Origin of the sequence: Massilia luteola (genome assembly GCF_034420155.1) — a bacterium.
Classification (GTDB): domain Bacteria; phylum Pseudomonadota; class Gammaproteobacteria; order Burkholderiales; family Burkholderiaceae_D; genus Telluria; species Telluria luteola.
Genome location: NZ_JAXOFN010000001.1, coordinates 110,278 through 225,620 on the forward strand (window position 1 = coordinate 110,278; position 115,343 = coordinate 225,620).

97 protein-coding genes, 1 tRNA gene and 1 riboswitch (2 of these 99 only partly in view) are annotated in these 115,343 nt (G+C 67.3%); of the genes, 69 read left to right on the forward strand and 29 right to left on the reverse strand.

From position 1 onward, the window contains the following. The 3 genes from U9J41_RS00570 to U9J41_RS00580 form a co-directional block, all read left to right on the forward strand. Positions 1–3,256, forward strand: the 3' portion of a protein-coding gene (locus U9J41_RS00570; protein ID WP_322399662.1) for a hypothetical protein. 899 nt of this gene lie to the left of the window's left edge; 3,256 of the gene's 4,155 nt are visible here — the last part of the coding sequence; the start codon falls outside the window, past its left edge; its stop codon occupies positions 3,254–3,256. Between the two features lie 80 nt (positions 3,257–3,336). Then, entirely contained in the window at positions 3,337–3,798 is a 462-nt protein-coding gene (locus U9J41_RS00575; RefSeq protein WP_322399663.1) for a toxin co-regulated pilus biosynthesis Q family protein, read from the forward strand. A 107-nt stretch (positions 3,799–3,905) separates the two neighbouring features. Next, positions 3,906–4,439 carry an RNA polymerase sigma factor gene (locus U9J41_RS00580; RefSeq protein ID WP_322399664.1) on the forward strand — a complete coding sequence of 178 codons (534 nt, stop codon included), beginning with the start codon at positions 3,906–3,908 and terminating at the stop codon, positions 4,437–4,439. A 15-nt stretch (positions 4,440–4,454) separates the two neighbouring features. Here U9J41_RS00580 and U9J41_RS00585 read toward each other — a convergent pair whose 3' ends face one another. After that, positions 4,455–5,198, reverse strand: a complete 744-nt coding sequence (locus U9J41_RS00585) for a response regulator transcription factor (RefSeq protein WP_341850614.1) — start codon at positions 5,196–5,198, stop codon at positions 4,455–4,457. Between the two features lie 250 nt (positions 5,199–5,448). Here U9J41_RS00585 and U9J41_RS00590 point away from each other — a divergent pair, with 250 nt between their 5' ends. The 7 genes from U9J41_RS00590 (at position 5,449) to U9J41_RS00620 (ending at position 11,783) form a co-directional block, all read left to right on the forward strand. After that, positions 5,449–6,318 carry an STAS domain-containing protein gene (locus U9J41_RS00590; protein ID WP_322399666.1) on the forward strand — a complete coding sequence of 290 codons (870 nt, stop codon included), beginning with the start codon at positions 5,449–5,451 and terminating at the stop codon, positions 6,316–6,318. 9 nt (positions 6,319–6,327) lie between these two features. After that, a complete protein-coding gene (locus U9J41_RS00595) occupies positions 6,328–6,684 on the forward strand; it encodes an STAS domain-containing protein (protein WP_036230674.1) in 357 nt (118 codons plus the stop codon). Then, positions 6,684–7,151 carry an anti-sigma regulatory factor gene (locus tag U9J41_RS00600; protein WP_322399667.1) on the forward strand — a complete coding sequence of 156 codons (468 nt, stop codon included), beginning with the start codon at positions 6,684–6,686 and terminating at the stop codon, positions 7,149–7,151. The genes U9J41_RS00595 and U9J41_RS00600 overlap by 1 nt, the downstream gene beginning before the upstream one ends. After that, positions 7,139–8,167 carry an ATP-binding SpoIIE family protein phosphatase gene (locus U9J41_RS00605; RefSeq protein ID WP_322399668.1) on the forward strand — a complete coding sequence of 343 codons (1,029 nt, stop codon included), beginning with the start codon at positions 7,139–7,141 and terminating at the stop codon, positions 8,165–8,167. Before U9J41_RS00600 ends, U9J41_RS00605 begins: the two co-directional genes overlap by 13 nt. Continuing rightward, positions 8,164–9,489 (forward strand): ATP-binding protein, encoded by a 1,326-nt coding sequence (locus U9J41_RS00610; RefSeq protein WP_322399669.1) that lies wholly within the window; start codon positions 8,164–8,166, stop codon positions 9,487–9,489. Before U9J41_RS00605 ends, U9J41_RS00610 begins: the two co-directional genes overlap by 4 nt. Before the next feature lie 10 nt (positions 9,490–9,499). Continuing rightward, positions 9,500–11,401 (forward strand): hybrid sensor histidine kinase/response regulator, encoded by a 1,902-nt coding sequence (locus U9J41_RS00615; protein WP_322399670.1) that lies wholly within the window; start codon positions 9,500–9,502, stop codon positions 11,399–11,401. Positions 11,402–11,594: 193 nt separating this feature from the next. Next, positions 11,595–11,783, forward strand: coding sequence for a hypothetical protein (locus tag U9J41_RS00620; protein ID WP_075796307.1), 189 nt, complete (start codon positions 11,595–11,597; stop codon positions 11,781–11,783). 86 nt (positions 11,784–11,869) lie between these two features. On the opposite strand, the gene U9J41_RS00625 is transcribed toward U9J41_RS00620, so the two are convergent. Together U9J41_RS00625 and U9J41_RS00630 are read right to left on the reverse strand one after the other, a co-directional pair. Continuing rightward, complete coding sequence (locus U9J41_RS00625) at positions 11,870–12,025, reverse strand: hypothetical protein (RefSeq protein ID WP_322399671.1); 156 nt, start codon at positions 12,023–12,025, stop codon at positions 11,870–11,872. Next, positions 12,016–12,216, reverse strand: coding sequence for a hypothetical protein (locus U9J41_RS00630; protein WP_322399672.1), 201 nt, complete (start codon positions 12,214–12,216; stop codon positions 12,016–12,018). Before U9J41_RS00630 ends, U9J41_RS00625 begins: the two co-directional genes overlap by 10 nt. A gap of 442 nt (positions 12,217–12,658) precedes the next feature. Here U9J41_RS00630 and U9J41_RS00635 point away from each other — a divergent pair, with 442 nt between their 5' ends. The 3 genes from U9J41_RS00635 (at position 12,659) to U9J41_RS00645 (ending at position 14,576) form a co-directional block, all read left to right on the forward strand. Then, on the forward strand, positions 12,659–13,420 hold the full coding sequence (locus U9J41_RS00635) for a GIN domain-containing protein (RefSeq protein WP_322399673.1): 762 nt from the start codon (positions 12,659–12,661) through the stop codon (positions 13,418–13,420). A 44-nt stretch (positions 13,421–13,464) separates the two neighbouring features. Further along, a complete protein-coding gene (locus U9J41_RS00640; protein ID WP_322399674.1) occupies positions 13,465–14,079 on the forward strand; it encodes a tetratricopeptide repeat protein in 615 nt (204 codons plus the stop codon). Between the two features lie 170 nt (positions 14,080–14,249). Then, positions 14,250–14,576 carry a KGG domain-containing protein gene (locus U9J41_RS00645; RefSeq protein WP_056436657.1) on the forward strand — a complete coding sequence of 109 codons (327 nt, stop codon included), beginning with the start codon at positions 14,250–14,252 and terminating at the stop codon, positions 14,574–14,576. 149 nt (positions 14,577–14,725) lie between these two features. Here the strand turns inward: U9J41_RS00645 and U9J41_RS00650 are convergent, their stop codons facing one another. Beyond that, positions 14,726–15,256, reverse strand: coding sequence for a hypothetical protein (locus U9J41_RS00650; RefSeq protein WP_322399675.1), 531 nt, complete (start codon positions 15,254–15,256; stop codon positions 14,726–14,728). A gap of 292 nt (positions 15,257–15,548) precedes the next feature. On the opposite strand from U9J41_RS00650, the gene U9J41_RS00655 reads away from it, so the two are divergent. The 28 genes from U9J41_RS00655 to U9J41_RS00790 all read left to right on the forward strand — a co-directional run bounded on the left by U9J41_RS00655 (position 15,549) and on the right by U9J41_RS00790 (position 40,770). Beyond that, a complete protein-coding gene (locus U9J41_RS00655; protein WP_322399676.1) occupies positions 15,549–16,535 on the forward strand; it encodes an NAD(P)H-quinone oxidoreductase in 987 nt (328 codons plus the stop codon). A gap of 102 nt (positions 16,536–16,637) precedes the next feature. Then, positions 16,638–17,384, forward strand: a complete 747-nt coding sequence (gene tpiA, locus U9J41_RS00660) for a triose-phosphate isomerase (RefSeq protein WP_322399677.1) — start codon at positions 16,638–16,640, stop codon at positions 17,382–17,384. A gap of 177 nt (positions 17,385–17,561) precedes the next feature. Next, positions 17,562–18,008: a preprotein translocase subunit SecG gene (secG, locus tag U9J41_RS00665; protein WP_322399678.1), complete on the forward strand. Its 447-nt coding sequence runs from the start codon at positions 17,562–17,564 to the stop codon at positions 18,006–18,008. 210 nt (positions 18,009–18,218) lie between these two features. Continuing rightward, positions 18,219–18,303 (forward strand) — tRNA-Leu (locus U9J41_RS00670). Positions 18,304–18,599: 296 nt separating this feature from the next. Continuing rightward, on the forward strand, positions 18,600–18,959 hold the full coding sequence (locus U9J41_RS00675) for an NADH-quinone oxidoreductase subunit A (RefSeq protein ID WP_258816243.1): 360 nt from the start codon (positions 18,600–18,602) through the stop codon (positions 18,957–18,959). A gap of 3 nt (positions 18,960–18,962) precedes the next feature. Further along, positions 18,963–19,439, forward strand: a complete 477-nt coding sequence (locus tag U9J41_RS00680) for a NuoB/complex I 20 kDa subunit family protein (RefSeq protein WP_036230641.1) — start codon at positions 18,963–18,965, stop codon at positions 19,437–19,439. Between the two features lie 18 nt (positions 19,440–19,457). Then, entirely contained in the window at positions 19,458–20,051 is a 594-nt protein-coding gene (locus U9J41_RS00685) for an NADH-quinone oxidoreductase subunit C (protein WP_056436644.1), read from the forward strand. Further along, positions 20,051–21,304 carry an NADH-quinone oxidoreductase subunit D gene (locus tag U9J41_RS00690; RefSeq protein WP_322399679.1) on the forward strand — a complete coding sequence of 418 codons (1,254 nt, stop codon included), beginning with the start codon at positions 20,051–20,053 and terminating at the stop codon, positions 21,302–21,304. The genes U9J41_RS00685 and U9J41_RS00690 overlap by 1 nt, the downstream gene beginning before the upstream one ends. A gap of 18 nt (positions 21,305–21,322) precedes the next feature. Beyond that, positions 21,323–21,799 carry an NADH-quinone oxidoreductase subunit NuoE gene (gene nuoE, locus U9J41_RS00695; protein WP_322399680.1) on the forward strand — a complete coding sequence of 159 codons (477 nt, stop codon included), beginning with the start codon at positions 21,323–21,325 and terminating at the stop codon, positions 21,797–21,799. Continuing rightward, positions 21,796–23,091: an NADH-quinone oxidoreductase subunit NuoF gene (nuoF, locus tag U9J41_RS00700; protein ID WP_322399681.1), complete on the forward strand. Its 1,296-nt coding sequence runs from the start codon at positions 21,796–21,798 to the stop codon at positions 23,089–23,091. Before nuoE ends, nuoF begins: the two co-directional genes overlap by 4 nt. A gap of 21 nt (positions 23,092–23,112) precedes the next feature. Next, the gene (nuoG, locus tag U9J41_RS00705; RefSeq protein ID WP_322399682.1) at positions 23,113–25,443 is read left to right on the forward strand and encodes an NADH-quinone oxidoreductase subunit NuoG; all 2,331 of its coding nucleotides are present in this window, start codon (positions 23,113–23,115) and stop codon (positions 25,441–25,443) included. A gap of 35 nt (positions 25,444–25,478) precedes the next feature. Continuing rightward, complete coding sequence (gene nuoH / locus U9J41_RS00710; RefSeq protein ID WP_425259807.1) at positions 25,479–26,549, forward strand: NADH-quinone oxidoreductase subunit NuoH; 1,071 nt, start codon at positions 25,479–25,481, stop codon at positions 26,547–26,549. Between the two features lie 13 nt (positions 26,550–26,562). Further along, a complete protein-coding gene (nuoI, locus tag U9J41_RS00715; protein ID WP_322399683.1) occupies positions 26,563–27,051 on the forward strand; it encodes an NADH-quinone oxidoreductase subunit NuoI in 489 nt (162 codons plus the stop codon). Between the two features lie 25 nt (positions 27,052–27,076). Then, positions 27,077–27,748, forward strand: coding sequence for an NADH-quinone oxidoreductase subunit J (locus U9J41_RS00720; protein WP_322399684.1), 672 nt, complete (start codon positions 27,077–27,079; stop codon positions 27,746–27,748). Then, positions 27,745–28,053: an NADH-quinone oxidoreductase subunit NuoK gene (nuoK, locus tag U9J41_RS00725; RefSeq protein ID WP_029757428.1), complete on the forward strand. Its 309-nt coding sequence runs from the start codon at positions 27,745–27,747 to the stop codon at positions 28,051–28,053. The genes U9J41_RS00720 and nuoK overlap by 4 nt, the downstream gene beginning before the upstream one ends. Positions 28,054–28,098: 45 nt before the next feature. Then, positions 28,099–30,234, forward strand: coding sequence for an NADH-quinone oxidoreductase subunit L (gene nuoL / locus U9J41_RS00730; RefSeq protein WP_322399685.1), 2,136 nt, complete (start codon positions 28,099–28,101; stop codon positions 30,232–30,234). Positions 30,235–30,250: 16 nt separating this feature from the next. Further along, positions 30,251–31,777 (forward strand): NADH-quinone oxidoreductase subunit M, encoded by a 1,527-nt coding sequence (locus U9J41_RS00735; protein ID WP_322399686.1) that lies wholly within the window; start codon positions 30,251–30,253, stop codon positions 31,775–31,777. Between the two features lie 23 nt (positions 31,778–31,800). Next, positions 31,801–33,327 carry an NADH-quinone oxidoreductase subunit NuoN gene (nuoN, locus tag U9J41_RS00740; RefSeq protein ID WP_322399687.1) on the forward strand — a complete coding sequence of 509 codons (1,527 nt, stop codon included), beginning with the start codon at positions 31,801–31,803 and terminating at the stop codon, positions 33,325–33,327. 7 nt (positions 33,328–33,334) lie between these two features. Further along, positions 33,335–33,655: a DUF2818 family protein gene (locus U9J41_RS00745; RefSeq protein ID WP_322399688.1), complete on the forward strand. Its 321-nt coding sequence runs from the start codon at positions 33,335–33,337 to the stop codon at positions 33,653–33,655. A gap of 48 nt (positions 33,656–33,703) precedes the next feature. After that, complete coding sequence (locus tag U9J41_RS00750; protein ID WP_322399689.1) at positions 33,704–34,261, forward strand: NUDIX hydrolase; 558 nt, start codon at positions 33,704–33,706, stop codon at positions 34,259–34,261. Between the two features lie 345 nt (positions 34,262–34,606). Next, positions 34,607–35,311 (forward strand): 2-C-methyl-D-erythritol 4-phosphate cytidylyltransferase, encoded by a 705-nt coding sequence (gene ispD, locus U9J41_RS00755; RefSeq protein ID WP_322399690.1) that lies wholly within the window; start codon positions 34,607–34,609, stop codon positions 35,309–35,311. A 31-nt stretch (positions 35,312–35,342) separates the two neighbouring features. After that, a complete protein-coding gene (gene ispF, locus U9J41_RS00760; RefSeq protein WP_322399691.1) occupies positions 35,343–35,855 on the forward strand; it encodes a 2-C-methyl-D-erythritol 2,4-cyclodiphosphate synthase in 513 nt (170 codons plus the stop codon). A 158-nt stretch (positions 35,856–36,013) separates the two neighbouring features. After that, the gene (locus U9J41_RS00765; RefSeq protein WP_322399692.1) at positions 36,014–36,451 is read left to right on the forward strand and encodes a hypothetical protein; all 438 of its coding nucleotides are present in this window, start codon (positions 36,014–36,016) and stop codon (positions 36,449–36,451) included. A 4-nt stretch (positions 36,452–36,455) separates the two neighbouring features. Further along, positions 36,456–36,764 (forward strand): hypothetical protein, encoded by a 309-nt coding sequence (locus tag U9J41_RS00770; RefSeq protein ID WP_322399693.1) that lies wholly within the window; start codon positions 36,456–36,458, stop codon positions 36,762–36,764. Between the two features lie 79 nt (positions 36,765–36,843). Beyond that, entirely contained in the window at positions 36,844–37,398 is a 555-nt protein-coding gene (locus U9J41_RS00775; protein ID WP_322399694.1) for an NADPH-dependent FMN reductase, read from the forward strand. After that, positions 37,388–37,831 carry a VOC family protein gene (locus U9J41_RS00780; protein ID WP_322399695.1) on the forward strand — a complete coding sequence of 148 codons (444 nt, stop codon included), beginning with the start codon at positions 37,388–37,390 and terminating at the stop codon, positions 37,829–37,831. The genes U9J41_RS00775 and U9J41_RS00780 overlap by 11 nt, the downstream gene beginning before the upstream one ends. Next, entirely contained in the window at positions 37,828–38,730 is a 903-nt protein-coding gene (locus U9J41_RS00785; protein ID WP_322399696.1) for an ion transporter, read from the forward strand. The genes U9J41_RS00780 and U9J41_RS00785 overlap by 4 nt, the downstream gene beginning before the upstream one ends. Positions 38,731–38,820: 90 nt before the next feature. Continuing rightward, positions 38,821–40,770, forward strand: coding sequence for a putative bifunctional diguanylate cyclase/phosphodiesterase (locus U9J41_RS00790; RefSeq protein WP_322399697.1), 1,950 nt, complete (start codon positions 38,821–38,823; stop codon positions 40,768–40,770). 8 nt (positions 40,771–40,778) lie between these two features. Here the strand turns inward: U9J41_RS00790 and U9J41_RS00795 are convergent, their stop codons facing one another. Further along, entirely contained in the window at positions 40,779–44,783 is a 4,005-nt protein-coding gene (locus U9J41_RS00795) for a ligand-binding sensor domain-containing protein (RefSeq protein WP_322399698.1), read from the reverse strand. A 14-nt stretch (positions 44,784–44,797) separates the two neighbouring features. Then, entirely contained in the window at positions 44,798–47,536 is a 2,739-nt protein-coding gene (locus U9J41_RS00800) for a TonB-dependent receptor (RefSeq protein WP_322399699.1), read from the reverse strand. Between the two features lie 227 nt (positions 47,537–47,763). On the opposite strand from U9J41_RS00800, the gene U9J41_RS00805 reads away from it, so the two are divergent. After that, positions 47,764–48,333, forward strand: coding sequence for a phasin family protein (locus U9J41_RS00805; RefSeq protein WP_322399700.1), 570 nt, complete (start codon positions 47,764–47,766; stop codon positions 48,331–48,333). Positions 48,334–48,356: 23 nt separating this feature from the next. On the opposite strand, the gene U9J41_RS00810 is transcribed toward U9J41_RS00805, so the two are convergent. Continuing rightward, positions 48,357–49,592: an acyltransferase family protein gene (locus U9J41_RS00810; protein ID WP_322399701.1), complete on the reverse strand. Its 1,236-nt coding sequence runs from the start codon at positions 49,590–49,592 to the stop codon at positions 48,357–48,359. Between the two features lie 395 nt (positions 49,593–49,987). Here U9J41_RS00810 and U9J41_RS00815 point away from each other — a divergent pair, with 395 nt between their 5' ends. Together U9J41_RS00815 and U9J41_RS00820 are read left to right on the forward strand one after the other, a co-directional pair. Beyond that, positions 49,988–52,138, forward strand: a complete 2,151-nt coding sequence (locus tag U9J41_RS00815; protein ID WP_322399702.1) for a hypothetical protein — start codon at positions 49,988–49,990, stop codon at positions 52,136–52,138. Between the two features lie 65 nt (positions 52,139–52,203). After that, positions 52,204–53,139, forward strand: coding sequence for an SMP-30/gluconolactonase/LRE family protein (locus tag U9J41_RS00820; protein ID WP_322399703.1), 936 nt, complete (start codon positions 52,204–52,206; stop codon positions 53,137–53,139). Positions 53,140–53,145: 6 nt separating this feature from the next. Here U9J41_RS00820 and U9J41_RS00825 read toward each other — a convergent pair whose 3' ends face one another. Next, positions 53,146–54,255 carry a Gfo/Idh/MocA family protein gene (locus U9J41_RS00825; protein ID WP_322399704.1) on the reverse strand — a complete coding sequence of 370 codons (1,110 nt, stop codon included), beginning with the start codon at positions 54,253–54,255 and terminating at the stop codon, positions 53,146–53,148. Between the two features lie 188 nt (positions 54,256–54,443). Between U9J41_RS00825 and U9J41_RS00830 the strand changes: the two genes are divergently transcribed. Beyond that, positions 54,444–56,051 carry a S53 family peptidase gene (locus tag U9J41_RS00830; protein WP_322399705.1) on the forward strand — a complete coding sequence of 536 codons (1,608 nt, stop codon included), beginning with the start codon at positions 54,444–54,446 and terminating at the stop codon, positions 56,049–56,051. 11 nt (positions 56,052–56,062) lie between these two features. Here U9J41_RS00830 and U9J41_RS00835 read toward each other — a convergent pair whose 3' ends face one another. Together U9J41_RS00835 and U9J41_RS00840 are read right to left on the reverse strand one after the other, a co-directional pair. Next, on the reverse strand, positions 56,063–56,776 hold the full coding sequence (locus tag U9J41_RS00835) for a LytR/AlgR family response regulator transcription factor (protein WP_322399706.1): 714 nt from the start codon (positions 56,774–56,776) through the stop codon (positions 56,063–56,065). Continuing rightward, positions 56,764–57,843, reverse strand: a complete 1,080-nt coding sequence (locus tag U9J41_RS00840; RefSeq protein WP_322399707.1) for a sensor histidine kinase — start codon at positions 57,841–57,843, stop codon at positions 56,764–56,766. The genes U9J41_RS00835 and U9J41_RS00840 overlap by 13 nt, the downstream gene beginning before the upstream one ends. 90 nt (positions 57,844–57,933) lie before the next feature. Between U9J41_RS00840 and U9J41_RS00845 the strand changes: the two genes are divergently transcribed. Then, complete coding sequence (locus U9J41_RS00845; RefSeq protein ID WP_322399708.1) at positions 57,934–58,245, forward strand: YciI family protein; 312 nt, start codon at positions 57,934–57,936, stop codon at positions 58,243–58,245. A 3-nt stretch (positions 58,246–58,248) separates the two neighbouring features. On the opposite strand, the gene U9J41_RS00850 is transcribed toward U9J41_RS00845, so the two are convergent. Continuing rightward, the gene (locus U9J41_RS00850; RefSeq protein ID WP_322399709.1) at positions 58,249–58,896 is read right to left on the reverse strand and encodes a dihydrofolate reductase family protein; all 648 of its coding nucleotides are present in this window, start codon (positions 58,894–58,896) and stop codon (positions 58,249–58,251) included. Between the two features lie 158 nt (positions 58,897–59,054). Here U9J41_RS00850 and U9J41_RS00855 point away from each other — a divergent pair, with 158 nt between their 5' ends. Further along, entirely contained in the window at positions 59,055–60,008 is a 954-nt protein-coding gene (locus tag U9J41_RS00855; RefSeq protein WP_322399710.1) for an IS1595 family transposase, read from the forward strand. A gap of 40 nt (positions 60,009–60,048) precedes the next feature. Here the strand turns inward: U9J41_RS00855 and U9J41_RS00860 are convergent, their stop codons facing one another. From U9J41_RS00860 to ribA, 3 genes are read right to left on the reverse strand one after another with little or no spacing between them, the layout of a single operon-like run. Beyond that, positions 60,049–61,017 carry an FHA domain-containing protein gene (locus U9J41_RS00860; protein WP_322399711.1) on the reverse strand — a complete coding sequence of 323 codons (969 nt, stop codon included), beginning with the start codon at positions 61,015–61,017 and terminating at the stop codon, positions 60,049–60,051. Continuing rightward, positions 61,014–62,444, reverse strand: a complete 1,431-nt coding sequence (locus U9J41_RS00865) for a S1 family peptidase (RefSeq protein ID WP_322399712.1) — start codon at positions 62,442–62,444, stop codon at positions 61,014–61,016. The genes U9J41_RS00860 and U9J41_RS00865 overlap by 4 nt, the downstream gene beginning before the upstream one ends. Positions 62,445–62,504: 60 nt before the next feature. Beyond that, positions 62,505–63,152 (reverse strand): GTP cyclohydrolase II, encoded by a 648-nt coding sequence (gene ribA / locus U9J41_RS00870; RefSeq protein WP_322399713.1) that lies wholly within the window; start codon positions 63,150–63,152, stop codon positions 62,505–62,507. Between the two features lie 246 nt (positions 63,153–63,398). On the opposite strand from ribA, the gene U9J41_RS00875 reads away from it, so the two are divergent. Continuing rightward, entirely contained in the window at positions 63,399–65,684 is a 2,286-nt protein-coding gene (locus U9J41_RS00875) for an ATP-binding protein (RefSeq protein ID WP_322399714.1), read from the forward strand. Here the strand turns inward: U9J41_RS00875 and U9J41_RS00880 are convergent. Beyond that, positions 65,657–67,831 (reverse strand): EAL domain-containing protein, encoded by a 2,175-nt coding sequence (locus U9J41_RS00880; RefSeq protein WP_322399715.1) that lies wholly within the window; start codon positions 67,829–67,831, stop codon positions 65,657–65,659. The two genes, U9J41_RS00875 and U9J41_RS00880, sit on opposite strands and share 28 nt — an antisense overlap. A gap of 69 nt (positions 67,832–67,900) precedes the next feature. Further along, positions 67,901–69,529, reverse strand: coding sequence for a family 43 glycosylhydrolase (locus U9J41_RS00885; protein ID WP_322399716.1), 1,629 nt, complete (start codon positions 69,527–69,529; stop codon positions 67,901–67,903). Between the two features lie 198 nt (positions 69,530–69,727). Between U9J41_RS00885 and U9J41_RS00890 the strand changes: the two genes are divergently transcribed. Beyond that, positions 69,728–71,788 carry a beta-galactosidase gene (locus tag U9J41_RS00890; RefSeq protein WP_322399717.1) on the forward strand — a complete coding sequence of 687 codons (2,061 nt, stop codon included), beginning with the start codon at positions 69,728–69,730 and terminating at the stop codon, positions 71,786–71,788. Positions 71,789–71,795: 7 nt separating this feature from the next. Here the strand turns inward: U9J41_RS00890 and U9J41_RS00895 are convergent, their stop codons facing one another. The 3 genes from U9J41_RS00895 to U9J41_RS00905 all read right to left on the reverse strand — a co-directional run bounded on the left by U9J41_RS00895 (position 71,796) and on the right by U9J41_RS00905 (position 73,276). Further along, the gene (locus U9J41_RS00895) at positions 71,796–72,176 is read right to left on the reverse strand and encodes a response regulator transcription factor (RefSeq protein ID WP_322399718.1); all 381 of its coding nucleotides are present in this window, start codon (positions 72,174–72,176) and stop codon (positions 71,796–71,798) included. A 75-nt stretch (positions 72,177–72,251) separates the two neighbouring features. Further along, on the reverse strand, positions 72,252–72,953 hold the full coding sequence (locus tag U9J41_RS00900) for a pirin family protein (RefSeq protein ID WP_322399719.1): 702 nt from the start codon (positions 72,951–72,953) through the stop codon (positions 72,252–72,254). 101 nt (positions 72,954–73,054) lie between these two features. Continuing rightward, on the reverse strand, positions 73,055–73,276 hold the full coding sequence (locus U9J41_RS00905; RefSeq protein ID WP_322399720.1) for a DUF3820 family protein: 222 nt from the start codon (positions 73,274–73,276) through the stop codon (positions 73,055–73,057). A gap of 61 nt (positions 73,277–73,337) precedes the next feature. Here U9J41_RS00905 and U9J41_RS00910 point away from each other — a divergent pair, with 61 nt between their 5' ends. The 10 genes from U9J41_RS00910 (at position 73,338) to U9J41_RS00955 (ending at position 89,624) form a co-directional block, all read left to right on the forward strand. Continuing rightward, positions 73,338–73,760: a DUF1810 domain-containing protein gene (locus U9J41_RS00910; protein ID WP_322399721.1), complete on the forward strand. Its 423-nt coding sequence runs from the start codon at positions 73,338–73,340 to the stop codon at positions 73,758–73,760. A 92-nt stretch (positions 73,761–73,852) separates the two neighbouring features. After that, entirely contained in the window at positions 73,853–75,379 is a 1,527-nt protein-coding gene (locus U9J41_RS00915) for an NYN domain-containing protein (protein WP_322399722.1), read from the forward strand. A gap of 230 nt (positions 75,380–75,609) precedes the next feature. After that, positions 75,610–76,038, forward strand: a complete 429-nt coding sequence (locus U9J41_RS00920; protein ID WP_322399723.1) for a hypothetical protein — start codon at positions 75,610–75,612, stop codon at positions 76,036–76,038. A gap of 58 nt (positions 76,039–76,096) precedes the next feature. Then, positions 76,097–77,572 carry a sodium:solute symporter gene (locus U9J41_RS00925; protein WP_322399724.1) on the forward strand — a complete coding sequence of 492 codons (1,476 nt, stop codon included), beginning with the start codon at positions 76,097–76,099 and terminating at the stop codon, positions 77,570–77,572. Between the two features lie 11 nt (positions 77,573–77,583). Beyond that, positions 77,584–79,455: a signal peptide peptidase SppA gene (gene sppA, locus U9J41_RS00930; protein WP_322399725.1), complete on the forward strand. Its 1,872-nt coding sequence runs from the start codon at positions 77,584–77,586 to the stop codon at positions 79,453–79,455. Between the two features lie 310 nt (positions 79,456–79,765). Then, positions 79,766–81,205: an efflux RND transporter periplasmic adaptor subunit gene (locus tag U9J41_RS00935; protein ID WP_322399726.1), complete on the forward strand. Its 1,440-nt coding sequence runs from the start codon at positions 79,766–79,768 to the stop codon at positions 81,203–81,205. Between the two features lie 166 nt (positions 81,206–81,371). Beyond that, positions 81,372–84,488 carry an efflux RND transporter permease subunit gene (locus U9J41_RS00940; RefSeq protein WP_322399727.1) on the forward strand — a complete coding sequence of 1,039 codons (3,117 nt, stop codon included), beginning with the start codon at positions 81,372–81,374 and terminating at the stop codon, positions 84,486–84,488. Next, a complete protein-coding gene (locus U9J41_RS00945; RefSeq protein WP_322399728.1) occupies positions 84,485–87,760 on the forward strand; it encodes an efflux RND transporter permease subunit in 3,276 nt (1,091 codons plus the stop codon). Before U9J41_RS00940 ends, U9J41_RS00945 begins: the two co-directional genes overlap by 4 nt. A gap of 8 nt (positions 87,761–87,768) precedes the next feature. Continuing rightward, a complete protein-coding gene (locus U9J41_RS00950; protein ID WP_322399729.1) occupies positions 87,769–89,229 on the forward strand; it encodes an efflux transporter outer membrane subunit in 1,461 nt (486 codons plus the stop codon). Between the two features lie 5 nt (positions 89,230–89,234). Next, a complete protein-coding gene (locus U9J41_RS00955; RefSeq protein ID WP_322399730.1) occupies positions 89,235–89,624 on the forward strand; it encodes a hypothetical protein in 390 nt (129 codons plus the stop codon). Positions 89,625–89,695: 71 nt separating this feature from the next. Here the strand turns inward: U9J41_RS00955 and U9J41_RS00960 are convergent, their stop codons facing one another. Then, complete coding sequence (locus tag U9J41_RS00960; RefSeq protein WP_322399731.1) at positions 89,696–90,682, reverse strand: bile acid:sodium symporter family protein; 987 nt, start codon at positions 90,680–90,682, stop codon at positions 89,696–89,698. 214 nt (positions 90,683–90,896) lie between these two features. Between U9J41_RS00960 and U9J41_RS00965 the strand changes: the two genes are divergently transcribed. The 3 genes from U9J41_RS00965 to U9J41_RS00975 all read left to right on the forward strand — a co-directional run bounded on the left by U9J41_RS00965 (position 90,897) and on the right by U9J41_RS00975 (position 95,600). Then, a complete protein-coding gene (locus tag U9J41_RS00965) occupies positions 90,897–92,636 on the forward strand; it encodes a rhamnogalacturonan lyase B N-terminal domain-containing protein (RefSeq protein ID WP_322399732.1) in 1,740 nt (579 codons plus the stop codon). A gap of 11 nt (positions 92,637–92,647) precedes the next feature. After that, the gene (locus U9J41_RS00970) at positions 92,648–93,313 is read left to right on the forward strand and encodes a hypothetical protein (protein ID WP_322399733.1); all 666 of its coding nucleotides are present in this window, start codon (positions 92,648–92,650) and stop codon (positions 93,311–93,313) included. A gap of 148 nt (positions 93,314–93,461) precedes the next feature. Further along, on the forward strand, positions 93,462–95,600 hold the full coding sequence (locus U9J41_RS00975; RefSeq protein ID WP_322399734.1) for a S46 family peptidase: 2,139 nt from the start codon (positions 93,462–93,464) through the stop codon (positions 95,598–95,600). A 163-nt stretch (positions 95,601–95,763) separates the two neighbouring features. Here U9J41_RS00975 and U9J41_RS00980 read toward each other — a convergent pair whose 3' ends face one another. The 6 genes from U9J41_RS00980 to U9J41_RS01005 are packed head-to-tail and all read right to left on the reverse strand — an operon-like array spanning position 95,764 to position 102,920. After that, on the reverse strand, positions 95,764–97,134 hold the full coding sequence (locus U9J41_RS00980) for a sensor histidine kinase (protein WP_322399735.1): 1,371 nt from the start codon (positions 97,132–97,134) through the stop codon (positions 95,764–95,766). Further along, on the reverse strand, positions 97,131–98,525 hold the full coding sequence (locus U9J41_RS00985; protein ID WP_322399736.1) for a sigma-54-dependent transcriptional regulator: 1,395 nt from the start codon (positions 98,523–98,525) through the stop codon (positions 97,131–97,133). The genes U9J41_RS00980 and U9J41_RS00985 overlap by 4 nt, the downstream gene beginning before the upstream one ends. A gap of 9 nt (positions 98,526–98,534) precedes the next feature. Then, positions 98,535–99,731, reverse strand: coding sequence for an ABC transporter permease (locus U9J41_RS00990; RefSeq protein ID WP_322399737.1), 1,197 nt, complete (start codon positions 99,729–99,731; stop codon positions 98,535–98,537). Next, the gene (locus U9J41_RS00995) at positions 99,731–100,972 is read right to left on the reverse strand and encodes an ABC transporter permease (protein WP_322399738.1); all 1,242 of its coding nucleotides are present in this window, start codon (positions 100,970–100,972) and stop codon (positions 99,731–99,733) included. The genes U9J41_RS00990 and U9J41_RS00995 overlap by 1 nt, the downstream gene beginning before the upstream one ends. Further along, on the reverse strand, positions 100,962–101,645 hold the full coding sequence (locus U9J41_RS01000; RefSeq protein WP_322399739.1) for an ABC transporter ATP-binding protein: 684 nt from the start codon (positions 101,643–101,645) through the stop codon (positions 100,962–100,964). The genes U9J41_RS00995 and U9J41_RS01000 overlap by 11 nt, the downstream gene beginning before the upstream one ends. A 27-nt stretch (positions 101,646–101,672) precedes the next feature. Further along, entirely contained in the window at positions 101,673–102,920 is a 1,248-nt protein-coding gene (locus U9J41_RS01005) for an efflux RND transporter periplasmic adaptor subunit (protein ID WP_322399740.1), read from the reverse strand. A 196-nt stretch (positions 102,921–103,116) separates the two neighbouring features. Here U9J41_RS01005 and pnuC point away from each other — a divergent pair, with 196 nt between their 5' ends. Both pnuC and U9J41_RS01015 read left to right on the forward strand, forming a co-directional pair. Further along, positions 103,117–103,746 (forward strand): nicotinamide riboside transporter PnuC, encoded by a 630-nt coding sequence (pnuC, locus tag U9J41_RS01010; protein ID WP_322399741.1) that lies wholly within the window; start codon positions 103,117–103,119, stop codon positions 103,744–103,746. Further along, a complete protein-coding gene (locus U9J41_RS01015) occupies positions 103,746–104,294 on the forward strand; it encodes an ATP-binding protein (RefSeq protein ID WP_322400129.1) in 549 nt (182 codons plus the stop codon). Before pnuC ends, U9J41_RS01015 begins: the two co-directional genes overlap by 1 nt. A gap of 141 nt (positions 104,295–104,435) precedes the next feature. On the opposite strand, the gene U9J41_RS01020 is transcribed toward U9J41_RS01015, so the two are convergent. After that, positions 104,436–106,544, reverse strand: a complete 2,109-nt coding sequence (locus tag U9J41_RS01020) for a TonB-dependent siderophore receptor (protein ID WP_322399742.1) — start codon at positions 106,542–106,544, stop codon at positions 104,436–104,438. Positions 106,545–106,629: 85 nt separating this feature from the next. After that, positions 106,630–106,729, reverse strand: a riboswitch (TPP riboswitch). 50 nt (positions 106,730–106,779) lie between these two features. Continuing rightward, positions 106,780–107,736, reverse strand: coding sequence for a DUF535 family protein (locus U9J41_RS01025; RefSeq protein ID WP_322399743.1), 957 nt, complete (start codon positions 107,734–107,736; stop codon positions 106,780–106,782). Positions 107,737–107,986: 250 nt separating this feature from the next. Here U9J41_RS01025 and U9J41_RS01030 point away from each other — a divergent pair, with 250 nt between their 5' ends. After that, positions 107,987–108,694: a glutathione S-transferase gene (locus U9J41_RS01030; protein WP_322399744.1), complete on the forward strand. Its 708-nt coding sequence runs from the start codon at positions 107,987–107,989 to the stop codon at positions 108,692–108,694. Here U9J41_RS01030 and U9J41_RS01035 read toward each other — a convergent pair. After that, positions 108,673–109,896, reverse strand: coding sequence for an MFS transporter (locus U9J41_RS01035; protein WP_322399745.1), 1,224 nt, complete (start codon positions 109,894–109,896; stop codon positions 108,673–108,675). The two genes, U9J41_RS01030 and U9J41_RS01035, sit on opposite strands and share 22 nt — an antisense overlap. 190 nt (positions 109,897–110,086) lie before the next feature. On the opposite strand from U9J41_RS01035, the gene U9J41_RS01040 reads away from it, so the two are divergent. The 4 genes from U9J41_RS01040 to U9J41_RS01055 all read left to right on the forward strand — a co-directional run. Next, a complete protein-coding gene (locus U9J41_RS01040) occupies positions 110,087–110,983 on the forward strand; it encodes a LysR family transcriptional regulator (protein ID WP_322399746.1) in 897 nt (298 codons plus the stop codon). Positions 110,984–111,014: 31 nt separating this feature from the next. Further along, entirely contained in the window at positions 111,015–111,878 is an 864-nt protein-coding gene (locus U9J41_RS01045; RefSeq protein WP_322399747.1) for a PhzF family phenazine biosynthesis protein, read from the forward strand. Between the two features lie 125 nt (positions 111,879–112,003). Further along, positions 112,004–112,774 carry a hypothetical protein gene (locus U9J41_RS01050; RefSeq protein ID WP_322399748.1) on the forward strand — a complete coding sequence of 257 codons (771 nt, stop codon included), beginning with the start codon at positions 112,004–112,006 and terminating at the stop codon, positions 112,772–112,774. 100 nt (positions 112,775–112,874) lie between these two features. After that, positions 112,875–115,343 carry the 5' portion of a putative bifunctional diguanylate cyclase/phosphodiesterase gene (locus tag U9J41_RS01055; protein WP_322399749.1) on the forward strand. The gene runs 492 nt beyond the window's last position, so only the first 2,469 of its 2,961 coding nucleotides appear in the window; it begins with the start codon at positions 112,875–112,877; the stop codon falls past the right edge of the window.

Below are 115,343 nucleotides of genomic sequence, written 5' to 3' on the forward strand. Positions count from 1 at the left end.
CGGGCGCGCGTACGAGCTTCCCGGCACGGCGCCGCTGCCGTCCGAAGCGCAGCACTGGCAGGGCGAAGCGGCCAAGCTGCGCGACCTCGGCGCCAAGTTCTCGGTTGCCGACCAGCTGCTGGGCGACACGGTGGCCCCCCTGAAGGCGCGCGTCGTGACCATGCAGCAGACCTGCATGGACGACCTGGTCGCGCACCTGCCCGCGCTGACGGCAATGAATCCGGCGCAGCGCACGGAAACCCGCCAGGTGCTCGCCGCGCTCGCCGGGAAGCTGCGCCAGTCCGCGGGCGATACGCTGCACAAGGATGCGGAACTGGCGCCGGCGCAGCTGATGCACATCGTCGACATGGCGGAGAAAGTGACCGGCGGGGATCCGGACCGCTGCATCGACGTCTACAAGTCGCTGGCCAACGACAGCGTGCACCAGATCATCGGCGCCACCGTCGCGAGCCGGACCGCCGGCACGCCGCCCACGCAGGGCGAGCAGGATCTCGTGGCGATCTGGCAGATGGGCGCGCACCAGCTGCCCGATGCCGTCAACTCGCTGCTGGCGGCCAACCCGGCGCACCGCGCCGCCAAGGTCGACTGGCGCGACGTGCAGACGTTCTTCCGCTGCACCCAGGAGCACCAGCGCCTCGCGGCCGAGCCCAACGGCGACGCGGCGCACAAGGCGCGCATGCTGTCGGCGATGACGTCCATGCGCACCGAACTGGCGACCGGCGAGAAACCGGCCGTCGGCACGCCCGCGCGGCGCGACTGGGCCATGGTCAAGAGCGCAGTGTGGCACCACGACAACCTGCAGAACGTGGTGCAGGCGTTCGAAGGTTTCAAGACGACGATGGCGTTGCCGAGCACCATGGTCAACCAGGTCCACCAGCATTTCGACGCCAAGGGGCGCGGCGTGGTGGCGGACGAGGCCAGGGCGCAGTTCACCCAGGTGCTGGCCGATTTCAAGGGGCTCGCCCACGCCACGCTGGCCCGGCCCGGCGCGACCCTCGCCCAGCAGGGCAATGCCAGGCTGCTGGCGGCGCTGTGCGACTACATGAGCAAGCACCGCGGGTCGGAGAAACTCCTGACCACCGCCAAGCGCGCATTCACGCGCAAGGAAGGCACGTTCAATTCGGGCAGCGAAATCTGGTCCAATCCGCTGAAGGCCAAGGAAAAGCAAGCCATCCTCGACGCGGCCGGAACGGATGTCTCGGTGGCGCGCGCCCCCGCGCCGCTGCTGCGCGACCTGGAGGCGGGACATGGCGCGCTGGCGCTGTTGCAGGATGCGGTGAAGGGCGTCCTGCCCGAAGCGGAACGGGGCGACACCATGCAACGGCTGGCGTCGCTGGGCAACCTGGTGCGGCTGGCCGAGGGCGGCGCGCTGGAGGGACCGGAGCAGATCCGCACGTTCCTGCACGATGCCATCGACCGCACCGCGCTGGGCGACCGCACCGATACCATCAACGCCAGGCAATTCAAGATGGCCATTCCGCTGGTCCTGCCGATCCCGTTCGCCAGCCTGAGCGCCACCTTCGGAAGCTCGAAGAGCGCCGGCACCATCGTCAACGTGCAGGCGAATAACGACTGCGTGCAGCTGACCCTGGGGCGCATGTCGGAAAAGGCGGCCAGCACCAGCCTGGGCGCATCGATGGCGCCGGAGATCCTGAGTGCGCACGCGGAAAAGGCGCTCAAGAAGACCTGCCTCGACGTACGCTTCCCCGGCATCAGCTGGAAGAAGGAGGAGAAGCAGCGCACCGATCCGGCGGTCGTGCTGAAGTTCTCGATCGAGCCGGTCAAGGGTTTGCGCGACCTCGACGAAGCGCGCACGCAGCTCAAGAAGGCCGTCGACATCCTCGTCGACTGGGACCCGCAAAAGCCGGCATACCAGCACTACGGCTCGGCCTATGAAGCCTTGTGCGACAAGCTCGATTCGCCCTTCACGATCGACGACGAGGTGCGCGAGTATTCGACCGTCAGCAACGAGAACGCGTTCACGCCCGGCCGCGTGGCGCTCAAGTACAACAAGGAGAAATTCGGCGCCTCGCCCAAGGGGAAGAACGACCCGGTGCGCACGGGCGTCGGTGCGACCATGAAGTTCACCGTGAACGAAGACAAGATGGCGTCCAGCAACCAGCAAGAGGCGCGCGAATTCTACGACACCGTCAAGAAGACCTTGATCACGGACGCCTTCTTCGGCATCAATACCCGCCATACCACCGCCGAGGCGAAGAAGAAGACCGGCATCACGGACGGCAAGAAGCTGCTCGGCGTTCCGGTGCAGGCCGGGGCGACGGGCTCGCTCACGGCGAACGTCGGCGGCCGCGAATACAAGGACAAGAAGCCGGTCGGCACCGACAAGCTGAAGGCCTACAAGTCGGAATACGGCGATTACAGCCGCGACATGAACAAGGCGATGGACGTGCTGCTCGAGGCGATGCCGTCGGTCAGCAACCGCGTCCAGGAAGTCGTCGACAAGGGATTCCGCGACCAGCTCATGGCCCGGCTGGCCGAGCCGGCGCAGGCGAAGTTCGCGGAACGCCAGCAGGACATCGCCCGGTTGCAGGGCGAGATCGCGGTGCTGCAACGCCGGCTCGCCGGCAGCGATCCGCATGACGACATCCAGGAAGAGCCGTTGCCGGCGTCCGCGGCGGCGGCCCTGGCCACCGAGCTGTCGCTCAAGCAGGACCTGCACGCGGCCCTCGTGGAACAGCGCGCCGGCACGACGGTCGACCAGGTACAGAAACAGATGGTCGACAAGGAAATCGGCAAGATGTGCGGCGAAGTGCTGATGAACTTCGTCCGCGCCCTCATGGAAAACAAGACCGACCGCTTCTCGGTGAAGCTGGAATCGAAGCAGCAGTGGGCCCACCGCGGCATCGACGCGGCCATCGCCAATGCCGAGGCGGCGGGACACCATGGGATGGCGGTCGTGATGCGCGCGGTCAATGCGGACATGTTCGAAGGGGAGCGCGACCAGGCGGTCAAGTACCTGGTCGCGGCCGGGGACATGAACAACAAGGCCACCCAGTTCAACTGGAAGACGCCGCTCGTCTTCAAGCGCCGGGAAACCAAGGGCATGACCGAGGATCCGATTCCCGATACCCGCACCGCGACGCTGCAGCCCACCGCCGACCGCCTGGTCGACGTGCGCCACGTCGGCACCCCGCTGACGGATCTCCAGGCCGCGATCGTCAAGGAAAGCCTGGCGGACGTGCGTGCGCAGGCGCGCGAGCGCGAGCAGGCCGCGCGGGCCGGCGGCGCCGCGTGAAATAGCCGGCGCACGGGCGAACCGGATGCGGCGTGGCGCGACTCATCGTGAGTCCGCCACCACTGAACGAGGAGTCCATCATGCATCCGTTGACCCAACCATCGCACGCCCGCGGCACGCTGTCCGCTTTCGTACTGGGCGCCGCGCTGTGCCTGGCCGGCGCCGGGGCCCGCGCCGCCGATCCCGCGCCGGCCGCCGGCGCGTTCTTTTCGACCACTCCCGTCAGGCCGCAGGCGCTGGACGACGACGATTGCGACGACGCCGCCGCCGCGCCGCCGCCGGCAGCGGCGGCGGTGCCGTCCTGGGACGTCACGCCGGCCGACGGGACGCTGAAGGCCGCGCTGACGCGCTGGGCCGAGGCGGCGGGCTGGCAGCTGGTGTGGGAGCTGCCCATCGACTACGCGGTGTCGGCGCGCACCGAGATCAAGGGCAGCTTCACCGCGGCGGTGGAGGCGGTCGCCGGCAGCATGTCGACGGCCGACACGCCCATGAAGGCGATTTTCTACGACGGCAACCGCGTCCTGCGCATCGTCGCCCGGTAAGGCGAAAGCTCAACAATTCTCAATGTCTCAGCAATCCTCACGGATCGGCTTTTTGCGCGAAATCGACAGGTATCTTTGATCCATCGCAACGTTACTGGAGATCGAACATGACGATGGATCCGAATGGCGCCGCCGGCGCACCGCCCGCCCTGGACATGAACCAGCTGTTCCGCACGCATCACCGCCATCTGCTGCGGTTCGTGCAGCGCTACACGCGCAATGCCGAGGACGCGGAAGACGTCGTCCAGCAGACCTTCATCGAAGCGCTGCGCTGCGCCGACCGTTTTGCCGGGCTCTCCAAGCCGTCGACCTGGTTGTTCGGCATCGCGCTGAACCTTGCGCGGAACCAGGTGCGTCGCACGTGCGCCCAGGCCCACGACGCGCTCGACGAGGCGGCGCTGGCGCAGGTGGCCGACGTCCACGGCGATCCGGCGCTGGCGCTGGAGTGGCGCCAGACGGCCGCGATGGTGGACGGGATGCTCGCCGCGCTGCCCGCCGGGATCCGCGCGACGTTCGAAGCGGTGCTCGACGGCGGCTCGACCTATGAAGCGGCGGCCTGCGAATTGCAGATTCCCGTGGGCACCGTCCGTTCGCGCGTGTCGCGCGTCCGCGCCGCCGTGCGCGCGGGATGTGGCCGCTAACCGGGCATTGTCATGCTATGCCGGCACGTCCGGTCCGGGTTCGGCGCCGGCGGGGAGGGTGCCGGCCTGCTGCCCCGACAGTTCCAGTCGATACCCCTGGCCGTACGCGGTGCGGATGCTGACGCCGCGTTCGGCGCCCAGCTGCAGCTTCTTGCGCAATTTGTAGACGTGCTGCTCGATCGTGCGGCCGGCCACCTCGCTGTCCGAACTCCAGATCGAGGTGCCGATCGTCTCGCGCGAGATATACACGCCGGGCGAAGAAAAAAACATCCACGCGAGACCGAACTCGCGCGACGTCAGCATGATCGGCGTGCCGAGGTAGGCAAACTTGCTGCTTTCGCGGTCGAGCGAAAAACCCGCCAGCTCGATGCGGCGGCGCGCGCCGCGCGGATTGCTGCGGCGGACCAGCGCATGCGCACGGGCCAGCAATTCGACCGCGTCGAACGGCCGGACCAGCAGGTCGTCGGCCCCGGCGTTGAGCACCAGTGCGGTCATGTGGGCATCGCGCACGGGCGACATCGCGAGCACCGGCGTATCGTTGCCGGCGCGGCAGTTAAGCCAGGAAACGATGGCGTCGTCGGGCGTCGGCGCGACGTCCAGGTCGATGAAGATGAGGTCGAATTTTTGCCGCAGCAAGGCCCGGAACAGGACGACCTCGGACGTAAAATGCACGCATTCGGCACCGGCTTGCATGAACGCGGTACTGACCACTTTCAGAACGGCTGTGTTGGTTATCAGACATGCAATATTCATTCGCATCTTAAACTGAGCCCGATTGTTCGGTAGGGGCGACGCCGCTTGATGCGTGCCGGATGGCGAGGTCGACGTGAATGATGACTATCATAATTGCAAACGGTTATTTTGTCCCGTTGAATGCGTCGCCGCACCCGGTCCAATCGTGCCTTGTCGTCCAGGAAATGAATGGTATAGTCGGTCATTTGACAGAATTGCTCGGAGGGTAGATACCTTCCAAAGGGCGCAACCCTTCACGACCAAAAAAGGACGAAAGATGACGACTCAGGACTACGCCAACCGCATCAGCCAGCTCATCCAGGATCACGAGGCCGACATCGGCGCGGAGTGGAGCGAGCAGCTGGAGGCGCTGACCGTGCGGTCGAACGTCGTCTCGAAAGACCAGCTGCGCAAGCATTGCCAGCAGTTTCTCGCCGCGTTTGCCCATGCCACGCGCGGCGGCGAGCTGCAGAACATGGAACATCGTTCGTGGGACGAAGTGCGCGACATCCTGAGCGAGATCTCGTCGAGCCGCGCCAGGAACGGCTCCACGCCGAGCGAGACCGCGACCTTCGTGTTCTCGCTGAAGCAGCCGCTGTTCGTGCGCCTGAACGAGGAATTCGCCGGCGATCCGGCCGCGCTGGCCCAGACGTCGTGGACCATCAGCTCGCTGCTCGACAAGCTGGGCCTGTACACCATCGAGGTGTTCCAGCGCGCCCGCGACCAGATCATCGTGCGCCAGCAGCAGGAATTGCTGGAGCTGTCGACGCCGGTCGTGAAGCTGTGGGACGGCATCCTCGCGCTGCCGCTGATCGGCACGCTCGATTCGGCCCGTACCCAGGTCGTGATGGAAAACATCCTGCAGAAGATCGTCGACACCGGCGCCGCGATCGCCATCATCGACATCACCGGCGTGCCGACCGTCGACACGCTGGTCGCGCAGCACCTCATGAAGACCATCGCGGCCGCGCGCCTGATGGGCGCCGACTGCATCATCAGCGGCATCCGTCCGCAGATCGCGCAGACCATCGTGCACCTGGGCGTGAACCTCGAGGACGTCGTGACCAAGGCCACGCTGGCGGACGCGTTCCTCGTCGCGCTCGAGCGCACCGGCGCGTCGATCGTCAAGCGCCACACCACGGCATAAGGACCGCGCATGGAACGCATTCCGATTCTCCGCATGGGCGACCTGCTGCTGGTGACGATCCAGGTCGACATGCACGACCGCCTGGCGATGACCCTGCAGGACGACCTGACCGAACGCATCGTGCGCGACCGCGCCAAGGGCGTGCTGATCGACATCTCGGCCCTCGACCTGGTCGACTCGTTCATCGGCCGCATGATCAGCAACACGGCCGCCATGGCGCGCGTGCTCGATGCGCAGACCGTGGTGGTCGGCATGCAGCCGGCCGTCGCGATCACGCTGGTCGAACTGGGCCTCACGCTGCATGGCGTGAAGACCGCGCTCAACGTCGAGAAGGGCATGGCCCTGCTGGGAAAGACTAATTTTTGATGAGCGCGGCTCTCAACAACCCGGTGAGCTTCGAGTCCGACCTGTTCGAGCGGCACCGCCAGCATCGCACCGAACGCACCGCGCTGCCGCTGCGTTCGGACGAGGACGTCGTCGCCTTGCGCAAGCACGTGCGCGAGCGGGCCGTCGCGATCGCGCTGTCGCTCGTCGACCAGACCAAGCTGGTGACGGCGGCCAGCGAGCTGGCGCGCAACACGCTCAAGTACGGCGGCGGCGGCATGGTCTACCTCGACGCGCTGACGGACGGCTTCCGCAAGGGCGTGGGCCTGATCTTCGTCGATGACGGACCGGGCATTCCCGACCTCGACACGGCGCTGCGCGACGGCTACACGACGGGCGGCGGGCTCGGGCTCGGCCTCGGCGGCTCGAAGCGGCTCGTCGACGACTTCGATATCGATTCCCGTGCGGGAGAAGGCACCGCGGTGGCGGTCGTCAAATGGAAACGCTGATCACCTCGCTGTCGCCGCAGCTCAACTTCCCGATCACCCACGCCAGCGACGTCGCGGCCGCGCGCCGCGCCGGGCAGAAGCTGGCGGATGCCCTCGGCTTCGACGACGTCAAGGCCGGCCGCCTCGCGATCGTCATCACCGAAGCGGCCACCAACATCCTCAAGCATGCGGGCGAGGGCACGGTCACGATCATGCGCACCCAGTCCGGCGCCGCGATGCCGGGCGTGGACGTGGTCGCCGTCGACAACGGTCCGGGCATCGGCGACCTCGAATTTTCGCTGCGCGACGGCGTCTCGACGGCCGGCACGGCCGGCACCGGCCTCGGCGCGCTGCGCCGCCAGGCCGACGAATTCGACGTCTGGACGCAGCACGGCCGCGGCGCCGCGTTCTTCATGCGCGTGTGGCGGGGCGCGACGCCGCCCGCGCCCTGCGGCATGGAAGTCGGGGCGCTGTGCATGCCGCTCGCGGGCGAGGACGCCTGCGGCGACGGCTGGGCCGTCAGTTGCGACGCGGACGGCGCGACGCTCCTGGGCGTGGATGGCCTCGGGCATGGCCCGGAAGCCGCGAAGGCCGCCGCGGGCGCGATCCACGCGCTGGAACAGCGGCCCGCCGCCGCGCCGGCCGAAGTGCTGCGGACGGCGCATGAACTGCTGCGCGTCACGCGCGGCGCGGCGCTGTCGGTGGCGCGCATCGATTACGGCGGCAACGACGTGCGCTTCGCCGGCATCGGCAACGTGGGCGGCCTCGTCTACGACGGCATGGCGCGCCGCGCGCTCGTCTCGCACAACGGCATCGTCGGCCACAATATGCGCAAGGTGCAGGAATTCGCGGCGCCGTTTGTGCCCGGCGCGCTGTGCGTGCTGTATTCGGACGGCATCCAGTCGCAGTGGGACCTGGGCGATTATCCCGGCCTGCACGTGCGCGCGCCCGCGCTCGTGGCGGCCGTGCTGATGCGCGATTTCATCCGCCGCCGCGACGACGCGATGGTGCTGGTCGCGCGCCGGAGGATGGCATGACGGACGTGCAGCGCATCCTCGCGATCGGCCTGGGCAACGAGCAGGACGTCGTGCTCGTGCGCCAGCGCGCGCGCCAGGTGTCGCACCTGCTCGGGTTCTCGCAGCAGGACCAGGTGCGCATCGCCACCGCCGTGTCGGAGGTGGCGCGCGGCGCCTGCCAGGTCGCGTTCGGCGGCCGCGCCGCGTTCCTGATCCGCGACGCCGAGCGGCGCCAGTACCTCGACGTGACGATCGGCGCGGGCGCCGGCGCGCACGGGCAGTTGCCGGACGACGCCGTCGTCACGGCGCACCGCCTGATGGACGACTGCGAGGTGGCGGACGGCACGATCACGATGCGCAAGCTGCTGCCGGCGCAGGCCTGGGTCGGCAGCGGGCGGCTGTCGGAGATCGCGGCGCAGCTGGCGAAGGACAGCCCGGTCGCGAACACATATAACGAGCTGCAGCTGCAGAACCGCGAACTGGTCACCACATTGGCCGAGCTGCGCGAGCGCCAGGAAGACCTGCTGTCGCTGACGCGCGAGCTGGAAGACACGAACCGCGGCATCGTCGCGCTGTACGCGGAAATCGAGGACAAGGCCGAGCGGCTGCGCCGCGCCGACGAGATGAAGTCGCGCTTCCTGTCGAACACGAGCCACGAGCTGCGCACGCCGCTGTCGTCGATCCGCGCGCTGGCCAAGCTGCTGCTGGACCGCATGGACGGCGACCTGACGCCGGAGCAGGAACGCCAGGTGCGCTACATCGAGGCCGCCGCCGCCGACCTGTCGGAGCTCGTCAACGACCTGCTCGACCTGGCCAAGATCGAAGCGGGGCGGGTCGAGGTGCAGGTGGCGCCCGTCGTCGTCGACAATCTGTTCCGCGCGCTCAAGGGGATGCTGCGCCCGCTCGTCGACGACGCGCGCGTGGACCTGGTGTTCGAGCCGGGCGACGTCGGCGCGCCGTTCGATTCGGACGAGGGCAAGATCTCGCAGGTGCTGCGCAACTTCATTTCGAATGCCCTGAAATTCACCGAGCAGGGCGCGGTGACCGTGTCGGCCTGCCACGATCCGGGCGCCGACACCGTCATCTTCGCGGTGGCCGACACCGGGATCGGCATCAACCCGGACAACCTGCAGCTGATCTTCGAAGAGTTCAGCCAGATCGAACATCCGCTGCAGCGGCGCAGCAAGGGCACGGGCCTCGGCCTGCCCCTGTGCCGCAAGCTGGCGGAACTCCTGGGCGGCCGCGTGGACGTGGCCAGCCAGCCGGGCATGGGCTCCACCTTCAGCCTCGTGCTGCCGCGCCTCTTCCCGGCCAACCCCGCGCCGCGCAACGATGGCATCTGAGGAACGCATCATGACTACCCCGACTTTGATCCTCAACGTCGACGACAACGACGGCGCCCGGTACGCGAAGACCCGGATCCTGCAGAGCGCCGGCTTCGAGGTCGTCGAGGCGAGCAACGGCACCGATGCGCTGAACGTCGTCAAGCGCGGCGGCGTCGCCCTCGTGCTGCTCGACGTGAAGCTCCCGGACATCAACGGCATCGAAGTGTGCCGCCGCATCAAGGCCGATCCGGACAGCGCGATGGTGCTCGTGCTGCAGACGTCGGCCGCGCTGACGGGCCGCGCCGACAAGATCCGCGGCCTGGAGGGCGGCGCCGACAACTATCTCGCCGCGCCGATCGAGGCCGACGAACTGATCGCCAACGTCAACGCGCTGCTGCGCATGCGCCAGACCCAGAGCGCGCTGCGCGACAGCGAGGAGCGCTTCCGCCAGCTGACCGACAACATCGAGGACGTGTTCTGGATGTTCTCGGTGCCGGCGCGCGCGCTCGAATACGTGAGCCCCGCCTATGCGACGATCTGGGGCCGCCCCGTCGAGACGCTCGAGCGCGAGCCGTCCAGCTGGATCGCGGCCGTGCATCCGGACGACCGCGTGTACGTCGTGTCGCTGTGGGACGCGTTGCCGTCCGCGCCGCATTACGAAGCCGAGTTCCGCGTCATGATGCCGGACGGCTCGCTGCGCTGGGTGCGCGACCGCCTGTTCCCCGTGCGCGACAGCCGCGACGAGGTCTATCGCGTGGCGCGCGTGACGAGCGACATCACGCGCCGGAAGGAGATGGAGGCGCTGCTGCGCGCGGCCGACGCCAACAAGAACGAATTCCTCGCCACCCTCGCGCACGAGTTGCGCAATCCGCTGTCGCCGATCCGCAATGCGGCCGCGCTGCTGGGCGCGTCCGGCACCGGCGCCATCGAGCGCCAGGCGCGCGCGCGCGAAGTCATCACGCGCCAGGTCGACCACCTGGCGCACCTCGTCGACGACCTGCTCGACGTGGCGCGCATTTCCGAAGGCAAGATCGCGCTGCGCCAGGAAGAGGTCGAGCTGGGTGCGGTGATCGCCCAGGCGCTCGAGACGGCCGGTCCGCTGATCGCGGCGCGCGAACACACGCTGGACGTGGTCCAGCCCGAGCGCCGCATCTGGCTGATGGGCGACCCGGTCCGGCTGGCGCAGTCGATGGGCAATCTGCTGCACAACGCGGCCAAGTTCACGCCGAAGGGCGGCAGGATCAAGGTCGAAGTCACCCTGGTCGATGCCGTCGTGCGTATCGCCGTTCAGGACAACGGCATCGGCATCGCCGAGGACAACCTGTCGCGCATCTTCGGCATGTTCGCCCAGGCCGCCGTCCCGCCGGACCGCGCGCCGGAAGGCCTCGGCATCGGGCTGTCGCTCGTCTCGCGCCTGCTCGAGATGCACGGCGGCCGGCTGGCGGCGACGAGCCCCGGCATCGGACTCGGCTCCACGTTCACCGTCGAGCTGCCGGTGCTGCGCACGGCCGCCGCGGCGGCGCCGGGCGCGGATCCGGCGCAGGCCGCGCCCGGCCAGGCGGCGCCGGCGTCCGGCGGCCGCAAGGTGCTTCTCGTCGACGACAATGTGGATGCCATGGAAATGATGGCGTTCCTGCTGGCCGAGATGGGCTACGAGGCGCATACGACGGCGGATGCGGGCAACCTGGTGCAGATGGCGTCGGACCTGCGGCCGGACGTGATCGTGCTCGACATCGGCCTGCCGGGCGTGGACGGCTACGAGCTGGCGCGCATGATCAAGCGGCAGCCGCATCTCTCGGCCATCCGCCTCGTGGCGCACACGGGCTACGGCTCGCCGGAGGACCGGCGCAAGGCGCATGAGGCGGGGTTCGATGCGCACCTCGTCAAGCCGGCGGAGTTGGCAGATCTCGAAAAGGCGCTCCAGGGTTGACGTACGTCCGGTGGGCGGAGGCCGCCCACCCGACGGCAAACGACGCGTCGCGTGGGCACCGTCCGGAAAATGACACGTGGCGTGGGCACCCCGTGCCCACGGAGCGCGTTGCCGCGCAACGTGCGTCATCGCACGAACATCGCGGTTCCATCGGCCTAATCTGGCGGCGTCAATGCCACCGATGGAGGCCATCATGCCCAAGGGAGCCAGCCCGAAACGCGAGCGCGAATACAAGAAGCTCGAGACCGAATTCAAGAAGGAACACCGTTATCCAGGCCGCGAGGAAGAGGTCGCGTCGCGCATCGTGAACAAGCAGCGCGCCGAGCACGGCGAGACCAAGCAATCGTCGAGCGGCGGCTCGAAGCAGTCGGCGAAAAAATAAGCGCGCCGGAATGAAAAAGCCGCCCGGGCCCACACCCGGGAGGCGCGCGCGTGTCCGCGCATCTGCGCATCTGCGCGCGCCGCCGCTTACCTGTCGGTCACCGTAACGTCCCCGAACGCCTTCAACTGCCCGCCCACCGCCTTCGCATCGCCGCCGACGTCGATCGACTGGTTCTCCGGCGCGAAATGCTGCTTCGCCACGTCGCGCACCTGTTCCGGCGTCACCTTCACGATCAGCGGCACGTACCGGCCCAGCAACCGGGCCGCGTGGAACCGTTGTTGCGGCCGCGGCCACCCGTGATGGCGCGGTCGAACACCCCCTTCGGCGCGTTCGGCGTGCCCTGGAACATCAGGTACTCGAACAGGTGGGCGAAGTGGGTGCGGTTGCGCGGCTCGAGGCGCATGCAGACGTGGCAGACGACGGCCACGCCCACGGTCGGCGCGCCGTGGTCTTCGGAGAAGACAACCGTCAGCCGTTGCCGAGCTTGTTGACGTTGACCGGCAGGGTGCGCTGGTCGCCGGGCGCGACAAGCCGGCCAGCAGGGCAGGCACGAGGCGCGGGCGCATTGATCACCCTTATGGCAATGGGTTGAGGGCATCAATTTGTATTAACGCAACAAATGCATGAATGGCATGAATGGCATGAATGTTGGTGCATACATCGATGACAAACCGTGACAAACGGAGACATTTGGAGGGCATCCGGCGCGCGATAATGACCGGCTCGCCTATGCATGCCAGCCACGTCCCCGTGTCGCTCAGGTGGCCATTTTTGCAGTTCGTCGCAATCCGCTGGGTGGGGGCGGCCAGTCCGTTTATCCTGTTTTCAACAAGCACCAACCTTTACAAAACAAAAACAGGAATTCGGAGAATCGGATGAACAAGATTTTCGCGCTTGCGCCGGTGGGCGTCGCCCTGTGTGCCGTCCTCGGGGTCGCGCACGCCGCGCCCGACGTCGTGACCGAGACCCGCCCCGTCGACGCCCGCGTCGTGCGGGTCGACGTGGACGGCGCCGTCGACCTGAAGATCCGGCAGGGCGGCACGGCGGCGCTGACCCTCACCGGCGAATCGCGCTACCTGGAGCGGACGGTCACGTCGCAGAACGGCGACACGCTGCACATCGACACGGACGTCCGCGGCCACGTGCGCGCCGGGGCGCTGCACGCGGAACTCGTGCTGCCGGCGCTGCGCGCGGTGACGTCGGAGAGCCTGGGGACGACGGACGTGTCCGGCTTCACCGGCGACGAGCTGGAACTGACGCTGGACGGCGCCGGCTCGATGAAGATCTCCAGCAACTACAGGATCGTGCGCGCCAGCCTGGGCGGCATCGGCAGCATGCAGATGCAGGGCCTGAACGGGGAGGGGATCGAACTGAACCTGCAAGGCGCCGGCTACATCTCGCTCAGCGGGCGCGCCAAGTGGCTGAAGGCGGACCTCGGCGGGCTCGGCAACCTAGACGCCCAGCAGTGCAGTGCGGATTCCGTCGACATCGACCTGTCCGGCCTGGGCAACGCGCGCGTGACGGCGCGCCAGAGCGCGAACCTGAACCTGTCCGGCATGGGTTCGGTAACCGTGTACGGCAAGCCCCAGAACCGCAAGGTCGCGGTCGACGGGTTGGGCAAAGTGAGCTGGAAATAGCCGTATCTCGAAAAGAAGCAGAAGAATAAAGTCTGAACGAGACAATGAGAAAACTGACCGTTGCGATCCTGTTCGCGCTCGGCCTGCACGGTAGTGCGATGGCGGGCCTCACGGAAGGCGCCAATGCCTACAATGCCCGCAATTACGCGCTGGCCCTGAAGGAAATCATCCCGCTTGCCAGGGCCGGCAACGCGGACGCGGAGCATTTGCTCGGCCTGATGTATTACATGGGCCGCGGCGTGCCGCGCGACTACAAGCAGGCATTTTCCTGGCACTACAAGGCAGCCGTGCAGGGCAAGGCCGATGCGCAATATGTCATCGGCGCCATGTACTACACGGGCAATGCCGTCCCCCAGGACCAGAAACTGGCCGTGCAATGGTTCCGCAAGGCCGCCGAGCAGGGCCATCCGGACGCCCAGCACGCGCTCGGCCTGATGTACCGCTACCACGTGGCGGGGATGCCGCAGGATTTTGTCCTCGCCTACATGCTGTGGAATCTCGCCGCCGCCAACGGCCACCGCAATGCCATCGAGCAGCGCGCCTCGCTCGTCAAACAGATGACCCAGGAACAGGTCGACGAAGCACAGGCCATGTCGCGCAACTGGAAACCGGGAACGCCGCTGCCGACGTCGTCGCGCACCGGCGGTAGTGGTTCTTGAACAACTAAGTTGCCGTCAGGTTGTAAGAGCGAAGCTTATGCCCGCATAAGGCATTGTCCTACGCGCGCATGGCGAATCCTTGGTGTTCCGGTCGTCTCGACGGGACTAGGATGATGACCTCTCAAGCAGTTTTCATGGGCTGTACGACAACTCATCCATTGGAGGCAATCATGGCAAACCAGGGTAACAACCAGGGCGGCAACAAGGGTAACAACCAGAGCGGCGATACCAGCAACCGCGGTTTCGCATCGATGGACCCGCAGAAGCAGCGCGAAATCGCCTCGGAAGGCGGCAAGGCCGCCCATGCTTCGGGCAACGCCCACGAGTTCACGTCGGAAGAGGCACGCCGTGCCGGCTCGATGAGCCACAAGAACGACAGCGGCAGCCAGCAAAGCCAGGGCGGCGGCAGCCAGCAGAGCGGCAGCCATACCCGCGGCGGCACGCCGGAGCAGCACGCCAAGGCAGGCTCGCAGAGCCACAAGAACGACAAGAAGTGATCCGCATGCGCTGAACGCCGCAGGCAGGCGTCGGGGCGGTCCGGCCGGGTCGCCCGCAACGGAGTTCGCGTGCACCGGCAGTGCCGGCGACATCGCATTCCTGCCTGGGCCGTTCCGCCACCGCCAGCCTCCGGGCTGGCGTTTTTGCGTCAGGCGAGGCCGTGGCGCTTCAGCGACCAGTCCAGCGCCTCTTCCACGCCCTCCGCCTTCTTGAATTGCGACATCCGGCTGGCGAAATAGGCGCCGAGGCCGGCGCGCATCGCGCCCCCGAGCGGATGATTCGGCGCGGCCGCCAGCGCGCAGACCCACTGGATCTCGAACAGATAGGCATTGCGTTCCGTGTTCGCGAAACCGCATTTTTCGGCCCAGGCGTGAGCGGATTCGTGCAGCAGGACGCCGTAGAGCAGCGGCACGTCGTCCATCTTGCTTTTATTGACCGCGACGCTGTTGCCCTGTACGGCATCGACGTTGCCGATCTTCGCCCGATTGACCCATCCGACCACACGTGCCTGGGCCGGCAGGCTGTTGAGATAGATGGCGGGATTCCCATTCGTCAAAGCCATGCAGTTTTCGACCAGCACGTAACGCAGGCCGGCGAGTGCCGTGCTGACTTTCGGGTCCACGACCACCATGAGCTGGTCGACGATGGTCTGCAACGCGGGCGTGCTACAGATGGGCATTGTTAATCACCTTTCACGATTGGCATGCGATACGGCGAACGAGGCCGCAAGGGGAGAGTCTGGACTTTCGGCAACATCTGATCTTTGCGCTAGATCAAGCATGTCGCGTCGGCCCGCCCGGCCGGGGCGTTTAGCGCGATACCCCACTGTGGCGCTAAACATACTGAAATGATCATGCAACTGAGCATTTCCTTGCTCGTTGTTAGCGTTACCAGCCATTTTCTAGCGCAACTCGGCTTGGGCGATCCCGACCGCTGGCGTACAATTGCTCATTATTTAACTAGGGTAAGCCATGCGTGCAATCGAAATCACCCAGCCCGGCGGGCCCGGGGTGCTCCAGCCGTGCGAGCGCCCCGTGCCGCAGCTGAAGCCGGGCGAAGTCCTCATCCGCGTCCTCGCGGCCGGCGTCAACCGGCCCGATGTGTTCCAACGTCTCGGCCAGTATCCCGTGCCGCGCGGCGCGTCCGACCTGCCGGGCCTCGAAGTGGCCGGCGAGATCGTCGACGGCGACCTCGGCGCCAGCGGGTTCAATAAAGGCGACCTCGTCTGCGCCCTCGTGCAGGGCGGCGGGTATGCCGAATACTGCGCGGCGCCGCTGGCGCAATGCCTGCCGGTGCCCAAGGGCCTGACGCCGCTCGAAGCGGCCGCGCTGCCCGAGACCTATTTCACCGTGTGGAGCAACGTGTTCCAGCGCGCCGCGCTGGCCGCGGGCGAATCGCTGCTGGTGCAGGGCGGCAGTTCCGGCATCGGCACCACCGCGATCCAGCTGGCGAAGGCGCTCGGCCACCGCGTGTTCGCCACGGCCGGCAGCGCGGACAAATGCCGCGCCTGCGAAGACCTGGGCGCCGAGCGGGCGATCGATTACAAGACCGAGGACTTCGCGGCTATCGTCAAGGCGCTGACGAACGGGCAGGGCGTCGACGTCGTGCTCGACATGGTGGGCGGCGACTACGTGGCGCGCGAGATCGGCTGCCTGGCCGATGACGGCCGCATCGTCGTCATCGCCCTGCTCGGTGGGGCCAGGGCGCACGTCGACCTGGGCCAGGTGCTGCGCCGCCGCCTGACGATCACGGGTTCGACCCTGCGTCCGCGTCCGGTGGCGTTCAAGGCGCAGATCGCGCGCGAGCTGCGCGAGCGCGTGTGGCCGATGCTGGAAGCGGGCACGATCAAGCCGGTCATTTATAAAACCTTCCCGCTCGAGGACGCCGCCGCCGCGCACACGCTGATGGAAAGCAGCGCGCACGTGGGCAAGATCATGCTGCAAGTCGCCGCAAACTGACAAAAATATAATGAATAATCAATCGAACCACCATGCCATGCCCGGTTTGACCGGCTTTTCAACCCCCGTTACAATAGCGGGTTATTTGACCGTGGGGTTGTGATGCGTGCCAAACTCATCGTAGGCAACTGGAAGATGAATGGCAGCCGCGCAGCCAACGCGACTTTGTTGAACGGGATCGTTGCCGGACTGGACAATGCGCGCGCCTCCTGCGCCGTGTGCGTGCCGGCGCCGTTCCTGCAGCAATGCGAGGACCTGCTGGCCGGTACGCCGGTCGCGTGGGGCGCGCAGGACGTCTCGATCCATGCATCCGGCGCCTTTACCGGCGAAGTGTGCGCGAAAATGCTGTCGGAATTCGCCTGCCGCTACGTGATCGTCGGCCACTCCGAGCGCCGCGCCTACCATCGCGAAGACAGCGCGCTGGTCGCGAAGAAGGCGCTGGCGGTGCTGGCCGAGGGCATGACCCCGATCGTCTGCGTCGGCGAAACGCTGGAGCAGCGCGAGGCGGGCGCGACGGCGCAGGTGGTCGGCGCCCAGCTCGACGCCGTGCTGGAAGCGCTCGACGCGGCGGCGGTGGAGAAGATCGTCGTGGCCTATGAGCCCGTGTGGGCCATCGGCACCGGCAGGAATGCGACGCCGGCCATGGCGCAGGACGTGCACGCGCAACTGCGCGCGCAACTGAAGGCGCGCAATGCGGAGGCGGCGGACATCGTGCCGATCCTGTACGGCGGCAGCATGAAGCCGGAGAATGCGAAGGACCTGCTGGCCCAGCCGGATATCGACGGCGGGCTGATCGGCGGCGCGGCCTTGAAGGCGGAAGATTTTCTTGCCATCATTCACGCGGCCTGAGTAACGCCGGGTTGGATATTCCATCCGGGCGATGAAACAGTCGTCGTTCCCGCGCAGGCGGGAACCTAAGTTTGCAAGCGCTGCGTTAATGCGTGAAAACTTGGGCCCCCGCCTTCGCGGGGGCGACGAGTACGGATTTTTGCAAACGTAGTAGTCAACCTTGGAATGGAATAAACAATGAACGTGTTGTTCAATCTGATCGTCGTCGTACAGGTCGTCTCCGCGCTGGCCATCATCGGTCTCGTGCTCGTCCAGCACGGCAAGGGTGCCGACATGGGCGCCGCCTTCGGTTCCGGCGCGTCCGGCAGCCTGTTCGGTGCCAGCGGCTCGTCGAACTTCCTGTCGAAATCGACGGCCGTCGCCGCCGCGATCTTCTTTGCGTCGACGCTGACCCTGGCTTACTTCGGCAGCAACCGTCCGCACGCGAGCGTGGGCGGCGGCGTGATGGAAAACGTGACCGTCCCCGTGCACAAGGCCCCGGCCGGCGCCGGCGATGCCGTTCCGGTGACCACGCCGGCTCCCGCGCCTGCCGCCGGAACTCCGGCCGCGCCTGCACCGTCCGCCACGCAGGACGTGCCGGGTGTCGCCACGCCGGCCGCACCGGCTCCCGCCCCCGCCAAGTAATTTTTGCGGCGCAGCCACTTCCTGCACGCGCACGCGGGGTGGTGTAGTATTCGGCGGGCTTCGGTCCGCCAGTGCCGGCGACAGGCTTCTCGACTCGGTTGCCGTAAACACGGATTTTTGAAAAGTTGAGAAAAAGAGTATTTTTTCTTGGTTTAGCGCAATTTGAGCATTGAAAAATGCTGCTAAGTCAGAGTAGAATACTGGTCTCCAGCCGACGTGGTGAAATTGGTAGACACGCTATCTTGAGGGGGTAGTGGCGCAAGCTGTGCGAGTTCGAGTCTCGCCGTCGGCACCAAGATACAAGAAGCCAGCTAGGGCGCATGAGCTTCCGCTCTGAGGCCTAGCTGGCTTTTTTACGAGGATCTGTCGGAGGCTTTGAAGAACCGTCCCCGCGGCGGCGCTTCTGGCCCGAGAAGCCCGGTCGTACGAACGTGCGGCGAGCCTCGAAGGTCGGGATCGGCAATGCGAAGCGGATGATTCAGTGTCTCCAGTCGTACGATCCTGGTGTAGGCAAATAGCCAGGATTGCGCGATGCGGTACTGCAGCCCCTGCAGTGTTTTTTTCAACCGATCGTTCAACTAAGGCTTCATCGTGAACCTCGAGAATTACTTCCCCGTCCTGCTCTTCATTGTGATCGGCACCGTCGTCGGCGTCGCCTCGCAACTCCTCGGCCGTGTGATCGGTCCCCATCGCCCGGATGCGGCAAAACTTTCCCCGTATGAATGCGGCTTCGAGGCCTTCGAAGACGCGCGCATGAAGTTCGACGTCCGGTACTACCTGGTCGCGATCCTGTTTATTTTGTTTGATCTGGAAACGGCATTCTTCTTCCCTTGGGGCGTTTCGATGCGCGACCTGGGCTGGACCGGATTCGTCACGATGATGGTGTTCATCGTCGAATTCGTCGTCGGCTTCTGGTACATCTGGAAGAAAGGTGCCCTTGATTGGGAATAAGCCATGGCTATTGAAGGCGTTTTAAACGAAGGTTTTGTTACCACCACAGCCGACAAGCTGATCAACTGGGCACGTACCGGGTCGATGTGGCCCATGACGTTCGGCCTGGCTTGCTGTGCGGTCGAGATGATGCACGCGGGCGCCGCGCGCTATGACCTCGACCGTTTCGGCGTCGTGTTCCGCCCGTCGCCGCGCCAGTCCGACGTGATGATCGTGGCCGGTACCCTGTGCAACAAGATGGCGCCGGCACTGCGCAAGGTCTACGACCAGATGGCCGAGCCGCGCTGGGTCATTTCGATGGGCTCCTGCGCCAACGGCGGCGGCTACTACCACTACTCGTACTCCGTCGTGCGCGGCTGCGACCGCATCGTGCCGGTCGACGTCTACGTCCCGGGCTGCCCGCCGACCGCCGAGGCCCTGCTGTACGGCATCATCCAGCTCCAGAACAAGATCCAGCGCACCAATACCATCGCGCGATAATCCAAGCCGGTTTCAACCATGACGACAAAAATCGAAGCCCTCGAACTCGCCCTGAAGAATGCTCTGGGCGAGGGCGCTGCCATTACCGTGGCGCTGGGCGAAGTAACGGTAGTAGTGAAGGCCGCCGAGTATCTGGCCTCCATGCGGAAGCTGCGCGACGATCCCGCGCTGCGTTTCCAGGAACTCGTCGACCTGTGCGGCGTCGACTACTCGTCCTACGGCGAAGGCACGTGGGACGGTCTGCGTTTCGCCGTCGTGTCGCACCTGCTGTCGATCGAGCACAACTGGCGTGTGCGCGTCCGCGTGTTCTGCCCGGACGACGACATGCCGCTGGTCGAATCGGTCACCGGCATCTGGCGCAACGCCAACTGGTTCGAGCGCGAGGCGTTCGACCTGTACGGCATCCTGTTCGAGGGCCACGGCGACCTGCGCCGCATCCTCACCGACTACGGCTTCATCGGCCATCCGTTCCGCAAGGACTTCCCGATCTCGGGCTATGTCGAGATGCGCTACGACCCCGAGCAGAAACGCGTGATCTACCAACCCGTGACGATCGAGCCGCGCGAGAACATCCCGCGCGTGATCCGCGAAGAAACCTACGGGATGAAATAATGGCTGAGCTTAAAAACTACACCCTGAACTTTGGTCCGCAGCACCCGGCGGCGCACGGCGTGCTGCGTCTCGTGCTGGAACTGGACGGTGAAGTCATCCAGCGCGCCGACCCGCACATCGGCCTGCTGCACCGCGGTACCGAGAAGCTGGCCGAGACCCGCACCTACCTGCAGTCCGTGCCGTACATGGACCGCCTCGACTACGTCTCGATGATGTGCAACGAGCACGGCTACGTGCTGGCCATCGAGAAGCTGCTGGGCATCGAAGTGCCGGTCCGCGCGCAGTACATCCGCACGATGTTCGACGAGATCACCCGCATCCTGAACCACCTGATGTGGCTCGGCGCGCACGCGCTGGACATCGGCGCCATGGGCCCGTTCCTGTACGCGTTCCGCGACCGCGAAGACCTGTTCGACGTGTACGAAGCCGTGTCGGGCGCGCGCATGCACGCGGCCTACTACCGTCCGGGCGGCGTGTACCGCGACCTGCCGGACGTGATGCCGCGCCACCGCGAATCGCCGCTGCGCAGCAAGAAGGCCATCGACGAACTGAACGAGACCCGCCAGGGTTCCGTGCTGGACTTCATCGAATCGTTCACGCAGCGCTTCGACGGCTATGTCGACGAATACGAGACCCTGCTGACCGACAACCGTATCTGGAAACAGCGTACCGTCGGCATCGGCGTCGTGACGCCGGAAGACGCGATGGGCATGGGCTTCTCGGGCCCGATGCTGCGCGGCTCGGGCATCGCCTGGGACCTGCGCAAGCTGCAGCCGTACGCCGCGTACGACAAGGTGGAGTTCGACGTCCCGGTCGGCACCAACGGCGACTCGTACGACCGCTACCTCGTGCGCGTGGAAGAGATGCGCCAGGCCAATCGCATCATCAAGCAGTGCATTACCTGGCTGCGCGCGAATCCGGGCCCGGTGATGACGAGCAACCACAAGGTCGCCCCGCCGTCGCGCGTGGACATGAAGACCAACATGGAATCGCTGATCCACCACTTCAAGCTGTTCACCGAAGGCTTCCACGTCCCGCCGGGCGAGGCCTACGCGGCCGTCGAACATCCGAAGGGCGAGTTCGGCATTTATATCGTCTCGGACGGCGCCAACAAGCCGTACCGCCTGAAGATCCGCACCCCGGACTATGTCCACCTGCAGAGCCTGGATGAAATGGCGCGCGGCCACATGATCGCCGACGCCGTCACCATCATCGGCACGCAGGACATCGTGTTCGGCTCGATCGACCGATAAGAAGGGTAGAAAAAGATTATGTTATCTGAGCAGTGCTTGAAAAAAATCGACCGCGAGCTGGCCAAGTATCCGGCCGACCAGCGCCAGTCGGCCGTGATGGCCGCGCTGGCCCACGCGCAGGTCGAACTGGGCTGGCTGTCGCCGGAAACGATGCACGAAGTGGCCGACTACATCGGCATGCCCGCCATCGCCGTGCAGGAAGTGGCCACCTTCTACAACATGTACAACCTGAAGCCGGTCGGCAAGCACAAGATCACCGTGTGCACCAACCTGCCGTGCGCCCTGTCGGGCGGCGAGCGCGCCGCCCACCGCATCAAGGATGCCCTGGGCATCAATTTCCGCGAAACGACCGAGGACGGCCAGTTCACGCTGCAGGAAGGCGAATGCATGGGCGCCTGCGGCGATGCGCCGGTCATGCTGGTGAATAACCACCGCATGTGCTCGTTCATGTCGGACGAGAAGATCGACGCCCTGCTGGAGGAACTGAACAAATGACCAGCCTGCACGACCGCCACATCAATCCGTTGATCCTGAAGGATCTGAACGGCGCCAACTGGCACCTGGAAGACTACGTCAAGCGCGGCGGCTATTCCGCGCTGCGCCGCATCCTGGAAGAGAAGATCACGCCCGAGCAGATCATCGCCGACCTCAAGACGTCCGGCCTGCGCGGCCGCGGCGGCGCGGGTTTCCCGACCGGCCTGAAGTGGAGCTTCATGCCGCGCCAGTTCCCGGGCCAGAAATACCTCGTCTGCAATACCGACGAAGGCGAGCCGGGCACGTTCAAGGACCGCGACATCATCCGCTACAACCCGCACTCGCTGATCGAAGGCATGGCCATCGGCGCGTACGCGATGGGCATCACCGTGGGCTACAACTACATCCACGGCGAGATCTTCGAGGACTACCTGCTGTTCGAGGAAGCGCTGGAAGAGGCGCGCGCCGCCGGCTTCCTGGGCGACAGGATCATGGGTTCGGAATTCTCGTTCCAGCTGCACGCGCACCACGGCTACGGCGCCTACATCTGCGGCGAGGAAACCGCGCTGCTCGAATCGCTGGAAGGCAAGAAGGGCCAGCCGCGCTTCAAGCCGCCGTTCCCCGCGTCGTTCGGCCTGTACGGCAAGCCGACCACGATCAACAACACGGAAACGTTCGCGGCCGTCCCGTTCATCCTGAACATCGGCGCCGAGAACTACCTGGGCCTGGGCAAGCCGAACAACGGCGGCACGAAGATCTTCTCGATCTCCGGCGACGTCGAGCGTCCGGGCAACTACGAAGTCCCGCTGGGCACGCCGTTCGCCAAGCTGATGGAACTCGCGGGCGGCATGCGCGGCGGCAAGAAGATCAAGGCCGTCATCCCGGGCGGTTCGTCGGCACCGGTCGTGCGCGGCGACGTCATGATGCAGACCGACCTGGACTACGACGCGATCGCCAAGGCCGGTTCGATGCTGGGTTCGGGCGCCGTGATCGTCATGGACGAGACCCGCTGCATGGTCAAGTCGCTGCTGCGCCTGTCGTACTTCTATTACGAGGAATCGTGCGGCCAGTGCACGCCGTGCCGCGAAGGCACGGGCTGGATGTACCGCATGGTCCACCGTATCGAACATGGCCAGGGTCGTCCGGAAGACATGGACATGCTGAACTCGATCGCCGACAACATCCAGGGCCGCACCATCTGCGCACTGGGCGATGCCGCCGCGATGCCGGTTCGCGCCATGATCAAGAACTTCCGCGAAGAATTTGAATATCACGTCGAGCACAAGCACTGTCTGGTGCCGACTTACCTCTAAACCAGGTCAGGTAACGATCAAATGGTTGAAATCGAATTAGACGGCAAGAAAGTCGAAGTCCCACCAGGTTCGATGGTGATGGACGCCGCAAACAAACTGGGAACATACATCCCGCACTTCTGCTACCACAAGAAGCTGTCCATCGCGGCCAACTGCCGCATGTGCCTCGTGGAAGTGGAAAAAGCACCGAAGCCGCTGCCTGCCTGCGCCACGCCGGTCTCGCCGGGCATGATCGTGCGCACGCACAGCGACAAGGCCGTGCAGGCGCAGAAATCCGTCATGGAATTCCTGCTGATTAACCACCCGCTGGATTGCCCGATCTGCGACCAGGGCGGCGAATGCCAGCTGCAGGACCTGGCCGTCGGCTACGGCAAGAGCGGCTCGCGCTACGAAGAAGAAAAGCGCGTCGTGGCACCGAAGGAAGCCGGCCCGCTGATCTCGATGGAAGAGATGAGCCGCTGCATCCAGTGCACCCGCTGCGTGCGCTTCGGCCAGGAAGTGGCCGGCGTGATGGAATTCGGCATGGTCGGCCGCGGCGAGCACTCGGAAATCACGACGTTCGTCGGCAAGTCGGTCGACTCGGAAGTGTCGGGCAACATGATCGACCTGTGCCCGGTCGGCGCGCTCACGAGCAAGCCGTTCCGCTACTCGGCCCGTCCGTGGGAACTGCAGCGCCGCCGTTCGGTGTCGCCGCACGACTCGCTGGGCTCGAACCTGATCGTCCAGGTCAAGGGCGGCAAGGTCATGCGCGTGCTGCCGCTGGAAAACGAGAACATCAACGAGTGCTGGATTTCCGACAAGGACCGCTTCTCGTACGAAGCCCTCGATAACGCTTCGCGCCTGACCACGCCGATGCTCAAGCAGGACGGCAAGTGGATCGAGACCGACTGGCAGACGGCGCTGGAATACGTCGCCCACGGCCTGCGCAACATCCGCCACGAACACGGCGCCGACAGCATCGCCGCCGTCGCCACGCCGCATTCGACCGTCGAAGAACTGTTCCTGCTGCAGAAGGCCATGCGCGGCTTCGGCGTCGAGAACGTCGACTTCCGCCTGCGCCAGACCGACTTCGCGCTGGATGGCTCAGTCGTGCCGCACCTGGGCATGCCGGTGGCCGAACTGTCGAACCTGAAACGTGTGCTGGTCGTCGGCTCGTTCCTGCGCAAGGACCACCCGCTGGCCGCGACGCGCCTGCGCGCCGCCGTCAAGTCGGGCGCCAAGCTGTCCATCGTGCACGGTTCCGCTGACGACAACCTGATCCCGACCGCGAACCGCCTGATCGCCGCACCGAGCGACTGGCTGGCCGCACTTTCCGAAATCGCCGTCGCCATCGCTGCCGCCAAAGGCATCGCAGCCCCGGCCGGCTTCGAAGGCGTGACCGCCGGCGACGTCGCCAAGGGCATCGCCGCCACGCTGGCCGTCGAGCACGCCGCCGACCTGCCGGGCGCCGTCCTGCTCGGTAACGCCGCGATGTACCACCCGCAGGCATCGAAGCTGCACGCCGTCGCGCAATGGATCGCGGAACAGACCGGCGCGAAATTCGGCTACTTCGTCGACGCCGCCAACACGGTCGGCGGCTACCTGGTGAACGCCACGTCGAAGAACGCCGCGAACCTGTTCGCGCAGCCGAAGAAAGCGTACGTGCTGCTGAACGCCGAGCCGGAACTGGACGCCGCCAACCCGCAACAGGCCCTCAAGGCGCTGAACGGCGCCGAGATGGTCGTCGCGCTGTCCGCGTTCAAGCACGGCATGGACTACGCCGACGTGCTGCTGCCGATCTCGCCGTTCAGCGAGACCGCCGGTACGTTCGTCAACTGCGAAGGCCGCGCGCAAAGCTTCAACGGCACCGTCAAGCCGCTGGGCGAGACCCGTCCGGCCTGGAAAGTGCTGCGCGTGCTGGGCAACCTGCTGGGCCTGCAAGGTTTCGATTACGAGAACTCGGAAACGATCCGCGACGAAGCCCTCGGCAAAGGCAACACCGACCTGTCCGCGAAGCTGAACAACGTGGCGAAGCTCGCGCCGGTGGCGGCGTCGTTCGGTAATGGCGAGCAGGTCGAACGCCTGGCCGACGTGCCGATCCACTTCGCCGACGCCGTCGCGCGCCGTTCCGAACCGCTGCTGCGCACGGCCGACGGCCAGGCGCCGCTGGCGACCCTGTCGGCCAAGCTGGCCGACAAGCTGGGCGTCAACGCCGGCGACAAGGTCACGGTATCGCAAGGGCAGGGCAGTGTGGTCTTGACGGCCAATATCGACGCGCGCCTGCCGGCGAACGTCGTGCGGGTCGCGGCCGCCCACGAATCGACTTCGGTACTGGGCGATATGTTCGGTCCGATCAATGTAGCTAAAGCATAAAGCAGGGGAGCCCAAGCAAAATGTCGGTACCTGACATGATCAACAACCTGAACAGCGGCGGCGCGAGCCTGCTGGGCCCCGCGGCCTGGCCCCTCGTGTGGACGCTGCTGAAAATCGTCGTCGTCCTGCTGCCGCTGATGGGCCTCGTGGCCTATCTCGTGCTGTGGGAGCGCAAGCTGATCGGCTGGATCCACATCCGTATCGGCCCGAACCGCGTGGGCCCCGGCGGCCTGCTGCAGCCGATCTCCGATGCCCTGAAGCTGCTGCTGAAGGAAATCGTGATCCCGGCGAAAGCGACGCCGAGCCTGTTCGTGATCGGCCCGCTGATGACCATCATGCCGGCGCTGGCCGCGTGGTCCGTCATTCCGTTCGGCCCGCAAGCCGCGCTCGCCAACGTGAATGCCGGCCTGCTGCTGCTGCTGGCGATCACGTCGATGGAGGTGTACGGCATCATCATCGCCGGCTGGTCGGCGAACTCGAAGTACTCGTTCATGGGTGCCATGCGCGCTTCGGCGCAGATGATCTCTTACGAAATCCCGATGGGCTTCGTGATGGTCGTCGTGCTCATGGTGTCGGGCTCGCTGAACTTCTCGGACATCGTCGGCGCACAGGCGCGCGGCTGGGCCGTCGACCACGGCATCAACCTCCTGTCGTGGAACTGGCTGCCGCTGCTGCCGCTGTTCGTCATCTACATCACGTCCGGCCTGGCGGAATGCAACCGCCACCCGTTCGACGTGGTGGAAGGCGAATCGGAAATCGTGGCCGGCCACATGGTGGAATATTCCGGCATGTCGTACGCGATGTTCATGCTGGCCGAGTACGCCAACATGATCCTCGTCGCCACGCTGGCATCGATCATGTTCCTGGGCGGCTGGGCCGCACCGTTCTCGTTCCTCGAATTCGGCGGCGGTTTCGGCGGCTTCTTCTGGCTGTTCGCCAAGATGTTCCTGATCGTCTCGCTGTTCATCTGGGTCCGCGGCACGTTCCCGCGCTACCGCTACGACCAGATCATGCGTCTCGGCTGGAAAGTGTTCATTCCGCTGACCCTGATCTGGCTGGTGCTGGTCGCCGGCTGGATGCAGACGCCGTGGAACATCTGGAAGTAAGGAAGCACACAAAATGACACGAGTTAAAGAGATCCTCGGCAGCCTGATGCTGTCCGAGCTCATCAAGGGCCTGGCCCTGACCGGCAAGTATGCGTTCAAGCGCAAGATCACGGTCCAGTACCCGGAAGAAAAGACCCCCATCTCGCCGCGCTTCCGCGGCCTGCATGCGCTGCGCCGCTACCCGAACGGGGAAGAGCGCTGCATCGCGTGCAAGCTGTGCGAAGCCGTGTGCCCGGCGATGGCCATCACGATCGAGTCGGCGCAGCGCGAGGACGGCACCCGCCGCACCACGCGCTACGACATCGACCTGACCAAGTGCATCTTCTGCGGCTTCTGCGAAGAATCGTGCCCGGTCGATTCGATCGTCGAGACGCAAGTGCTGGAGTACCACGGCGAAAAACGCGGCGACCTGTACTACACCAAGGAAATGCTGCTGGCCGTGGGCGATCGCTACGAGAACGACATCGCCGCCGCGCGCGAAGCCGATGCCAAGTACCGCTAACAATAAAAGGGCTCCTGCGTAAGTCATGGATTTCACAACTGTTCTGTTCTACGTGTTCGCGGCCGTGATGGTGCTGGCCGGGTTGCGCGTCATTACCGCCAAGAACCCGGTGCACGCCGCGCTGTTCCTGGTGCTCGCGTTCTTCAACGCTGCCGGTATCTGGATGCTGCTCAAGGCCGAGTTCCTGGCCATCGTGCTGGTACTGGTCTACGTCGGCGCCGTCATGGTGCTGTTCCTGTTCGTCGTGATGATGCTCGACATTAATATCGACCGCATGCGCGAAGGCTTCTGGGGCTACCTGCCGGTGGCGTCGGGCGTCGGCGCGCTGATCGTGCTGGAGATGGCCGCCGTCCTGTGGCGCGGCTTCCTGGGCCAGGGCGATGCGCCGTCCGAGGCGGCCGTCGGCCACATCGGCGGCACGCGCGAACTGGGCCGCCTGATCTATACCCAGTACATCTACGGTTTCGAGATCGCCGGCCTGATCCTGCTGGTCGCCATCATCGCCGCCGTGGCGCTGACCCTGCGCAAGCGCAAGGACACCAAAGCAATCGACCCGGGCCTCGCCGTCCGCGTCAAGCGTAACGACCGTCTGAAGATCGTCAAGATGCAGACGGTTGACCAGAAGGCCATCGACGCCGCAGCCGTGGCTGCAGCAACTGCGGCCGCCGCCGCAGCAGCGAACAAGGAGACGCAATGACTTTATCGCTCGCTCATTACCTGATCCTGGGCGCGATCCTGTTCGCGATCTCCGTGATCGGCATTTTCCTGAACCGGAAGAACATCATCATCCTGCTGATGGCCATCGAACTGATGCTGTTGGCGGTGAACCTGAACTTTGTGGCGTTCTCGCATTATCTGGGCGACGCGGCAGGGCAGATCTTCGTGTTCTTCATCCTGACTGTCGCGGCCGCCGAATCGGCGATCGGCCTGGCGATCCTGGTGGTCCTGTTCCGTAACCTGGACACGATCAACGTGGAAGACCTCGACAGCCTGAAGGGCTAAGCGGTTTGTCTGTCAACCTCCTGATAAATAAACAAAAGGTTCAATATGGCGGGGCAAATTAACCCTAACCTCTTGCTGGCGGTGCCACTCGCGCCGCTCGCGGGCTCGGCGATCGCCGGCCTGCTCGGCACCAAGTTCTTCGGCAACGTGGTCGGCCGGGTCGTGTCGCATTCCGCGACCATCCTGGGCGTCTTCATCGCCATGGTCATCTCGATCATGACGCTGAACCAGGTCATCGACGGCGCCACGTACAACGGCGACATCTACACCTGGATGACCGTCGGCACCATGAAAATGTCGGTCGGCTTCAAGATCGACGCGCTGTCCGCGATGATGATGTGCGTCGTGACCTTCGTGTCGCTGATGGTCCACATCTACACGATCGGCTACATGGCCGAAGACGAAGGCTACAACCGCTTCTTCTCGTACATCTCGCTGTTCACGTTCTCGATGCTGATGCTGGTCATGGCCAACAACTTCCTGCAGCTGTTCTTCGGCTGGGAAGCGGTGGGCCTGGTCTCGTACCTGCTGATCGGCTTCTGGTACACGCGTCCGACCGCGATCTTCGCGAACATGAAGGCGTTCCTCGTGAACCGCGTCGGCGACTTCGGCTTCATCCTCGGCATCGGCCTGCTGCTGGCCGCCACCGGCACGATGAACTACGACGAGACGTTCGCCAAGGCCGGCGCGCTGTCGGCCATGTTCGTGCCCGGCACGACCTGGCCGCTGCTGACCGCCGCCTGCATCTGCCTGTTCATCGGCGCGATGGGCAAGTCGGCGCAGTTCCCGCTGCACGTGTGGCTGCCTGACTCGATGGAAGGCCCGACCCCGATCTCGGCACTGATCCACGCCGCGACGATGGTTACCGCCGGCATCTTCATGGTGACCCGCATGTCGCCGCTGTTCGAGCTGTCGGACACCGCGCTGTCGTTCATCGTCATCATCGGTTCGATCACCGCGCTGTTCATGGGCTTCCTGGGCATCATCCAGAACGACATCAAGCGCGTCGTCGCGTACTCCACGCTGTCGCAGCTGGGCTATATGACGGTCGCGCTGGGCGTGTCGGCGTACAACGTCGCCGTGTTCCACCTGATGACCCACGCGTTCTTCAAGGCGCTGCTGTTCCTCGGCGCCGGCTCCGTCATCATCGGCATGCACCACGACCAGGACATGCGCAACATGGGCGGCCTGCGCAAGTACATGCCGATCACCTGGATCACGTCGCTGGTGGGTTCGCTGGCACTGATCGGCACCCCGTTCTTCGCCGGCTTCTACTCGAAGGATTCGATCATCGAAGCCGTCCACGCCTCGCACCTGTGGGGCACGGGCTTCGCGTACTTCGCCGTCGTTGCCGGCGTGTTCGTGACCGCGTTCTACTCGTTCCGCATGTATTTCCTCGTGTTCCACGGCGAGGAGCGTTTCGGCAAGGCGCATGCGCATGACGACCACGCCCATGGCGACGCGTCGCACCGCCACGACGCACATGACCAGGCAGTCGCGGCCCACGGCCACGACGCCCACGCCGAGCACGATTCGGACGCGCACCACGAAGAAGAGCACGACGACCATGGCCACCACGGCCTGGCCCCGGGCCAGAAGCCGCACGAGTCGCCGCTGGTCGTCACGCTGCCGCTGATCCTGCTGGCGATCCCGTCCGTCATCATCGGTTTCTTCGCGATCAAGCCGATGCTGTACGGCGGCTTCTTCAACAACGTCATCACCATCAATGCCGAGCGCCATCCGGCGATGGAAGAGCTGGCGCACGAGTTCAGCGGTCCGGTCGCGATGGGCGTGCACGCGTTCACGTCGCTGCCGTTCTGGATCGCGCTGGCCGGCGTCGTCGCCGCGTACTACTGCTACATGATCAATCCGCGCGTGCCGGCGGCCTTCTACAAGGCGCTGCGTCCGATCCACACGCTGCTGGACAACAAGTACTACATGGACAAGTTCAACGAGATCGTCTTCGCCGGCGGCGCACGCCTGCTGGGCAAGGGCCTGTGGCAGGTCGGCGACCGCGCGCTGATCGACGGCCTCGTCGTCAACGGCTCCGCGAAGCTGGTGGGCTGGTTCTCGACCATCGTCCGTACGTTCCAGACTGGTTATATCTACCACTATGCGTTCGTGATGATCCTGGGCGTGCTGGGTACGCTGCTGTACTTCTTCCCGTTCTGGCACGCTTAAAAGAGAGAAAAACAAGATGCAGTCTACGATTTCTACCTTTCCTCCTTACCTGAGCCTGTCGGTCTGGTTGCCGATCCTGTGCGGCATCATCGTGCTGGCAGTCGGTCGCGACAGCAAAGCGGGCTTCACCCGCCTGCTGGCGCTGGCGGGCGCGGTGATCAGCTTCCTGCCGACCATCCCGCTGATGACGCAGTTCAGCAACACGGCCCACGGACCCCAGTTCGTGGAGAAGGCCGCCTGGATCGAACGTTTCAACATCCAGTACTACCTCGGCATCGACGGCCTCTCGCTGTGGTTCGTGCCGCTGACCGCGTTCATCACGATCATCGTCGTGATCTCCGCCTGGGAAGTGATCCAGGAACGCATCGCCCAGTACATGGGTTCGTTCCTGCTGATGTCGGGCCTGATGATCGGCGTGTTCGTCGCGCTGGACGGCCTGCTGTTCTACTTCTTCTTCGAAGCGACGCTGATCCCGATGTTCATCATCATCGGCGTGTTCGGCGGCCCGAATCGCGTGTATGCGTCGTTCAAGTTCTTCCTGTACACGTTCATGGGCTCGCTGCTGACGCTGATCGCGATCATCTACCTGTACAACAAATCGAACGGCAGCTTCGACATCCTGGCATGGCACGACCTGACGCTGACGATGAAGGAACAGGTCCTGATCTTCGTGGCGTTCCTGATGGCCTTCGCCGTCAAGGTCCCGATGTGGCCGGTGCACACCTGGCTGCCGGACGCCCACGTGGAAGCGCCGACCGGCGGCTCCGTCGTGCTGGCCGCGATCATGCTGAAGCTGGGCGGTTACGGCTTCCTGCGGTTCTCGCTGCCGATCGCGCCTGACGCGTCGCACTACCTGGCACCGCTGATCATCGTGCTGTCGCTCATCGCCGTGATCTACATCGGCCTCGTCGCGATGGTGCAGGTCGACATGAAGAAACTGGTCGCGTACTCGTCGATCGCCCACATGGGCTTCGTCACGCTCGGCTTCTTCATCTTCAACGAGATCGGCGTGCAGGGCGGTATCGTGCAGATGATCTCGCACGGCTTCGTGTCGGGCGCCATGTTCCTGTGCATCGGCGTGCTGTACGACCGCATGCACTCGCGCCAGATCGCCGACTACGGCGGCGTCGTCAACGTGATGCCGAAGTTCGCCGCATTCTCCGTGCTGTTCGCGATGGCCAACTGCGGCCTGCCGGCCACGTCGGGTTTCGTGGGCGAATTCATGGTCATCCTGGGCGCCGTCAAGTTCAACTTCTGGACCGGCCTGCTGGCCGCCACCGCCCTGATCCTGGGCGCGGCGTACTCGCTGTGGATGGTCAAGCGCGTCGTGTTCGGCAAGATCGGCAACAAGCACGTGGCCGAGCTGGTCGACCTGAACGGCCGTGAGTTCTTCATGCTGGGCGTGCTCGCGATCCTGACGATCTACATGGGGCTGTATCCGGCACCGTTCACCGATTCGATGCAAGTGTCGGTGGCGGACCTGTTGCAGCACGTCTCGGTCAGCAAGCTGCCGACGGCAGTCGCTGCGGTCGCCGCGCACTGAGTCGATAAGGCATCAACAACGATATGAATCCGATGATTAACACCCAAGCCGTGCTGGCCGCCAACAACCTGGGGCCGGTCTCTGCAGAAATCTTCCTGGTCATCGCGTCCTGCGCCATCCTTCTGATCGACATGTTCCAGAAGGACGGCAAGCGCACGCTGACCTACATCCTGTCGCTGCTCACCCTGGTGGGCTGCGCGGTGATCACCTACGCCGACTTCAAGTCCGGCACGACGACCTACACGTTCTACAACATGTTCGTGTCGGACCCGATGGCGAACCTGCTCAAGCTGTTCACCTACCTGGCCGTCGGCGTCACGCTCGTGTACTCGCGCCAGTACACGGCCGAGCGCGGCATGATGTCCGGCAATCTGGGCGGCGAGTTCTACGTGCTCGCGCTGTTCACGATGCTGGGCCAGATGGTCATGATCTCCGGTAACAACATGCTGCCGATCTACCTGGGCCTGGAACTGATGTCGCTGTCGCTGTACGCGCTGGTGGCCCTGCGTCGCGACCACGCGATCTCGACCGAGGCCGCGATGAAATACTTCATCCTGGGTTCGCTCGCGTCGGGCTTCATGCTGTACGGTATCTCGATGATCTACGGCGCCACCGGTTCGCTGGACATCACGACGATCGCCAAGCTGGTGTCGAGCAACGCCGCCAACCACACGATCCTCGTGTTCGGCCTCGTGTTCGTCGTGGCCGGCATGGCCTTCAAACTGGGCGCCGTGCCGTTCCACATGTGGGTGCCGGACGTGTACCAGGGCTCGCCGACGGCGGTGACGCTGCTGCTGGGCGCCGCGCCGAAGCTGGCCTCGTTCGCGATGATGATCCGTATCCTCGTCGAAGGCCTGCTGCCGCTGGCGATCGACTGGCAGCAGATGCTGCTGGCGCTGGCCGTGCTGTCGCTCGTGATCGGTAACCTGACCGCGATCGCGCAATCCAACCTGAAGCGCATGCTCGCGTACTCGACCATCGCACAGCTGGGCTTCGTCCTGCTGGGCATGATGGCCGGCGTCGTCGGCAGCCGCGACGCCGCGAATGCCGCCAACATCGCCACCGCCTACAGCGCGTCGATGTACTACACGATCACCTACGTGCTGACCACGCTGGGCAGCTTCGGCGTCATCATGATGCTGGCGCGTTCGGGCCACGAAGCGGAAGAACTGGCCGACTTCAAGGGCCTGGCCAAGCGCAGCCCGTGGTACGCGCTCGTCATGACCGCGCTGATGTTCTCGCTGGCCGGCGTGCCGCCGATGATGGGCTTCATGGCCAAGTGGGCCGTGCTGGACGCCGTCGTCGGTTCGGGCCAGCTGTGGCTCGCGGTCGTCGCCGTGGCGGCCTCGCTGGTGGGTGCGTTCTACTACCTGCGCGTCGTGAAAGTGATGTGGTTCGACGAGGTGGCCGATGCGTCGCCGATCTCGACCCCGCTGGACATGCGCGTCGTGCTGTCGCTGAACGGCATCCTGGTCGTGATCCTGGGCATCCTGCCGGGCCCGCTGCTGGCGGCCTGCCTGTCGGCCATGACCCTGACGTTGAAGTCCTAAGGCCGCGGTGGACGTCTCCCTGGCCAGCTGGTTGGTGATCGCGGTCGCACTCGCGTTCGCCAACCTGCCGTTCCTCAACGAGAGCGTGCTCGGCTTCATTCCCGTGAAGCCGGCACAAAACAAGGCGCACGCGAAATACTTCGTCGTGCGCCTGCTCGAGTTGATTGTTTTATACTTTATCGTCGGCGCGCTGGCCCACGCCCTCGAATCCCGCATCGGTACCGCGTTCCCCCAGACCTGGGAGTTCTACGCGATCACCGCCTGCATGTTCGTCGTGCTGGCCTTTCCCGGTTTCGTCCTGCGATACTTGCGCAAGCGCCGCTTCTGAGCACCGCTGTCCATGGCGCCGGTGCATTGAATAATCACCGGAGCCTCCATGGATTCCCATCTCAAAGAAACGAAGGTCGACGGCGAGATCGCCTACGACGGCCACTTCCTCAAAGTCTCGCGCGACCGCGTGAAACTCCCCGACGGCAAGATCACCCAGCGCGAATTCATCCGCCATCCCGGCGCCGTCGTGATCCTGGCCCTGTTCGACGACGGCCGCGTGCTGCTCGAACGCCAGTTCCGTTATCCGAACGGGCAGGTCTTCATCGAATTCCCGGCCGGTAAGATCGACCCGGGCGAAGCCTCGCTCGCCTGCGCCAAGCGCGAACTGGCGGAAGAGACGGGCTATACCGCCACCGACTGGCATTTCGTCTGCACCATCCACAACGCCATCGCGTATTCCGACGAGCACCTCGACCTGTTCCTCGCGCGCGGCCTCGAGGCGGGCGAGGCGAAGCTGGACGACGGCGAGTTCCTCGAGACCTTCACCGCGACCATCCCCGAGATGCTCGACATGGTCAGGAAAGGCGCCATCACGGATGTGAAGACCGTGATCGGCACGTTCTGGCTGGAGAAGTTCGCCGCCGGCACCTGGACGCCGGATTGACGTTCGCCGCGTGCGCGTGCGGCGAGATCCTTGCGCACCAAATGCGCCAACTCAGGTCCTGGCTGGACGGTCTGCCGACAGTGGAAGCGCGCGCGTGCCCGGTTGGGTGGGCGCTTTGCGGCCAAACCGTTGTATGCGCGCGCCAGCGGATCGCGAATACTGCTCCAGCGCGACCTCGACCGCAACCGGATGCCGTACATTAAGCCTGAGGTGGGCCGCGCGGAAAGGCAGCCGGCCGCGATCGGCAGTCCGCGGGAATGCGCGGGTCCCAGCAAAGTTTGCCAAGGTGAGGTACAGTCTATTATTGGATCGACAAGACGTTCCCGATCGTAGCGTAAAATTTACATGACTCAAGCACCACGTTATTTCGCCCTGATTCCCGCCGCCGGCGTCGGCGCCAGGATGGGGGCCACGAGCCCCAAGCAGTACCTGAAAATCGGCGGCAAACCGATGCTCAGGCATACGCTCGACGCGTTCCTGTCCAGCGAGCTCGTCGCACACACCTTCGTCGTCGTGAGTCCGGACGACCCCTATATCGACGCCGTCGCGCCCCACCACGGCGTGACGGTCCTGCGCTGCGGCGGCGCCAGCCGCATGGAATCCGTGCGCAACGGCCTCGCTGTGCTCGCGAACACGCTGTCCGGCCACGACCGGGTGCTCGTGCACGACGCGGCCCGACCCGGCCTCACGGCCGGACTGATCGAAAAGCTGATCAAGGACACGGGCGACCACCCGGCCGGCGGCCTGCTGGCGCTGCCCGTCGTCGACACGGTCAAGCGCTGCATCGACGGCGAAGCGTGCGGGACCGTACCCCGCAACGGCCTGTGGCTCGCCCAGACCCCGCAGATGTTCCGCTACGAACTGCTGCGCGAAGCGCTGTCCGCCGCCACCGACCCCGATTCGATTACCGATGACGCCAGCGCGGTTGAAGCCCTCGGATTGAGCCCAAGATTGGTGGAAGGACATCCGCGCAATCTCAAAGTGACGCTGCCGGACGACATCCGGATCGCCGAGATGTACCTGGCAGTGTCCCAACCTGAATTCGTCTGACGTATAACGTATAAAGCGTGTAAAGAACATCATGGCTCTCGCATCGTACAACCCGACCCCGCCGTTCCGCATCGGTACCGGCTATGACTGCCACGCCCTCGTCGAGGGCCGCAAACTGATCGTCGGCGGCGTCACCATCCCGCACCGCCTGGGCCTGCACGGCCATTCGGACGCCGACGTGCTGCTGCACGCCATCGTCGACGCCATGCTGGGCGCCGCCGGCCTGGGCGACATCGGCAAGCACTTCCCGGACACCGACCCGATGTTCGCCGGCGCCGACTCGCGCGTGCTGCTGCGCGAAGCGGCCAACCGCGTGCTCGGCACCGGTTACACCATCGGCAACATCGACGCGACCATCATCGCCCAGCAGCCGAAGATGGCGCCGCACATCCCGCAGATGGTGTCGCGCATCGCCGAGGACGTCGGCGTGTCGCCGCAGCAGGTGAACATCAAGGCCAAGACGAACGAGAAGCTCGGCTTCCTCGGCCGCGAAGAGGGCATGGCGGCGCAGGCGACCGTGCTGCTGATCCGCGCGGTGGCCTGACGTCACGGTTGGGTGGGGCGATCGATGCCGGGGGCATCGGTCGCGTGTCCGCGCGGACGTTCGCGGTCCGCGTGCGGTCGCGTGGGCGCGGGGTGCCCACCCCACGTGTCCGTTGGAATGATGGCATCATGTCGCCAGCACAATAAAACGGGGACGACATGACAACCGCAGCGCCGAACGCGACCAGCCCATGCGCCGCCTGGGGCCTGATCCTGACCGCCAGCGCGATCCCGATGATCACGATGGCCGCGCGCCTGCCGACGGGCCTGTCCCGGTCGCCGCTGAACACGGCGACCGGCCTCGGCGTCGCGTCGATCGGCTTCACGGCAGGCGCGCTCGCGCAGCGCCGGCGCATGACATGGCTGCTGGCGCTGATGTACGGCAGCCGCGCCGTGATCATCGCCGCCTATCTGCCGGCGCCGAAGTCCGCGTGGACTTTTTATGTGTGCGCGGCGGCCCTCGGGTTCACGTGGCTCGCGCCGGTGCTGGCGGCAAGCCTGGTCAACCCGCCGATCCGCGAAGCGCAGCCGCATGCCGCGGCTACGGCTACGGCTACGGCTACGGCTACGGCCGTGGCCGCGGGCGCGGGCGCGTAACGCCATGGCGCGCGATCCGTGGGCCTACCGCGACGTGGCCGTCGAATCCGTGCCGGACGCGCGCACGGGCCGGCTGCGCATCAAGCCGATGGCGGGGCAGGCGTACGCCACGTCGATGCGCGTGCAGTGCGCGCGCGCGCTGTCCGACCCCGAGCGCTATCCGGCCGGCACCCGCTTCCTCATTCGCGCCAAATTGACGGATCGCGCGGGCGGGCCGCCATTCCTGTATGCGTGGCATGGGGACCCCGTGCGCGTGCTGACGCCGCGCGCGGCGCGCACCTTCCTCGACGAATACCGGCGCCGGCGCATCTGAACGGCGCGTCCGCACGGTCCGGACGGAAAGTCGTTACACTTTGGACTCCGTACGACCCGTCAAGAACGAAAGGACCGTCATGGCAACTCGCAAGATCGCAGTACTCGTCGGCAGCCTGCGCAAGGACTCGTTCACCCGCAAGCTCGCCAGGAGCCTGATGCTGGTGGCGCCGCCCACGCTCGAACTGGAGATCGTCGACATCGCCCAGCTGCCGATGTACAACCAGGATGACGAGACCGAGACCCCGCCCGCCACCTGGACCGAATTCCGCAACCGCATCCGCGACGCCGACGGCGTCCTGTTCTGCACGCCGGAATACAACCGTTCGCTGCCGGGCGTCCTGAAGAACGCCATCGACGTCGGCTCGCGCCCGTACGGGCAGGGCGCATGGACGGGCAAGCCCTGCGCCGTCGTCAGCAACTCGCCGGGCGCCCTGGGCGGCTTCGGCGCCAACCACGCCGTGCGCCAGTGCCTCGTCTTCCTCAACATGCCGTGCATGCAGTCGCCCGAGGCGTATATCGGCGGCGTCGGCGCCAAGTTCGACGGCGACAACCTGACCGACGACGGCCTCAAGACCTTCCTGCAGCAGTTCATGGAATGCTTCGCGACGTGGGTGGAACGCCATGCGGACTGACGCCGCGCGCACGCCCATCGCGATCCGCGAGATCGACCACATCGTGCTGCGCGTCGTCGACCTCGCGCGCATGCAGCGATTCTATGGCGACGTGCTGGGCTGCCGCGAAGTGCGGCGCCAGGACGAGATCGGCCTCGTGCAGCTGCGCGCCGGCAGCGCGATGCTCGACCTGATCCCCATCGACGGCAAGCTGGGCGCGGCGGGCGGCGCCGCGCCGGGGCCGGAAGGGCGCAACGTCGACCATTTCTGTTTCCGCGTCGAGCCGTTCGACGAAGCCGCGATCCGCGCCCACCTGGCCGCGCACGGCATCGACGCCGGCCCGGCCGCGTCGCGTTTCGGCGCCGAGGGCGAAGGGCCGTCGATCTACCTGCAGGACCCGGAAGGCAATACGATCGAGCTGAAAGGGCCGCCCACCTCGCCGCACGGATCATGACGCACGAGGGCGACGACAGCGACGGCGCGCCGCCGTACGTCTCGCAGTCGCCCGCCGAGTACGGCAAGCCGCCGGCCGGGCTGCGGCGGCGCATGTACGACGTCATCTTCGAGGCCGACACGCCGGCCGGCCGCCGCTTCGACATCGCCCTCGTGCTCGCGATCCTGTTCAGCATCCTCGTCGTCGTGCTGGACAGCGTGCCGTGGCTGCACCGCGACCACGCCGCGCTGCTGAACGGCCTCGAATGGGGCTTCACGGCGCTGTTCACGGCCGAATACGCGGCGCGGATCGCGTGCGTGCAGCGGCCGTGGCGCTATGCCACCGGGTTCTACGGCGTGATCGACCTGCTGGCCGTGCTGCCCTCGTATTTTTCACTGCTGATGCCGGGCACGGAACTGCTGCTCGACATCCGCATCCTGCGCCTGCTGCGCGTCTTCCGCATCTTCAAGCTCACGCTGTACATCGAGGAATACACGCGCCTCGGCGAAGCGTTGTCCGCCAGCCGGCGCAAGATCCTCGTGTTCCTGTCCGTCGTGCTGATGGCGATCCTGATCCTCGGCACGATCATGTACGTCGTCGAGGGACCGAAGAACGGCTACACGAGCATCCCGGTCGCGATGTACTGGGCAACCGTGACCATGACGACGGTGGGTTATGGCGACATCACGCCGCACACGAACCTGGGGAAGGCCATCGCGTCGTTCATGATGCTGCTCGGCTGGGGCATCCTCGCCGTGCCGACGGGGATCGTGACGGCCGAGCTCTCGGCGCACCGCAACGACCGCCGCCGCGGCGCGGCGCGTCCGGCGCGCCCGGCGCGCGCCTGCGCCGCCTGCGGCAGCACGGGCCATGAGGCCGATGCCAGGTTCTGCAAGGATTGCGGGGCCGCACTGTCCTGAAGTCTTCGTTGTCTCATTGTCAGAATTTGTTAGAATCTAATTGCAAGCGTGTGTCCCTGCGATTGTTGTTGTCAGTGGACGGATTCGATTATGGCGATCTCTGTCGTGCCACCGGATGTGGACACCCCAACCGTCCTGATCGTCGACGATACGCCCGCCAATGTCGGCATCCTGGTGGATTATCTCGAAGGTCGGCGGGTTCGGGTGGCGGTCGCGCAGGAAGGCGAGGAGGGATTGGCGCGCGCCGAATTCGTCCAGCCCGACCTGATCCTGCTCGATGTGATGATGCCCGGCATGAACGGTTTCGAGACCTGCCGCCGCCTGAAGGCCGCCGCCGGAACGCGCGACATTCCCGTCATTTTCATGACCTCGCTGTCCGAGACCCACGACAAGCTCTCGGGCTTTTCGGCGGGCGGCGTCGACTACATCACGAAACCGTTCCAGCTCGACGAAGTGTGGGCGCGCGTCAACACGCACCTCGCCCTGCGCAGCGCGCAAAAGCGCCTGGCCCAGCAAAATACGCAGCTGCAACAAGAAATCGCCATGCGCCGGCGCGCGGAAGCGGACTTGCAGACGGCGAACGATGCGCTCGAAGTGCGGGTGGCCGCACGTACCGCCGAGCTGGTCCGGACCAATGCCAGCCTGGAACAGAAGATCGCCGAGTACAACCAGGCGGAACGGCGGATCGACTACATGGCGCACCACGACGCCCTGACCGGGCTGCCCAACCGCCTGTTGCTGGAAGACCGGATCAACCAGGCGATCGCGCAGGCGCGCCGCCACCAGCACGAAATGGTCGCGCAGCTGCACATCGACCTGGACCACTTCAAGACCATCAACGATTCCCTCGGCAACCAGATCGGCGATCGCATGCTGCAAGCGGTCGCCTCGCGGCTGCAGCAGTGTACGCGCGAAGGCGACAGCCTCGGCTGCCTGGGCGGCAACGCGTTCGGTGTCTGCCTGTCCGCCTTACCGACCAGTAACGATGCCGCGCTGGTGGCGAGCAAGGTCCTGGAATCCCTGAACCGGCCGTTTGCCGTCGACGGCCACGAATTGCACGTCAGCGCCAGTATCGGCGTCAGCCTCTTTCCGTCCGACGGCGGCGACGCGGCGGCGCTGCTGCACGCGGCCCACGCGGCCATGTACAAAGCGAAGCAAAAAGGGCGCGGGAACTACCAGTTCTTCACGGCAGCGCTGCACGAAGCGGCCAGGCGGCGCATGGCGGCAACGAACCAGTTGCGCCAGGCGCTCGCCCACGACGAATTTTCCGTGTACTACCAGCCCCAGGTGGACATGGAAAGCGGGCGGATCTTTTCGGCCGAAGCCCTGCTGCGCTGGACGCCGCCGGGCAAGGCGCCGCGCTCCTGCGTGGAGTTCATCGCCATCGCCGAAGAGACGGGCATCATCGTGCCGATCGGCGAATGGGTGTTGCGCCAGGCGTGCGCGCAGCTCAGGCGCTGGCGCGACGGGGGACATCCCGAGATGCGGATCGCGGTCAACCTGTCGGCCCGGCAGTTTGCCCAGGCCAATCTGACGAGCTTCGTGGCGCAGGTGCTCGAGGAGACGGGCATCCCCGCCGACGCGCTCGAGCTCGAAATCACCGAAAGCGTGACGATGCAGCCCAGCGACGACAATATGGCGGTGCTGCACCAGCTGAGCAATATGGGCGTGCAGTTGTCCATCGACGACTTCGGCACCGGCTATTCGAGCCTCGCGTATCTGCAGAACTTTCCCATTCACGCGCTCAAGATCGACCGCTCGTTCGTCATCGGCATCAATGAGGAAACGCACGATGCCGCGATCGTCGCGGCCATCATCGCGATGGCGCACAGCCTGCACCTGAACCTCATTGCGGAAGGGGTCGACAGTGCCGAGCACGTCTCCTTCCTGACGGCGCACGGCTGCCTGGCCGCGCAGGGGTTTTATTACAGCCAGGCCGTGCCGGCCGAATCCTTGAGCGTACTATTGGATCAAACGAGCTTGACGCCGACAGCGGACGGCAATGCGAACCCGGCGACGCGCCGCAGCCTGTCGAAGTAAGCGATGCCTCATTCCTGCGGATTCTCCGTCCGCGTCGCGTCATGCGCCGCGCGGCACCGCTCCACCAGGGCGAGAATGGCTTTCGACTGATAGCTTTCCGCCAGCCCGCGCAACTGCTGGGCAAAGGCGGCATAGCGTGCGTCCAGGTCGTCCAGGTAGTCGGCGCGTGCGCACAGGCTTTGCATATTGCCCGTCCGCGCAAGTTGGTACAGCGTCTCGATCTCGTCCGGCGGCGGCACGACGACATCGGCATCCTGTTCGGGCTCGCGCGGTTCCGGCACCCGTTCCGGCGCCGTGATCCAGGTCAGGGACAACAGGTCGCCGATGGTCTTGAGCAGCAGATCGTTGTCGATCGGCTTGGGCAGGAAGGCGTCGGCGCCCGCCGCGTAGCATTGAGATTCGTCCTCGCGGGTGGCGCTGGCGCTGGACACGATGACAGGAATCCCGGCACGCCGCGGGCGCTGCCGGATCCTGCGCGTCGCTTCCCGCCCATCCATCACCGGCATCATCACATCCATCACGATGAGGTCGGGGTCGATGGCGTCGAGCAGATCGAGGCATTCCTGGCCGTTGCCGGCGTCGTGCACCTCGAACCCCAGCGGCCGCAGGGCGTCGATCAGCAGGACGCGGTTCAGCGGCAGGTCGTCGACGACCAGCACCCGCTTGCGCGGGCCCTCGTAGCCGATAATCCGCGGGGCGGGCAGCACGGCGCGCGCCGCCGCGACGACGGGCAGGTCCAGTTCGAACCAGAACAGGCTGCCCTTGCCCGGCTGGCTCGCGACCTCGATGTGCCCGCCCATCATGCGAATCAGCTGCTGGCTGATGGCGAGGCCCAGCCCGGACCCGCCCTCGCGCCGCCGCATGTCGCCGGCCTGTTCGAAGCGCTCGAAGATGCCCGCCATCTGTTCCCCGGTCATGCCGATGCCGCTGTCGACCACTTCGAAGCGCAGGCGCACCATGCCGGCGGGCGCGGCAAGCTTCAGCACCTTCAGGCCGACCTCGCCCTGGTCGGTGAACTTGACGGCATTGCCCAGCAGGTTCAGCAGCACCTGGCGCAGGCGTTTCTCGTCGACCGTCACGGCGGCCGGCACGTCCGGCGCCTGGCACCTGAACGACAGGTGCTTCTCCTTGGCCTTCACGCGGATCATCTTCGTTACCAGGTCGAGCAACGCGGCGAGGTCGCAATCGGTCGGATACAGGCTCAGTTTGCCGGCCTCGATCCGCGCCAGGTCCAGGATGTCGTTGATGAGGTTGAGCAGGTGCTGGCCGCTCTCCTGGATGGTCGCCAGGCCGGCGGCCTGGCGACCGCCCGGCTGCTGGGCGTCGCGGCGCAGGATCTGTGCATAGCCGAGGATCGCGTTCAGCGGCGTGCGCAGTTCGTGGCTCATATTGGCGAGGAAGGTGCTCTTGACCTGGTTGGCGACTTCCGCCTTTTCCTTGGCGATCTGCAGGTCGTGCGTCCGTTCGTCGACGATGCGTTGCAGCTTGTGCGCCTGCGCCTGCAGCTGGCGCACGCGCATCCGGTACAGCGCGTACGTCAGCGTCAGCGCCAGGACCGCCATCAGCACGCGGAACGTCCACGTCTGCCACCAGGGCGGGGTGATGGTGATGGCGAGCGCCGCGCCGGTGTCGTTCCACACCCCGTCATTGTTGGAAGCCTTGACGCGGAAGACGTAATTGCCGGGAGACAGGTTGGTGTAGGCCGCCTCGCGATGCGCGCTGTCGACATAGGTCCAGCCCCGGTCGAAGCCTTCGAGCTGGTAGGCGTACCGGTTCTTGGCGGGCCAGCGGTAATTGAGGGCGGCAAACCGGAATCCGATGCTCGACTGGCGGTAATCGAGCGTGACGACCTTGGCCAGGTGGACGCTGGTGGCGAGCGGGGAATGGGGGCCCGCCACGACCTTGTGCTTGAACAGCGATAACTCGGTGATGTACACCGGCGGCGCATCCGGATTGTCCCGGAACGAATCCGGATGGAAGCTGGTCAGGCCGTCGGTGGTGCCGAAATACATGGTGCCGTCCGCGGCGCGGTAGGCCGAGTGGTTCCAGAACTGGTTGCTGGGCAGGCCGTCGCGCGCATCGTAGACCCGGACCTTGCCGGAAGACGGCGCGATGCGCACCAGTCCCTTGTCCGTGCCGGCCCAGATATTGCCCTGGTCGTCCGGTTCTAGCGCCATCACGTAATTGCTCGGCATCCCTTGCTGCACAGTGAAGGCGGTGAACCTGCCGCTGTGCGCATCGTAGCGGTTGACCCCGACGTCGGTCGCGATGAGGATCGTGCCGTCGGGCAGTTCGGCCAGGTCGTTGGCGATCTGGGTGCTGAGGCCGTCCCGTTCCGTGAAATTCGTGAACTTGCCGCTGGCCGGATCGAAGCGGCTCAGGCCCGCGTCGGCCGCCACCCAGATCGATCCGTCCCGGGCCGCCAGCACCGCATTCGTCAGGTTGTTGGCCACGCTGGCCGGCGCGGCCGGGTCGTGGGTATAGATCGTCAGCACCTTGCGCTTCGGGTCGAAGCGCTGCAGCCCGACGCCATAGACCGACATCCAGAGGATGCCGTTGCGGTCGATCGCCAGGTCGCTGATGGTGCTGTCCGACGTGGCCCCCTGCGGTGCGTACCGGCTCAACGCGACCCGCTCGAAACTGTCGGTGCGCTCGTCATAGCGGTCGAGGCCGGCGCGGGTCGTCAGCCAGACCGTGCCGTCGCCGTCGACGGCGATGGCGGTGATCGCCACCTCCGACAGGCTGCGCGGGTTGCCGGGCTCCGGCAGGTAATGGCGCGACGTGCGGGTGGCCGGGTCGTAGCGGACCGCGCCCGCGTCCTCGCTGACGATCCACAGGCGGCCGTGGCGGTCGGTCGCCATGCCCGACACCAGCATGCGCCCGGACGTGGAGGACAATCCCGTTTGCTGGAACATGGAGTGGAAGCGCCCGGATTCCTCGTCGAAGCGGACCAGGCCGTTGAACGTGGCGATCCAGAGCGCGTGATCGCGCGACTCCGTCATGTATTCGGTCATGTTCGACGCCACGCTCAACGGATCGCCCGGATCGTAGCGGTAGTGGATGAACTTGCCGGTGCGCGGGTCCATCCGGTGGATGCCGCCGCCCCAGTGCGACGTCCAGAGCTGGCCGCGGCTGTCGCGCATCACCTTCAGCACCGCGTTGTTGGCCAGGCTGCCCGGGTCGTCGGGGTCGTGCTGGAACAACGTGAAGGTGCCGCCCCGCGGATCGAAATGGTCGAGACCGCCGTCGGTGGCGATCCACAGCGTGCCGTCGGCATCCAGGAACAGCCCCTCGACCGAATCGTTGGCCAGCGAGTTGGGGTTGCGGTCGTCGTGGCGGTAGTGGCTGAACTTGCCGGTGGCCGGATTCAGCCGGTCGAGCCCGCCGCCGTAGGTGCCGACCCACAGCATGCCGTCCTTGTCCTGCACGACCTGGGTCGGGATCGGATTCGCCAGGCTGTCGGGCCGCAGCGGGTCGTGCCGGTAGACCGTCGCCACGCCCGTCTTCGGATCGAGGCGCGACAGCCCGCCCTGGCTCGACACCCACATCATGCCGTCCCTGTCCTCGAACGCGAACCAGACGTTGTTGCCGGCGATGGTGTCCGGCTTGCGGTCGTCGTGCCGGAAGAACGTGAACCGTTCGGTGGCGAGGTCGAGTTTCAGCAATCCGTTCCCCCACGAACAGAACCACAGGTTGCCGTCGCGCGAATGGGCGATCGTCTGGTAGAACTGGGCGACGCGCCGTTTGGCGTCGGGCGGCACCGGGCGGTAGACGGTGAAGTCCGAGCCGTCGAATTTCGCGATGCCGTTGCGGGTGGTCACCCAGATGAAGCCATACTTGTCCTGCGCGACGTCGAAGGCCACATTGTTTGCCAGGCCGTCGCTGACGCCGAAGCGCTGGAACGCTTCGGTATAGTGCGTCGCGCGCTCGGCGCCCCGTGCCGGCAGGACAATGAGCATCGCCACGATGACCCATCCGTATGCGGTCGGGGGCTTGTCGCGGGCTGCATGCATAGGGGCTCCGGTGTTCAGAAATCGAGCTTGAGGCCGACGTTGAAGGTTCGGCCGATCGCGCCGCTCAGGTGAAACGACGGATTGAAATTCAGGTTGATGTAGGCGCTGGGGTCGAGCGGTGCGATCCGGTCGAACACGTTACCGATGGAAACGTACATCTCGGTGTGCTTGTCGAACCGGTGGCTGCCGTGGAGGTCGACGGTGGTGAACGACGCGACCCGGCAGCCGGCGGGCGCCGGCGCGCCGTCGGCGAACTGGTTGAAGCAGGGGGCGGCGAGGTTGTCCTTGTTGAGATAGCTGCCGATGTACGACACCGACGCGGACACGCGGTTGGCCGCGCGTTCCCAGCCCAGCACGGCATTCACCCGGCTTTTCGGCGTGCCCGTGTTGCCGCTGACGACCATCGGCCCGTGCGTGCCGGCATAGTCGACCGTCGGTCCGCCGGCAAACTGCTTCTTGTAATAATCGAGGTAGGTCCATGTGAGCTTGGCGTCCAGCGTGCCGAAGCGGCCGATCGGCCGGCGGTGGCCGACGTCGACGTCGATCCCCTGCAGCCGCGAGCGGGAGTTGTTCTGGAAGGGCGCGCTCACCTCGAGCACATTGCCCTGGGCATCGCGCACGACGGACGCGCCCTTGAACGCCGCGCTGTCCGCCAGGATGGCGTACGGATCGGCGCCGTTGATCTCGTCGCTGCGTTCGAGCCACCAGTACGTCGCGCCGACGGTCGTCGCGTGCCGCGGCTCGTAGATGGCGCCGAGGGTCACCATCCTCGACGTCTCGGGTTTCAGGTCGGGATTGCCGATCGTCCTGACGACGCTCAGGAAACCGTGGCCGGTCAGGTCGAGCGCAGCGGCGTTCGTATTGGCGGCGCCCTGCTCGACCTCGTTGGGCGCGCGGAACCCCGCGGCATAGGTGCCGCGCAACACCAGCTGGCGCCACGGGGTCCACTTGACGCCGAACTTGGGCGTGACCGACGTCTCCGCATCGCGCACCTTGTCGACGCGCACCGCGCCGTCGAGTTCCAGCTGCCTGGACACCGGTGCCAGGGCTTCGGCGAACGCCGAGGCCACCGTCTGCTTGCCGCTGTAGACATAGTAGGGCCAGCCGACGATGTCGCCGGTATCGGTGTACGGCGGGGCGGGTGCGTCCAGCGTTTCGTGCCGGTATTCCGCGCCGACCGACAGCGCCAGCGGGCCGCCCGCCAGCGCCATCAATGCGCGCGAGGCCTTGAAATCGAGCATCGTCAGCGTCGACACGTTGTCGGTCGCGATCTCGGGCGACAAGGCCTGGTAGAACGCGGGCGGGTTGAGGCCGGCATTGGCGCCGAGGCGGTAGTAGCCGAACGGTCCGGTGCCGGCGAGCCCCGCCCGCAACACGCTGTCGCGGATGAAGCCGCGCAGGATCCGCGTGGTCGTGGTGCGGCCGTACAGCAGACCCGTGTCGTAGCGCCAGCCGGCCCATTCGCCCCCGACGCCGACCAGCGCGCGCCAGACCGTGCTGTCGTGCTCGAAGCTGCGCGGTCCCGCGTCGGCGGTGAGGTAGCTGAGCAGGCCGTCGGCGCCCAGCGGGTTGTCCGGGTGCGTCGCCGGCAGCGGGAGCCGGGTATTGTCCTTCACCGCATTGGTGGCGGGGTCGATCCACAATTCGTTGACGCCGGTCGGACCGAAGACCCAGGTCGACCGGGTATCGGATGCGAACCTGCCGAGCTCGACATAAGGCTCGACATTGCCCGCCAGCCGCATCGTCCCGCGCAGGTAAAGATTCAGTTTCCTTTCCTCGGGCAGGACGGCGCCGTAGTCCCTGACGCGGTCGTAGGGGCAGCCGCCCAGGCCGGCGGGCAGGGCGATGGGCGACGTGCAGCCCGGCAGTTGGCGCCACGTGACGGGCCCTGTCGCCGGGCTGACCGCGCCGAAGCGGTTCGGGTTCGCCGTCCCGCTCGCATTGTCGAACCAGCCGCCGATATTCGGACCGATGCCGCCCGCCGTGAAGCCGTAGCCGTACGGCCGCAGGTCGCCGTTGCCGATCCATTTGCGGCCGGCCCGGTCGCCGCTCGGAATGCCGTTCCGGCGCGAGGCTTCGACATTGGCGAACACGTTGTAGCCGTCGGTGTCCAGGTTGCCGATGCCGCCCGTCAGGCTGGCGCGCGGCATGGCGCCGCCGCCGCCTTCCGTCCATCCATAGCCGAGATCGGCCGACGCGCCCTGGTACTGCTTGCGCAAGATAATGTTGACGACGCCGGCGATCGCATCGGAACCGTAGATCGCCGAGGCGCCGTCTTTCAGGATTTCGATGCGGTCGACGACGTCGAGGGGAATCGCGCTCAGGTTGACGAACGTGCGCTGCACGTCGTCGGCGAGGCCGTAGTGCACCATCCGGCGGCCGTTGACCAGGACCAGCGTGGCGTTGACGGCCAGCCCGCGCAAGGCCACGCCGCTCGACCCCATGGCGAATCCGCTGACGTTGCCGAGGCCGATCGACCCATTGTTGTCGACCGTGAGGGCGCGCACCACGTCGGACAGGTTCGTCTTGCCCGACTGCGCGATGTCCGCGCGGGTGATGATTTCCACCGGCGATGGGGTTGCGGCATCGGTGCGCATCAGGCGGGTGCCGGTGACCTCGACGACCGCCGCGTCGCGCGCGGCGCCGGCCTGCGCCTGGTCCGCCTGGGCACACGCCAGCGTGGCCCACGGTCCCACGCTCGTTGCGAGGGCGAACGCGGCAATGTTCCAGAGAGTCAGTTGATGCTTCAACATGTGCCCCTCGCCGTTGAACGATACCGATGACGACGCGATGCAGGTCATTATAGTCCGCGTTCGTCAATACGCGCCTTCGGAATCCGCGATCGCCACCGCCTGACCTCACGCAAACCCGCGCGATTAGTCCAGATCAAAGGAAGTCCGCCTCGCGACCTTAGTCTGTGAGCTTCGTGCCGCGGCGGATGCGGCGGCCCGTTCAACCGACTCTTTTTGCGAGGCAAACCATGTACCCATTTCCACAAACGATCGCGCCTGCGGTCCGAACCCATATCGATGCCCAGACCGCGTTTCTGAACGACATGTCGAAGTCGTTGTTCAGATCGTTCCAGCAGATGTGCGACCTGAACATCCAGCTGGTGCAGACGATGCTGGAGGAGACGACGCTGGCCGGCAAGCACGTGCTGAGCACGGATCGCCAGTCCGAGCTGCTGAGCGCCGCCACTGCGCGCACCCAGCCCGCGGCCGACAAGCTGCGCGCCTACCAGCAGCACATCGCGCGCCTGGCGGCCGATGCCCAGGTCGAGATGGCCCGCGTCACCGAGCAGCACGTGCAGAACACGACCCGCACCGCCCGCGCCCTGGCCGACGAGGTGGCCCGCGACGCCACCGAGCAGACCGAGCGCGGCCTGCGTGCCCAGCAGGAAGCCGCGCGCCAGTTCAGCGATCCGTTCATGCGCCCGGGTAACGGTGCCGCCCAGCCGCAGTCCACATCCCAGCAACACGTGCCGGCGGGCGCCCAGCAGCAGGCCGGCCAGCAGGGCGGCCAGCAACAGCGCCCCGCCACCACGCACTGACACCGTATCGCGCGGCGTGGCGGTCAGGCCGGGGTGGTCGCGGCCGTACCTGGTGCCGTGCCTGCTGCCGTGACTGTCACCTCGGCCGGGGACGCCATCGGAGCACGCGGCCCGAGGCCGAACAGGGGCCGCAGCAGCGGCACCCGGCGCACGATCTCGAAGCCGGTGAAGCTGAGCACCGTGACGAGGACGACCAGCAGCATGGCTTCCAGGCCGGGCGCGCGGTGCAGGGCTTTCAGCGCATGGGCCAGCACGACGATCAGGGTCTGGTGCAGGATGTAGACGGGGAACACGGCCTCGGTCAGGTAACGCCGGGCCGGGCCGTCGCGGTCCAGGTGGCGCTGTGCGAAGCCGCACGCGGCCAGGATCGCGCTCCACGCCATCAGCACATACACGGCGCGCATCGGATAGACGAGCAGTTCCCAGCGCGTGCCCGCGATGGCGCCGTGGTCCAGCGCGTACCAGATAATGATGGCCGCCCAGCCGGCCAGGGCCAGCGCCAGGCCCGGCCAGCGCAGGGCCGCGACGCGCGGCCAGATGCCCGGCACGCGCGCGATCAGGGCGCCGAGCAGGAAGACGGTCAGGTAGTGCGCATGGTTGTACCAATCGTCGATGAGCGCATGGGTGATCGGAAAGCGGTCCAGCATCAGCATGCGCGCCAGCGCCAGCGCGGCGGCCGGCAGCAAGACGAGTTTCCAGCCCGTCAGCGCCTGGCCGAGGCGGGCGGCGAGCCGGTCGAAGCGCGGCCCCAGCGCCAGCATGAGCAGCGCGAGCACGACCGTGTAGACCCACAGGTAGGCGACGAACCAGAGGTGGTTCCAGGTCGGCAGGATCAGGCAGCCGTCCTTGCAGAAGCCGTGGTAGCCGTGCACGTATAAACGCATGAAGTCGCCGTAGCTGCCCGCATAGCCGAGCTTTTCGATGACTTCGCAATACGACTGCGGCGGCACGATGACGAGCATGCCGAACACCAGCGGCATCAACAGGCGCCAGCTGCGCTTGCGCAGGAACACGAGCGGTTGCAGCTTCGCCAGCATGCAGCTGGACGCGACGCCGGACACGAGGAACAGCAGCGACAGGCGCCACGGCGACGACAGCGCCATATAGGGTTCGAGGAATTCGCTGGCATGGGGGCTCTTCACGTGCCAGTCCCAGGTCACGTAATACATGCCGACGTGGTAAAGGATCAGCAGGAAGAAGGCGATGATGCGCACCCAGTCGAGGAAGTGATAGCGCGGCAGCGGGCGGATAGTCGTCATGGCGGAGCGTCCGTGGTTGGTTGTGGGAGATGACGACGTCAGACTAGTTGGCCGCTCGCGCGGGGGCGAGCGGAATGTGGCGAGGCGGGAGTGGGGCGGGGCGGGTCGGACGGCAGGCCGCATCGGGGGCGGTCGCCTGCGGAGATAAGCGGATTTTCGGGACGGGACACGGGAACGGGACACGGCCAAAAAAAAAGCCCGCACGGGGCGGGCTGAATCTATTTTCTTGGAGGAAGATAGAGGAGACGGTTCAGATTATCGGGGCATGGTGGAAATAAATCCAATTGGGATTTCACATATCGATTATATAAACCGCAAATGACGCGGCTGAGCTACCGTCGCCGCCGCAATAATTGGTGACTATTTCAGATATGCGTGCAATCTAGAATGGCGGCATGAAAAAGCCTTTCGCCACATTACCCTTGCGGCAGCTCTCGCGCGCACTGTCGATCCTGTTCATGGTGATACCGCTGGCGCACGCCAGCGATGCGAGCGATCTCGCCGACAAAAACTGGATCGAAATCGACAGTCCGAATTTCCGGGTCGTCACGGAACAGCCAGAAGACGTCGCGCGCCGGATGATCGTCGATCTGGAAAACCTGCGGTATATCTCGAATCGCGTACGCGGTGCGCAATCGCTGGACGGGCCGCCGCTGACGATCGTGGCGATGGGCAGGCGCAGCTTCGCGACGCTGGGCCTGCATAAAAACCTGGCCGGTATATTCACCCTGTCGCGCTACGGTTACGCGGCGCTGGCCAGGATCGAGGATTACGCCACGTCGGCCGATACGAGCGACTGGTCGCGCGCGACGATCCTGCATGAATACCACCATTTCCTGATGCATTATTCGCCCGAAACGACGTCGTATCCGCGTTGGTATGACGAAGGGATGTCCGAATACTGGTCGTCGCTGGTCATTCACGACGGCATGGCGTGGTTCGGCCATCCGGTCGAAGGCAGCGGGCGCGAAGCGTGGCTGGTCGACCGGATGGGCAGGGTCGATCTCGACACGAAATGGCTGTTCAATACGACCAGGCTGAAATTCGACGAGACCAGGGGCGCCGAAACCGACATCGCGCGCTTTTACGCCCGCGCGAAATACGCGATCCATTACTTTAATTCGAGCCCCGAGCTGCGCCGGCAACTCGCCCATTACCTCCGCTTGCATAATATGGGGTTGTCCGAAGACCAGGCCGTCCGCTTCGCATTCAAGAAGTCTTACGCTGAACTCGACAGCGACATGCGGAATTACGTGCAGCGCCACCTGACGGCACGCGGTTTTTCGACCGGCAAGGACGGCCTCGATCTGCCGCAAGTCCCGGTGAAGGTCACCAAACTCGACCGTGCCGCCACCTATGCCGTGCTGGCGGACGTGGTGCCGCGCTTCGCGAAGGGCGACATCAAGGTGTCGAGGGAGCTGATCGACACCAATCTCAAGCTCCACCCGGACGATGCCAAGGCCAATGCGATCGCCGTCAATCGCGGTGTCGTCAACGATGGCATGGCGCGCCTGGAGACGCTGCTGCAACGATACCCGAACGATCCCGCGCTGCTCGCCACGCGCGCCGAAAGCCTGCGCATGACGGCGCTCGCCATGCGCGACACCGGGACCCCGGGCTGGGAAGCCTTGCTGGAGGAGGCGCGCCCGCTGTATCGCCGCGCCATCCAGGCGGACCCGAGAAATTCGTTGGCCTACTATGGCCTCGGTTACCTGTACACGCTGGCGCCCGATAGCGGGCCGGCGCAGGAAGGCATCGCTGTCCTGGATACCGTGGTCATCTATGAACCGGCGCCGAGCAGTTTCCGCGCGCTGGCGCAACTCTACCTCCGGAACCATGCGTTGCCGGAAGCGCTCAAGAGCATGCGCAGCGCCGTCGCGTTCGGCGCCGCGGGCGACCATCCGCTCGACGTGCTGTGGATGGAAAACCTGGAACTCCTGGCCGACATGGAGAGCAGCGCCACCCCGGCGGGCGCCCAATTGCACTACAAGAGCGGGGCCGTGTACGAAGGCGCGCTGGTCGATGGCAAGCCGGACGGCAAGGGCAAATGGACACGCCTGACCGGCACCTATTACGAAGGCGATTTCGTGCATGGATTGCCGTCGGGCCATGGCAAGCTGGTGAGCGACCGGGGCGTCGTGTATGAAGGCGAATTCCTGGCGGGCAGGGCGCACGGAACAGGCCGCATCGGCTTCCCGGCCGACAGCAAGATGGTCTCATATGAAGGCGGCGTCGACGACGCGCTGCCCGCCGGCGCCGGCGTCCTCGTGACGAAGGACGGCCGGTTGGAGACCACGTTCCTGCAAGGCGAGGCGCATGGCGCCGGCACCTTCGTGCCGGCCCACGGCAGCGCCCCTATCCGCGGGAAATGGCTGTATGGCGACTATCAATGGCCGGCGGCCGACAATATCGTGTTCACCGGCGGCATCGATGCGGATGGCCGGCGCCACGGCATGGGCTGGTGCCGCGCGGCGGCCGCGTCGAAGATCGAACCATGCCGCTACAAGGACGATCGCCGGGTTGACCAGGACAAGGACGACGACTGAGCTCCCATCGCGGGTCGGACAAGCGCTACAATGAATTTCTCCGACCATCGAACGAAAGGCATCCCATGCACCTCCGCACCGTCCTCGCACTCTCCGGCCCCCTGCTGGCGCTGGCTTACGCCGCGGGCGCCCACGCCGCGCCGGCCTGCGGCCGGGCGCCGTCCGGCGAACTGCGCGCCGAGCGCGTCGCGGCGGTGCAGCCGTCGCGCAGCGAGGCCGGCCTGTACGAAGGGCCCGTGTGGATCAAGGATGCCCTGTATTTTTCCGATTTCAGCTTCGCGCCCGGCTTCCCGTCGCGCATCCGCAAGCTGGCGCTGGATGGCACCGTGAGCACGGTCGTCGAGGACAGCGGCAGCAACGGCCTGGCCGTCGATGCGCATGGCGACATCGTCGCGGCGACGCACAAGTACAAGGCCTTGTCGCGCTATGCGCTCGCGGACGGCAAGCGCACGACCATCGCCGGCAACTACCAAGGCCAGGTGTTCGATTCGCCGAACGACATCGCCATCGCCAGGGACGGCACGATCTATTTCACGGACCCGGATTTCCAGAAGGCGGCGGCGCCCGGCGGCCAGCCCGTCACGGGCGTGTACCGCGTCGGCACGGACGGCAAGGTGACGCTCGTCGACGGCAGCCGGCCGAATCCGAACGGCGTCTCGCTGTCGCCCGCCGGCGATGTGCTGTACGTGAACGCGGGGGACGGCTTCCTGCGCGCCTACCCCATCGTGAACGGCGTGCCGGGACCGGGGCGCGACATCGTGAAGGGGCTCGACGTCCCGGACGGCATGGCCGTCGACTGCCACGGCAATCTCTACGTGAGCGAGCACCCGGCCCGGCGCGTGCGCGTGTTCTCGCCGGAGGGAAAAGAGCTGGCGACGATCCGCACGGACGCCAACGTCACGAACGCCGCGTTCGGCGGCGCCGACGGCAAGACGCTGTACCTGACGGGCGCCGGCGCGATCTGGCAGATCCGGCTGGACGTCACCGGATCGCCGTATTGATGCCGTTCAGGCCTTGAGCACCACGCGCTTCTGCTCGCGCGCCGAGCGGTAGATCGCTTCGATGATGCGCAGGTCGCGCAAGCCTTCCTCGCCCGCGACGATCGGCTCGCGGTCTTGCAGCACGCATTGCGACATGTGGTCGAGCTGGCCGGCCCATTGCGTGGCGCCGGGGCCGGGCCGCGGCGTGATCTCGTTCTCGCGGCCGTTGCCCACCCACAGCCGGTTGCCGTGGTAGCCGGTCGCCGGCTCCATTTCGATGCGTCCCTTGTCGCCCATCAGCAGGATGTGGTTCTGGTTGGCGCTGTACATCGACATGCACGAGCCGACCACGCCGGACGGGAATTCCAGCTGGAACCCGATCATGTCTTCCACTTCGCGGAAGCGCGGGTCCTTGCGGTCCGTCGTTTCCTGGGCGTAGACGGCGGTGGGTTCCTCGCCCGTCATGTAGCGCGCCGCGTTGAGGGCGTAGATGCCGATGTCCATCATCGAGCCGCCGCCCGCCAGCGCTTTTTTCAGGCGCCACGCGTTCGGGTCGCGGAACGTGAAGCCGTGTTCGGAGCGGAAATAGCGCAACTTGCCGATCTCGCCCGCGCGCGCGCGGCGCACGGCTTCGAGGTTGTACGGCTCGAAGTGGCAGCGGTAGCCGATCATCAGTTTCTTGCCGGCCTGGCGGCAGGCCGCGATCATCGACTCGCATTCGGCCGACGACACGGCCATCGGCTTTTCGCACAGCACGTGCTTGCCGGCCTTGGCCGCGCGGATCGTGTACTCGGCATGCATGCCCACGGGCAGGCAGACGTAGACGACGTCGATGTCCGGGTTGTTGCGGATGTCGTCGTAGTTCTGGTAGTTATAGATGTTCTTTTCCGGGACGCCGTATTCCTGCGCCACCCGCTTCGCCCTGGCCGGATCGCCGCTGACCAGGGCGACGAGGCGGCTGTTCTGGCAGTTCTTGAATTGCGGGATGATGATGCCCAGGCCGTACGAGCCGAGGCCGACGACCGCATAGCCCAGCTTGCGGTCGGGCGGGGCCGCCCATGCCATGTCTCCCACCGCACCCGCCGCCAGCGCGCCGCCGGCGGCAAGGATCAGATCACGCCGATTCTTGTCGATCATCATGTCTCCTTATTGAAATGTTAGCGCTCACAGTCGCACATTCATTTTAATACGAATGCAATCCCGTGCGGTGATGCCGGCGCGTGGCGGCGTTCGGAATTATCGCCAATCAATAAGCGGATCCGGTCCGCGCGCACACTGGCAGATGGCGCCCGGACCCGCCGGGCCGTCTTTCAACGAGGTGAATCATGGTCAAACTCCAGGGCAGCGTGCCCGCAACCATCGCCGACTTGCGGTCCCTCGGACCGGCACCGGCCAACGAACGCTTCGAGATCACCGTCCTCGTGCGCCGCCGTGCACCGCTTGCGGCGCATCCGCTGGATACGAAACCCGGCCAGCGCAGCTACCTGACGCGCGCCGAGTTCGCCGCACGGCACGGCGCCAGCGACGCCGATCTCGATGCCGTGGCCGCCTTCGCGCAGCAGGCCGGCCTCGTCGTCGTCGAGCGCCGGCCGGCGGCGCGCAGCATCCTCCTGTCGGGCACGGCCGGCCAGGTCAGCGCCGCGTTCGGCACGACCATCGAACACGTCGAGCACGCGGCCGGCATCTCGCGCCGCCGCACGGCGCCGGTGCACCTGCCGCCCGGGCTGGACGGCATCGTCGAAGGCGTGTTCGGCATCGAGGACGTGCCGATCGCGCGGCCGCATTTCAAGTTCTCGACGGCGTCGGCGCAGGCCGCGCTGCTGGCGTCGATGCCGTCCGGCGCGGCCCCGTCCGATGCGCAGGCGACGTCGGGCTACACCGGCGTCGACCTGGCGAAGCTGTACGACTTTCCGTCCGGCCTGGACGGCAGCGGCCAGTGCATCGCCATCCTCGAACTGGGCGGCGGGTATCGCAGCAAGGATCTCAAGGCCTATTTCAAGAGCCTGAACCTGGCGCCGCCCAGCGTGACGACCGTCTCCGTCGACGGCGGCAAGAACAGCCCGTCGCTGCCGTGGAGCGCGGATGCCGAGGTGATGCTCGACATCGAGGTCGCCGGCGCCGTCGCGCCCAAGGCGCACATCGCCGTGTATTTTGCGCCGAACAGCGAGCAGGGCTTCGTCGACGCGATCGCGGCCGCCGTCCACGACGACGTCCACAAGCCGTCCGTGATCTCGATCAGCTGGGGCGCGCCGGAATCGGCGTGGACCGAGCAGGGCCTCGCGGCGATGAACCAGGCGTTCGAGTCCGCGGCCGCGCTGGGCGTGACGGTGTGCTGCGCGGCGGGCGATGCAGGCAGCGGCGACCAGAACCCGGACAACGGCACGCCGGACGGCCTCGCGCATGCCGACTTCCCCGCGTCCAGCCCGTACGTGCTGGGCTGCGGCGGCACGCGCCTGACCGTCGGCGGCAGCACGATCGAGAGCGAAACCGTGTGGAACGACGACCCCGCCAGCAGCGCCACCGGCGGCGGCGTCAGCGACGTGTTCGACCTGCCGGCCTGGCAGGCCGCTGCGGGCGTGCCGGCGTCGGTCAATCCGGGCGGACGGGTCGGGCGCGGCGTGCCCGACGTGGCCGGCAATGCGTCGCCCGCGACGGGCTACCGGGTGCGCGTCGACTTCATGACGTACACGATCGGCGGCACGAGCGCCGTGTCGCCGTTGTGGGCGGGCCTCGTCGCGCTGCTGAACCAGAAGCTGGCGCAGCCGGTGGGCTGGCTCAATCCGCTGCTGTACGGTCCGCTGGCGGGCAGCGGTGCCATGCGCGACATCACGAGCGGCGACAACGGCGCCTATCCGGCCAAGGCCGGCTGGGATGCGTGCACGGGCTGGGGCGCGCCGGTCGGATCGAAGCTGCTGGCGGCGCTGGAAAGCTGAGCCGCTTCGTTTTACAGCCGCGCCATCACGTCGGCGCGGTACTGGCGGCTGCACGGCACCCGTGCGCCGCCGCGCAGCTGCAGTTCTCCGTCGCCCTTGTCCAGGGCGACGATCCGTTCGATCCAGCCCACCGCCACGGCCGCGCGCCGGTGGCAGCGCACGAAGCCGGCGCCCAGCCGTTCGACGAGGCCGGCGAGGGTCTGGCGCAGCAGCGGGGCGCCTTCGGCCGTGTGCAGCACGACGTAGTTGTCGGCCGTCTCGATCCACTGGATGTCCGCGACGCGCACGATGCGCGTGGCGCCGCGTTCGCTCACCAGCAATTGTTCCAGCGGTGCGGGCGGCAGGGCGACGGCCTGCCCGTCCGGCCGCGTCTCCAGTTTTTTCCGCAAGCGGGCCAGCGCCCGGCCCAGGCGTTCGCCATCGTAGGGCTTGAGCAGGTAGTCGATCGCGTCGGCATCGAACGCCTGGCACGCATAGCGCTCGTATGCCGTGACGAACACGACCAGCGGCGCCGGTTCCGGCAGCGAGGCGGCCAGTTCGATGCCGGACAGCTCGGGCATCTCGATGTCGAGCAGCAGCGCGTCCGGGCGGAAGGCGGTGATGCGTTCCAGCGCTTCGATGCCGTCGGCCGCTTCGTCGACGGCGGCAATGCCGTCCTGCTGCGCGAGCAGGTGGCGCAGCTTGGCGCGCGCCGGGCGCTCGTCGTCGACGATCAGGAGGCGCATGGCACCCGCATTTCCGCGCGCACCCCGCCCTGCGGCCGCGCCGTGATGTCCAGCCGGCCGGCGTCGCCGTACAGCGCCTGGATGCGCGCACGCAGGTTCGAGAGGCCGATGCCGCCGGGCCGGTCCGACGCCGTCAGCTTGCCCGCATCGTCCTCGACGCCCAGCACCAGCGCGTTGCCGTCGCGGCGGGCGTAGACGTCGATATGGGTCTGGCCGCGGCGCCGTTCGACCGTGTGCTTGAACACGTTTTCCAGCAGCGGCTGCAGGCTCATCACCGGCACGTCGCGGTCGAGCAGCGTGTCGTCCACCTGCCAGGCGATGTCGACGCGGTCGGCGAAGCGCTCGGCCATCACGTCCGCATAGCCGCGCGCGAGGCGCAGCTCGGTCGCGAGGGGCGCCGCGTGGCGGTCGCCGAGGGCCAGCGTTTCGCGCAGCACGTCGGCGAGCTGCGTCAGCGTGGCGTCGGCGCGCGCGGGGTCGGTCCAGATCAGCGCCGACACCGTGTTCAGTGCGTTGAACAGGAAGTGCGGCTGCATCTGCTGGCCCAGGCGTTGCAGCTGGGCCTGGCGCAACAGGGTGTTCGAGCGTTCCGCCCGCAGCCGCGCGTCGAGCAGGGCGCGGTACGACAGGACGCCGAAGCGGATCGCCATGAACAGCCAGAAGAAGATCGTGATCTTCATCGATTCGTACAGGAACAGCTGCGGCACGGGATCGTGGCGATACGTCTGGCCGACCAGCGCGTACACGGTGTCGCGGATGCCGAAGGCGAGGGGCACGAAGGCGATCCAGTACATCAGCAGCCAGCGCGCCTGGTGCGAGAACCAGCGCCGGGGCATGCCGAGCAGCGCCTCGTCCCCGTGCGACCAGCGCAGCTGCACGAAGGCGAGCACGCTGATGACCAGCGCCGACGAGCCTTCCCACAGCAGCGGTTGCCAGATCGCATGGCTGTGCTCGTTGCGCATGAAGTCCTGCACGGCGACGAGCATCATCAGGATCCAGAACAGGATCCACGCGGAGACGAAGACGGCATTGCGGCGCAGGAAGGTCATGCGGCGATGATCGGTCATCCTTGTGCGATTGTCAAAAGGCACGGGTGCGGCGTCCGCGCCGCGCTTCTGCTAACGTCGGGCCGAATCCACCCGCCCCAGGAGAATGACATGGAACGTTTCCTGTTCGTGTACCACGGCACGCCCGGCCCCGACGCCGCCACGCGCCACGACCGGTCGCGCTGGTCCGCCTGGTTCGACGAACTCGGCTCGCGCGTCGTCGACCGCGGCAGCCTCACGCACAGCGCCGTCGAGGTGCCGCGCCGGTTGCTGGGGCCGAAGGAATCCGCCAGCTCGCTGTGCGGCTACTCCATCGTCGAGGCGACCGATTTCAACGAGGCCGTCGAGATCGGCGAGCGCTGTCCCATCTTCGACGAGGACGGATCGGTCGAGATCGCGCGCCTGACGATTCCCTTGTCCTGACCGTCAGCCGCGGCGCAATACCACGTGCGTGGCCGCCTGCGTCGGCACGTGTTCGGTACATTCGAAGCCGAGCGCGGTCAGGTCGATCCCGGCCAGCAGCGCCTCGCCGGTGCCCAGCAGCGCGGGCGCGATGGCCAGGTGCATCTCGTCGACGAGTCCGGCCTGCAGGTATTGCCGGATGGTCGACACGCCGCCGCCCAGGCGCACGTCCTTGCCGCCCGCGGCGTCCCGGGCGCGCTCGAGCGCGGCCTCGATGCCGTCGGTGACGAAGTAGAACGTCGTGCCGCCCTTCATCGCGAGCGGCGCGCGCGCGTGGTGCGTCGGCACGAACACGTCGCAGTGGTAGGGCGGTTCGTCGCCCCACCAGCCTTTCCATTCTTCGTCGGGCCAGGCGCCGCGGACCGGGCCGAACATGTTGCGGCCAAGGATCCAGGCGCCGATGTTCTCGAAGCCGCGCGCGGCGAAGTCCTCGTCCGGGCCGTCGGTCCCCTTGGTGTCGTCGCCCAGCATGCGCTGGAAGGTGCGCGTGCCGCGGAACCATTGGTGCAGCTCGCCGCCACGTTCGCCCAGCGGGTTCTGCAAGCTCTGGTTCGGGCCGGCACCGAAGCCGTCGAGGGATATGGAAAAGCATTGGACTTTGAGTCTGGACATCTCGTCTCCTGGTGGGTGAAGGTCTGTTGATACGACGAACCGCACGGCCGATTTCGACAATATGCCATATTAATTTGGCTGTGTTCGCGTTAAGTCTGTGAACGCAATCTGGTTGCAGAGGTCATACGCATCGTCGAGTTAACTCATGAGGAATGACGATGCGCGGCCTACCTTTCGACGACGTGTTCACGCTGCTGTCGGCGGTGCAGCTCTCGGCTACCGACCTGGTCCGGCTGCGCGAATGGATCACCGGCCTCGCGGATCCTGCCGAATGTATCGCGCTGATCGAACAGGCCGCCAGAGGCCGGCCGTGTCCGCGCTGCGGCTGTGGTCGCGTACACCGCTGCGGCCAGGCGAGCGGCTTGCAGCGTTTTCGTTGCCTCGCCTGCGGACGCAGCTATAACGCCCTGACCGGCACGCCGCTCGCACGCCTGCGCAAGAAAGAGTGCTGGCTACCGTTCCTGCAATCCATCCTGGAATCGCGCACGGTCCGCGACGCCGCGCGCGTGACCGGCGTGCACCGGACGACCAGCTTCCGGTGGCGCCACCGGTTCGTGCCCGGCGCGATGCGCGACCGGCCGGCAATGTTGGCGGCCATCGTCGAGGCGGACGAGACCTATCGACTCGAATCGCAGAAGGGTTCGCGCAACCTGACACGACCGCCGAGAAAGCGCGGCGGCGTGGCCAGTCAGCGCGGGATCAATCGTGAGCACGACTGCCTGCTCGTCGCACGCGACCGTACCGGACAAACCCTGGACTTTCACACGGGCCGGGGCCAAGTGACGGCTGCGCAATTGCACGCGTGCCTCACGCCGGTACTGCCGCTCGACGTGCTGTTGATCAGCGACGGGGCCGCGGCGTATCGCCGTTTCGCCACGCAAGCGGGTATCACGCACGAGGCGGTGAACGTGAAGGCCGGCATCCGGGCGCGCGGCGCGATCCACATCCAGAATGTGAATAGCTGGCACAGCCGATTCAAGAGCTGGCTGGTGCGCTTCCGCGGTGTCGCGAGCCGATACCTCATCAATTATTCGGGCTGGCAACGGTTGCTGGACACAAGACGTCTGACGACGCCCGCGCACCTGCTGTGCGCTGCGGCGCAGTGCGGCTAGTCGGCCGCGCTCGCTTACCTAAATAGCGCGAACACAGCCCTTAATTTTCGATGTCGTCGTCGCCCGGCTTGCGCCCCCGCCCGCGGTCGAGCGGGCCCTTCATCGCGTCCACCTCGCGCATGAACTCGTCCACGCCGTGGTCGGGACTCAGGCGGACGGCCGGCGGCATCAGCACCGGCATGTACAGTTCGTCCGACAAGCGCCCCGTGCGCTGCACGTTGCCGGCCAGGATCAGGCTGGAGCTGAGCACGGCGAGGCCGGCGCAGATCCAGCGGTAGCGGACGCGGTTCTGCGGGCGGATCGTACACAGGTGAAAATAGATCATCCCGGCCAGCAGCAGCGTCGCCACGTGCGACGCGTAGTGCGTGAACCCTTCGGCCGAGAACGCGTAGCCGAGCGTGCTGCCCAGCAGGGCATAGCCGGCGATGGCCGCCGCGCCGCAGCCGAACACGAACAGGTGGCGGCCCAGGCGCGCGTGGCGGCCGAACAGGCGATTCGCGAACGCCCACACGCCGCCCCACAGCAGCGCCGCGGCGAGCCCGCCCGCGAGCGCCTCGGCGTAGCGCGCCCAGGCGAAATAGTCGGTGTCGCCGAGCCAGCGCGCCAGCAGCGCGACGGCACCGGCGAGCACCAGGCCGATGCTGCCCGGCAGCACGCCTTCCCAGCCGTGGAAGGTGCGGTCGAGGAGTTCCGGCGCGACCGGAAAGTCGGCCGCGCGCACGCGCAGCGGCGTGTGGCCGATGCGCACGACGGTGTCGCCGGACAGCGCGGCCTCGTGCAGGCGCCGGCCGGCCACGACGATGCCGTTGCGGCTGCCGAGGTCGCGCAGCAGCAGGCGGCCGGCCGGATCCAGCTCGACGACGGCATGCGCGGCGGCCGCATAGTCGTCGTCCAGGATCACGTCGTTGTCGTAGCCGCGCCCGATGCGGATGGGCAGGGCGGCGACGCACTGGCGCTGCAGCACGTCGCCGTTGCGGGCCAGCAGCTCGATGAACCAGGGCCCGTTCATCGGCGGCTGCGCCCGAGCGCGGACAGGAAGGCGCGGGTGGCGCGCAGGCCGTTGTCGTACGAGACGCCGGCCAGGTCGAGGCGGCTCTGCAGGTTGGCGTGCGGGTCGTCAGTGCTGGCGGCCAGCAGGGTGAAGTTGTACAGGCCGGCGAACTTGCGGTAGGCGCGCACGCAGGTCACCGCGCGCACGGGCAGGGTGGCCGTGTGCACGAACATCTCGGTGCAGGCCGGGCGCGTGAGGCGGGTATCGCGGCCGGCGCCGATGCTGTCCACGCGGAAGCGGCTGCTGGCCAGCACGGCGAACTGGAGCGGGTGCAGGGCGCTGGAGCGGAGCACCTGGTGCGTCATCGACACGTGACCCGTCTGCTGGGTGTCCGACACATAGACGGCCGCTTCCATCGCGCAACTGACGGCGTCGAGCGTGTACTCGGCCTCGGCGCGGAAGTTCGAGCGGCCCCAGCAGCGCAACTGCTGCGATTCGCGCACCGGCACCCGGTACGGCCCCATCGTGCGTATCGAGAGCGGTTCGGCCAGCAGGCGGTCGATCAGTGCCCGCTGGTGCGCCAGCAATTGCTGGCCGATGAGCGGGTTGAAATCTTTCGGCGGGTGCGGCTGCTGCTCCGCCTTGCGCAGCAATTCCTGCGCATATTTGACGGGCACGAGGAAACTGACCAGTTCGCCGTCGCGCCGCTTGGAGACGTTTACGCCCGCCACGACCCCGGCCGCCGTGACCGTGGGGCCGCCGCTCATGCCCGAATTGATGGGCCCGGTGAAGATCAGCTGCTCGTAGAAGCTGCGCGTGACGATGCCGTTATAGGCCCCTTCCGAGATGGCGAAGCCGAGGTCGAGCGGGTTGCCGAGCGAATACAGGTACTGGCCCTGCGCGAGTTTCACGGGCTTGTCCGGCACCTTGAAAAAGCCCGTGCCGGCGCGGTCGACGCGCACCACGGCCAGGTCGTGCAGCACGTCGACGGCCAGCAGTTCGACGGGGCCGCTCTTGCCGTCCGTGTCGACGTATTCGCCGACGTAGACGTCCGGGTCGAGGGCCATCTGCGACACGACGTGGTAATTGGTCAGCACGAGGTTGCCGGTCCCGACGAGGAAGCCGGAGCCGACGCTGGACTGGCTGCGGCCGTTCCTGAGCAGCATGCGGATCTGCAGCAGGTCGGCCCGGGCGGCGGCATACAGCGTTTGCGCGGCGCTGGACGGCGTGGGCAGGGCGGCCGTCTCGTCCGTCTCGCCGGGGCCGGGCGCGGGCGGCGTCGTGGCCGGCGGCGTCGCGGGCGGGATCACGAGGGGCGGCTGCGGCGCCGGTTTGATGCGCTGGCCGGCGCTGCCGGCCTTGCCCGCGGCAACGGCGAGCGAGGCGGCGGCGCCGAGGATGACGACGGTGGCGGCGAAGGCGCGGACGGCGGACGGGAAGCGCATGGCATCCTCGGGCTGGCAAGAGGTTGACACCATCTTGCCAGAACCGCCCGCCGCAGGGGATTACGCTTCGCTGTCGAGCGCGGCTTCGGTGACCGGGTTCATCATGTGGCCCAGCTTGGCCTGCTTGGTATTCAGGTAGTTGTCGTTGTAGACGTTGCGGTTGACGAGCAGCGGCACGCGCTCGGCGACCTTGATGCCCAGCTTGCCCAGGGCGTCGATCTTGCGCGGGTTGTTCGTCATCAGGCGCACGGCCTCGATGCCGAACTGTTCCAGCATCGGCAGCACCAGTTCATAGTTGCGGGCGTCGGCGTGGAAGCCCAGCTGCAGGTTGGCCTCGACCGTGTCGGCCCCCGCTTCCTGCAGGCGATAGGCGCGGATCTTGTTGACGAGGCCGATGCCGCGGCCTTCCTGGCGCAGGTACAGCAGGATGCCGCGGCCCTCGTCGGCGATGCGGCGCAGCGCCGATTCCAGCTGGGCGCCGCAGTCGCAGCGCTGCGAGAACATGACGTCGCCCGTCAGGCATTCCGAGTGGATGCGCGCCAGCGGGGCGTCGCCTGCCGCCAGGTCGCCCAGCGTCATCGCCAGATGCTCCTTGCCGGTCGCATGCTCCACGAACGCATGCAGGGTGAACTGCGCCCACGGGGTCGGCAGGCTGCACGACGTGACGTAGTCGACGAGGTTGGAAGGCGCGGGGGCAGTGTCTTGCATGGCTTTTCCTGGTGCGATGGCGTAAAAACTGATCAAGTAACAGGCGAGTTTACCGGAAATCGGGCATGGCCGTGTGGTGGGCCTCGGCGCCGGCCCAGTCGATATGGGTACTGCTGGCCAGAAATACAACAGCCTGGCCGAAAGTCGGCACAATGTTCACTTGAAGCAACACTTTTCCCGCACGGAATGTGAGCTGTGCTAGGCTGGCACCAGCGTCCATACGACGTGCGTTCCTGTCCGTTTGCCATGCCGAATCCCCTGAAACTCTTGCGCCGCCTGCTGCCGCGCGCCCTTGGCGCCTGGCTCGCGCTGGCGTTCGTCGCGCTGTCCATCGTCCTCACGCTGGTCCTCACGTCCCTCATCGAACGCAAGTCGTCGGAGCAGGTCGAGACGAGCATCGGCCACGGCCTGGCCGAGCTGGCCATGCAGACGTCGGACAAGCTCGAGCGCGGCATGTTCGAACGCTACCGCGAGGTCGGCCTGCTGGCCCGGCGGCCCCTGCTGGGCGAGGACCAGCCGCCCGCGCGCCGCCGCGCGACCCTGGACGGCATCCAGAAGAGCCTCGGCTACTACAGCTGGATCGGCCTGGCCGGCCTGGACGGCAAGGTGCAGGTCGCGGCCCAGGGCGTGCTCGAAGGGGCGGACGTGTCGCAGCGCCCCTGGTTCCGCAACGCCCTGCGCGGCGTCCACGCGGGCGACGTGCACGAGGCCATGCTGCTGGCCCGCTACCTGCCCAGGCAGAAGGAACCCTGGCGCTTCGTCGACGTCGCCTTCCCCTACATCGACGAGCAGGGCGTCACGCGCGGCGTGCTGGGCGCGCACCTGTCCTGGCAATGGGCGCGCGACGTCGAGCGCTCCGTGATGGCCGGGATCGCCGCCCGGCGCCAGGTCGAGGCCCTGATCGTCGACACCGACGGCAACGTGCTGCTCGGGCCGCACGACGTCGTCGGCACGCGCCTGACCCTGCCGAGCCTCAAGGCGGCGCACGCGCAGCGCCATGGCGGCTACGTCGTGGAGACGTGGCCGGACGGCCGTGCGTACCTGGTCGGCTACCAGCTCGGCCACGGCTACGGCGACTACCCCGGCCTGGGCTGGACCGTGCTCGTGCGCCAGAACGCGGACGACGCGTTCGCGCCCGTGCGCCGCCTGCGCGAATACGGCCTGGCCAGCGGCGTGCTGCTGGCCCTGCTGTTCTCGCTCGCCGGCGTGGCGCTGGCGCGCCGCATCACGCGGCCGCTGGGCGACCTGGCCGATGCCGCGCAGCGGATCCGGGCCGGCGAAACCGCCCGCATCGAAGTCCGGCGCGGCGCTTATGCCGAGGTGCGCGCGCTGGGCACGACCCTGAACGCGCTGGTGGCGAACCTGGTGCGCCGCCGGCGCGCGCTGGAAGAGTTGAACGCGACCCTCGAACAGCGCGTCGCCCGCCGCACGCGCGAGCTGGAACAGGCGCTGGCCAGCGTGCGCACCAACGAGCAGCGCATCGCCACCATCATCGAGACGGCGCACGATGCCTTCGTCGGCATCGACATGCGCGGCCGCATCTGCGACTGGAACTCGGCGGCCGAACGGATGCTCGGCTGGTCGCGCGACGACGCGCTCGGCCGCCCCGTGTCGGACCTCGTGATCCCGGAACGCTTCCGCGCCCGCGCGCGCGCGCTGCTCGCCGATTTCCGCGCGACAGGCACGCTGGCGCTGCTGGGCCAGCGCGTCGAACGCCTGCTGCTGACGCGCGACGGCGTCGAGATCCCCGTCGAGCTGACCCTGGGCCTGGCCGGCACCGGCGACGACCTGTTCTTTTCCGCCTTCGTGCACGACATCTCGGCGCGCAAGGAAGTCGAGCGCATGAAGGACGAATTCGTGGCGACGGTGTCGCACGAACTGCGCACGCCGCTGACGGCGATCTCGGCGTCGCTGGCGCTGCTGGCGGACGGCATGGCCGGCGAGCTGCCGCCCGACGCGCAAGGCCTCGTCGACGTGGCCAACGCCAGTTCGGAGCGGCTCGTGCGCCTGGTCGGCGACGTGCTCGACATCCAGAAGATGGACGCCGGCGGCATGGCGTTCGACCGCGCGGTGCAGCCGCTGCTGCCGCTGGCGGAAGACGCCGTCGCGGCGATGCAGAGCTTCGCGGCCAGGTCCGGGATCGCGCTGTCGTGCGTGGCCACGCCCGGCGCCGAAGGGGCGCGGGTCGACGTCGACCGCGACCGCCTGGCCCAGGTGCTGACCAATCTTCTGTCGAACGCGATCAAGTTTTCCGGGCCCGGATCGACGGTGCGCGCGCGGGTCGAGGCGTGCGGCGATACCGCGCGGCTGGCCGTGGCCGACGAGGGCACGGGCATTCCGGAAGCGTTCCGCGAGCGCGTGTTCCAGCGCTTCGCCCAGGCCGACGGCGCCGATTCGCGCCGCCGCGGCGGCACCGGCCTCGGGCTCTCGATCTGCCGGACGATCGTCGAAGAGCTGGGCGGCAGCATCTGGTTCGACAGTGCCGAGGGCATCGGCACCACGTTCTACGTCGAGCTGCCGCTCGCCGCCTGATAGGTGCCCGCGTTCGGCCGGCCGTAGTGCCGTTCGAATTCGTCCAGCGCCACCGGCCGCCCGAGCAGGTAGCCCTGCATCACGTCGCAGCCGTGCGCCGTCAGGAACGCCTGTTGCGCATCCAGTTCCACACCCTCGGCGATCGTCGCCAGGTGGAGCTTGCGCGCCAGGGCGATGATGGCTTCGACGATCGACGACGCGTTCGGATCGTGGTCGACGTCCTGCACGAACGAGCGGTCGATCTTGAGCGCCGCGAGCGGAAACCGCGCCAGGTACGCCAGCGACGAATAGCCGGTGCCGAAGTCGTCGAGCGCGAAGTGCACGCCCAGCCCGCGCAACTGCTGCATGCGCTCGACCAGGTCGGCCGGGTTGCGCGCGAATACGCTCTCCGTCAATTCCAGCGTGAGGCGGTCGGCGGGGGCGCCGGTCGCGGCCAGCAAGGTGGCGACGGCGTGCGGGAAATCGGGGTCGCGCAGCTGGTGCACGCTGATGTTCACGGCCAGCTTCAGCGCGCGCAGGCACGGCGCGCGGGCCCAGCGCGCCAGCGCGTGGCAGCCCTGTTCCAGCACGTCCATGCCGAGCGCCGCGATCAGGCCGCCCGATTCGGCGGCGCCGATGAATTCGCCGGGCGCGACCAGGTCGTTCGCGCCGCGCTGCCAGCGCACGAGCGCTTCGCCGCCCACCAGGCTGCCGTCATGCCCGAACTGCGGCTGGCAGTACAGCACGAACTGGCGGTCCGCGATGCCCGTGCGCAGCGCGGCCGACAGCGCGGCCTGGCGGTCGACGGCCGCCTGCATGCCGGGATCGAAGAAGCGCAGCGTGTTGCGGCCTTCTTCCTTGGCGCGATACATCGCGAGGTCGGCCTGGCGCAGCAGGATGTCGATGCCGGTGGGCGCGCCGTCGAACAGCGTGGCGCCGATGCTCGGGCTGCTGGCGCACTGGCGCCCGGCCAGCTCGAACGGCTCGGCCAGCACGTCCAGCAGCTTGCGTCCCACGGCATGGACCTCGGCCGTCGCCTCCGCCGGCGACTGGCCCAGGTTTTCCAGCACGATCACGAATTCGTCGCCGCCCAGGCGCGCCAGGTGGTCGCCTTCGCGCAGCGCCCGGCGCAGCCGCCGTGCCACCTCGCGCAGCAGCAGGTCGCCCACGTCGTGGCCCATCGTGTCGTTCAGGAGCTTGAAGTTGTCGAGGTCGAGGAACAGCAGGGCGCCGTGGCGGCCGGCGCGGCCGTTGCGCGCGAGGATCTGGCCCAGCTCGTCGATCAGGAAGCGCCGGTTCGGCAGGCCCGTGAGCTGGTCGAAGTACGCCAGCTCGTGGATGCGGTGCTCGACCTGCTTGCGCTCCGTGAGGTCGGTGTTGGTGCCGGACAGCCGCACGGCCTTGCCGGCGCCGTCGCGCAGGATGAAGCCGCGGCTCAGGATCGGGACGTAGTGGCCGTCGTGGTGGCGCAGGCGCAGTTCCATGCTGTAGGCCTGGCGCGACCCGGGCAGCAGTTCGTCGAGGAAGGCGAGCACCCGCAGCCGGTCCTCGGGGTGGGTGAGGCGCACCCACGCGTCCACGTCGACCTGCCGCGCGTCGGGCACGTAGCCGAGCATCTCCCACCAGCGCGCCGAATAATAGATTTCGCCGGTGACGAGGTCCCAGTCCCACGGCGCGTCGGTGGACCCCTGCAGCGCGAGGCGCATGCGTTCCTCGGACTTGTGCAGCGACTGTTCGGCGTACTTGAGGGCCGTGCAGTCCGTGAAGCAGACGACGACGCTGCGCACGTCGCCGCCGCCGTCGCGTTCCGGATATGCGTTGCAGATCGCCCAGCGCACGTCGCCTTCGTCGGGACGGGGCACGCCGACGACGAGGTCCGACACCTTGGCCCCCGTGCGCAGCACCGCGTTCACCGGATAGTCCGCCGGCGGCATGCGGGTGCCGTCCGGGCGCACGAAATGCCACGCCGCGTCGTCGGCCTGCGCACCCCGCAGCTGGTGCTCGCTGCGCCCGAGCAGCGCCAGCGCCTGGCGATTCGCGGCCACGACCCGGCCGCAAGCGTCGTGCATCACGACGCCGGCCGGCAGGTGGGCGAGCAGCTCGTCGAAGCGGCGCTGGGCGTCGTCCGGGACGCCGGCAGCGTTGATGCATGGCGGGTTCGCGTGCATGGAGACTTTTGGTTACGATCTCTCCGCATGCTAGCAGTTCCCGAACGGCTGTGGCGCGCGCTCAGGCCGTCATGCCGCCGCCAGCGCCCGGTAGCGGAAATCGCGCAGCCGCACGGTGCCGGCGCCCGCCGCGTACACGCCCAGTTTCAGGCTCAGGAAGCCGCCGAACACGTTGTGGTGGATCCCCGACACTTCCATGCGCGTGCCGTGCAGCGTCCATGTCTTGCCGCCGTCGAACGAGTAGTGGAACGTGATGACGTTGTCGACGTTGGTCAGGCGCACGCGCACGCTGGAGATGGCTTGCGGACGGCGCGCCCACGTCTGTTCCTCGGCGTACTGCCAGGTCTTGACGGTGGCGGGCGTGAAGCCGAGGCCGACGAACGCCTTCGGGTTGTAGAACAGCAGCAGGCCGCCTTCGGCCGCGCCGACGAGATCGAGCGTGATCTCGGCCTCGTACGACCGGTCGCCGACGCCGCAGGTGAGCGGGGCGCCGTCGGCGGGCGACGTGCCCTTGCCCTTGATTTCCAGGCCGCCGCCGGCAAAGCGCACGCGCGTCATTTCATCCGGCGCGGGGTCGTGGAACGCCCACTGCACGCCGAAGCGGTCCCTGGTGAAATCGTCGGACAGCGCGAATCCGCTCGGTCCCGCCTTGCCGCCGCGCGGCTTGGGCAAGGCCTTCGACAAATCGCCGCCTTTGGCGCGGAACCAGCCGTCGGCCGTCCACTCCATCGGCTCCAGCAAGGTCTGGCGGCCCAGCGTGCGGAAGCCGTTCTCGTAGCCGTGGTAGACCATCCACCAGTCGCCGCCCGGACCCTCGACGAGCGACGCGTGGCCGCGCGACCACCACGGCTCCGCGGTGCCCGTGGTGCGCACGAGCGGGTTGTGCGGGCAGTGTTCCCACGGCCCGTGGATCGACTTCGAGCGGGCCGCGATCACCATATGCCCCGTCACCGGACCGGCCGTGCCGCCCACCGCCGTGATCAGGTAGAAGTACTCGCCGTGGCGCAGCAGCTTGGGACCTTCGGGCGCGAAGTTCTCGACGACCCAGTCGTCCGGATAGTGCCATGGCTGGTACGCGGGTTCGACGGGACCGGCCGCCGCCAGGCCGTCGTCGGCGAGGCGGACGCGGCGGATGCCGTTGACGAACAAATAGCGCTTGCCGTCCTCGCCGACGACGTGGCCGGGGTCGATGCAGCCGGAGATCTTGAGGTCGACCGGATCGCTCCACGGCCCCTCGATGTGGTCGGCCCAGATGGCGTAGATCGACCACGCGTTGCCGTCCGGCGCGGCCGGGATGTAGATGAAGTAGCGGCCGTCGTGCTTGCACAGGTCGAGCGCCCAGATGGTGCCCAGCGGTTTTTTCAGGGCGGGACCGACCGGTGCCCAGTTCACGAGATCGGTGGAATGCCAGATCACGATGCCCGGATACGAAAAGAAGGACGAGAAGGTCATGTAATAGTCCTTGCCGTCCTTGAGGATCGTCGGGTCCGGGTGGTCGCCGGCGATGATCGGATTGATGTACGTGCCGTCGCCGCGGTCGGCCTTGCGCTGGCCTTCGATGCCGCGGCCCCAGCGCGGGGCGGCGGGCGGGCAGGCGGGGGCCGCCGGCGCGGCGGCGGCCGTTGCAATGGGAAGCGATGCGGCGCCGGCGCCGGCCAGCAGGGTCTTGAACGCGGTGCGGCGGGATTGGTTGGTCAAGCGGATCTCCAGAATCGTGCGTGATGGGCGATGCCAAGCGTATCTGAAAACGATTTCACGAGCAAGATGAAGGGGGCGTATCCTATCGTGCCGCATGGTGAATTTCGTAGGGGGTGTTGGCGATTTTCGTAATTGCGGTGCGACGTGGCCTCTCTCATCATGCACCATGATTGCCGCTTATTTTTCCCTGACGATTCCATGAACCTCTCGCACATCGCCGCCGCCTGCACGCCGGCACTCGCGGCGCTCGCTCCCGCGACTTCCCGGGCGCAGGGCGCCGACGGCCACCCCGGCTGGCCCGGCGCCGGCCAGCTGTTCGTCGGCACCAATTACCAGCCCTTCGACCGTACGCGCGCGCAGATCGGGCACGACATCCAGCGCATGAAGCAGGCCGGCTTCAAGGTCGTGCGCATGGGCGACCTGTCGTGGGATTCGTTCGAGCCCGCCGACGGCAAGTTCGACTTCAGCCTGTTCGACTGGATCATGGACCGGATGCAGGCCGCCGGCCTGAAGGTCCTCATGGACATCCCGGGCCAGCCCGCGCCGATCTGGCTGCACAAGAAGTACCCGGGCGTGGACATCGTCGACCAGCACGGCGTGCGCCTCGATCCCGCCGAACGCTATATGGACGACACCAGCGATCCCGATTACCGGCGGCTGCTGGTGCGCCTGGCCGACACGATGACCCGGCGCTACGCGAAGCATCCGGCGCTGTTCGCCATCGGCTACAACAACGAGAGCGGCAACGGCATGGTGTCGTACTCGGAGGCCGACCGCCAGCGCTTCATCGCCTGGCTCAAGCACAAGTACGGCACCGAGGCGGCGCTGAACAAGGCCTGGGCCACGCAGCGCTGGTCGCGCCGCCTCGACAGCTGGGACGAGGTGCGCCTGCCGTACATCGAAGGCGTCGGCCCCTACGAGCGCTACCTCGACATGCGGCGCTTCTGGTCGGAGCAGACCATCCAGGTGCTGGAACTGCTCGAGGCAGTGCGCGCGAAGAACGTGCCGGACAAGCCGGCCATCTCCAACCTGTGGGACAGCGCCGGGCGCAAGGGCTTCGATTACCTGGCCACCTACCGCCATTACGTGAGCTACGGCGCGATGGGCTTCTACCCGGGCGATCCGCTCGGCGCCGCGTTCGAATCGACGATGATGCGCGCCGGGATGAACGCGCCGATCTGGTTCAACGAGTTCACCGCCGGCGGCCCCGGCTACTACGGCACGCCCGGCCGCTCGCGCATGTGGGCGTACTTCGGCCTGCTGATGGGCGCGGAGGCGGTGATGCCGTGGACCTGGCACAGCCACCACGGCGGCGAGGAGCAGGCGCTGTTCGGCCTGATCGACCACGACGACCGCGCGTCGTGGAAGCTCGGCGAGTTCGCGACGATCGCGCAGGAATTCGCGACACTGGAAAAACTGGGCTTCCCGCGCCTGCAGCAGCCCAAGGTCGCCATCGCCTACGCGTTCGACAACATGATCGCCACCAACCTGCCCAAGGAGGGCATGAGCAACACGGTGCGGCCCTACATCAACCCGGGCTCCATGCAGCAGGCGCACGGCGCGTACGAGCCGCTGTTCAAGGACAATATCGACGTGGCCGTGATCCACGTCGGCCACGAGGACCTGGGCCGCTACAAGCTGGTGATCGTGCCGGGCCTGTACCTGCTCGACGCGGCGTCGCGGGCCAACGTGCGCAAGTTCGTCGCGGACGGCGGCACCGCGATCATGACCGCGCAGTCGGACAAGGTGAATGACGACAACCAATGGTTCGACACGCCGCTGCCCGGCGGCCTGACCGACGTATTCGGCCTGCGCACCGATGCGTTCTACAGCGCCGGCGCGCTGCAGACCACGATTGGCGGCGTCGGCATCGAGGCCGACCTCGGCCCCTACGAGGTGCTGGAGCCGTCCACCGCCGAGGTGCTGGCGCGCTTCGCGAACGTCGACGGCAAGGTGCCCGCCATCACGGTCAACCGCTTCGGCAAGGGGCGCGCGATCTACGTCGCCACGGCCGCGCAGCCGCAGATCATGGGGCCGTTGTACCGCCAGCTGTACGCGAGCCTGGGTATCGCGCCGGGGCCGAAGACGCCCGACGGGGTCTATGCGCGCGTCGTCGACGGCCGTACGCTGTATGTCAACACCACGTCGGAACCCCGTGACGTGGCGCTCGACGGCACGATGCACGGCGTGCTCTCCGGCAAGCGCTGGCCGGGCGTGCTGCGCCTGGAACCGCTGGGCGTCGACCTGCTCGAAAAGTGACCCGGCGTCAGGAAGCGACGAGGTAGCGGCGCAGGCGCGCCAGCAGTTCCTGCGGCTGGAACGGCTTGATGATGAAATCGTCGGCGCCGGCATCGAGGGCGCGCACGGTGTCGCGTTCCGTGTTCTTGGCGGTCAGCATGAGTACGGGGACGCCTTCCCAGCCGGCCTGCGCGCGGATCAGGCCGATGATCTCGAACCCGTCCACGTAGGGCAGCATCACGTCCAGCAGCACGAGATCCGGCGCCGGCTGCGACACGACGTGCTGCACGGCCGCCCGGCCGTCCGCCACGTGGATCACGCGATACCCCTGGCGCTCGAGCATGAAGCCGAGCACGTGGGCGATGTGGACGTCATCCTCGACGACGAGGACGCTGGGTTGTGCGTTCATGCCGGCAAGCCCGAATTTGTTGTCGGGCTTCATTATACCGACGCGATCCGGCATGCGACGCGCGGTTGTCGCCGGTCAGGCCGGCAGGTCGAAGAACAGTAGTTCTGCCGCCTCTGCATGGTCGAACACGATCCGCTCCTCGCCGCCGATCTTGAGCGCGTCGCCCTCCTTCAGCGGCACGCCGTTGACGCTGACGTCGCCGCGGATCAGGTGCACGTACGCCAGCCGTTCACGGTCGAGCGCGTGTTCGACGGTGTCGCCTTCGTCCAGGATGGCGGCGTAGATCGACGCGTCCTGGTGGATCAGCACCGATTCCTGGCGGCCGTCGCGCGAGGCGATCAGGCGCAGCTTGCCCTTCTTGCTGTCCGGCGAAAAAAGCTTTTCCTCGTAGCTGGGCGGGATGCCTTTCGTGTCCGGCTCGATCCAGATCTGCAGGAAGTGCACGGGTGCCGTCTTCGATCCGTTGAACTCGCTGTGGCGCACGCCGCTGCCGGCGCTCATGCGCTGCACGTCGCCGTAGTGCAGGACGGAGCCGGTGCCCATGCTGTCCTTGTGTTCCAGCGCGCCGTCCAGCACGTACGAGATGATTTCCATGTCGCGGTGGCCGTGCGTGCCGAAACCGCCGCCGGGGGCGACGCGGTCTTCGTTGATCACGAGCAGCGGGCCGAAGCCGCTGTGGCGCGGGTCGTAGTAATCGGCGAACGAAAAGCTGTGTTTCGACCTCAGCCAGCCGTGGTCGGCGGCGCCCCGTTCTTCGCTCCTGCGGACTTCCATCATGATGTGCTCCTTGTTGTTTGCCTGTCGATGGAAGCCAGTATAGGGACGCCGGGCGGCAATGAAAAACGAGTAGTTTTACGGCATAGGATCGAAAAAATCGATCATCGCATCGGGCGGCCCCGCAGCGGGTCCAGCAGGCCGCGCAGATTGTTATGGTCGAGCTCGTACATGAGGGCCAGCAGCTCGCCCAGTTCGCCCTTCGGAAAGCCTTCGCGGGCGAACCAGCCCAGGTAGTGGCCGGGCAGTTCGGCGATCGTGCGGCCCTTGTACTTACCGTAGGGCATTTCGCGGGTGAGGAGGAGCGTGAGGTGTTCGGGTTTCATCGTGGCGCCACTTTAGCAAATCCCGCGATCGGCGTAGCATGCGCCGGAGAGGAGAGAGACCATGGCACCCGACTTCAACCTGGAACGCTACGTCGAAGCGCAGAACGGCGTCTACGACACGGCGCTGGCCGAGCTGCGCGCCGGCCACAAGCGCACCCACTGGATGTGGTTCATCTTTCCCCAGGTCGACGGGCTGGGGCACAGCGCGATGGCGCAGCGCTACGCGATCCGCTCCGCCGACGAGGCCGCCGCCTACCTCGCGCATCCCGTGCTGGGCCCGCGCCTGCGCGCCTGCGCGACGGCCGTGGCGGGCCATCACGACCGCGGCGTCGACGAGATCTTCGGCTACCCCGACAACCTGAAATTCCAGTCGTCGATGACCCTGTTCGCCGACATCGCGCCCCACGAAGCGATCTTCCAGACCTGCCTCGACCAGTTCTTCGACGGCCGCGCCGACCCGGCCACGCTCGAGCGGCTCGGCTGAGCATTCCCTGGCCGGACGCGTCCGTGGCGGCGTTGTCAACGTTGTTGCGTATAATCGCTGGTCAGCTTGTCCACAACCACACAACAACACACATGGCTTCATCTTCAGACAATATCAGCATGGCGGTGTTCTGCGACTTCGAAAACGTCGCGCTCGGCGTGCGCGATGCGAATTACGAGAAGTTCGACATCAAGCCCGTCCTCGAACGCCTGCTGCTCAAGGGCAGCATCGTGGTCAAGAAATCCTATTGCGACTGGGATCGCTACAAGGGCTTCAAGGCGACGATGCATGAAGCGAACTTCGAACTGATCGAAATCCCCCACGTGCGCCAGTCCGGCAAGAATTCGGCGGACATCCGCATGGTCGTGGACGCGCTCGACCTGTGCTACACGAAGTCGCACGTGAACACCTTCGTCATCGTATCGGGCGACTCGGACTTTTCGCCGCTCGTCTCCAAGCTGCGCGAGAACGCGAAGCGGGTGATCGGCGTGGGCGTGAAGCAGTCGACGTCCGACCTGCTGGTCGCGAACTGCGACGAATTCATCTTCTACGACGACCTCGTGCGCGAACAGCGCCGCGCCGCCGCCAAGCGCGACGAGCGCAAGGCCCAGCCCGCGCCGGCCCGCCGTCCGTCCGACGAGAACAACCGCAAGCGCGAAGAAATGGAAGCGCGCAAGCTGCAGGCGCTGGAGATGGTCGTCGAGACCTTCGACGCGCTCGTCTCGGAACGGGGCGACACGGGCAAGATCTGGGCGTCACTGCTGAAGGACACGCTGAAGCGCCGCCGTCCGGACTTCTCCGAGACCTATTACGGCTTCCGCACCTTCGGCAACCTGCTCGAGGAAGCGCAGACGCGCGGCCTGTTCGAATTCGGCCGCGACGAAAAGTCCGGCACCTATGTCTACCGCGGCGCGAACGCGCAGGCGGACCTGCAGGCCGTCGATGCCGCGCCGGTGGAAGCGGCAGGCGTTGCCGACGTCGAGCAGGCACAGTCCGCGTCCGAGGCCGGCGACGAGCTGGCCGCCGAAATCCAGGGCGAGCAGCCGACGGAAGTGCCGGCGCCGGCGCGCGAGTCGCGCCGCCGCGGCGGCCGCGGACGCAAGGGCCGCGACGGCCAGGCGACGGGCACCGACGCCGCTGCGCCGGCATCCGAAGATGCCGCCATGGCGACCTGGCCCGCACCGACCCCGGACCTGGCCGAGGCGATCGAGCCGGTGGCCGCGGCCGAGGCCGACGATGCGGCCGCGGTCGCGCCGGCCGCCGAAGAGGCGCCCGCGCCCGTGAAGGAACGCCGCCGCCCCGCGCGCGCGCCGCGCAAGCCGGCCGCGCGCAAGGACGCGGCACCCGCCGTGGAGGCGCCGGAAGCCGGCACGGCCGTGACGCCGGACCAGGCGGCACAGCAAGACAGCGCCGCCGCGGCCGACGCGCAGCATGCCGTCGCGGCGCAGGCGATGCCGGCCGGCGACGGTGCCGCACCGGAAGGCGAGGACGAGGGCGACGGCGCGAAACTGGCCCGCAAGAAATCCAGCCGCCCGGCGCACAAGGCCCCGTCGCGCAAGCCGGCCACGCGCGCGCCACGCAGGCCCGCGAAGCCCAAGACGCCGCCGGAAAACGGTTGATGACCCGTCGATCCCGGCAGTGCCGGGATCGATCGCGTCAAAACCCTGGATCGTCGCCCTCGCGAAGACGGGGACCCAAGTCCAGCCCACGTCCACGCAACGTAATCGGGTCCCCGCCGAGGCGGACGGCCAGTCCGGGAACGACGTCGTTCCGCGCGCGCATCCGGCGTTTGCCTGTGCAATAATGACAAGCCCCCGCGCTTCCCCGCACCGTCATGCAAAGGCCCACCATGCGCACGCTTACCGGACTGTTCGCCTGCCTGTCTGTTGCAGCCTCCCTGTCGGCACACGCCGCCGCGCCGTCGGCAGCGCACCCGCTGCTGGGCATCTGGATCCTCACCATCCCGCAGCTCGGCTGTTCCGAGACGTACCACTTCCGCGGCGACGGCACGACGCTCGTGAAGAGCGCGGACGAAGTGTCGGAAAGCGAGTTCACGGTCGCGGAGCGCCCCAGCGCCAAGGGGTTCTACAAGCTCGACGACAAGATCGTGAAGGACAACGGCAAGCAGGATTGCTCCGGCGAGATCATGAAGCCGGGCACGCGCGCCACCAACTACATCCGCTTCCATCCGTCCGGCGCCCGCTTCGTGATGTGCCGCAACGAGACGATGGACGCGTGCATCGGCCCGTTCGAACGGGCGCCGGGGCAGGGGATCTGACTCCCGCGCTTTCTTGGGTGTATATTGCTGGGCGATCAGACAACATTCTGGATTTTTAATGTCCCCGGCTTTACTTTTCTGCATCCTCATCGCCTATTTCGCGCTGCTGCTGGGCGTCGCGTGGGCCACGTCGCGGGGCGCCAACAATGACAGCTTCTTCATCGGCAACAAGAGCAGCAACTGGATGCTCGTCGCCTTCGGCATGGTCGGCACGACGCTGTCCGGCGCCACCTTCATCAGCGTGCCGGGCGCCGTCGGGACGGACGGCTTCGGCTATGCGCAAATCCTCATCGGCTACGTGATCGGCTACATCGCCGTCGTCTACCTGCTGCTGCCGCTGTACTACCGCCTGCGCCTGACGTCGATCTACCACTACCTCGACGTGCGCCTGGGCCGGCGCGCCTACCAGAGCGGGGCCGGGTTCTTCATCCTGTCGCGCCTGTTCGGCGCCACGGCCCGCCTGTACCTCGTCGTCGCCGTGCTGCAGGACATCATCCTCGACGGCCTCGGCATCCCGTTCTGGCTCACGACCTTCATCGTCCTCGGCATGATCCTGCTGTACACCTACCAGGGCGGCGTGAAGACCATCGTCTGGACCGACACCCTGCAGACGACGTGCATGCTCGCCGGCCTGTTCGCCTGCGTCGCGTTCATGCTGGGCCAGCTCGACCTGACGATCCCGCAGGCCCTGCAGCGGATGCAGGAGCGCGGGCTCGCGCGCGTATTCACGCACGACGTCGACAGCCCCGGCTTCTGGCTCAAGCAGGTCGTGGCCGGCATCTTCATCGTGCTGACGATGACCGGCATGGACCAGGAAATGATGCAGAAGACGATCTCCGTGAAGACCTTGCGCGATTCGCAGAAGAACCTGTTGAGCCTGACGGCCGTGCTCGTCGTCGTGCTGTGCGCCTTCCTGTTCCTCGGCGGCCTGCTGTATCTGTACGCGCCGGCGGCCGGCGTCACGGCGACCGGCGACAAGATCTTCCCGGCCGTCGTCATGGGCCATCTGCCGGCCCTGGTCCAGATCGTGTTCCTGATCGCGCTGATCTCGGCGCTGTTCCCCAGCGCGGACGGCGCCATCACGGCGCTGACGTCCACCTTCTGCATCGACATCCTCGGCATCCGCCGCCGCGACGACCTGACCGAAGCCGCGCGCGCACGCGTGCGCCGCCACGTGCACCTCGCGTTCGCCCTGCTGTTCCTGGCCATGGTGCTGGTGTTCAAATGGGCGGACAATCCCAGCATGATCGTCGTGATCCTGAAGCTGGCCAGCTATACCTATGGGCCCTTGCTCGGCCTGTTCGCCTTCGGCATGCTGACGACGCGCACGCTGAACGACCGGCTCGTGCCCTGGGTGACCGTCGGCGCGCCCCTCCTGTGCGCGCTGCTGGAATACCACCAGCATGCGCTGCTGGGCAGTTACCGCCTCGGCTTCGAACTCCTGATCGTGAACGGCGCCCTCGTGTTCGCCGGCCTGTTCGCGATCTCGCGCCGCGCCGGGCCCATGCCCTTGACCGAACCAAATTTCAACTAGCCGGAGCCCTAATGCCATTCAAGCCCCTGTCATCCATGCGCCGCGGCGTCGGCGCGCTCTGGCGCGGCCTCGATGCCACCCGCCGCTTCGTGCTGAACCTGTTCTTCCTGATCATCGTGATCGCCATCGTGTGGAGCATGTTCGGCGGCGGACTCAAGCCGCTGTTGCCCAAGACGGCCCTCGTGCTGGACCTCAAGGGCGAACTGGTCGAGGAGCGCGCGGGCAGCGTGCGCGACTCCGTCGTCGCCGGCCTCTCGGGCAACGGCCGCCGGCTCGTGCGCCTGCCGGACGTGCTCAAGGCGCTGGACGGCGCCGCCAAGGACGCCAACGTGAGCGAGGTCCTGGTGCTGCTGGACGAGATGAGCGGCGGCGGCCTCGCGTCGGTGCGCGAGATCGGTGCCGCCATCGAGCGCGTGAAGGCGGCCGGCAAGCGCGTCGTGGTCTGGGGGGGCAGCTTCGACCAGAAGCGCTACCTGATCGCCGCGCACGCGAGCGAAATCTACCTGCACCCGATGGGCATGGTGCTGATCGAAGGCTTCGGCCGCCACCGCAACTACTACCGCGATGCGCTCGACAAGGTCGGCGTCACCGTCAACGTGATCAAGGTCGGCACGTATAAAAGCTTCGCCGAGCCGTTCATCGGCAATGGCCCGTCCCAGGCCGCGCAGGAGGCCGACGCCTTCCTGTACAACGGCCTGTGGAGCAGCTACACGGCCGAAGTCGAGAAGGCGCGCAAGCTGCCGGCGGGCGCCATCGCCAAGGGCATCGACGAACTGCCGCAGCGCCTCGACGCGGCGCACGGCAACGCGGCCAAGGTGGCGCTGGACTGGAAGCTGATCGACGGCATCAAGACCCGCGACGAAGTGCGCGCCATGTTCATCAAGCGCGGCGCCTACGATGACCACATCAAGAGCTTCCGCCAGGTGGGCTTTGCCGACTATGTGTCGCGCCATCCGGACAAGCCGTTCGGCGACGCGGTGGCCGTCGTCGTCGCGGCCGGCGACATCACCGAGGGCACCGGCGGTCCCGGCATGGTGGGCGGCATCTCGACGGCGAACCTGATCCGCAGCGTGCGCGAAGACAAGTCGGTGAAGGCCGTCGTCCTGCGCATCAATTCGCCGGGCGGCAGCGCATACGGCTCGGAACTGATCCGGCGCGAGCTGGAACTCACGCGCGCAGCGGGCAAGCCGGTCGTCGTGTCGATGGGCGACGTGGCCGCGTCGGGCGGCTACTGGATCTCGCTGGCGGCCGACGAAGTCATCGCCGATCCGGATACCGTCACCGGTTCGATCGGCGTGTTCGCCATCCTGCCGACGGCCGACAAGGTCGGGGACAAACTCGGCATCCACACGGCCGGCGTGACGACGACCTGGCTGGCCGACGCCTACAATCCGCTGCGCCCGCTCGATCCGCGCTTCGGCCAGCTGATCCAGTCCACCATCAACCACATCTACGAAGAGTTCACGACCAAGGCCGCCATCGCGCGCAGGACGACGCAGGCGAAGATCGACGAAGTGGGCCAGGGCCGCGTGTGGACCGGCACGCAGGCGAAGGAGCGGGGCCTCGTCGACCGCCTGGGCAGCTACGGCGACGCGCTGCGCTCGGCCGCCAAGCGGGCGCACCTCGGCGACGATTTCCGCGTCACGTACGCCGAGCCGCCGACCACGCTGGCCGAGCGCCTGCTGGAACGCATCGGCTTGTCGGACGCGCAGGCGCTGACGGTGCAGGTGAAGCTGGGCCTGCTGCCGGCCGACCTCGGCGCGGCAGCCCTCGGCGGCACCACACTGGCGCCGATCGGCAAGGACCTGGGCTGGCTGGCCGGCGTCGCCGACCGCCGGCAACCGTTCGCTGCGGTCACGCACTGCCTGTGCGCAGTGCCCTGAAACCTTTCCGGGCCGTTAAGCTTTGTAACAGCTTGTAGTCGGGCATACCGACGCCGAAACACGGCGGCAGCGACGAAAAACGGGCATGGGGACTCTCCCATGCCCGTTTTTGCATCGATCTTCCGGCATGTGGAAGGCTTCTGTGTAAATCCACGTAAAGAAGCGAATCGATCTGCCCGGCGGGATGCCCGCTCATGTGGCCGGGGAATTTCTCGTCTGTACGTTACGAAACATAAAGCAATGTCGGGCCGTGCTACATTGCCATGGAACTTTTATTGTGCTTTTGATTACCCGGCCGCCAAGGACTCGCATGGATTCGACCGTCACACCCGACAAGAACAAAACCCCGACCCAACCCAGGCGTTCGCGCCGCACCCGTGTCATCGGCACCGTCGTCGCCGTGCTCGCGATGGCCGGCCTGGCGGCGTTGGCCTTGCACCTCGTGCACCAGCAGTCGCAGGGCGGCCCCGGCGGCGGCAGGCCGGGCGCGGGCGGCCGCGGCGGTCCGGGCGGCCGCGGCATGCCGGCGACGACGGTCGGCGTCGGCAAGGCCGAACGGGCCGATATCCCGATCCTGCTGGATGCCCTCGGCACCGTGACCCCGGCCGCCGTCGCGACCGTGCGCCCGCAGACCGGCGGCGTGCTGCAGAAGATCCTGTTCACCGAAGGGCAGCTCGTCAAGCAGGGCCAGGTGCTGGCGACGATCGATCCGCGGCCCTCCCAGATGGCGCTGCTGCAGGCGACCGGCCAGCGCCAGCGCGACGAAGCCCAGCTCGACACGGCCAAGGTCACGCTGGGCCGCTACCAGACGCTGCTCCAGCAGGACTCGATCGCGCGCCAGGACGTCGACACCGAGGCCGCCCTCGTCAAGCAATTGCAGGGCACCGTCACGACCGACAAGGCGGCCGAAGGCATCGCCCGCATCAATCTCGGCTACACGCAAGTGCGCGCGCCGATCGCCGGCCGCGTGGGCCTGCGCACGGTCGATATCGGCAACCTCGTGGGCAGCAGCGATGCGAACGGGATCGCGGTGATCACGCAGCAGTCGCCGATCGACGTCGAATTCGCCGTGCCGCAGGACCGCCTGCCCGCGATCCAGCAACGCATCAACGGCAACGCGAGCCTGCCGGCGACGGCGCTGGACCGCACCCGCACGCGCGAGCTGGCGCAGGGCCGCTTCATGGCCCTCGACAACCAGGTCGACACGCAAACGGGCACCGTCAAGGCCAAGGCCCGTTTCGGCAACGAGGGCGCGCAGCTGTTCCCGAGCCAGTTCGTGAACATCCGCCTGCAGGTCGACGTCATCAAGAACGCGATCACCGTGCCGGTGACGGCGCTGCGCCACGGCGTCAGCGGCGACTACGTCTACGTGCTCGATCCGCAGACCCGCACGGTGGCGCAGACGAACGTGAAGCGCGGCGAGGAGAATGCCGAGCGCGTCGAGATCACGAGCGGCCTGTCGGGCGGCGAAACGGTCATCACGGAAGGCGCGGACCGCCTCAAGGATGGCGCCAAAGTGACGCTGCCGGGCGACCATCTGGCACGCGCGCAGGGCGCCGGCGCGGCGGGCGGCCAGGGCAACTGGAAGGGCCGCCACGGCGGGCAGGGCGGGGCGGGGCCAGCGGCCGGCGCGGCCGCACCGGCCACGCAGCCCGGCGCGCAGCCCGCGCAGCCCGGCGCGCAGCCCGCGCAGGACGGCGCGCAGCGCCAGCACCGCCGCCGCCAGCAGCAGGAAGGGGCTGCGCAATGACCGGGTTTGTAGGGTGGGCACACCGTGCCCACGCGGTGATACGCGGCAACCGCACGTCGTTCCCGCGCAGGCGGGAACCCAAGTCCAGCCAGCATCGCGTCGGCGCGACGAAATTGGGCCCCGGCCTTCGCCGGGGCGACGAGTGCATGCTTCGCGGAGGTGCTTCATGAGTCCATCCGCCCCCTTCATCCGCCGCCCCGTCGCCACGTCCCTGCTGATGCTGGCGATCGTGCTGGCGGGCCTCGTCGGCTATAAATTCCTGCCGCTGTCGGCGCTGCCGCAGGTCGACTTCCCGACGATCCAGGTGCAGACGCTGTACCCGGGCGCGAGCCCGGAAGTGATGGCGCGCACCGTGACGGCGCCGCTGGAACGCCAGTTCGGCCAGATGGCGGGCCTGGCGCGCATGAGTTCCAACAGCGCGGCCGGCGTCTCCGTGATCACGCTGCAGTTCACGCTCGGCCAGACGCTCGACGTGGCCGAGCAGGAAGTGCAGGCCGCGATCAACGCGGGCGGCTCGCTGCTGCCGACCGACCTGCCGGCGCCGCCGGTCTACGCGAAGGTCAACCCGGCCGACGCACCGGTACTGACCCTCGCCATCACGTCCGACTCGATGCCGCTGACGGAGGTGCAGAACCTCGTCAACACGCGCCTCGCGCTGAAGATCAGCCAGGTGTCGGGCGTCGGCCTCGTCACGCTGCAGGGCGGCCAGCGTCCGGCCGTGCGCATCCAGGCCGACACGAAGGCGCTCGCCGCCAACGGCCTCGGTCTCGACACGCTGCGCACCGCGATCACGAGCGCCAACGCCAACAGCGCCAAGGGCAGCTTCGACGGCCCCGCGCGCGCCTACACGATCAACGCCAACGACCAGCTGGTGACGGTGCCCGACTACACCAACCTGATCGTCTCCTACAAGAACGGCGCGCCGGTGCGCCTGGGCGACGTGGCGAAGGTCGTCGACAGTGCGGAAAACGTCAAGCTGGGCGCCTGGGCCAACATGAAGCCGGCGATCATCCTGAACGTGCAGCGCCAGCCGGGCGCCAACGTGATCGCGACCGTGGACGCCATCAAGCAGCGCCTGCCCGACCTGCAGGCCAGCCTCCCGCAGAGCATCCACATGGCCGTGCTGTCGGACCGCACCAACGGCATCCGCGCCTCGGTCGAACACGTGCAGATCGAGCTGGTGCTGGCCGTCGTGCTGGTGGTGCTCGTGATCTTCGCCTTCCTGCACAGCGTGCGCGCGACCGTCATCGCCAGCCTCGCGGTGCCGATCTCGCTCGTCGGCACGTTCGGCGTCATGTATCTGCTGGGGTACAGCCTGAACAACCTGTCGCTGATGGCGCTGACGATCGCCACCGGCTTCGTCGTCGACGACGCCATCGTCATGATCGAGAACATTTCGCGCTACGTCGAGGAAGGCGAACCGCCGATGGAGGCCGCGCTGAAAGGCGCCGCGCAGATCGGCTTCACCATCATCTCGCTGACGGTGTCGCTGATCGCCGTGCTGATCCCGCTGCTGTTCATGGGCGACGTCGTGGGCCGCCTGTTCCGCGAATTCGCCGTGTCGCTGGCGATCACGATCCTGATCTCGGCCATCGTCTCGCTGACGCTCGTGCCGATGATGTCGGGCCGCTGGCTCAAGCACCACGACCGGGCGCACGAGAGCGCATTCGCGCGCAGGTTCCAGTCCGTGTTCGACTGGACCGTCGGCCATTACGACCGCGGCCTGAACTGGGTGCTCGAGCGCCAGGGCCTGACCCTGCTCGTCGCGCTGGGGACCCTCGTGCTCACGGCGCTGATGTGGGTCTTCATCCCGAAAAGCCTGTTCCCCACCCAGGACACGGGCCAGCTGCAGGCGCGCGTGGAAGCCCGCCAGGCGATCTCGTACGCCGCGATGGCCGACATGCAGCAGGCCGCCGCGCGCGAGATCCTGACCGACCCCGACGTCGAATCGCTGGCGTCGACCGTGGGCGTGGACGCCGCCAACAACACGATGCTCCACACGGGCACCATGCTGATCAACCTGAAGAAGTCGCACGACGACCAGCGCGCCGTCATGGCGCGCCTGCGCGATCGCGTGGCGCGCAACGTGGCCGGCGTGACCTTGTACCTGCAGCCGACGCAGGACCTCACCATCGATGCCGAGACGGGACCGACGCAATACCGCCTGTCGATCGAGGGCGCGGACACGAAGACGGTGACGACGTGGGCCAACAAGATGGTCGAGGCCATGGCGCGCCGCAAGGAGCTGGCGAACGCCGTCACGGACGCCGGCGCCACCGGCGCGGCCGCGTACGTCAACATCGACCGCGACAGCGCCTCGCGCCTGTCCGTGACGGCGTCGAACGTCGACGACGCCCTGTACAGCGCGTTCGGCCAGCGTATCGTGTCGACCATCTTCACCGAGACGAACCAGTACCGCGTGATCCTGGAAGCGCGGCAGGATGACGCGATGTCGCTGGACGCGTTGCAGAACCTGCAGCTGCGCACGGGTTCCGGCGCGCCGACGCCGCTGTCCGCCATCGCGTCCGTCACCGAGCAGGCCGCGCCGCTGCAGATCACGCACGTGGCGCAGTACCCGGCCACGACGATCGGCTTCGACACGGCATCCGGCGTCAAGCTGGGCACCGCCGTCGCGGCGATCAAGGAGGTCGCCAAGGAGATCAACCTGCCGGCCTCCGTCAGCATGACCTTCCTCGGCGCGTCCGGCGCGTACCAGGCGTCGCTGTCGAACCAGCTGTGGCTGATCCTGGCGGCCGTCGTCTGCGTGTACATCGTGCTGGGCGTGCTGTACGAGAGCTACATCCACCCGCTGACGATCCTGTCGACGCTGCCGTCGGCCGGCGTCGGCGCGCTGCTGGCGCTGGGCGTCACGGGGCAGGGCCTCGGCGTCATCGGCATCATCGGCATCATCCTCCTGATCGGCATCGTCAAGAAGAACGCGATCATGATGATCGACTTCGCCATCGAGGCCGAGCGCGACGAGGGCAAGGACCCGCGTACCGCGATCCACCAGGCCGCGATGCTGCGCTTCCGCCCGATCATCATGACGACGCTGGCCGCGCTGTTCGCCGCCGTCCCGCTGATGTTCGGCTGGGGCGAGGGCGCCGAGCTGCGCCGGCCGCTGGGCCTCGCCATCTTCGGCGGCCTGATCGTCAGCCAGTTGCTCACGCTGTTCACGACGCCCGTCATCTACCTCGCCTTCGACCGCCTGGCGCGGCGCCGGGGCGGCGCGGAGCCCGCGCAGCCGCGCACGGAACCGAAACCCGGCGGAGCCGGCGCATGAGTCTTTCCCAACCGTTCATCCGGCGGCCCATCGCGACGGTCCTGCTGACCATCGGGATCGCGCTGGCGGGCATCGGCGCGTTCTTCGTGCTGCCGGTGTCGCCGCTGCCGCAGGTCGACTTCCCGACGATCTCCGTGTCCGCCAGCCTGCCGGGCGGCAGTCCGGACACGATGGCGACGTCGGTGGCGACGCCGCTCGAACGGCGGCTCGCGGTCATCGCCGGCGTCAACGAGATCACGTCGAACAGCGGCAACGGCTCCACCCGCATCAACCTGCAGTTCGACCTGACGCGCCAGATCGATTCCGCCGCGCGCGAAGTGCAGGCGGCGATCAACGCGTCGCGCGCCGACCTGCCCGCGACCCTGCGCAGCAACCCGACCTACCGCAAGGCCAATCCCGCCGACGCGCCCGTCCTGATCCTGGCGCTGACGTCCAAGACGCGCAGCCCGGGCCAGATCTACGACGAGGTGTCGAACATCGTGCAGCAGAAGCTCGCGCAGGTGAAGGGCGTGGGCGACGTGGAGATCGGCGGCGGCTCGCTGCCGGCCGTGCGCGTCGACCTGAACCCGTACCAGCTGAACCAGTACGGCCTGGCGGCCGAGGACGTGCGTGCCGCGATCCAGGCCACCAATGCCAACCGGCCGAAAGGCGCGCTGGAGGGGCAGGGCATGCGCCTGCAGATCTATTCGCAGGCGAATACGCCGACGAACGGACGCACGGCGGCCGACTACAAGGGCCTCGTCGTCGCCTGGCGCAACGGCTCGGCAATCCGCCTGCAGGACGTGGCCGACGTCACGGACGGCGTGGAGAACATCAATACGCTTGGCCTGTTCAACGGCCGGCCTGCCGTGATCGTGCTGGTGACCAGCCAGCCGGGCGCCAACGTCATCGAGACCGTGGACGGCGTGCGCGCGCTGCTGCCGCAGCTGCAGGCCCAGCTGCCGCAGGACGTGAGCATGCAGGTGGCGTCGGACCGCACCAATTCGATCCGCGCCTCGCTGCACGAGATCGAGCTGACCCTGATGATTTCGATCCTGCTCGTGGTGCTCGTGGTGAGCCTGTTCCTGCGCAGCGTGCGCGCCACCGTCGTACCGGCCGTCGCCACCGTCGTCTCGCTGCTCGGCACCTTCGGCGTGATGTACCTGCTGGGCTTCTCGCTCAACAACCTGTCGCTGATGGCGCTCACGGTCGCCACCGGCTTCGTCGTCGACGACGCCATCGTCGTGCTGGAAAACACCAGCCGCCACGTCGAACTGGGCATGGACCGCATGAAGGCGGCGCTGCTGGGCGCGCAGGAAGTGGGCTTCACGGTGCTGTCGATCAGCCTCTCGCTCGTGGCCGTGTTCATCCCGCTGCTGTTCATGGGCGGGCAGGTGGGACGGCTGTTCCGCGAATTCGCCGTCACCCTGTCGGCCGCCGTGATGATCTCGCTCGTGATCTCGCTGACGACGACGCCGATGCTGTGCGCGGTGCTGCTGAAACCCGGCCAGAAGCTGCACGGGCACGTCGAGCGCAAGCAGGGCCGGCTCGCGCGCTGGGCCGAGCGGGCCTTCGACGCCGTGCTGAAATCGTACGAGCACGCGCTCGACTGGGCGCTGGACATGAAGCCGCTCGTCATGCTGATCCTCGCCTTCGTCGTCGCGCTGAACGTGTTCCTGTTCGCCGCCGCGCCCAAGGGCTTCTTCCCGCAGCAGGATACGGGCCAGATCAACGGCGGCATGCGCGCCGACCAGAGCATCTCGTTCCAGGCCATGCAGGGCAAGCTGCGCCAGCTGGTGGACATCATCAAGAGCGATCCCGCCGTGGACACCGTGGTCGGTTTCACGGGCGGTTCGCGCGCCGGCGGCGGCTTCATGTTCATGAACCTGAAACCCGTGAGCCAGCGCGCCAAGGGCGAGAGCGGCCAGGCCGTGATCGCGCGGCTGCGGCCGAGGCTCGCGCGCGTGACGGGCGTGCAGCTGTTCCTGAATCCCGTGCAGGACCTGCGCATGGGCGGGCGCCAGTCGAATTCCACCTACCAGTACACGCTCAAGAGCGACAACCGCGCCGACCTCAAGGCGTGGGCGACGAAGCTGGCCGACGCGATGAAGGGGCAGGCGGCGCTGACCGACGTCGACACCGACCAGGCGGACAACGGCGTCGAGACCTACGTCGACATCGACAAGCAGACGGCCGCGCGCCTCGGCATCAGCGCGAAGGATGTCGACAACGCGCTCTATGACGCCTTCGGCCAGCGCCAGGTCGCGAACATCTACGACGAATTGAACCAGTACCACGTGATCATGGGCGTCGCGCAGAAGTACGCACGCTCGCCGGCCGCGCTGGACGACGTCTACGTGCCGGCCAAGAAGGCCAGCGGCACCACGACGGCCGGCGCGACCGCCGGCACGACCGCCGCCGGCACCGGTGCGGCGACCGCGCCCGCCAACCTGACCGCCGCGCGCGACCCGGCCAGCGGCGCCGCGCTGTCGACGGGGGCGACGACGATGGTGCCGCTGTCCGCCATCGCGCGCTTCGCCGAGCGGTCGACGCCGAGCTCCGTCAACCACCAGGACGGCGAGCTGGCGACGACGATCTCGTTCAACCTCGCGCAGGGTTATTCGCTGTCGGAAGCGCGGCAGGCCGTGGCGCAGGCGGAAGCCGACATCGGCATGCCCGTCAACGTGCGCGGCAGCTTCCAGGGCCAGGCCAAGCAGGCGCAGGAATCGAGCCAGCAGCAGCCGCTCCTGATCCTCGCGGCCATCGTCGTCATCTATATCGTGCTGGGCATCCTGTACGAAAGCCTCGTGCACCCGATCACCGTGCTGTCGACGTTGCCGTCGGCCGGCGTGGGCGCCGTGCTGGCGCTGCTGCTGTTCCACATGGAGTTTTCCATCATCGCCCTGATCGGCGTGTTCCTCCTGATCGGCATCGTCAAGAAGAACGCGATCCTGATCATCGACTTCGCGCTGGAAGCGGAGCGCGCGCGCGGCCTGTCGGCCACGGAAGCCGTGCGCGAGGCGTGCCTGCTGCGCTTCCGCCCGATCCTGATGACGACGCTGGCCGCCGCGCTGGGCGCGCTGCCGCTGGCGATCGGCTTCGGCGAAGGGTCCGAGCTGCGCCAGCCGCTGGGCATCGCCATCATCGGCGGCCTGGTCGCCAGCCAGCTCCTGACCCTGCTCACCACGCCGGTCGTCTACGTCTACCTCGACAAACTCCGCCGCCGCAACGCCGACGAGCACCACCTGGTCCGCCATCCGCTGGACGACCAGCCTTCGACTTCCCAGCCATGAACAGAACCATGCGACACACTCCGATCCTCCGCACGCTGCCCCGCGCCCTGCTCGCGGCCGCGCTGTTCTCCAGCCTCGCCGGCTGCGCCCTCGGCCCGGCCTACGAGCGCCCGACGGCGCCCGCGCCGGCCGCCTTCAAGGAGCTGCAGGGGTGGGCGCCGGCGGCGCCGGCCGACGCGCTCGAACGCGGCCCGTGGTGGAACCTGTTCGGCGATCCGGTGCTCGACGGCCTGGTGCGCCAGGTCGAGGTCAGCAACCAGAACGTGGCGGCCGCCGTCGCGGCGTACAGCCAGGCGCGTGCCGTCGTGGCCGAGCAGCGCGGGGCGCTGTTCCCGACCGTGACCCTGGGCGCGGGCGCCGACCGCAACGGCAGCGGCGGCGGTGGTGGCTCCAACAACAGCAACGGCAACAACAACGGCGGGCGCACGTCGAACAGCTACCGCCTGAACATCGGCTCCAGCTGGGAGCCGGACGTGTGGGGCCGCCTGCGCGCCGGTATCAACGCGGCGCAGGCCAATGCGCAGGCCAGCGCGGCCGACCTCGCGTCCGCGCGCCTGTCCGCGCAGGGCGAGCTGGCGACGGATTATTTTTCGCTGCGCTCGGTCGACGCCCAGCGCGCGCTGCTGGCCACGACCATCGAGGGTTACCGGCGCGTGCTCAAGATCACGCAGAACCGCTTCGACGTCGGCATCGTGCCGCACTCGGACGTCTACCAGGCCCAGACCCAGCTCGCCAGCGCGCAGAGCGACGACCTGACGCTGGCGCGCCAGCGCGCGCAGTTCGAGCACGCGATCGCCGTCCTGATCGGCAAGGCGCCGGCCGACTTCACGCTGGCGGGCGTGCCGTGGAAGGTGACGGTGCCGGAGGTGCCGGTCGGCGTGCCGTCCACGCTGCTGGAGCGCCGGCCCGACATCGCCGCGTCCGAGCGCGCCGTGGCCGCGGCCAATGCGCAGATCGGCATCGTGCGCGCGGCGTACTTCCCGCAGATCGGCCTGACGGCGTCGTACGGGCCGTCCGCCAGCGCCATCGGCGACCTGTTCAAGGCATCGAGCGTGGCGTGGGCGCTGGGCCTGTCGGCCACCGAGACCATCTTCAACGGCGGCGCCAACCGCGCCGCGGTGCAGGGCGCGACCGCGGCGCGCGAGCAGGCCGTCGCGCGCTACCGCCAGACCGTGCTGACCGCGTTCGCCGACGTCGAAGACCAGCTGGCCGCCACGCGCGTGCTGGCGCAGCAGCAGGACCTGCAGCGCGAGGCGTCGCAGGCGGCGGACAAGGTCGAGGAGCAGGTGCTGAACCGCTACAAGGCCGGCCAGGTGAGTTATTCGGAAGTGGTGCAGGCGCAGGTGACGGCACTGAACGCGCGCCGCGCGCTCGTGCAGACGCAGGGCAACCGCCAGACGACGGCCGTGGCGCTGATCCAGTCGCTGGGCGGCGGCTGGCACGCGGGCTCGCTCACCGCGCAGGAGTAGCGGACATGCCCGGCTGGACGGCGCTGTACCTGGCCGGCGACGTCGCGCTGTCGGCCTGGATGCTGCGCCGCGACTTCCGCCGCCGCGGCCGCAGCGCCGTCATCGCGACGGCCGAACTGCTGGGCAGCGTGTGCCTCGCGCTGCCGGCGCTGGCCTATCTCGACACCGACTTCGCCGCGCTGCTGGGCGATGCGGCGCGGTGGTGCCTGTTCGCGCTCGGCCTGCTGGCGCTGGGGTGCTTCGGCTGGCGCGACATCCGCGCCAGCCTGGCCGACCCGCGCACCGCCTGGCTGCCGCCGCGGCGGCGCTGGCTCATCACGGCCCTGGGCCCAGGCCTGATGCTGGCGGCCGCGCTTCCCGAAGTGTGGTGGGGCGGCTTGGCGCTGGCCAGATAAACCGGGGTCAGAGCCCCGATTTTGGCAACGTCCTCAAAGAAATTTCCAAAAATCGGGCTCTGACCCCGGTGTTACCGGCGGCCCCACTTCTGCGCCAGCACGGCGCAGACCATCAGCTGGATCTGGTGGAACAGCATCACGGGCAGGATCACCATGCCCAGCGCGCCCGGCGCGAACAGCACCTTGGCCATCGGCACGCCGCTCGCGAGGCTCTTCTTCGAGCCGCAGAACACGATGGTGATCCGGTCCTCGCGGTTGAAGCCCAGGCGCCGGCTCGTCCACGTGGCGAGGCCGAGCGCGATCGCGAGCATCACGCAATTGATGACGACGAGCCCCGCGAGCGATTCTCCCGACAGCTTGTGCCACAGGCCCTCGTTGACGGATTCGGAAAACGCCGTGTAGACGACCAGCAGGATTGAGCCCTGGTCCACGATCTTGAGCATCGGCTTGTGGCGGTCCACCCAGCGGCCGATCCACGGACGCAGGAACTGGCCGGCCAGGAAGGGCAGCAGCAGCTGTTCGACGATGGCGACGACGGCATCCAGCGACGAGCCGCCCGCCGCGCCGCGCACGATCAGCGTCGACACGAGCAGCGGCGTGACGAAGATCCCGACGAAGTTCGACGCCGATGCGCTGCACACGGCCGCCGCCACGTTCCCGCGCGCCATCGACGTGAAGGCGATCGACGATTGCACGGTGGAGGGCAGGGTGCACAGGAACAGGATGCCGACGTACAGCTCGGGCGTGACGATGCCGCCCGCCAGCGGCTTCAGGGCGAGGCCCAGCAGCGGGAACATGACGAAGGTCGACGCGAGCACCAGCAGATGCAGGCGCCAGTGCGTGAAGCCGGCGACGATCGCCTCGCGCGACAGCTTGGCGCCGTGCAGGAAGAACAGCAGGCCGATGGCGATGGTGGTGACCTTGCCGAGGACGACGGCCGTCTGGCCGCCGCACGGCAGCACGCTCGCGAGGGCGACGGTGCACAGCAGCAGGATGGTGAAGGTGTCGATCGACAGGCGGCGCAGGGTGGCGGAAATTGGGGCGAGGAAGCTGGGCATGATGGATTCGGCGGAGTCTCCGGACGGCGCCGGACCCGCCATTCTATCTGCATCCACGGCCCTCCGCTCAAGCGCGTGATTCTTTGCTGCCGGCGCCGTGTGCCCGGTTGACCCGGCGCGCGCAGCCCGTCAATACTTGTGTGCAAATTCATCAACGATGTCGTGACAATCGGGCCGGACGTCCCCGACCGACCCAACAATCAGGAGACAGACGATGCACATGTTCTTGCGCAGGACCCCGGTCGCGCTGGCGACGACGTTATGTGTACTGGCCGCCGGCTGCGGCGGCGATGGCGGCGGCACGGCCACCGCCATCGCCACCGGCGGGGGCACCCGGATGCTGACGGGCACCGCCGCGGTATCCACGTTCGGCCTCACGCAGGACGCGAATTTTTATACGATCGACACCGGCGCGGGCCTCGTCTTCAAGGTGCGCCGGCTGGACAACGGCGTCAGCACGCAGTCGGCCGGCGACATCGCGTCGATGCTTTACAACGGCGCCGAGTACCAGGACCAGGCGCGCGGCACGCAGGTCAATTCCGGCTTCGACTACCTGTACAAGGGCATCTCGGCGGTGGACGTGGCCGCGGAGACGGTCGGCAGCGACGTCGTCAAGGTGACCGTCAAGGCGGGCAACCTGACCCATTACTACATCGCCCGCCGCGGCGAGGCGAAGATCTACATGGGGACGTATTTCACGAGCGAGCCGGACACGCTGAACCTCGCGCGCTTCATCGTGCGCGTGCCGATCGCGCGCCTGCCCAACGGACCGGCGCCGTCCGACCTGCGCGGGAACACGGGCGCGATCGAATCCGGCGACGTGTTCGGCATGGCGAACGGCGAGACGCGTTCCAAGCACTACTCGAACATGCGCCTGAAGGACTGGCAATACATCGGCGCGACGGGGACCAATGCCGGCCTGTGGATCGTCCGCGACAACAACGAGGGCAATTCCGGCGGCCCGTTCTATCGCAGCCTGCTGAACCAGGGGACGAGTACCGACCAGGAGATCACGTACATCATCAACTACGGCGAGGGCCAGACGGAGGCGCTGCGCACGAACATCCTCAACACGTACACGATGGTGTTCAACGACGGCTCGGCGCCGGGGCCGGTGGACACGTCCTGGCTCGGCACCCTCGGCCTCACGGGCTGGGTGGCGCCGGAGGCGCGCGGCGCCGTCAGCGGCGCCGCCATCACGGGCCGCGACGCGCGCTTCGCGTACACGGTGGGCTTTTCGAATGCGGCGGCGCAGTACTGGACGGCGGCCGACGCCGTCGACGGCCACTTCACGAGCGCCGGCATGATCCCCGGCACTTACACGATGAAGGTCTACAAGAACGAACTGGCGGTCGACACGCGCACGGTGACGGTGGGCGCGGGTGCCACGACCGGGGCGGGCACCATCGCCGTGACGGGCGATCCGGGCAGCGCGGCGGCGTTGTGGCGCATCGGCGACTGGGACGGCTCGCCGGCGGAATTCATCAACGGCGGCAAGGTGACGACGATGCACCCGTCCGATGTGCGCATGGCGTCGTGGACGCCGGGCGACTACGTGGTCGGCACGTCCGCGCCGGCGACCGGCTTCCCCGCCTACCAGTGGAAGGACGTGAACGGGGCGCTGACCGTGCGCTTCAACCTGCGCCAGAGCCAGATCGTGCCGCTGACGCTGCGGGTCGGCATCACGGACGCATTCGCGGGCGGGCGGCCGAAGGCGCAGGTGAACGGCTGGGTGTCGGCGAATCCGCCGGCGTCCACGCAGCCGAAATCGCGCACGCTGACGGTCGGCACCTACCGCGGCAACAACACGATGTACACCTTCGACATCCCGGCCAGTGAGCTGGTGGTGGGCCAGAACGTGCTGACGCTGACGGCCATCAGTGGCACCAGCGGCACCCGCTTCCTGAGCCCCGGCTACAGCTACGACGCGCTCGACCTGATCCCGACCCCATGATGGAGACAACGATGCAACGCAAGATCCGACTCATGTCCGCGGCCGCCGCCGCGGCCGCGCTGGCGCTGGCCTGCCACGCCGCCGGCGCCGCCGTGCTGCAGACCTTCGGCGCCGGCACGGCCGTGGGCGTCGCGACCAACGTCGCCCATTTCGACCTGAACACGGGGCTCGCCAACGACTGGGTCGAGGACGGCCTGCTGTTCCACTTCACCGGGTACGGCGCCAACAACGGTTGCGGCTATGCCGGCGTGGATTGCTACGACGCCGTGTCGGACCTGAGTCCCGCGTTTGCCGGCAACTACATGGCGACGGCCGGCATGAACGCGTACATCAGCGTGCGCAAGGCGGACGGCGGCAGTTTCGTCCGCATCGAGTTCGCGGCCGGCAGCGGCTACCAGGCCCTGAACGGTTACTGGGCCACGTACGACGACGGCCTGCGCACGGGCAGCGGCAACTTCAGCATGCCGCGCGGGACGGTGCTCGGCCTGGGCGACGGGGCCGGCTTCGACGAGGTGCGCTACTTCGCCTTTTCGGCGCCGAACCGGCAGGCGGGCTACAGCGCGCCGGCACTGGACGAGGTGCGCGTCGGCCTGCCGGAACCGGCGTCGCCGGCGCTGTGGGCGGCCGCCCTGATGGGCATGGCGGCGCTCCGGCGGCGCAAACGTAAATACGCCTGATTGCGGAATTTGCGGGATGTGGCGTCCGTAGGGCGTCAATATACGGGCTGTACATACTCCAGCGCGGCGGATAGTGACAATTTTGTTTCCGTAACAAGACGGACAGACGATATACTGATGTTTGTTTTTTTTGCATCTGAGGTTTGTCTTGTTCAAATCCGTCGTCCTTCCCGTCGCCCTGCTGGGGGCCAGCGCCTGTGCGTTCGCCGACGAGGGCCAGTGGCAGCCGCACCAGCTGCCGCAACTGAAATCCGAGCTCAGACGCATCGGCATCACGATCCCGGCCGAGCGTCTCGCCGACCTGTCGAAACACCCGATGAGCGCCATCGTCGCGACGCCGGGCTGCTCGGCGTCGTTCGTGTCGCCGGACGGCCTGGTCGTGACGAACCACCACTGCGGCTATAGCGCGATCCAGCGCAATTCGACCCCGGAGCACAATTACATCGCCAATGGCTTCCTCGCGAAGACGCGCGCCGACGAACTGCCGGGCGGCCCGAGCACGATGGTCTACGTGACCGAGAAGGTCGAGAACGTGACGGATCGCGTGCTGAAAGGCCTGGCGCCCAGCCTGTCCGGCAAGGAGCGCCACGAACAGGTCGAGGGGCGCATCAAGCACCTGATCGCCGAATGCGAGAGCGACCAGGCGTTCCGCTGTTCGGTCCCCGCGTTCAACCGCGGCGGCGCGTACTACCGCGTCAAGCAGCTCCTGATCCGCGACGTGCGGCTCGTCTACGCGCCGGCCAACAGCGTCGGCGACTTCGGCGGCGACATCGACAATTACGAATTCCCGCGCCACGTCGGCGACTTTTCCTTCCTGCGCGCCTACGTCGGCCGCGACGGCCGCCCGGCCGATCCGTCGCCGGACAACGTGCCGTACAAATCGAAGAGCTTCCTCGTCGTCTCGGCCGAGGGCCTGAAGGCCGGCGACCCGATCCTGCTGGCCGGCTACCCGGGCCGCACGAGCCGCTACAAGCTGCCCGCCGAGATCCGCTTCGCGCGCGACGTCGACTACCCGGCGAAGGTGGCGTCGATCACGGCCGACCTGTCCGTGATCGCGGCCGCCACGATGGGCAGCCCGGACTACACGGTGCGCTACGCCAGCGTGGCGAAAAGCCTGAACAATGTGCTGAAGAAGACGCGCGGCCTGCTGGACGGCTTCGCGCGCAAGGACATCGCCGCCATCAAGGACGCCCAGGACGCCGAATTCCGCGCCTGGTACAAGCATCACGGCACGGGGCCGAAAAACCTGATGGCGGACCTCGACGCCGCCATCGCCGCCGACATGGCGACGATGACGCAGGAGACGGCCTGGCACGAAGCCACGCACAGCGACCTGTTGACCAGCGCGCGCACGCTGTACCGCCTCGCGCTCGAACACCAGAAGCCGGACGCCCAGCGCGAAGCCGGCTACCAGGACCGCGACGTCGCGTTCATCAAGGCGCGCCTGACCCGTCTCGAGCAATCGTTCGTGCCGAGCGTCGACCAGGCCCGCTGGCAGTCGGCGCTGGTCCGCTACGGCAAGATCGATCCGAAGGTCCGCCCGCACGGCCTCGACGCGCTGCTGCCGTCGCAGAACGCGCTGGCGCCGCTGTACAAGGGGACGGCGCTGTGCGACACGGCGAAGCGCCTCGCGTGGATCGGCCGCGACGCGGAGGCGTTCCGCAAGTCGGACGACACGTTCATCCAGCTGGCCGTGCGCCTGCACGATGTCGGCATGGCGCTGGAAGAACGCCGCAAGGAAGTGGACGGCAACCTGGAGCGCGTCGTCCCGCAGTACATGGACGCGGTCATCGCGTGGAAGAAGTCGCAGGGCAAGCCGGTCTACCCGGACGCCAACGGCACGCTGCGCGTCACCTACGGCACGGTCGTCCCGTACAGCCCGCGCGACGGCATCGTCAAGGGACCGTTCACGACGGTCGAAGGCATCCTCGAGAAGCAGACCGGCAAGGCGCCGTTCGACGCGCCACCGGCGCTGCTGCAGGCGATCCGCGCCAAGCGCTACGACCGGTTCAGGGATCCGGTGCTGGGCACGGTGCCGGTGAACTTCCTGTCGAGCGCCGATACGACCGGCGGCAACTCGGGGTCCGCGGTGATGAACGGGCGGGGCGAACTCGTGGGGCTGAATTTCGATTCGACCTATGAGTCGATCACGAAGGACTGGTATTTCGATCCGGTGATCACGCGCGCCATCCACGTCGACATCCGCTACATGCTGTGGGTGATGAAGGAGGTGGACCATGCGGACAACCTGCTGCGCGAGATGACGATCAAGTACCCGAAGAGCTGACGGCATGCCTGGCGGGCACGGGGTGCCCGCCCTACGAGGTCGGATGCGACGGATTCGCCGATCGGCCGTAGGGTGGGCGGCCTCCGCCCACGCGTAAGGTACGCGATGCGGCGGCGTCACCCGCGCGGCAGGGTGGGCGGCCTCCGCCCGCCAAACGCCGGCATCACCCGACCGGGAACCGGATATCGAACCGCGTCTCGCCCGGCGCGCCGGGCGCCAATGAATACGTGCAGCCGTGCCGCTGCAACACCTCGCGCACGAACATCAGGCCGATCCCCTGGCCGCCCTTGCGCGTCGTGAAGAACGGCGTGAACAACGGCCGCGCCGGCCCGGTCGCCAGCAGGTCGCCGGAATCGACGATGGACAGCCGCACGCGCCGCCCCTCGTCGGCGAGCTCCAGCCTGACCGCACCGTGCGCCTGGCCGGCCGCCTCGATGGCTTCCATCGCATTCTTGACGATGTTCATGAGCGCCTGCTCGATCAGCTGCGCATCCAGCGCCAGCGGCGCGACCGTGTCGCAGCGGTGCCAGCCCAGTGCGATGCCGCGGCTGTTGCATTGTTCCCGGTTCAGCCACAGGATGTCGTCGACGACGGCCTTGAGGTTCGTCGGGCGCAGTTCCGGCGGCGGCATCTTGACGACCTTCGTGAAGCGGTCGATGAATTCGCCCAGGCTCGCATTGCGGCGCTTGACGGCGGCGATGGCCGTGGCGAAGTCGCCGGCGTCCGGCTCCGCCAGCTGGCCGCGGTAGAACAGCAGCGAGTCGAGCACCGACCCCGTCGCCGCCACGGTGTTGTTGACTTCGTGCGCGAGCACGCGGATCAGGCGCTCGTAGGTGGCGCGCTCGGAATCTTCCAGTTCGGCCGTCAGTTCCTCGACCATCAGGAAGTGGCGCGCGAAGCCGCGGTCGTAGAACTGGCCGCGCTGGGCGCGGTAGCGGCGGCCGTCGAGGTCCGTCAGCAGCCGCGATTCGCCCGGCGGCAGCGCGTCCAGCTGGGCGACGAGCTCGCGGCTGCGCGCGCGGGCGTGCGCGTCGAGGCCCGGCGCGAAGCCGGCGGCGGCGCCGGTCCATGCGGACAAGGGCTTGCCCTGCGGGCGGTCCAGGCCGAGGAGCGCGCCCGCGCTTGCGTTCGCGAGGCTGATCGCGCCGTCGAAGTCGAACACGAGGACGGCGGCCGGCGTCGCTTCCAGCAGGCGGTCGAGAAAGCCCTGCTGCTCGCCGATGGCCAGGCGCTCGCGGTGCAGGGCGGCGAGCATCGTGTTGAACGTCCCCACGAGGTCCTCCAGTTCCGACGATGCGGGGGCGGCCAGGCGGTTGGCGTATTGCTGGTCCTGCAGCAGGTCGTGGAACCGGCGCGTGTAGCCGAGCGGCTCCAGTGCCTGGCGCACGAGCCACCAGCCTAGCGCGAGGCTGGCCAGCAGCAGGCCTTCCGCGCCGACGAACCACAGCGGCCGCGCCGGCAGCAGCAGGGCGGCGCAGCCGAACAGCGGCAGGTGCAGCGCCACGACGTAGGTGCCGAGCCTGATGCGCATCATTCGACCGGTTGCGCGCCGTCGCCGAGGCCGTGGCGTTCCAGCCGGCGGTACAGCGCGGTGCGCGACAGGCCGAGCGCCTTGGCGACGCGCGAGATATTGCCCGCATGCTGGCGCAGCGCCTGCTCGATCATCACGCGCTCGACCTGGTCCAGCGTCATGCCGTCGACGCCGAGCCGCGTGCCGGGCACGTTGTCGTCGACGGCGCTCGTGGCCTGGAAATCCGCCTGCGTGAGCAGGTCCTTGCCGGCCAGCAGAAGCGTGCGTTCCAGCGTCTGTTTCAATTGGCGGATGTTGCCGGGCCACGGCTGCGCGGCGAGCCAGTCCAGCGCCTGCGGCGCGAGGCCGACGGTGCCCAGGCCGTAGCTGTCCGCCACGGCGGCCACGATGTGGCGCGCGAGCAGCGGGATATCGCTGCGCCGTTCGCGCAGCGGCGGCAGGCGGATCGTGATCAGGTTCAGCCGGTAGAACAGGTCTTCGCGGAAGTCGCCGCTGGCGACCAGCTCCGCCAGTTCGCGGTTGGTGGCCGAGACGACGCGCACGTCGGCCTGTTCCGCGCGGCTCGCGCCCACGGGCTGGTAGCGCTGGTCCTGCAGCACGCGCAGCAGCTTGACCTGGTCGCCGCGGTTCAGCTCCCCGATCTCGTCGAGGAACAAGGTGCCGCCGTCGGCGCTCGCCACATGGCCCTTGCGGTCGGCCTTGGCATCGGTGAACGCGCCGCGCACGTGGCCGAACATCTCGCTCTCGAACAGCGACGTGGCGATGGCCCCCATATTGATCTTGACGATGGGGGCCGTCCCGCGCGGGCTGTTGCGGTGGATGGCGTCCGCGATCAGCTCCTTGCCCGTGCCGCTCTCGCCCAGCACCAGCACGGGCGCGCGCGTGGCCGCGACCTGCGCGATCGTCTCCAGCACCTTCAACAGTTTCGGATGCTCGCCGACGATGCCCGCGAAGTCGTACTTCGCATCGAGCGCGGCGCGCGTGCGGCAGGCCGGCGCGGCGGGCGTGCCCAGGTCGAGCGTCGCGCCGATCAGGTCGACCAGCTGGGCGTTGTCCCAGGGCTTGGTAAAAAAGTTGGCGGCGCCGGCCTTCACGCCGCGCACGGCCAGCGCGATCGAGCCCCAGGCCGTCATCAGCAGGACCGGCAGCGCCGGATGCATCGCCTTGATCTGCGCGAGCAGGTCCAGGCCTTCCGCGCCGCTCGTCTGCAGCGAGAAATTCATGTCCTGTAAAATGAGATCGAAAGCGCCCGCTTCGAGCTGCGCCAGCGCCTCGCGCGGACCGTCCGCGCATGCGGCGTCGAAGCCGGCCTGCTTGAGCAGCAGTGCCAGCGAGACCTGGACGGCGTGGTCGTCGTCGACGACGAGCACGCGCCGCCTGCGTTGTGATTCCATGGATGCCTTTTATTCGTAATGCAGCGCCGCCGCCGGATCGAGCCGGCTCGCGCGCCAGCCCGGGTAGAGCGAGCACGCCAAGGATAGCAGATAGATAACGGCCATCGACAGCAGGACGGCACCGGCGAACACCGGCCAGTTCAGCGCGTCGCCCAGCGCGCCGGTCAGCGGCAGCTGCACGAGCAGGACCAGTCCCACGGCGACGGCCACTGAGCACAGCAGCAGCTGCTCGAAGACGATCTGGCGGTAGATGCTGGCGGCGCTGGCGCCGAGCGCGCGGCGCAGGCCGATCTCGGGAATGCGGCGCGTCGTGTTTTGCCACAGCACGCCGAACAGGCCGAAGGCGACCATGAGCAGCATGAACGCGGCGATGACGGCGACGACGGCCAGCGGCACGAGCTGTTCCTTCAGCAGCGAGGCGCGCATCGAGGCCAGCGGCGCGATCTCGTACGACCAATCGTTGCGGACCGCCTTGAGGCGCTGGTTCAGCCTCGCCTCGAACGCGCGCGGCGTGCCCGGTGCGACCTTGAGCAGGATGGCGCGCACGCGCGACTGGCTCGTGTGCGGCGCGAAGCGGGTGATGACGAAGTTCGTCGGCGTCATGAAGGGGCCCTTGTTGCGGAAATCGTCGACGATGCCCACGACGCGAAAGGTATGGGGCGGACCTGCCTCCGCGCTCAGGAAGCGCTGGCCCAGCGCCGGCCGGCCGGGGAACAGCGCGGCCGCCATGCTCCGGTTCAGCACCGCGGGAAGCTCGGGCCGGCCTTCATCGGTGGCGTCGAACCAGCGCCCGGCGACAAGGTGCACGCCCAGCGCGGCGGCGACGTCGTCGCTCGCTTCGAAGGTATCCGTCAGCATGGTGACGCCCGTCTGCGGCGACTTGAAGTTGTAGCGCCACGTCGACAGTGTGTACGGCGCGAAGCTGACGAAGCCGACGGCCCGCACTTCCGGCAGTTCGAGCAGGCTGCGGCGCAGCATGTCGTAGGTGTCGGGGGAAATCGCATCGGCCGGCACGTCGGAGAACTGCATGGCGACCGACCATGTATCGGTGCCGTCGAAACCGATCGGTTCGCGATACAGCTGCCAAAAGCGGAGCCCGAACGCGGCGATGCCGAACACGATGGCGAACGCCAACAGGATCTCGAGGCTCAGCATCAGATTCCTGGACTTGCGCTTCCAGGTGAGTTGCAGCAGGTGGCGCAGCATCACGCGGCTCCTTTCAGGGCGTGGACAGGATCGAGGCGCGACATCTTCCACGCGGGCAGCGCGCCGGACAACAGGCCGAAGACGAGGGACAGCAGCATGCCGCATGCGAACACCGGCAGGTTGATGTCGACGTCCAGGTAGGGAATCAGTTGCGACGCTTCGAGCCACCACAGCACGAGGCGCGCACAGGCAAGGCCCAGCAGGCCGCCCGCGAGGCACAGCAGGACGTTCTCGACGACCAGCTGGCCCGCCAGTTGCAGGCTCGTGGCGCCGAACGCCTTGCGCACGCCGATCTCGGCGCTGCGTTCGAGGATGCGCCCCATGTTCAGGTTGACGAGGTTCAGCGCGGGCAGCAGCATGAACAGCAGCATGCCGCCGCCTATCATCAGCAGCAGCCGCGCGGCGCCGGAATCGGCCTCGCTCTGCCGGCCCAGGAGCGTGCGCGCGAACACATCGAGCTTGCTGTCGGCCCAGAAGAACGTGGTCGTGTAGGTGTGCGGGTCTTCGCTGACGAACGACTTCGCGCTGCGCGCGACCTCGCGCCGGATGCGCGGCAGGTCGGCGGGTGTGCGGGCCAGCAGCATGGCGGCGAAACTCCCCGTGAGATCTTTCTGGTAGTCGGTCGACGGGAACGTCGTCAGCGGCGCCCAGATGTCGGCATAGGCGTTGATGTGGATGACGTCCGCGACGACACCGATGATCTCGAACGTCTGCCCGCTCACGCTGATGCGCTGTCCCACCGCCGGGCCGCCTGCGAACAGCCGGCGCGCGGTCGACGCGTTGACGACGGCGACGAGACGCCCGCGGCGGTCGTCGTCTTCGTCCGGCAGGCGGCCGGCCAGCACGTGGAAATCGAGGATCTTCCAGTAGTCGGCGTCGACGCGGCGCAGGTCGAGCTGGCTCACGCGGTCGCCCTGGTAGACGGAGACCGCGCCCGGCACCGTGAACGCCGACACGCGCTCGGCGCCCGCGATCGGCTTGAGGTATTTGTCGATGCTCTTGTAGCCGAGCAGGGAGGTACGCATCGGACCGCCTTTCGCGCCCTGGGTGCGGATGCCGTACACCTGCAGGAAGCGGTCGCTCCTGCCTTCCACGCCGCGCGGCCAGAACGTCGTCTGCAGGAGTGCGGTGATCACCATCAGCACGACGAGCGTCAGCACGATGCACGCCAGGTTGATCGCCGTGAACAGCTTGCGGCGCATGAAGACCTTGTACGCGGTCAGCAGGTAGTTACGCAGCATGGAGACGCTCCGGTTCCACCAGCTGGCCGTCGAACACGCGCACGATGCGGCCGACGCGGCGGGCCTCGTGTTCGTCGTGCGTGACCATCACGACCGTCGTGCCCTCGGCGTTCAGCTTGAGCAGGATGTCGATGACCTCGGCGCCCATCTTGCTGTCCAGGTTCCCCGTCGGTTCGTCCGCGAGCAGCACGAGCGGGTCGCCGACGATGGCGCGCGCGATCGCCACGCGCTGCTGCTGGCCGCCGGACAGCTGGTTCGGATAATGGTCCATGCGCGCGCCGAGGCCCACGCGCTCCAGCGCCGCGCGCGCGAGCCGGCGCCGCTCGCCGCCGGACACGCTGCGGTAGAGCAGGGGCAGCTCGACGTTGTCGATCACGCGCAGGTCGGGGATCAGGTGGAAGCTCTGGAACACGAAGCCGAACGTGCGGTTGCGCAGCCGCGCCACGTCCTTGTCGCGGTACGAGGCGATCGCGGCGCCGTCGATTTCCACGCTGCCCTGGCCCGGCCGGTCGAGCAGGCCGATGAGGTTCAGCAGGGTGCTCTTGCCGCAGCCGCTGGGGCCCATCATGGCGACGAATTCGCCGCGGTCGATGGACAGGTCGATGTCCTTCAATGCCAGCGTCTCGACCTTGTCCGTGCGGTAGGTCTTGCTCACTTTGTGCAGTCTGATCATGGTGTCCTCGCAAGGTTGGGAAATGCGTTAATTCGAAATGCGGATGGTGTCCAGGTCCTTGAATGCGCGCGTGTCCGAGACGAGCACGCGTTCCCCCGCGCGCGCGCCGGCGACGACTTCGACCACCTTGCCGTCGCTCGCGCCCAGCGTGATCGTCCGCTTGCGCGCCACGCCGCCATCGACGACGAACGCCGGCTGCGGTCCGCGGCCGTTGAAGGCGGCGCCGTTGTCGACCACGAGCACGTGCGCGCGCCGTTCGGTGATGACGTTGACGTCGACGCGCATCTTGTTGCGCAGATGCGCGTTGCGGGGCTGGGCCAGGTCGACGAGCAGCTTGATCGTGCCGTTCTGGATTTCGGGCAGGATCGTGTGGACGGTGCCGGCGAGGACCTCGCCGTTCTGCTCCACGCGCACGGCCTGCCCGGGCGCGAGCTGGCGCGCGTGGAAGTCGGACAAGGTGGCTTCGACGCGGTAGTTGTTCAATTCGGAGACGCGCGCCACGAGCTGGCCGGCCGCGACGCTGGCGCCTTCTTCCTCGACCAGCCAGGTCAGCATGCCCGCGAACGGGGCGCGCACGCGGGTGCGGTCCAGCAGCTGTTCCTGCTGCGCGATCTGCTTTTGCAGGATCGCTTTCTGCAGGTCGGCCGCGGCGACGCTGCTGGCGGTGCCGCGGCGCGTGTCCTCGAGCAGTGCGCGCTGCTGGCGCAGCTGGATCTGCGTGCGCTTGACGTTCAGCTCCGCCGTCAGCAGGTTTTCGCCCGAAACGAGGCCGCTGCTGCGCAGTTTCTGGCTGCGTTCCAGCGTGGCGCGCGCGGCCTGCAGGTCGATCTCCAGCAGTTCGATGGCACTGGCGATCTGCGTGCGCTTCTGGCGCAGTTCCTGGCTCAAGGTCGCGATGCGGTTGTCCTGCTGCGCCAGTTGTTCCTTCAACGCTTCCAGTGCGAGGCGGATGTCGCGGTCGTCCAGTTCCAGCAGCAGGTCGCCCGCGCGGACCTGCTGCCCCGGCTTGGCGAGGACCTTCGCGACGCGACTCGCGCCCGGACTCGCCACCACTTCCTCGCGCACGGGGATGACGATGCCGGAGGCGTCGATCGTGTTGTCGACGTTCCCGCGCCGGACCTGCGCGATCACGACGTCGTCGGCGGACACGCTGGGACGCAGCACGCGGTTCAGGCCCCACGCACCGGCGCACAGGCCGGCGAGCAGCAGGAGCGTGGTGGCGGCGCGCAGGCGGGTGCGGCGGCGGATGATGTCGAGACTGAGGGCCTGGTCCATGATTGACGGCGATAATTGCGATGCTGCCTGTATTGCAAGCCGCGTGCCAGCATGCTTTCCCGGGCGGAGAAGGGCGCATGGACGCGCGGCGCTGCCCGCTGGCGGGCAACGGTGTCCGGAAACGGACACTCGTCCGCAGGTTGCATAAACGGGCCGCACCTTCCATAATCGCCGACTCGCCCGCATCTCTTCTTCCATGAACGATTCCCTGGTCCTGCTTGGCTTTACCACCACGCCGCTCGAATTGCTCGGCTTCGTCCTGTCGGTCGCGACGGTCGTGCTCACGATCCTGCGCAACCACTGGGGCTGGTTCTTCGCCATCGTGTCGTCGGCCACGTACGGCGTCGTGTTCTTCGACGCCCGCCTGTACGGCGACGCCGGCCTGCAGGGCGTGTTCATCGCGGCCTCGGTCTGGGGCTGGTGGCAGTGGCTGCGCGGGGCCGAGGGCAAGCCGCTGCCCGTGACGCGTCTTGCGCGCGCGGGCTGGATCGCGGCGCTGGCCGGCTGGGCGCTCGGCTTCGTCGTGCTGTCGGCGTTCCTGAAGGCGTACACGGACACCGACGTGCCGCACATGGACGGCTTCCTGACGGCCGGCAGCCTGCTGGGCCAGCTGCTGACGGCGAAAAAGAAGATCGAGAACTGGCACACGTGGATCGTCGTCGACGTGCTGTACGTGGGCCTGTACGTGTACAAGGGCCTGCACCTGACGGCGATCCTGTACGCCGTGTTCGTCGTGCTGGCCGTGCTGGGCCTGCGCGCCTGGACGGCGGCCGCGCGCGCGGATGCGGCGCCGCACGGCGGCGTGCCGGTCGCCGAGGGCGCGTGATGGCGCCGCGGCGGATCGCCCTGCTGGGCGCGGAATCGACCGGCAAGTCGACATTGGCCGCCGCGCTGGCACGACGCTACGGCACGTTATGGGTGCCGGAATACCTGCGCGAATTCGTCGAGGTCAACGCCCGCGTGCCGCGCGAGGACGACCAGGGCGGCATCGCCCGCACGCAGCGCGAACGCGAGCTGCTGCTCGCGCGCGACGCGCGCGTGCGCGACTTCCTGTTCGTCGACACGACGCCGCTGATGACGGCCGTGTACAGCCGCATCTACTGGGGCCGCGTGCCGCCCGACCTGCTGGCCCTGGAAGCGGCGCACGATTATGCGTGGACGCTCGTCGCGGCGCCCGACCTGCCGTGGGTGCCGGACGGGCTGCAGCGCGAGTCGGAAGAGGTGCGCCAGCGCGTGCATGCGCAGTTGCTGGCCGTGCTCGATGAGCGCCGCATTCCGTTCACGTTGTTGACGGGGGAGCTGGAGGAGCGGTTGCGGCAGGTGGAAGCGTTGATCGGTTGCCCACCGGTCGTTCCCGCGCAGGCGGGAACCTAATCTCTGCCCACCTGGATACAAACTTGAGCCCCAGCCTGCGCGGGGGCGACGTCGGTTGAGAATCGAACCGCGCCTGCTTCCGCGACTTCGTACCGACACTTGGGCCCACGCCTGCGCGGGGGCGACGGGTCGCAGGTCAGCTTAGAAATCGAACTGCGCCGACATGCGGAACGTGCGCGGTGCGCCCGGCAGCAGGTAGCCGCCCAGTTCCGGCGTCACGTCGCGCCAGTAGAACTTGTCGAACAGGTTCTCGGCCCGTGCACGCAAGGTGACGTTCGTCGCGCCCCATTTCACGCCATACGACGCGCCCACGCCGAACACGTGGTAGTCCGGCACGAACACCGTGTTCTCGACGTCGAACGCCTTCCTGCCCGAATATTGCCACGTGCCGTCCAGCTTCAGGCCCGGAACCGCTGCCACCGCGTACTGCACCCACGCCGTCGACTTGAACGCGGGGACGTCCGTCACGCGCTTGCCGTCGATGCCCGCCTGGCCCGTGCCTTCCTGGCGCGTGTTCAGCGCCATCAGCGACAGGCTCCAGTCCAGCGCGGGCGTGGCCTTGCCCTGCGCCGTCAGTTCGAGGCCGCGGTGCGTCTCTTTGCCGTTGCGGACGAACGTGTTGTTCGCATCCGTGTATTCCAGGCCCTGGCGGATCTGGAACAGCGCGGCCGACAGGTTGACGCCATTGTCCAGCGCGGCCTTGGCGCCGATCTCGACCTGGTGCGAACGCTGCGGCGCCAGCACCTGGTTCTCGTTCGCCGTCTGCATCGGGGCGACGCCGCCGTGCTGCAGGCCGTGGCTGACGGCGGCGTACACGTTCCACTCGCGCGCTGGGCTGAACACGAGGGCGACGTTCGGCAGCAGGAATGAATCGTCGCTGTGCGCGTCGCTGCGTTTCACGTCCACGTGGCGCAGGCCCGCGTGCACGGTCAGCTGGTTGGTCAGGCTCACGATGTCCTGCGCGAACAGGGCGCGTTCCTCGTCGCTGCGGCGCTCGGACACGGAGCCCGTCACGCGATCAGCGGCGACGTGCGGCGACACGAGCGGGTGCCACAGATTGCTGTAGCCGACGTAGTCGTACACGTAGTCGCCGAAGCTGTCGTGGCGCTCGGAATACGAGGTGCCGACGGTCAGCGCGTGGCGGATCGTGCCGGTCGCGAATTTACCTTGCACCTGCGCCTGCACGCCCCACGGCGACTTGCGCTCGCCCGTGCTCTGGTAGTCGTAGACGTCGTAGTCGCCGTTCGAGCAGTAGCCCGGATAGAAGCCCGCGCCCTCGTTGCTGCAGCCGTAAGGGAACGCGGTGAAGTCGTTGCGCTTGAACCAGTGCTTGTTGGCGGCCACGGTCGCGAGCCAGCCGGGGGCGAGCTTGTATTCGAAGCGCAGTCCGAGATTGCTGTCCTTGGTCGTGACGGGGCGCGTCCACGGCTGGTCGTTCAGCAGCATGTTGGGCGATACGCCGGTCGGCAGCACCTCGTTGCGGATCAGCTGGAAGCCGGGCGCCGTGATCTGGGCCTTGCGCTGGTAATCCATGTCCAGCTGCAGCAGCGCATCCGGCGTGATCTGCCAGTCGAAGGCGGCCGACACGAACTGGCGGTCGCCGTTGGCGCCGCGCACGTACGGGTGCAGGTCGGCGGCGGCCGCGTTGATGCGGTAGCCGAAGCGGCGGTCCTCGAAGCGGCCGCCGAGATCCACGGTGCCGTACAGCGTGCCGCGCTCGGAGACTTCCACCGTGGCGGAGCGCAGCGGCGCGGCAGTCGGACGCTTGGTCACGTAGTTGACGATGCCGCCAGGCGTGGCGATGCCGGCCGTCAGGCCCGCGAGGCCTTTCAGCACTTCGATGCGTTCCTTGTTCTCCAGCGGGATCTGGGTGTCGCCCGGGATCGCGAAGCCGTCCTTGCGGTAGCTGTAGTTGTTGTCCAGCGCGAAGCCGCGGATCGAGAATTGCTCGGCATAGCCGACGGCGTTGTAGGCGTCGGCCACGGACGCGTCGAAGCGCATCGCGTCGGTCGTGGAGCGGATCGACAGGTCCTGCATCTGCGTGCGGCCGATGGCGGTGATGGAGGCCGGGGTGTCGAACAGCGACGCCTCGCCGAAGCCGCCGACGCTGGCGCGGTCGACGGTGATGAAGCGGTTGCCCGTGACGACGACTTCGGCGACCGGGTGGGTGGTGTCCTGCGCCTGCGCGTTCGCGATGAAGGCTTGCGCGACGGCGCCGGCCAGGATGGTGTACTTCAAATGACGGTTCATGGTTTGCTCGTTTTCGCGCGCCGACGATGGGCGCGCTGCTTTTTCTTAAAAGCCGGAGCCAACGGGGGGAAGGGCAAACAAGGATGGGAACTGCGTTGCGCTTTCCTTCGCTGGCATTATCCAGATCAGGTACGAAGGGTATCTCTCACCCGGGAAGCGAACTCCCAGGACCCCTAGCGAAGGCGCGAGTGTAGCACACCGCGCCCTAATATGGTGCGTCTGTCAATGGCGCCGTTCAGGCCGGCTCGGGAATCGCCGCCGGATGCGCCACGTGCGCCCGCGCGTGCAGCAGGTGGCGCTGCACGATGGCACGTGAGGCTTCGCCGATGAGGCGCCAGTGCTCGCGCCGCAAGGCCGCGCGCTTGCGGTGCTTGGACGGCATCTCGGACAGCGGCTTGACGTAGAACGGCAGCGGGATCAGGTAGCCGTCGCGGCCGGGCATCTCTTCGCCGCCGAGGATTTTCCAGAAGCCGTCGTAGGCGTTGGCGAAGTGCTTTTCCGGGTCGGGATCGTAGGCGATATGCGCTTCGCTGCGGATGGCGACGACCTTGTCCATGCCGAGCGCCAGTGCGATGCCCTGCATGGCCGCGAAGCAGAAGAAGCTGGGCGAATTGTTCGGGAAGATGCGCTCGAACGCCTCGAACGCGGCGCCGGAATCGACCCAGCGGCCCTGGTTGCGTGCGATGAAGGCGACGACCGGCATGTCGACGCCCGCCATCCCGCCGTCGAGCCAGCTGAAGGACAGGCGGTGCAGGCATTTGCCGTCCGCGATCAGCGCGACGGTGAGGTCGCCTTCCGCATTGCTGCGCGACGCCATTTCGAGCTGGATCATGAAGCTGCTGCCTTCGGCCTCGTGCTGCCACAGGGGCAGGCAGCGCTGGCCGTAGACGGCTTCCAGATAGCCCTCGTTGAACGTCGATTCCTCGAAGCGGTAGTGGCTCAGCACGGCCTGCACGCGCTGGCGCGGGCTCAGGCCCTTGATCAGGTAGTCGCGGTGGCTGAGGTGGTGGAACGGGTCGTCGTTGGCCAGGCCCGCCACGTGCTTGCGGTAGACGCCGAGCCGGCACAGGGTGCGGTGGTCGCGGTAATAGGCCAGCACGCGCAGGCTGCGCGCGATGCACAGGACCCACGACGACAGGCTGTACTGGCGCCGGCGGGCCATCCAGTGTTTGGTCAGGTGAGCGAAAATCATGGTGCGCTCCGGGTACGGTATCGGTGGATTTATCTCGTCAGTTTTTTGCTAAACGGTAATTGATCGTTCAGCAGATCAAGATCGATGCCATCGATAACTCATTCCCCCCGTATTTCTTATTGTCTTCATGTCTCTCTTTGTTGATCTTTTGTCAGGCAAGTGCCAGACGCAAGACTAGCACGATTGCTGCGCCGAACATCGAAAAGCTGCTCAATAATTGAGTCAGACCGAACAAGTTGAGGAGCGTCGCATGGTGTATGAACTTTTTTACTGGCCGAGCATCCAGGGCCGCGGCGAATTCGTCCGCCTGGCGCTGGAAGAAGCGGGCGTGCAATACGTCGATGTGGCGCGCGGGCCGGGCGGCATGGCGCGCATGATGGCGGCGATGGACGGCGCCGACCATCCGTCGTTCGCGCCGCCGTTCCTGAAGGCGGGCGACGTGACGGTCGGGCAGACCGCCAACATCCTGATGTTCCTGGGTGAGCGCCACGGGCTGGCGCCGCAGGATGCGCAAGGTAGATACTGGGTGAGCCAGATCGAGCTGACGATCGCCGACATCGTGGCGGAAGCGCACGACACCCATCACCCGATCGCCACGTCACTGTATTTCGAGGACCAGCGCCCGGAGGCCAAGCGGCGCGCGGCCGACTTCATCGACACGCGCATCCCCAAGTTCTTCGACTGGTTCGAGAATATCCTGGCCCGGTCGGAGCCGAAGGACTATCTGCTGGGCGATGCGGTCACGTATGCCGACCTGGCGCTGTTCCAGCTCGTCGCCGGCCTGCGCTACGCCTTCCCGAAGGCGCTGGCGCGCATCGACGCGGGCTATCCGCTGCTGATGGCGCTGCACGACCGGGTGGCCGCGCGGCCGCGCATCGCGGCCTACCTGACATCGAAGCGGCGGCTGCCCTTCAACGAGGAAGGGATCTTCCGCCATTACGCGGAGCTGGACAAGTAATCGACGCGTTTGGCGCGTGCCGCCTCGTCCGGATGCGGTGCCGGGTCGCGCCGGTCCAGCCAGCCGGCCAGCGTGGTGAGCAGGAAAGCGCCGACGACGATCAGGCCGCCGATCCACGTCGTGTGCATCAGGCCGAGGTGCGCGACGATCAGGCCGCCGCCCCAGGCGCCGAGGGCGATGCCGACGTTGAACGCGGCGATGTTCAGGCCGGACGCCACGTCCACGGCGCGCGGCGCGTCGATCTCGGCGCGGCGCACGACGTAGACCTGCAGGCCCGGCACGTTGCCGAAGGCGACGGCGCCCCAGGCCAGCACCGTGACGAGGACGGCGACCTTGTTCGCGGCCGTGACGTCGAGGACGAACAGCACGGCGGCCAGCAGCGCGAACACGATCTGCAGGGCGCGTACTGGGCCTTTGCGGTCCGCCAGCCTGCCGCCCCAGATATTGCCGAAGGCGACCGACACGCCGTACACGAGCATCACGAGGCCGACGCTGCCCGGCGCAAAGCCGGCGACCTGTTCGAGGATGGCCGCGAGATAGGTGAAGGCGATGAACGAGCCGCCGTAGCCCAGGGTCGTCATCGCGTACACGAGCAGCAGGCGCGGTTTCTTCAGCACCGATAATTGGGTGAGCAGGCCGGCGGGCGCGCTGCCGGCGATGCCGCGCGGGACGAGCAGGGCGATGCCGCCGAACGCGATCACGCCGAGCAGCGCGACGGCCAGGAACGTCATCTGCCAGCCGAAACGCTGGCCGATGAAGGTCCCGAGCGGCACGCCCGTCACGAGCGCCACGGTCAGTCCGCTGAACATCAGGGCGATGGCGCTGGCCGCCTTTTCCTTGGGCACGAGGCTGGTGGCGATCGTCGAGCCGATCGAGAAGAAGACGCCGTGCGCGAGGCCGGTGAGCACGCGCGCGGCCATCAGCGCGGCGTAGCCGGGGGCCATCCACGCGGTCAGGTTACCGGCCGTGAACAGCAGCATGAGGCCGAGCAGCAGCGTCTTGCGCGGCACGCGGCCGGTGAGCGCCGTCAGCACGGGCGCGCCGATGGCGACGCCCAGCGCGTACAGGCTCACGAGCAGGCCGGCCGACGGCACCGACACGTGCAGGCTACCGGCGATGGTGGGAATCAGGCCGACGATCACGAATTCCGTCGTGCCGATGGCGAAGGCGCTCAGCGTGAGCGCCCATAAGGCGAGTGGCATGTTCTGCTCCTTGAAGACCGTCGTCCCGCGCCGGCGGGGACCGAGGTTTTGCCAGCGCCGCCGCGATGCTTGCAAAATCGGGCCCGTGCCTTCGCAGGGGCGACGTGGTTGATCGATGGCGCATTCTGGGCGCCAGGCCCGCAAAGAAAAACCCGTCGCCGTACAATAGACTTTTGACCTGGGAGCAAAAATGCTGGACGTGGGAGCGTTGATCGCGTTCGTGGCCGTGATCGACACCGGCTCGTTTTCGAGCGCCGCGCAGCAGCTCGGGCAGACGCCGTCCGGCGTGTCGCGCACCATCGCGCGCCTGGAGCAGCAGCTCGGGATGACCCTCATCCACCGCACGACGCGCCGCCTCGATCTCACCGAAGAAGGCGGCTGGCTGCTGGGCCGCGCGCGCCGCATCCTCGCCGAACTGGAAGAGACCGAGCGCCAGGCCGCACTCGCGCGCGCGCGGCCCGCGGGCCTGGTGCGCGTAAACGCCGCCACGCCGACGCTGGACCACTTGATCGCGCCGCTGCTGCCGGACTTCCTCGACGCCTATCCGCAAGTGCAGCTGGAGCTCACCAGCGGCGAGACCGTCGTCGACCTGATCGAGGAAAAGGCCGACGTCGCGATCCGCATCGGCCTGCTGCCCGACTCCACCCTGAACGCGCGCCGCCTCGGGTCGAGCCGCATCCGCGTGCTGGCCGCCCCGGGCTACCTCGAACGCCACGGCACGCCGGCGCGCGTCGAGGACCTGGCGCGGCACCGCCTGGTCGGCTTCGTCGCGCCGGCGTCGCTGAACACGTGGCCGCTGCGCGCCGGCGGCGAGGAAGGCTGGCGCGGCGCGCCGCACGTGACGGCGACCAGCGGCGAGACGATCCGGCATCTTGCGCTCGCGGGTGCCGGCATCGTCAGCCTGTCGGACTTCCTCACGCGCGCCGACGTGGCCGCGGGCCGCCTCGTGCCGTTGCTGGAAGACGCCGCGCTGCCCTGGACCCAACCCGTGTGGGCCGTGTTCTACAGGCAGGGCGCGCTGGCGCCGCGCGTGCAGGCGCTGGTCGACTTTCTCGCCGCGCGCCTGGCCGGCGTGCTCGAACCCTGACGCTTTTCCACCCACTTCGCACAGGACAACGATGACGACCGTAACGACAAACGACATTTTGCGCATCGCCGCGTTCTCGGACGGCGACGCCGGCGGCAATCCGGCCGGCGTCTGGATCGGCGCCGAGCTGCCGCCGGCGGACGCCATGCAGCGCCTGGCCCACGCGGTCGGCTACTCGGAAACGGCGTTCGCGGCAAAGCAGGGGGAGGGCTGGCGCGTGCGCTATTTTTCGCCGGCGTCGGAAGTGCCGTTCTGCGGCCACGCGACGATCGCGCTGGGCGCGGCGCTGGCGCGGCGGGAGGGCGACGGCGTGTTCGCGCTGTCCCTGAACGCGGCCGCCATCACGGTCGAAGGCCGGCGCGACGGCGCGCACGTGGCCGCCGCGCTGCAGTCGCCGCCCACCTGGAGCCGGCCGGCCGCGGCCGACCTCGTGACGGACGCGCTGGCGTTGTTTGGATACCACGATGCCGATCTCGATCCGCGCATCCCGCCCGCCCTCGCGCACGCCGGCGCGAACCACCTCGTGCTGGCGCTGGCCAGCCGCGACCTCCTGGGCGCGATGCGCTACGACCTGGATGCGGGCCGCGCGCTGATGCAACGTCACGGCCTGACGACGATCGTGCTGCCCTGGGCCGAACGTGCGCGCAAGTTCCACATCCGCAATCCGTTCGCGAGCGGCGGCGTCTACGAAGACCCGGCCACGGGGGCCGGCACGGCCGCACTCGCCGGCTACCTACGCGACCTCGGCTGGCCGCACGGCGGCGCCATCGACGTCGTGCAGGGCGAGGACATGGGCATGCGCTCGCTGTTGCACGCGGAAATCGGTGCGGACACGGGCGGTTCGATCCGCGTCAGCGGTACGGCGCGAACGTTGTCAGAAGATAAAGGTTTATGATGATGTTTTAATGAAAATTGAATTAGGGGCAAAAGACACGCCTTTTCGACAATTAGTACACCCCTGCAACGTTGATAAAGTTCAATACGGAATTTACATTTCTGAACATCAACTCAGGAGTCATCATGGAAATGCGCTACCCCGGCGTCCTGCGCCCCACCCACGTCCCCTATGGCGTTCCGGGCAAGCCGACCGAACGCCTGCCCTTCACGATCCGGCGCGTGAACAACGAGGCCGACCTGTGGAAGGCCGTCCGCGTGCGTCACGCCGCCTATGCGCGCCACGTCCCGGACTTCGCGCGCCAGCTGGTGCGCCCGGAGGCCTGCGATTACGGCGACGACGCAATCGTTTTCCTGGCTGAATCCAAGCTGGACGGCGCCCCGCTGGGGACCGCCCGGATGCAGACGAACCTGCACGAGCCGCTGCACGTCGAGGACTCCGTCGCACTGCCGGACTGGCTGCGCGGCCAGCCGCTGGCGGAGATGAGCCGCCTGGGCGTGGACAATGGCCGCATCGGCCGCATGGTCAAGACGGCGCTGCTCAAGGCCGGCGTGATGTATTGCCAGCAAAACGACATCGCCTGGGCCCTGGCGACCGGCCGCGCGCCGATCGACCGCCAGTACGAACAACTGACCTTCGTCGACGTGTTCCCGGATCTGGGTTTCGTGCCGCTGCGCCACGTGGGCAATATCCCGCACCGCGTGATGGCCTTCGACATCACGACGATCGAAGCGCGCTGGACGGCCGCGCAACACCCGCTGCTGAACTTCTTTTGTCACATCCACCATCCGGACATCGACGTCGGCGGCCGGACGGGCGTGCGGCCGCCACAGCCGAGTGCGAAGGGGGCAAATGTTGCGCAGCATGCATCGGAAATGTACGAACTGGTTGCTTGATTCAATAATTGCATGACGGCACTACTGTAAAGCTGTATCCTTGCGAGACGATAACGGCCGCCCGCGCCGCCGGGCCGCGATACCAGCTTCGCAGATACTCATGCAATTCACATCATCCGGCCGCTGGAAACTACCGGGCCTTGCGCAGTTCGCGCTGGACCTGACGTTCCGGACGTTCGCTTACTATCTGATTCCGATCGCGATCGGCGTCGTCTCCATCCTGGCGCTGCTGTGCTGGGACAGCCAGTACATGTCCGGCAATGGCGATGCGCGCGACATCCGCGTCGTGCGCGAAACGGCGCCGCTGACGCTGGCCGCCGCCAACGCGCGCCTGCGCGACGCCATCCCGGTTTCGTACTTCGACACGCATCTGTCCGAGGCGCCCGTGTGGTTCCGTTTCAGCACGCGCCCGCGCACGCCCGGCAGCATCGCCGGCGACGTCATCGAGTTCCCGTCGCGCCACGCGGTCGACGTCAGCTGCTGGGACGCCACCACGCTGCAGCCCCTCGGCGCGGCCACGCGCGAGGTGGACACGCCGTCCCTGCACACGGCCAAGGCCGGCTTCGCCCTGCAACTGGCCGAGCTGCCGCGCGAGATCCTGTGCCGCGGCCGTTTCGCCGGCCCCGCGCGGGTGAACGTCGTGCAATGGCTGGAAACGCAGTTCGACCAGTCCGTCGAGGCGTTCCACCGCAAGTCGGGCCTGCTCGACGGCGGCATGATCGTGCTGGCGCTGTTCGTCCTGATCACGGCCCTCATCAACCGCCAGCCGCTGTATGTGTTGTTTTCCGGTTGGCTGATCCTGAACCTGCGCATCGCCGGACTGTCGGCCGGCTGGGACATCCAGTGGCTGGGCATGACCGTGCCGCCGCAATGGATGCTGCTGGGCCGCTCGCTGACCATCGCGCTGTACGGCGTGTCCACGCTCACGCTGTACCAGGCGCTGTTCCGCGAAGACCTCGTCAAGACGCGCTGGGCGATTCCGCTGCGCATCACGCAATGGGCCTGCATCCCGCTGCTCATCGGCGCCGTGACCCTGCCGTACGGCACGTTCCTGCCGATGCTGTGGGTGATCATGGCCTTCGGGTTCTCGCTGATGACGCTGGGCCTGCTCACGATCATCCTGCGTTCGCGCAACCGCGTGGCGGGCTGGTTCGCGGCCTCGTTCGCGCTGACCTATGTCGCCTCGCTGGCCGAGGTCGTGTCGGCCGCGCTCGGCATGCACCAGGTACTGAACGTGATCAACAGCGTCACGGCGGCCCTCGCATCGAGCCTGCTCGCCGCGCTCGCCGTGGCCGAGCAGATGCGCATGGAAACCCAGAAGCGCAGGGAAGCCCAGGACAAGCTGGAGCATGCCTACGAGGCGATGCCCGTCGGCCTGTTCACGCTCGACATGTACGGCACGGTCGTGAGCGCCAACCCGGCCATGCGCAAGATGCTGGGCATGACCGAGCTCGTTCCCGGCCGCACCGCGTGGAAGCAGTTCTTCGCCGACAGCCTGTGGACGGAACTGCTGGAACAGGTGCACGTGCGCAGCGAGGCCGAGATGCAGATCGTCAGCCGCGACGGCGCCCAGCGCTTCATGGTCAACGCCACGCTCGCGCGCGGCCGCGTGGAGGCCGTGCTGCAGGACGTCACCGAGCAATACCGCGCCACGGAACAGCTGCGCTTCATGGCCAACAACGATCCGCTGACGAAGGTCTTCAACCGGCGCGGCATCGAAAAGGTGTTCGAAGGCGCGTCCCAGCTGCTGAACGCGGGCAAGCCGCTGGCGCTGGCCTACATCGACCTCGACCGCTTCAAGCTGATCAACGACCTGTTCGGCCATGCGGCCGGCGACGAAGTCCTGAAGCAGGTGTGCGAGCGCATGGAGCTGACGCTGGCCGGCGGCCAGAAGATCGGCCGCGTGGGCGGCGACGAATTCGTGATCGTGATGCCCGACACCGCGGTCCCGCTGGCGTCGCTGATCTGCCGCGGCATCGTCGACCGCATCGGCGGCACGCCGTACCGCGTGGGCGACAAGGCGTTCCACGTGCGCGGCTCGGTCGGCCTGATCGAAGTGTCGCCGGGCATGCCGATGAAGGACGCCGTATCGACCGCGGACCGCGCCTGCCGCGAGGCGAAGGGTGGCCACAGCGACGGCCTCGTCGTCTACGAGCGCGGCTCGAACGCGTTCCAGGAGCGCGCCAACGAACTGAACCTGGTCGCGCGCCTGTCCGGCCCGGACGCCACCGAGGGCATGTTCCTCGAGATGCAGCCGATCATGTCGCTGACGGCGCCGTACGAATCGCTGAACTTCGAGGTGCTGCTGCGCATGCGCGAGGCCGATGGCCGCGTGGCGCCGGCCGGGCCGCTGATCGCCGCGGCCGAGAAGAGCGGCCGCGCGGGCGTGATCGACCGCTGGGTGCTGTCGACAACGCTGTCCTGGATCGAGAACCACCTGGAATCGCTGGTCAACACGCGCTTCGTGTGCATGAACCTGTCCGGCGCGTCGCTCAACGACGAGCGCTTCGTGCAGGACACGCTGGAAATCCTGTCGCGCTACACGCACGTGGCGAGCCGGCTGTGCATG

Coding starts and splice junctions, on each gene's coding strand:
- U9J41_RS00575 (WP_322399663.1), top strand. CDS start 3,337: ATGCATCCGTTGACCCAACCATCGCACGCCCGCGGCACGCTGTCCGCT.
- U9J41_RS00580 (WP_322399664.1), top strand. CDS start 3,906: ATGACGATGGATCCGAATGGCGCCGCCGGCGCACCGCCCGCCCTGGAC.
- U9J41_RS00585 (WP_341850614.1), bottom strand. CDS start 5,198: ATGCGAATGAATATTGCATGTCTGATAACCAACACAGCCGTTCTGAAA.
- U9J41_RS00590 (WP_322399666.1), top strand. CDS start 5,449: ATGACGACTCAGGACTACGCCAACCGCATCAGCCAGCTCATCCAGGAT.
- U9J41_RS00595 (WP_036230674.1), top strand. CDS start 6,328: ATGGAACGCATTCCGATTCTCCGCATGGGCGACCTGCTGCTGGTGACG.
- U9J41_RS00600 (WP_322399667.1), top strand. CDS start 6,684: ATGAGCGCGGCTCTCAACAACCCGGTGAGCTTCGAGTCCGACCTGTTC.
- U9J41_RS00605 (WP_322399668.1), top strand. CDS start 7,139: ATGGAAACGCTGATCACCTCGCTGTCGCCGCAGCTCAACTTCCCGATC.
- U9J41_RS00610 (WP_322399669.1), top strand. CDS start 8,164: ATGACGGACGTGCAGCGCATCCTCGCGATCGGCCTGGGCAACGAGCAG.
- U9J41_RS00615 (WP_322399670.1), top strand. CDS start 9,500: ATGACTACCCCGACTTTGATCCTCAACGTCGACGACAACGACGGCGCC.
- U9J41_RS00620 (WP_075796307.1), top strand. CDS start 11,595: ATGCCCAAGGGAGCCAGCCCGAAACGCGAGCGCGAATACAAGAAGCTC.
- U9J41_RS00635 (WP_322399673.1), top strand. CDS start 12,659: ATGAACAAGATTTTCGCGCTTGCGCCGGTGGGCGTCGCCCTGTGTGCC.
- U9J41_RS00640 (WP_322399674.1), top strand. CDS start 13,465: ATGAGAAAACTGACCGTTGCGATCCTGTTCGCGCTCGGCCTGCACGGT.
- U9J41_RS00645 (WP_056436657.1), top strand. CDS start 14,250: ATGGCAAACCAGGGTAACAACCAGGGCGGCAACAAGGGTAACAACCAG.
- U9J41_RS00650 (WP_322399675.1), bottom strand. CDS start 15,256: ATGCCCATCTGTAGCACGCCCGCGTTGCAGACCATCGTCGACCAGCTC.
- U9J41_RS00655 (WP_322399676.1), top strand. CDS start 15,549: ATGCGTGCAATCGAAATCACCCAGCCCGGCGGGCCCGGGGTGCTCCAG.
- tpiA (WP_322399677.1), top strand. CDS start 16,638: ATGCGTGCCAAACTCATCGTAGGCAACTGGAAGATGAATGGCAGCCGC.
- secG (WP_322399678.1), top strand. CDS start 17,562: ATGAACGTGTTGTTCAATCTGATCGTCGTCGTACAGGTCGTCTCCGCG.
- U9J41_RS00680 (WP_036230641.1), top strand. CDS start 18,963: ATGGCTATTGAAGGCGTTTTAAACGAAGGTTTTGTTACCACCACAGCC.
- U9J41_RS00685 (WP_056436644.1), top strand. CDS start 19,458: ATGACGACAAAAATCGAAGCCCTCGAACTCGCCCTGAAGAATGCTCTG.
- U9J41_RS00690 (WP_322399679.1), top strand. CDS start 20,051: ATGGCTGAGCTTAAAAACTACACCCTGAACTTTGGTCCGCAGCACCCG.
- nuoE (WP_322399680.1), top strand. CDS start 21,323: ATGTTATCTGAGCAGTGCTTGAAAAAAATCGACCGCGAGCTGGCCAAG.
- nuoF (WP_322399681.1), top strand. CDS start 21,796: ATGACCAGCCTGCACGACCGCCACATCAATCCGTTGATCCTGAAGGAT.
- nuoG (WP_322399682.1), top strand. CDS start 23,113: ATGGTTGAAATCGAATTAGACGGCAAGAAAGTCGAAGTCCCACCAGGT.
- nuoH (WP_425259807.1), top strand. CDS start 25,479: ATGATCAACAACCTGAACAGCGGCGGCGCGAGCCTGCTGGGCCCCGCG.
- nuoI (WP_322399683.1), top strand. CDS start 26,563: ATGACACGAGTTAAAGAGATCCTCGGCAGCCTGATGCTGTCCGAGCTC.
- U9J41_RS00720 (WP_322399684.1), top strand. CDS start 27,077: ATGGATTTCACAACTGTTCTGTTCTACGTGTTCGCGGCCGTGATGGTG.
- nuoK (WP_029757428.1), top strand. CDS start 27,745: ATGACTTTATCGCTCGCTCATTACCTGATCCTGGGCGCGATCCTGTTC.
- nuoL (WP_322399685.1), top strand. CDS start 28,099: ATGGCGGGGCAAATTAACCCTAACCTCTTGCTGGCGGTGCCACTCGCG.
- U9J41_RS00735 (WP_322399686.1), top strand. CDS start 30,251: ATGCAGTCTACGATTTCTACCTTTCCTCCTTACCTGAGCCTGTCGGTC.
- nuoN (WP_322399687.1), top strand. CDS start 31,801: ATGAATCCGATGATTAACACCCAAGCCGTGCTGGCCGCCAACAACCTG.
- U9J41_RS00750 (WP_322399689.1), top strand. CDS start 33,704: ATGGATTCCCATCTCAAAGAAACGAAGGTCGACGGCGAGATCGCCTAC.
- ispD (WP_322399690.1), top strand. CDS start 34,607: ATGACTCAAGCACCACGTTATTTCGCCCTGATTCCCGCCGCCGGCGTC.
- ispF (WP_322399691.1), top strand. CDS start 35,343: ATGGCTCTCGCATCGTACAACCCGACCCCGCCGTTCCGCATCGGTACC.
- U9J41_RS00765 (WP_322399692.1), top strand. CDS start 36,014: ATGACAACCGCAGCGCCGAACGCGACCAGCCCATGCGCCGCCTGGGGC.
- U9J41_RS00770 (WP_322399693.1), top strand. CDS start 36,456: ATGGCGCGCGATCCGTGGGCCTACCGCGACGTGGCCGTCGAATCCGTG.
- U9J41_RS00775 (WP_322399694.1), top strand. CDS start 36,844: ATGGCAACTCGCAAGATCGCAGTACTCGTCGGCAGCCTGCGCAAGGAC.
- U9J41_RS00780 (WP_322399695.1), top strand. CDS start 37,388: ATGCGGACTGACGCCGCGCGCACGCCCATCGCGATCCGCGAGATCGAC.
- U9J41_RS00785 (WP_322399696.1), top strand. CDS start 37,828: ATGACGCACGAGGGCGACGACAGCGACGGCGCGCCGCCGTACGTCTCG.
- U9J41_RS00790 (WP_322399697.1), top strand. CDS start 38,821: ATGGCGATCTCTGTCGTGCCACCGGATGTGGACACCCCAACCGTCCTG.
- U9J41_RS00795 (WP_322399698.1), bottom strand. CDS start 44,783: ATGCATGCAGCCCGCGACAAGCCCCCGACCGCATACGGATGGGTCATC.
- U9J41_RS00800 (WP_322399699.1), bottom strand. CDS start 47,536: ATGTTGAAGCATCAACTGACTCTCTGGAACATTGCCGCGTTCGCCCTC.
- U9J41_RS00805 (WP_322399700.1), top strand. CDS start 47,764: ATGTACCCATTTCCACAAACGATCGCGCCTGCGGTCCGAACCCATATC.
- U9J41_RS00810 (WP_322399701.1), bottom strand. CDS start 49,592: ATGACGACTATCCGCCCGCTGCCGCGCTATCACTTCCTCGACTGGGTG.
- U9J41_RS00815 (WP_322399702.1), top strand. CDS start 49,988: ATGAAAAAGCCTTTCGCCACATTACCCTTGCGGCAGCTCTCGCGCGCA.
- U9J41_RS00820 (WP_322399703.1), top strand. CDS start 52,204: ATGCACCTCCGCACCGTCCTCGCACTCTCCGGCCCCCTGCTGGCGCTG.
- U9J41_RS00825 (WP_322399704.1), bottom strand. CDS start 54,255: ATGATCGACAAGAATCGGCGTGATCTGATCCTTGCCGCCGGCGGCGCG.
- U9J41_RS00830 (WP_322399705.1), top strand. CDS start 54,444: ATGGTCAAACTCCAGGGCAGCGTGCCCGCAACCATCGCCGACTTGCGG.
- U9J41_RS00835 (WP_322399706.1), bottom strand. CDS start 56,776: ATGCGCCTCCTGATCGTCGACGACGAGCGCCCGGCGCGCGCCAAGCTG.
- U9J41_RS00840 (WP_322399707.1), bottom strand. CDS start 57,843: ATGACCGATCATCGCCGCATGACCTTCCTGCGCCGCAATGCCGTCTTC.
- U9J41_RS00845 (WP_322399708.1), top strand. CDS start 57,934: ATGGAACGTTTCCTGTTCGTGTACCACGGCACGCCCGGCCCCGACGCC.
- U9J41_RS00850 (WP_322399709.1), bottom strand. CDS start 58,896: ATGTCCAGACTCAAAGTCCAATGCTTTTCCATATCCCTCGACGGCTTC.
- U9J41_RS00855 (WP_322399710.1), top strand. CDS start 59,055: ATGCGCGGCCTACCTTTCGACGACGTGTTCACGCTGCTGTCGGCGGTG.
- U9J41_RS00860 (WP_322399711.1), bottom strand. CDS start 61,017: ATGAACGGGCCCTGGTTCATCGAGCTGCTGGCCCGCAACGGCGACGTG.
- U9J41_RS00865 (WP_322399712.1), bottom strand. CDS start 62,444: ATGCGCTTCCCGTCCGCCGTCCGCGCCTTCGCCGCCACCGTCGTCATC.
- ribA (WP_322399713.1), bottom strand. CDS start 63,152: ATGCAAGACACTGCCCCCGCGCCTTCCAACCTCGTCGACTACGTCACG.
- U9J41_RS00875 (WP_322399714.1), top strand. CDS start 63,399: ATGCCGAATCCCCTGAAACTCTTGCGCCGCCTGCTGCCGCGCGCCCTT.
- U9J41_RS00880 (WP_322399715.1), bottom strand. CDS start 67,831: ATGCACGCGAACCCGCCATGCATCAACGCTGCCGGCGTCCCGGACGAC.
- U9J41_RS00890 (WP_322399717.1), top strand. CDS start 69,728: ATGAACCTCTCGCACATCGCCGCCGCCTGCACGCCGGCACTCGCGGCG.
- U9J41_RS00895 (WP_322399718.1), bottom strand. CDS start 72,176: ATGAACGCACAACCCAGCGTCCTCGTCGTCGAGGATGACGTCCACATC.
- U9J41_RS00900 (WP_322399719.1), bottom strand. CDS start 72,953: ATGATGGAAGTCCGCAGGAGCGAAGAACGGGGCGCCGCCGACCACGGC.
- U9J41_RS00905 (WP_322399720.1), bottom strand. CDS start 73,276: ATGAAACCCGAACACCTCACGCTCCTCCTCACCCGCGAAATGCCCTAC.
- U9J41_RS00910 (WP_322399721.1), top strand. CDS start 73,338: ATGGCACCCGACTTCAACCTGGAACGCTACGTCGAAGCGCAGAACGGC.
- U9J41_RS00915 (WP_322399722.1), top strand. CDS start 73,853: ATGGCTTCATCTTCAGACAATATCAGCATGGCGGTGTTCTGCGACTTC.
- U9J41_RS00920 (WP_322399723.1), top strand. CDS start 75,610: ATGCGCACGCTTACCGGACTGTTCGCCTGCCTGTCTGTTGCAGCCTCC.
- U9J41_RS00925 (WP_322399724.1), top strand. CDS start 76,097: ATGTCCCCGGCTTTACTTTTCTGCATCCTCATCGCCTATTTCGCGCTG.
- sppA (WP_322399725.1), top strand. CDS start 77,584: ATGCCATTCAAGCCCCTGTCATCCATGCGCCGCGGCGTCGGCGCGCTC.
- U9J41_RS00935 (WP_322399726.1), top strand. CDS start 79,766: ATGGATTCGACCGTCACACCCGACAAGAACAAAACCCCGACCCAACCC.
- U9J41_RS00940 (WP_322399727.1), top strand. CDS start 81,372: ATGAGTCCATCCGCCCCCTTCATCCGCCGCCCCGTCGCCACGTCCCTG.
- U9J41_RS00945 (WP_322399728.1), top strand. CDS start 84,485: ATGAGTCTTTCCCAACCGTTCATCCGGCGGCCCATCGCGACGGTCCTG.
- U9J41_RS00950 (WP_322399729.1), top strand. CDS start 87,769: ATGCGACACACTCCGATCCTCCGCACGCTGCCCCGCGCCCTGCTCGCG.
- U9J41_RS00955 (WP_322399730.1), top strand. CDS start 89,235: ATGCCCGGCTGGACGGCGCTGTACCTGGCCGGCGACGTCGCGCTGTCG.
- U9J41_RS00960 (WP_322399731.1), bottom strand. CDS start 90,682: ATGCCCAGCTTCCTCGCCCCAATTTCCGCCACCCTGCGCCGCCTGTCG.
- U9J41_RS00965 (WP_322399732.1), top strand. CDS start 90,897: ATGCACATGTTCTTGCGCAGGACCCCGGTCGCGCTGGCGACGACGTTA.
- U9J41_RS00970 (WP_322399733.1), top strand. CDS start 92,648: ATGCAACGCAAGATCCGACTCATGTCCGCGGCCGCCGCCGCGGCCGCG.
- U9J41_RS00980 (WP_322399735.1), bottom strand. CDS start 97,134: ATGATGCGCATCAGGCTCGGCACCTACGTCGTGGCGCTGCACCTGCCG.
- U9J41_RS00985 (WP_322399736.1), bottom strand. CDS start 98,525: ATGGAATCACAACGCAGGCGGCGCGTGCTCGTCGTCGACGACGACCAC.
- U9J41_RS00990 (WP_322399737.1), bottom strand. CDS start 99,731: ATGCTGCGCCACCTGCTGCAACTCACCTGGAAGCGCAAGTCCAGGAAT.
- U9J41_RS00995 (WP_322399738.1), bottom strand. CDS start 100,972: ATGCTGCGTAACTACCTGCTGACCGCGTACAAGGTCTTCATGCGCCGC.
- U9J41_RS01000 (WP_322399739.1), bottom strand. CDS start 101,645: ATGATCAGACTGCACAAAGTGAGCAAGACCTACCGCACGGACAAGGTC.
- U9J41_RS01005 (WP_322399740.1), bottom strand. CDS start 102,920: ATGGACCAGGCCCTCAGTCTCGACATCATCCGCCGCCGCACCCGCCTG.
- pnuC (WP_322399741.1), top strand. CDS start 103,117: ATGAACGATTCCCTGGTCCTGCTTGGCTTTACCACCACGCCGCTCGAA.
- U9J41_RS01015 (WP_322400129.1), top strand. CDS start 103,746: ATGGCGCCGCGGCGGATCGCCCTGCTGGGCGCGGAATCGACCGGCAAG.
- U9J41_RS01020 (WP_322399742.1), bottom strand. CDS start 106,544: ATGAACCGTCATTTGAAGTACACCATCCTGGCCGGCGCCGTCGCGCAA.
- U9J41_RS01025 (WP_322399743.1), bottom strand. CDS start 107,736: ATGATTTTCGCTCACCTGACCAAACACTGGATGGCCCGCCGGCGCCAG.
- U9J41_RS01030 (WP_322399744.1), top strand. CDS start 107,987: ATGGTGTATGAACTTTTTTACTGGCCGAGCATCCAGGGCCGCGGCGAA.
- U9J41_RS01035 (WP_322399745.1), bottom strand. CDS start 109,896: ATGCCACTCGCCTTATGGGCGCTCACGCTGAGCGCCTTCGCCATCGGC.
- U9J41_RS01040 (WP_322399746.1), top strand. CDS start 110,087: ATGCTGGACGTGGGAGCGTTGATCGCGTTCGTGGCCGTGATCGACACC.
- U9J41_RS01045 (WP_322399747.1), top strand. CDS start 111,015: ATGACGACCGTAACGACAAACGACATTTTGCGCATCGCCGCGTTCTCG.
- U9J41_RS01050 (WP_322399748.1), top strand. CDS start 112,004: ATGGAAATGCGCTACCCCGGCGTCCTGCGCCCCACCCACGTCCCCTAT.